99 protein-coding genes, 4 tRNA genes and 1 riboswitch are annotated in these 111,813 nt (G+C 63.3%); of the genes, 58 read left to right on the top strand and 45 right to left on the bottom strand.

All coding sequences use genetic code 11. The features are described from left to right. Positions 1-270 precede the first annotated feature (270 nt). The gene (locus ASF04_RS07520; protein ID WP_056139568.1) at positions 271-2,709 is read left to right on the top strand and encodes a mechanosensitive ion channel family protein; all 2,439 of its coding nucleotides are present in this window, start codon (positions 271-273) and stop codon (positions 2,707-2,709) included. 52 nt (positions 2,710-2,761) lie between these two features. Here the strand turns inward: ASF04_RS07520 and ASF04_RS07515 are convergent, their stop codons facing one another. After that, on the bottom strand, positions 2,762-3,754 hold the full coding sequence (locus ASF04_RS07515) for a L,D-transpeptidase family protein (protein ID WP_156368567.1): 993 nt from the start codon (positions 3,752-3,754) through the stop codon (positions 2,762-2,764). A gap of 4 nt (positions 3,755-3,758) precedes the next feature. Further along, positions 3,759-4,265: a hypothetical protein gene (locus ASF04_RS07510; protein ID WP_056139565.1), complete on the bottom strand. Its 507-nt coding sequence runs from the start codon at positions 4,263-4,265 to the stop codon at positions 3,759-3,761. Positions 4,266-4,451: 186 nt separating this feature from the next. Between ASF04_RS07510 and katG the strand changes: the two genes are divergently transcribed. The 5 genes from katG (at position 4,452) to ASF04_RS07485 (ending at position 9,538) form a co-directional block, all read left to right on the top strand. Continuing rightward, positions 4,452-6,695, top strand: coding sequence for a catalase/peroxidase HPI (gene katG, locus ASF04_RS07505; protein ID WP_056139563.1), 2,244 nt, complete (start codon positions 4,452-4,454; stop codon positions 6,693-6,695). 329 nt (positions 6,696-7,024) lie between these two features. Continuing rightward, entirely contained in the window at positions 7,025-7,942 is a 918-nt protein-coding gene (locus tag ASF04_RS07500; protein WP_056139561.1) for a triacylglycerol lipase, read from the top strand. Positions 7,943-7,952: 10 nt separating this feature from the next. Beyond that, entirely contained in the window at positions 7,953-8,870 is a 918-nt protein-coding gene (locus ASF04_RS07495; RefSeq protein WP_056139559.1) for a lipase secretion chaperone, read from the top strand. Positions 8,871-8,997: 127 nt separating this feature from the next. Next, complete coding sequence (locus ASF04_RS07490) at positions 8,998-9,234, top strand: hypothetical protein (protein ID WP_056139557.1); 237 nt, start codon at positions 8,998-9,000, stop codon at positions 9,232-9,234. Between the two features lie 70 nt (positions 9,235-9,304). Further along, on the top strand, positions 9,305-9,538 hold the full coding sequence (locus ASF04_RS07485; RefSeq protein ID WP_056139554.1) for a hypothetical protein: 234 nt from the start codon (positions 9,305-9,307) through the stop codon (positions 9,536-9,538). 278 nt (positions 9,539-9,816) lie between these two features. Here the strand turns inward: ASF04_RS07485 and ASF04_RS07480 are convergent. Continuing rightward, positions 9,817-9,893 (bottom strand) — tRNA-Pro (locus ASF04_RS07480). A 91-nt stretch (positions 9,894-9,984) separates the two neighbouring features. Here ASF04_RS07480 and ASF04_RS07475 point away from each other — a divergent pair. After that, positions 9,985-10,812, top strand: a complete 828-nt coding sequence (locus ASF04_RS07475) for a Sir2 family NAD-dependent protein deacetylase (RefSeq protein WP_056139552.1) — start codon at positions 9,985-9,987, stop codon at positions 10,810-10,812. Positions 10,813-10,923: 111 nt separating this feature from the next. Here ASF04_RS07475 and ASF04_RS07470 read toward each other — a convergent pair whose 3' ends face one another. Genes ASF04_RS07470 through ASF04_RS07450 form a run of 5 tightly spaced genes read right to left on the bottom strand, consistent with a single transcriptional unit; the run spans position 10,924 to position 18,226 of the window. Continuing rightward, positions 10,924-11,631, bottom strand: coding sequence for a fumarylacetoacetate hydrolase family protein (locus ASF04_RS07470; protein ID WP_056139550.1), 708 nt, complete (start codon positions 11,629-11,631; stop codon positions 10,924-10,926). Positions 11,632-11,691: 60 nt separating this feature from the next. Then, positions 11,692-12,306, bottom strand: a complete 615-nt coding sequence (locus ASF04_RS07465) for a TetR/AcrR family transcriptional regulator (RefSeq protein WP_056139548.1) — start codon at positions 12,304-12,306, stop codon at positions 11,692-11,694. Between the two features lie 59 nt (positions 12,307-12,365). Beyond that, positions 12,366-13,844 (bottom strand): AdeC/AdeK/OprM family multidrug efflux complex outer membrane factor, encoded by a 1,479-nt coding sequence (gene adeC, locus ASF04_RS07460; RefSeq protein ID WP_056139578.1) that lies wholly within the window; start codon positions 13,842-13,844, stop codon positions 12,366-12,368. Positions 13,845-13,864: 20 nt separating this feature from the next. Then, positions 13,865-17,011: an efflux RND transporter permease subunit gene (locus tag ASF04_RS07455; RefSeq protein WP_056139546.1), complete on the bottom strand. Its 3,147-nt coding sequence runs from the start codon at positions 17,009-17,011 to the stop codon at positions 13,865-13,867. 15 nt (positions 17,012-17,026) lie between these two features. Beyond that, positions 17,027-18,226 carry an efflux RND transporter periplasmic adaptor subunit gene (locus tag ASF04_RS07450; protein WP_056139544.1) on the bottom strand — a complete coding sequence of 400 codons (1,200 nt, stop codon included), beginning with the start codon at positions 18,224-18,226 and terminating at the stop codon, positions 17,027-17,029. Between the two features lie 259 nt (positions 18,227-18,485). Here ASF04_RS07450 and ASF04_RS07445 point away from each other — a divergent pair, with 259 nt between their 5' ends. The 3 genes from ASF04_RS07445 to ASF04_RS07435 all read left to right on the top strand — a co-directional run bounded on the left by ASF04_RS07445 (position 18,486) and on the right by ASF04_RS07435 (position 23,811). After that, entirely contained in the window at positions 18,486-20,660 is a 2,175-nt protein-coding gene (locus ASF04_RS07445; protein ID WP_056139542.1) for a diguanylate cyclase domain-containing protein, read from the top strand. Between the two features lie 98 nt (positions 20,661-20,758). Then, entirely contained in the window at positions 20,759-22,270 is a 1,512-nt protein-coding gene (locus ASF04_RS07440; RefSeq protein WP_056139539.1) for an ATPase domain-containing protein, read from the top strand. 5 nt (positions 22,271-22,275) lie between these two features. Further along, positions 22,276-23,811 carry a response regulator gene (locus ASF04_RS07435; protein ID WP_056139538.1) on the top strand — a complete coding sequence of 512 codons (1,536 nt, stop codon included), beginning with the start codon at positions 22,276-22,278 and terminating at the stop codon, positions 23,809-23,811. Between the two features lie 18 nt (positions 23,812-23,829). On the opposite strand, the gene ASF04_RS07430 is transcribed toward ASF04_RS07435, so the two are convergent. The 5 genes from ASF04_RS07430 to ribBA all read right to left on the bottom strand — a co-directional run bounded on the left by ASF04_RS07430 (position 23,830) and on the right by ribBA (position 28,454). After that, positions 23,830-25,734, bottom strand: a complete 1,905-nt coding sequence (locus ASF04_RS07430; protein ID WP_056139536.1) for an MFS transporter — start codon at positions 25,732-25,734, stop codon at positions 23,830-23,832. Between the two features lie 112 nt (positions 25,735-25,846). After that, positions 25,847-26,152 (bottom strand): hypothetical protein, encoded by a 306-nt coding sequence (locus tag ASF04_RS07425; RefSeq protein ID WP_229204958.1) that lies wholly within the window; start codon positions 26,150-26,152, stop codon positions 25,847-25,849. A gap of 186 nt (positions 26,153-26,338) precedes the next feature. Further along, a complete protein-coding gene (gene nusB, locus ASF04_RS07420; RefSeq protein WP_019920535.1) occupies positions 26,339-26,809 on the bottom strand; it encodes a transcription antitermination factor NusB in 471 nt (156 codons plus the stop codon). Positions 26,810-26,835: 26 nt separating this feature from the next. Continuing rightward, positions 26,836-27,324: a 6,7-dimethyl-8-ribityllumazine synthase gene (ribH, locus tag ASF04_RS07415; RefSeq protein ID WP_019920536.1), complete on the bottom strand. Its 489-nt coding sequence runs from the start codon at positions 27,322-27,324 to the stop codon at positions 26,836-26,838. Between the two features lie 20 nt (positions 27,325-27,344). Next, complete coding sequence (gene ribBA, locus ASF04_RS07410; protein WP_056139534.1) at positions 27,345-28,454, bottom strand: bifunctional 3,4-dihydroxy-2-butanone-4-phosphate synthase/GTP cyclohydrolase II; 1,110 nt, start codon at positions 28,452-28,454, stop codon at positions 27,345-27,347. Between the two features lie 222 nt (positions 28,455-28,676). Between ribBA and ASF04_RS07405 the strand changes: the two genes are divergently transcribed. Continuing rightward, on the top strand, positions 28,677-29,069 hold the full coding sequence (locus tag ASF04_RS07405) for a cytochrome c family protein (RefSeq protein WP_056139533.1): 393 nt from the start codon (positions 28,677-28,679) through the stop codon (positions 29,067-29,069). Positions 29,070-29,152: 83 nt separating this feature from the next. Here ASF04_RS07405 and ASF04_RS07400 read toward each other — a convergent pair whose 3' ends face one another. Further along, positions 29,153-30,445: an ROK family transcriptional regulator gene (locus ASF04_RS07400; RefSeq protein WP_056139531.1), complete on the bottom strand. Its 1,293-nt coding sequence runs from the start codon at positions 30,443-30,445 to the stop codon at positions 29,153-29,155. Positions 30,446-30,537: 92 nt separating this feature from the next. Here ASF04_RS07400 and ASF04_RS07395 point away from each other — a divergent pair, with 92 nt between their 5' ends. After that, complete coding sequence (locus ASF04_RS07395; protein ID WP_056139529.1) at positions 30,538-30,804, top strand: SemiSWEET transporter; 267 nt, start codon at positions 30,538-30,540, stop codon at positions 30,802-30,804. Here the strand turns inward: ASF04_RS07395 and ASF04_RS07390 are convergent, their stop codons facing one another. The 10 genes from ASF04_RS07390 to glyA all read right to left on the bottom strand — a co-directional run bounded on the left by ASF04_RS07390 (position 30,805) and on the right by glyA (position 39,909). Then, positions 30,805-31,440 carry a riboflavin synthase gene (locus tag ASF04_RS07390; protein WP_056139527.1) on the bottom strand — a complete coding sequence of 212 codons (636 nt, stop codon included), beginning with the start codon at positions 31,438-31,440 and terminating at the stop codon, positions 30,805-30,807. A gap of 8 nt (positions 31,441-31,448) precedes the next feature. Next, positions 31,449-32,558: a bifunctional diaminohydroxyphosphoribosylaminopyrimidine deaminase/5-amino-6-(5-phosphoribosylamino)uracil reductase RibD gene (ribD, locus tag ASF04_RS07385; protein WP_056139525.1), complete on the bottom strand. Its 1,110-nt coding sequence runs from the start codon at positions 32,556-32,558 to the stop codon at positions 31,449-31,451. Between the two features lie 7 nt (positions 32,559-32,565). Next, positions 32,566-33,117 (bottom strand): GspH/FimT family protein, encoded by a 552-nt coding sequence (locus ASF04_RS07380; RefSeq protein ID WP_056139523.1) that lies wholly within the window; start codon positions 33,115-33,117, stop codon positions 32,566-32,568. A gap of 15 nt (positions 33,118-33,132) precedes the next feature. Then, positions 33,133-33,588, bottom strand: a complete 456-nt coding sequence (locus tag ASF04_RS07375) for a type IV pilin protein (protein ID WP_056139521.1) — start codon at positions 33,586-33,588, stop codon at positions 33,133-33,135. Further along, positions 33,585-35,915: a pilus assembly protein gene (locus ASF04_RS07370; RefSeq protein ID WP_162241425.1), complete on the bottom strand. Its 2,331-nt coding sequence runs from the start codon at positions 35,913-35,915 to the stop codon at positions 33,585-33,587. Before ASF04_RS07370 ends, ASF04_RS07375 begins: the two co-directional genes overlap by 4 nt. A gap of 19 nt (positions 35,916-35,934) precedes the next feature. Continuing rightward, positions 35,935-36,426, bottom strand: a complete 492-nt coding sequence (locus ASF04_RS07365) for a PilX N-terminal domain-containing pilus assembly protein (RefSeq protein ID WP_056139574.1) — start codon at positions 36,424-36,426, stop codon at positions 35,935-35,937. 16 nt (positions 36,427-36,442) lie between these two features. Continuing rightward, positions 36,443-37,435 (bottom strand): PilW family protein, encoded by a 993-nt coding sequence (locus ASF04_RS07360; protein ID WP_056139517.1) that lies wholly within the window; start codon positions 37,433-37,435, stop codon positions 36,443-36,445. Next, the gene (gene pilV, locus ASF04_RS07355; protein ID WP_229204957.1) at positions 37,435-38,007 is read right to left on the bottom strand and encodes a type IV pilus modification protein PilV; all 573 of its coding nucleotides are present in this window, start codon (positions 38,005-38,007) and stop codon (positions 37,435-37,437) included. Before pilV ends, ASF04_RS07360 begins: the two co-directional genes overlap by 1 nt. A 126-nt stretch (positions 38,008-38,133) precedes the next feature. Next, the gene (gene nrdR, locus ASF04_RS07350) at positions 38,134-38,604 is read right to left on the bottom strand and encodes a transcriptional regulator NrdR (protein WP_056139514.1); all 471 of its coding nucleotides are present in this window, start codon (positions 38,602-38,604) and stop codon (positions 38,134-38,136) included. A 57-nt stretch (positions 38,605-38,661) separates the two neighbouring features. Beyond that, on the bottom strand, positions 38,662-39,909 hold the full coding sequence (glyA, locus tag ASF04_RS07345; RefSeq protein ID WP_019920551.1) for a serine hydroxymethyltransferase: 1,248 nt from the start codon (positions 39,907-39,909) through the stop codon (positions 38,662-38,664). 96 nt (positions 39,910-40,005) lie between these two features. Then, a riboswitch (ZMP/ZTP riboswitch) is annotated at positions 40,006-40,129 on the bottom strand. 158 nt (positions 40,130-40,287) lie between these two features. Here glyA and ASF04_RS07340 point away from each other — a divergent pair. From ASF04_RS07340 to ASF04_RS07280, 13 genes are all read left to right on the top strand, one after another. Further along, complete coding sequence (locus tag ASF04_RS07340; RefSeq protein WP_056139512.1) at positions 40,288-41,037, top strand: SDR family oxidoreductase; 750 nt, start codon at positions 40,288-40,290, stop codon at positions 41,035-41,037. A gap of 141 nt (positions 41,038-41,178) precedes the next feature. Next, on the top strand, positions 41,179-41,592 hold the full coding sequence (gene ybgC, locus ASF04_RS07335) for a tol-pal system-associated acyl-CoA thioesterase (protein WP_056139572.1): 414 nt from the start codon (positions 41,179-41,181) through the stop codon (positions 41,590-41,592). A 15-nt stretch (positions 41,593-41,607) separates the two neighbouring features. Then, positions 41,608-42,300, top strand: coding sequence for a protein TolQ (gene tolQ, locus ASF04_RS07330; RefSeq protein WP_056139510.1), 693 nt, complete (start codon positions 41,608-41,610; stop codon positions 42,298-42,300). Between the two features lie 29 nt (positions 42,301-42,329). Beyond that, positions 42,330-42,767 (top strand): ExbD/TolR family protein, encoded by a 438-nt coding sequence (locus ASF04_RS07325; protein WP_056139508.1) that lies wholly within the window; start codon positions 42,330-42,332, stop codon positions 42,765-42,767. Positions 42,768-42,780: 13 nt separating this feature from the next. Beyond that, entirely contained in the window at positions 42,781-43,770 is a 990-nt protein-coding gene (gene tolA, locus ASF04_RS07320; protein WP_056139506.1) for a cell envelope integrity protein TolA, read from the top strand. After that, the gene (tolB, locus tag ASF04_RS07315) at positions 43,770-45,044 is read left to right on the top strand and encodes a Tol-Pal system beta propeller repeat protein TolB (protein ID WP_056139504.1); all 1,275 of its coding nucleotides are present in this window, start codon (positions 43,770-43,772) and stop codon (positions 45,042-45,044) included. Before tolA ends, tolB begins: the two co-directional genes overlap by 1 nt. 34 nt (positions 45,045-45,078) lie before the next feature. Then, entirely contained in the window at positions 45,079-45,612 is a 534-nt protein-coding gene (gene pal / locus ASF04_RS07310) for a peptidoglycan-associated lipoprotein Pal (RefSeq protein WP_019920558.1), read from the top strand. Positions 45,613-45,718: 106 nt separating this feature from the next. Continuing rightward, positions 45,719-46,474, top strand: coding sequence for a tol-pal system protein YbgF (ybgF, locus tag ASF04_RS07305; RefSeq protein ID WP_056139502.1), 756 nt, complete (start codon positions 45,719-45,721; stop codon positions 46,472-46,474). A gap of 89 nt (positions 46,475-46,563) precedes the next feature. Continuing rightward, positions 46,564-46,639: transfer RNA gene (locus tag ASF04_RS07300), tRNA-Lys, on the top strand. A 13-nt stretch (positions 46,640-46,652) separates the two neighbouring features. Next, a tRNA-Lys gene (locus tag ASF04_RS07295) sits at positions 46,653-46,728 on the top strand. Positions 46,729-46,896: 168 nt separating this feature from the next. Then, complete coding sequence (locus tag ASF04_RS07290) at positions 46,897-47,256, top strand: hypothetical protein (RefSeq protein ID WP_162241424.1); 360 nt, start codon at positions 46,897-46,899, stop codon at positions 47,254-47,256. Positions 47,257-47,329: 73 nt separating this feature from the next. After that, positions 47,330-48,073 carry a penicillin-insensitive murein endopeptidase gene (locus tag ASF04_RS07285; protein ID WP_229204956.1) on the top strand — a complete coding sequence of 248 codons (744 nt, stop codon included), beginning with the start codon at positions 47,330-47,332 and terminating at the stop codon, positions 48,071-48,073. A gap of 38 nt (positions 48,074-48,111) precedes the next feature. Continuing rightward, a complete protein-coding gene (locus ASF04_RS07280; protein ID WP_056139497.1) occupies positions 48,112-48,441 on the top strand; it encodes a hypothetical protein in 330 nt (109 codons plus the stop codon). Positions 48,442-48,458: 17 nt separating this feature from the next. Here ASF04_RS07280 and ASF04_RS07275 read toward each other — a convergent pair whose 3' ends face one another. Then, positions 48,459-48,683 (bottom strand): hypothetical protein, encoded by a 225-nt coding sequence (locus ASF04_RS07275; RefSeq protein ID WP_056139494.1) that lies wholly within the window; start codon positions 48,681-48,683, stop codon positions 48,459-48,461. A 154-nt stretch (positions 48,684-48,837) separates the two neighbouring features. Between ASF04_RS07275 and ASF04_RS07270 the strand changes: the two genes are divergently transcribed. Then, entirely contained in the window at positions 48,838-49,545 is a 708-nt protein-coding gene (locus ASF04_RS07270) for a hypothetical protein (protein WP_056139492.1), read from the top strand. Between the two features lie 7 nt (positions 49,546-49,552). Then, positions 49,553-50,038 carry a hypothetical protein gene (locus ASF04_RS07265; RefSeq protein ID WP_156368566.1) on the top strand — a complete coding sequence of 162 codons (486 nt, stop codon included), beginning with the start codon at positions 49,553-49,555 and terminating at the stop codon, positions 50,036-50,038. Positions 50,039-50,056: 18 nt separating this feature from the next. Here the strand turns inward: ASF04_RS07265 and ASF04_RS07260 are convergent, their stop codons facing one another. From ASF04_RS07260 to ASF04_RS07245, 4 genes are all read right to left on the bottom strand, one after another. Continuing rightward, positions 50,057-52,831: a TonB-dependent receptor gene (locus ASF04_RS07260; RefSeq protein WP_056139489.1), complete on the bottom strand. Its 2,775-nt coding sequence runs from the start codon at positions 52,829-52,831 to the stop codon at positions 50,057-50,059. A 231-nt stretch (positions 52,832-53,062) separates the two neighbouring features. After that, positions 53,063-53,674 (bottom strand): hypothetical protein, encoded by a 612-nt coding sequence (locus ASF04_RS27380; protein ID WP_156368565.1) that lies wholly within the window; start codon positions 53,672-53,674, stop codon positions 53,063-53,065. A 58-nt stretch (positions 53,675-53,732) separates the two neighbouring features. Continuing rightward, the gene (locus tag ASF04_RS07250) at positions 53,733-54,254 is read right to left on the bottom strand and encodes an excisionase family DNA-binding protein (RefSeq protein WP_082488608.1); all 522 of its coding nucleotides are present in this window, start codon (positions 54,252-54,254) and stop codon (positions 53,733-53,735) included. Positions 54,255-54,331: 77 nt separating this feature from the next. Beyond that, positions 54,332-55,483: an acyltransferase gene (locus ASF04_RS07245; protein WP_056139484.1), complete on the bottom strand. Its 1,152-nt coding sequence runs from the start codon at positions 55,481-55,483 to the stop codon at positions 54,332-54,334. Between the two features lie 177 nt (positions 55,484-55,660). On the opposite strand from ASF04_RS07245, the gene ASF04_RS07240 reads away from it, so the two are divergent. The 4 genes from ASF04_RS07240 (at position 55,661) to ASF04_RS07235 (ending at position 56,823) form a co-directional block, all read left to right on the top strand. Further along, positions 55,661-55,736, top strand: a tRNA-Lys gene (locus ASF04_RS07240). Positions 55,737-55,948: 212 nt separating this feature from the next. Next, positions 55,949-56,086 (top strand): hypothetical protein, encoded by a 138-nt coding sequence (locus tag ASF04_RS27375; protein WP_019924896.1) that lies wholly within the window; start codon positions 55,949-55,951, stop codon positions 56,084-56,086. A 229-nt stretch (positions 56,087-56,315) separates the two neighbouring features. Further along, positions 56,316-56,564: a stability determinant gene (locus tag ASF04_RS28090; RefSeq protein ID WP_229204955.1), complete on the top strand. Its 249-nt coding sequence runs from the start codon at positions 56,316-56,318 to the stop codon at positions 56,562-56,564. Further along, positions 56,518-56,823, top strand: coding sequence for a type II toxin-antitoxin system RelE/ParE family toxin (locus tag ASF04_RS07235; RefSeq protein ID WP_229204954.1), 306 nt, complete (start codon positions 56,518-56,520; stop codon positions 56,821-56,823). The genes ASF04_RS28090 and ASF04_RS07235 overlap by 47 nt, the downstream gene beginning before the upstream one ends. Here the strand turns inward: ASF04_RS07235 and ASF04_RS07230 are convergent. Next, a complete protein-coding gene (locus tag ASF04_RS07230; protein ID WP_056139482.1) occupies positions 56,810-58,765 on the bottom strand; it encodes a helicase-related protein in 1,956 nt (651 codons plus the stop codon). The two genes, ASF04_RS07235 and ASF04_RS07230, sit on opposite strands and share 14 nt — an antisense overlap. Positions 58,766-58,877: 112 nt before the next feature. Between ASF04_RS07230 and ASF04_RS07225 the strand changes: the two genes are divergently transcribed. Further along, complete coding sequence (locus tag ASF04_RS07225) at positions 58,878-59,474, top strand: YigZ family protein (protein WP_056139479.1); 597 nt, start codon at positions 58,878-58,880, stop codon at positions 59,472-59,474. A gap of 66 nt (positions 59,475-59,540) precedes the next feature. Here ASF04_RS07225 and ASF04_RS07220 read toward each other — a convergent pair whose 3' ends face one another. From ASF04_RS07220 to ASF04_RS07205, 4 genes are all read right to left on the bottom strand, one after another. Further along, entirely contained in the window at positions 59,541-60,713 is a 1,173-nt protein-coding gene (locus ASF04_RS07220) for a DUF418 domain-containing protein (RefSeq protein WP_056139477.1), read from the bottom strand. 87 nt (positions 60,714-60,800) lie between these two features. Then, positions 60,801-61,172, bottom strand: a complete 372-nt coding sequence (locus ASF04_RS07215; protein WP_056139476.1) for a response regulator — start codon at positions 61,170-61,172, stop codon at positions 60,801-60,803. A 113-nt stretch (positions 61,173-61,285) separates the two neighbouring features. After that, positions 61,286-62,827 carry a methyl-accepting chemotaxis protein gene (locus ASF04_RS28460; RefSeq protein ID WP_056139473.1) on the bottom strand — a complete coding sequence of 514 codons (1,542 nt, stop codon included), beginning with the start codon at positions 62,825-62,827 and terminating at the stop codon, positions 61,286-61,288. A 9-nt stretch (positions 62,828-62,836) separates the two neighbouring features. Continuing rightward, positions 62,837-63,658 carry a transporter gene (locus ASF04_RS07205; protein WP_056139471.1) on the bottom strand — a complete coding sequence of 274 codons (822 nt, stop codon included), beginning with the start codon at positions 63,656-63,658 and terminating at the stop codon, positions 62,837-62,839. A gap of 247 nt (positions 63,659-63,905) precedes the next feature. Between ASF04_RS07205 and ASF04_RS07200 the strand changes: the two genes are divergently transcribed. The 6 genes from ASF04_RS07200 (at position 63,906) to ASF04_RS07175 (ending at position 71,332) form a co-directional block, all read left to right on the top strand. Then, a complete protein-coding gene (locus tag ASF04_RS07200) occupies positions 63,906-65,153 on the top strand; it encodes an efflux RND transporter periplasmic adaptor subunit (RefSeq protein ID WP_056139469.1) in 1,248 nt (415 codons plus the stop codon). Positions 65,154-65,163: 10 nt separating this feature from the next. Continuing rightward, positions 65,164-65,826 carry an ABC transporter ATP-binding protein gene (locus ASF04_RS07195; protein WP_056139467.1) on the top strand — a complete coding sequence of 221 codons (663 nt, stop codon included), beginning with the start codon at positions 65,164-65,166 and terminating at the stop codon, positions 65,824-65,826. Between the two features lie 9 nt (positions 65,827-65,835). After that, complete coding sequence (locus ASF04_RS07190; protein ID WP_056139465.1) at positions 65,836-67,083, top strand: ABC transporter permease; 1,248 nt, start codon at positions 65,836-65,838, stop codon at positions 67,081-67,083. After that, on the top strand, positions 67,080-68,282 hold the full coding sequence (locus tag ASF04_RS07185; RefSeq protein ID WP_229204953.1) for an ABC transporter permease: 1,203 nt from the start codon (positions 67,080-67,082) through the stop codon (positions 68,280-68,282). The genes ASF04_RS07190 and ASF04_RS07185 overlap by 4 nt, the downstream gene beginning before the upstream one ends. Positions 68,283-68,295: 13 nt before the next feature. Continuing rightward, positions 68,296-69,837 (top strand): sigma-54 dependent transcriptional regulator, encoded by a 1,542-nt coding sequence (locus ASF04_RS07180; protein WP_056139462.1) that lies wholly within the window; start codon positions 68,296-68,298, stop codon positions 69,835-69,837. A gap of 121 nt (positions 69,838-69,958) precedes the next feature. After that, positions 69,959-71,332: a PAS domain-containing sensor histidine kinase gene (locus tag ASF04_RS07175; protein ID WP_056139459.1), complete on the top strand. Its 1,374-nt coding sequence runs from the start codon at positions 69,959-69,961 to the stop codon at positions 71,330-71,332. A 57-nt stretch (positions 71,333-71,389) separates the two neighbouring features. Here ASF04_RS07175 and ASF04_RS07170 read toward each other — a convergent pair whose 3' ends face one another. Next, positions 71,390-73,015, bottom strand: a complete 1,626-nt coding sequence (locus ASF04_RS07170; protein ID WP_229204952.1) for a methyl-accepting chemotaxis protein — start codon at positions 73,013-73,015, stop codon at positions 71,390-71,392. Positions 73,016-73,259: 244 nt separating this feature from the next. On the opposite strand from ASF04_RS07170, the gene ASF04_RS07165 reads away from it, so the two are divergent. Then, positions 73,260-74,660, top strand: a complete 1,401-nt coding sequence (locus ASF04_RS07165) for an L-cystine transporter (RefSeq protein WP_056139455.1) — start codon at positions 73,260-73,262, stop codon at positions 74,658-74,660. 66 nt (positions 74,661-74,726) lie between these two features. On the opposite strand, the gene ASF04_RS07160 is transcribed toward ASF04_RS07165, so the two are convergent. The 4 genes from ASF04_RS07160 to ASF04_RS07145 form a co-directional block, all read right to left on the bottom strand. Then, entirely contained in the window at positions 74,727-76,148 is a 1,422-nt protein-coding gene (locus tag ASF04_RS07160) for an OmpP1/FadL family transporter (RefSeq protein ID WP_056139454.1), read from the bottom strand. Positions 76,149-76,386: 238 nt separating this feature from the next. Beyond that, on the bottom strand, positions 76,387-79,644 hold the full coding sequence (locus tag ASF04_RS07155; RefSeq protein WP_056139452.1) for an efflux RND transporter permease subunit: 3,258 nt from the start codon (positions 79,642-79,644) through the stop codon (positions 76,387-76,389). Positions 79,645-79,650: 6 nt separating this feature from the next. Continuing rightward, positions 79,651-80,820 carry an efflux RND transporter periplasmic adaptor subunit gene (locus tag ASF04_RS07150; RefSeq protein WP_056139449.1) on the bottom strand — a complete coding sequence of 390 codons (1,170 nt, stop codon included), beginning with the start codon at positions 80,818-80,820 and terminating at the stop codon, positions 79,651-79,653. Positions 80,821-81,072: 252 nt separating this feature from the next. Further along, positions 81,073-81,492, bottom strand: a complete 420-nt coding sequence (locus ASF04_RS07145; protein ID WP_056139447.1) for a divergent PAP2 family protein — start codon at positions 81,490-81,492, stop codon at positions 81,073-81,075. Between the two features lie 141 nt (positions 81,493-81,633). Between ASF04_RS07145 and ASF04_RS07140 the strand changes: the two genes are divergently transcribed. Further along, positions 81,634-82,716: a DUF475 domain-containing protein gene (locus tag ASF04_RS07140; RefSeq protein ID WP_056139446.1), complete on the top strand. Its 1,083-nt coding sequence runs from the start codon at positions 81,634-81,636 to the stop codon at positions 82,714-82,716. A 37-nt stretch (positions 82,717-82,753) separates the two neighbouring features. Continuing rightward, positions 82,754-83,122, top strand: a complete 369-nt coding sequence (locus ASF04_RS07135) for a hypothetical protein (protein WP_019924874.1) — start codon at positions 82,754-82,756, stop codon at positions 83,120-83,122. A gap of 52 nt (positions 83,123-83,174) precedes the next feature. Here ASF04_RS07135 and ASF04_RS07130 read toward each other — a convergent pair whose 3' ends face one another. Together ASF04_RS07130 and ASF04_RS07125 are read right to left on the bottom strand one after the other, a co-directional pair. After that, positions 83,175-85,514, bottom strand: coding sequence for a hypothetical protein (locus ASF04_RS07130; RefSeq protein ID WP_056139444.1), 2,340 nt, complete (start codon positions 85,512-85,514; stop codon positions 83,175-83,177). 119 nt (positions 85,515-85,633) lie between these two features. Further along, entirely contained in the window at positions 85,634-86,653 is a 1,020-nt protein-coding gene (locus tag ASF04_RS07125; RefSeq protein ID WP_229204960.1) for a serine/threonine protein kinase, read from the bottom strand. Positions 86,654-86,810: 157 nt separating this feature from the next. Between ASF04_RS07125 and ASF04_RS07120 the strand changes: the two genes are divergently transcribed. Continuing rightward, entirely contained in the window at positions 86,811-87,506 is a 696-nt protein-coding gene (locus ASF04_RS07120) for a UPF0149 family protein (protein WP_056139440.1), read from the top strand. A 68-nt stretch (positions 87,507-87,574) separates the two neighbouring features. Next, positions 87,575-88,906: an Nramp family divalent metal transporter gene (locus ASF04_RS07115; RefSeq protein WP_156368564.1), complete on the top strand. Its 1,332-nt coding sequence runs from the start codon at positions 87,575-87,577 to the stop codon at positions 88,904-88,906. 15 nt (positions 88,907-88,921) lie between these two features. Here ASF04_RS07115 and ASF04_RS07110 read toward each other — a convergent pair whose 3' ends face one another. From ASF04_RS07110 to orn, 3 genes are all read right to left on the bottom strand, one after another. Beyond that, positions 88,922-89,800, bottom strand: a complete 879-nt coding sequence (locus tag ASF04_RS07110) for an alpha/beta hydrolase (protein WP_056139435.1) — start codon at positions 89,798-89,800, stop codon at positions 88,922-88,924. Between the two features lie 75 nt (positions 89,801-89,875). After that, a complete protein-coding gene (locus ASF04_RS07105) occupies positions 89,876-90,907 on the bottom strand; it encodes a DUF1176 domain-containing protein (protein WP_056139433.1) in 1,032 nt (343 codons plus the stop codon). After that, positions 90,907-91,503, bottom strand: coding sequence for an oligoribonuclease (orn, locus tag ASF04_RS07100; RefSeq protein ID WP_026637844.1), 597 nt, complete (start codon positions 91,501-91,503; stop codon positions 90,907-90,909). Before orn ends, ASF04_RS07105 begins: the two co-directional genes overlap by 1 nt. 65 nt (positions 91,504-91,568) lie before the next feature. Here orn and ASF04_RS07095 point away from each other — a divergent pair, with 65 nt between their 5' ends. From ASF04_RS07095 to ASF04_RS07035, 13 genes are all read left to right on the top strand, one after another. Then, positions 91,569-92,840: a M48 family metallopeptidase gene (locus ASF04_RS07095; RefSeq protein WP_056139431.1), complete on the top strand. Its 1,272-nt coding sequence runs from the start codon at positions 91,569-91,571 to the stop codon at positions 92,838-92,840. Further along, positions 92,837-93,754, top strand: a complete 918-nt coding sequence (gene rsgA / locus ASF04_RS07090) for a ribosome small subunit-dependent GTPase A (RefSeq protein WP_056139430.1) — start codon at positions 92,837-92,839, stop codon at positions 93,752-93,754. Before ASF04_RS07095 ends, rsgA begins: the two co-directional genes overlap by 4 nt. A 249-nt stretch (positions 93,755-94,003) precedes the next feature. After that, complete coding sequence (locus ASF04_RS07085; protein ID WP_056139429.1) at positions 94,004-96,859, top strand: ATP-binding protein; 2,856 nt, start codon at positions 94,004-94,006, stop codon at positions 96,857-96,859. A 135-nt stretch (positions 96,860-96,994) separates the two neighbouring features. Then, the gene (gene argF, locus ASF04_RS07080; protein WP_056139427.1) at positions 96,995-97,927 is read left to right on the top strand and encodes an ornithine carbamoyltransferase; all 933 of its coding nucleotides are present in this window, start codon (positions 96,995-96,997) and stop codon (positions 97,925-97,927) included. A 30-nt stretch (positions 97,928-97,957) separates the two neighbouring features. Continuing rightward, a complete protein-coding gene (locus ASF04_RS07075) occupies positions 97,958-99,190 on the top strand; it encodes an argininosuccinate synthase (protein WP_056139425.1) in 1,233 nt (410 codons plus the stop codon). A 107-nt stretch (positions 99,191-99,297) separates the two neighbouring features. Continuing rightward, positions 99,298-101,115, top strand: coding sequence for a methyl-accepting chemotaxis protein (locus ASF04_RS07070; RefSeq protein ID WP_056139423.1), 1,818 nt, complete (start codon positions 99,298-99,300; stop codon positions 101,113-101,115). A 7-nt stretch (positions 101,116-101,122) separates the two neighbouring features. Next, the gene (locus ASF04_RS07065; RefSeq protein ID WP_056139421.1) at positions 101,123-101,608 is read left to right on the top strand and encodes a chemotaxis protein CheW; all 486 of its coding nucleotides are present in this window, start codon (positions 101,123-101,125) and stop codon (positions 101,606-101,608) included. Further along, on the top strand, positions 101,605-102,966 hold the full coding sequence (locus ASF04_RS07060; RefSeq protein WP_056139419.1) for a CheR family methyltransferase: 1,362 nt from the start codon (positions 101,605-101,607) through the stop codon (positions 102,964-102,966). Before ASF04_RS07065 ends, ASF04_RS07060 begins: the two co-directional genes overlap by 4 nt. Before the next feature lie 18 nt (positions 102,967-102,984). Further along, the gene (locus ASF04_RS07055) at positions 102,985-103,692 is read left to right on the top strand and encodes a chemotaxis protein CheW (protein WP_056139418.1); all 708 of its coding nucleotides are present in this window, start codon (positions 102,985-102,987) and stop codon (positions 103,690-103,692) included. Then, positions 103,689-106,007, top strand: coding sequence for a hybrid sensor histidine kinase/response regulator (locus tag ASF04_RS07050; RefSeq protein ID WP_056139416.1), 2,319 nt, complete (start codon positions 103,689-103,691; stop codon positions 106,005-106,007). Before ASF04_RS07055 ends, ASF04_RS07050 begins: the two co-directional genes overlap by 4 nt. Beyond that, entirely contained in the window at positions 106,004-107,056 is a 1,053-nt protein-coding gene (cheB, locus tag ASF04_RS07045) for a chemotaxis-specific protein-glutamate methyltransferase CheB (protein ID WP_056139414.1), read from the top strand. The genes ASF04_RS07050 and cheB overlap by 4 nt, the downstream gene beginning before the upstream one ends. A gap of 34 nt (positions 107,057-107,090) precedes the next feature. Then, positions 107,091-108,149 carry a diguanylate cyclase gene (locus tag ASF04_RS07040; protein ID WP_056139413.1) on the top strand — a complete coding sequence of 353 codons (1,059 nt, stop codon included), beginning with the start codon at positions 107,091-107,093 and terminating at the stop codon, positions 108,147-108,149. A 13-nt stretch (positions 108,150-108,162) separates the two neighbouring features. Continuing rightward, on the top strand, positions 108,163-108,477 hold the full coding sequence (locus tag ASF04_RS07035; protein ID WP_019924853.1) for a pyrimidine/purine nucleoside phosphorylase: 315 nt from the start codon (positions 108,163-108,165) through the stop codon (positions 108,475-108,477). Positions 108,478-108,510: 33 nt separating this feature from the next. Here the strand turns inward: ASF04_RS07035 and murB are convergent, their stop codons facing one another. Next, complete coding sequence (murB, locus tag ASF04_RS07030; protein ID WP_056139412.1) at positions 108,511-109,539, bottom strand: UDP-N-acetylmuramate dehydrogenase; 1,029 nt, start codon at positions 109,537-109,539, stop codon at positions 108,511-108,513. Between the two features lie 155 nt (positions 109,540-109,694). Here murB and ASF04_RS07025 point away from each other — a divergent pair, with 155 nt between their 5' ends. Next, positions 109,695-110,180 carry a YajQ family cyclic di-GMP-binding protein gene (locus ASF04_RS07025; protein ID WP_056139411.1) on the top strand — a complete coding sequence of 162 codons (486 nt, stop codon included), beginning with the start codon at positions 109,695-109,697 and terminating at the stop codon, positions 110,178-110,180. 155 nt (positions 110,181-110,335) lie between these two features. After that, a complete protein-coding gene (locus ASF04_RS07020; protein WP_056139410.1) occupies positions 110,336-111,589 on the top strand; it encodes a nitronate monooxygenase in 1,254 nt (417 codons plus the stop codon). Positions 111,590-111,813 lie beyond the last annotated feature (224 nt).

Below are 111,813 nucleotides of genomic sequence, written 5' to 3'. Positions count from 1 at the left end.
GCCTCCCGTACTTCAGATAAAGCTTTACTGCCCGAAGGCGCTCTTCGTATGAATACATGGACTACTCCCAAATAGTCCAAGATTTTGTCCGCATCCCCAATTGCAAAAAGACGGCCTTGCAGCGACACTTTCCGCCGCTATCCAAAGGCCGTCCTGGTCAGCAGAAGAATCTTACCAATTCGGCACTTCTCTCTGTATCATGGCCGAAGCGTCGCTGCCTGACGCTTCCGGCCGGGCGGCACCCGGCGCCTGCCCGTGGAAAAGGCCTGCATGCAAACGCTGGTCCGTATCATGACCTCGCCCGTACGCTTACTTGCCGCGACGATCTGGCTGCTGGCACTGACCATTGCCGGGTTGCCGGCCGCAATAGCGGCGCCACTGCAGCCTGCGGCCCGAGGCACACTAACCGTTCCCATCGCCGTCCAGGACATCCTCAAGCAAGCCGACGAAGACCAGCAACTGGTCGATTTTTCCCGCCAATTGCTGGCCGCACCATCACCGTTCAACCGCCTGCGCGGCGCCCTCGACGCCATCGCCGAACCGGTCAACGCCAAGCTGCTGACCACCCAGGGCGCCGCGCTGCGCGAGTTGCCCATCATGCGGCTCGAGAGCCTCGACCGGCACTGGGAGTTCGACGCCCGCCGTTATGCGCGGTGGGAAGCCGAGTCCCGCGCCGCCTTCGCCCCTTACGAGGAAAGCGCCATGCAACTGGCGCAGCGGCGCCTGGCCTGGTCGGCGGCGCGCACTGCCGGCGTGCTCGATGGCCTGCCACCGGTAATGTCCGCCCGCGTCGATGCCGTGCTGGCGCAGATCGACGAATGCGAGGCGGCGCTGGGTACGGCCCTGTCCACCCAGTTCGAACTGACCCAGCGCGCCAGCACCATCAAGGCGCGCATCCGCAGCGGCAAAAGCGATGTTGCCGCTGCCATCGACGATATCGACCGCCGCCTGCTGAAAATCGATGTGCCGCCGCTGTGGCAGGATTTGAGCATCGGCGCCGGCGCGCAAGGCGCGGTGCAGCGCGGCCTGGAAATCGAAACCCGCTTTGCGCGCGATTACAACGCCGCCGGCACCGGCAACCAGCAAGCGCTGCGCGTGGTGCAGATCCTGCTGCTGCCGCTGATCCTGGCCCTGGCGCTACGCAGCCGGCGCTACCACGCAGCCATCGATGCCCAGGTCAATACCGGCACCAGCGCCTTGGGCCGCCCCATTTCTACCTGGCTGCTGCTGGCGATGCTGGCAGTGCTGGTGTTCGAACCCGACGCGCCATTACTGGTGCAGGAGTTCGCACTGGTGCTGGCCCTGGTCCCGGTGTTGCGCTTGCTGCCCGGGGATACCGCCGCCTGGCTGGGCATGCGGCCCGCCATCGCCGTGGGCCTGTACGCGATCGACCGCCTGGGCGTGGCGTTGGTTGCCGACGTCGGCATCTACCGGTTGTTTACGCTGGTGCTCAACCTGCTGGCGCTGGGCCTGACGCTGTGGATGCTGCGCCGGCCCTGGTCGCCGCCGATCGGCCGCTTCAAGGCACTGAAAAGCGCTCGCCGCCCGCTGGAGTGGAGCGTGCTGCTGATCCTGGCGGTGGCGGCCATCTGCAATGTGGCCGGCAATATCTCGCTGGCCGAAACCCTGACCAGTGGCGTGATCGAGAGCGGCTACATGGCGCTGCTGCTATACGCCAGCGTCACGGCCTGCCAGGGTTTGCTGCGGGTGGTGCTGAGCCAATCACGATTGGCCGGCCGTTCGCTGGTGCACCGCCAGGGCCCCGCCCTGCAAGCGGCCCTGGACCGTCTGCTGGTGCTGGCCGCGCTGATTGGCTGGCTGCTCTACAGCCTGCACCGTTTCCGCCTGCTGCGGCCATTGCACAGCGCCGGCAGCTCGGTGCTGGCCCTGGGCATCGAGGTGGGTGAAGTGTCGATCCATCTGGGCGACGTGCTGGTGTTCGTGTTCTCGACGTGGCTGGCGATGTGGATCGCGCAAGCGGTGCGGCGCCTGCTGCGCGAGGAACTGCCTGGCCACAGCAGGCTGCCGCGCGGCGTAGGCAACAGCATCGCTTCGCTCAGCTACTACGGTGTGCTGTTGCTGGGGATTCTGTTTGCGCTGTCGGCCGCCGGCTTCAAGGTCAGCCAGTTGATGTTCATTTTCGGCGCGCTGGGCGTGGGCATCGGCTTCGGCCTGCAAAACGTGGTCAACAATTTTGTCTCGGGCGTGGTGCTGATGTTCGAGCGGCCAATCCAGCCCGGCGACATGATCGACGCCGCCGGCATCTCCGGCACCGTGCGCGAAATCAGCCTGCGCGCCACCACCATCCGCACCTTCGAAGGCGCCGACTCGGTCGTGCCGAATGGACTACTCCTGAGCGGCAACCTCACCAACTGGACCATGTACGACCGCAGCCGCCGCTTCGAGATCACCATCAACGTGGCGTATGGCACCGATCCGGCGCAAGTGACCGCGATCCTGAACGCGACCACCAGCGCCACCGCCGGCGTGGCGGCCGATCCGGCGCCGGTGGTGCTGTTGACCGGCGCAGGCGACAACGGCATCAATTTCTCCGTGCGGGCATGGACCACCGACGTGGGCCGCTGGATGCACGTGCGCGGCGAGCTGCTGGAAAAAATCCTCGCTGCCTTGCAGGCAGCCGGCATCGAGATCCCGTATCAACAGCTCGATATCCATCTGCGCAAACCGACTGGAGACCAGCCCGCATAAGCCCGCCGCGAGCCCATGGTATGCCGCTATCACTGGCGACGACACCTATGCTTTATCTACTCCCGGAACGCGGCGCGTCCTCGCGGCCATTGAGTACGGTCAGCGGCGTGCCGGCATCGCCCTGCGACAGTGGTTCGGCGGTCACCAGCAAGGTGGTTCCGGGCAGCAGCAGCGGCGCCACTTTTGCATAAAAATCCGGCGCCACCTGCACCCGGTTGCGCACCGCCTCATCTACCGGCCTGCCGGATTCGTTGGCATGTCCGGCTACGCCAACGTAGAACCATGCCGGTGCGCCGGTGGCATCCGTCCCCAGCGTGAGCACATGGGTGGCATCGCTGTCGGCCGGCAGGGCGGCGCGGGCGCGGCCGATTTCCACGCCATTCCTCAGCACCACCACCGCCTGGTCACTGCGCGAAATGACGATCGTCACCGGCCCCGATGCAGCGCGCTCCGGCGCCCAAAACTCCCCGGCCTGTTCGCCGACGACGGCTGACGGCGCCAACACATCTGCGCTGTCGGTGGTCACCGCGTGGCTGGCATCGCCGGTCACCACCACGGTGGTGCCGCGCCGGGTGGCGTCGAACAGTTCGCGCGCAAACGCATACGGCAAATGCACGCAGCCGTGGCTTTCCGGGTAGCCGGGCAGACCGCCCGCATGCAAGGCCACGCCATCCCAGGTCAGGCGCTGTTGGTACGGCATGCTGGCGTTGTTGTAGGCGTTGGAGTGATGTTCCACATTCTTTTCCAGGATGGTGAAGACGCCGGTGGGTGTGGCGTGCCCCGGTTTTCCCGTGGAGACAGTCGATACGCCGATGCGCACACCGTTGCGATAAATCGTCGCGACCTGGCGCGACAAATCCACGTACACCAGCACCGGCCCGGAGGGCGCAATGCGCGGCGCCCATACCCACTGCCCCGGCTTGAGCGCATCCGCGCGCCGCGCCAGTTCCACCGGCGACGACACCTTCGCGCCTTGCGCCAAAACGACGCCGGCCAGCAGCGCGCCGAATACGAGAGTCGCCAGCTTGAACGATACACGCGCCATGCTTCTAGAACCTTCGATGGCCATCGTCTGCATCGCAGCGGCCATTGAACTTGATCATGCCATCGATGGTGATGGCGCCGCTGCGGCGGTTGATCGACAGGCGCGGCTGGTTCAGTGCATTGAGGCGGAATTTGCCGCGAATCTCGTCGTGCCCCACGAGCAGGTCATCGATGCGCCACCAGCCATCGCGGTTGTCGCCATGCAGCGGCGGAATCAGGCTTTTGGGTAACTGGATATCGCCGCGATCGGCGTGAATGGAGACAGTGATGGTGGCCTGAAAATCGGCTTTGCCGGTTTCCACGCTTTGCTTGGGCACGTACTTGTGCTGCTGCGGGTCCCACTCGTAGCCCGAGTGGACTTCGGCGGTGGTTTTCTCGGCGCCGCCGTAACAGACCAGTTGCAGATCGGGGCCGTGATCATCGCGGTCGTCCCGTTGGCGGTCCTGGGCGTGGGCTGTGGATGTAGCCAAGGCCAGGATCATCGACAGGAGCAGGCTTGGTGCTGTGTTCATCGGGTGTCTCCTTGGGTGAAGGAATACGGACCTACCGCGCGAGTATAAACTACCGGTTGCATTTTTATCACTGACGGTATGCCCATCTTTCTGGTGAAGGCAACGCCCGGGCGTTCAGTTATCATAAGACTGCTGTGCCATGAGGCCCACCGACGAAACCGTTCGTTCTTCAACCAAGGATCAACCATGAGCAATGACCATAGCGCATCGAAATGCCCGTTCAGCCAGGCCAACAACGCCGGCACCACCAACCGTGACTGGTGGCCCGACCAGTTGCGTCTCGACCTGCTGCACCAGCACTCCGCCAAGTCGGACCCGATGGGCCCAGACTTCGACTATCGCAAGGAGTTCGAGAGCCTCGACCTGGCAGCCGTCAAGCGCGACCTGGCCGCCCTGATGACCGACTCGCAGGACTGGTGGCCGGCCGATTTCGGCCACTACGGAGGACTGTTCATCCGCATGGCCTGGCACAGCGCGGGCACCTACCGCACCGGCGACGGCCGTGGCGGCGCGCGCCGTGGCCAGCAGCGCTTCGCACCGCTCAACAGCTGGCCCGACAACGTCAGCCTCGACAAGGCGCGCCGCCTGGTCTGGCCGATCAAGCAAAAGTATGGCCGCAAGATCTCGTGGGCCGACCTGATTATTTTGACCGGTAACGTCGCGCTGGAAACCATGGGCTTCAAGACCATCGGTTTCGCGGGCGGCCGCGTCGATACCTGGGAACCGGACCAGGACGTGTACTGGGGCCGTGAAACCACTTGGCTTGGCGGCGACCTGCGTTACGCCCACGGCAGCGATGGCGTGGAAAAAGCAGGCGGCGTGCTGGTCTCGGACGACAACGCCGATGGCGATGTCCACAGCCGCAACCTCGAAAATCCGCTGGCCGCCGTGCAAATGGGCCTGATCTACGTGAACCCGGAAGGCCCCGACGGCAATCCCGATCCGCTGCTGGCCGCGTACGATATCCGCGACACGTTCGCGCGCATGGGCATGGACGACGAGGAAACCGTCGCCCTGATCGCCGGTGGCCACAGCTTCGGCAAGACCCACGGCGCCGGCCCGGCCGACAACGTCGGCCCTGAACCCGAAGCGGCCGGCATTGCCGCCCAGGGCCTCGGCTGGCATAACAAGTTTGGCAGCGGCAAAGCCGGCGACACCATCACCAGCGGCCTGGAAGTGACCTGGACCAAAACGCCGGCCCAGTGGAGCAACGACTTCTTCGAGCACCTGTTCGGCTTCGAATGGGAACTGGGCAAGAGCCCGGCGGGCGCCCATCAATGGTTTGCCAAGGATGCGCAGGCAGTCATTCCGCACGCGCACGACCCGTCGAAAAAACTGCTGCCGACCATGCTGACCACCGACCTGGCGCTGCGCGTCGATCCGATCTACGAGCCGATCTCGCGCCGCTTCCTGGCCAACCCCGGCGAATTTGCCGATGTCTTTGCGCGCGCCTGGTTCAAGCTCACCCACCGCGACATGGGCCCGAAAACCCGCTACCTCGGCACCGATATCCCTGCCGAAGACTTCATCTGGCAAGACCCGGTACCGGCACTGGATCACCCGCTGATCGACGCTGCCGATACCGCCGCGCTCAAGGCCGCCATCCTGGCATCAAGCCTGACGGTTTCCGAACTGGTGTCGACGGCATGGGCTTCGGCATCCACGTATCGCGGCTCCGACCTGCGCGGCGGCGCCGATGGTGCGCGCGTGCGCCTGGCGCCGCAAAAGGACTGGGCTGTCAATCAGCCGGAGCAACTGGGCAAGGTGCTCGCCGCGCTGGAAAAAGTGCAGGCCGACTTCAACGGCAAAGCTGCCGGCGGCAAGCGCGTATCGCTGGCCGACCTGATCGTACTGGCCGGCGCTGCCGCAGTCGAAGAAGCGGCCAGGCAAGCCGGCCACGCCGTCACGGTCCCCTTCACGCCGGGCCGCACCGATGCCACGCAGGAGCAGACCGACGCGGCCTCGTTCGATGTGCTGGAGCCGATCGCCGACGGCTTCCGCAATTACCAGAAGACGCGCTACGCCGTCCCGGCCGAAGCGCTGCTGGTGGACCGCGCCCAGTTGCTGACCCTGACCGCACCGGAGATGACCGCGCTGGTCGGCGGCCTGCGCGTACTCGGCGCGAACAGCCCGCAATCCGACGCCGGCGAATTCACCACCCGCCGTGGCATGCTAACCAACGACTTCTTCGTCAACCTGCTCGACATGGGCACGGTATGGACGGCGACATCGCCAGCAGCCGAAGCGTTCGAAGGCCGCAACCGCAAAACCGGCGCCATCACCTGGCGCGCCAGCCGCGTCGACCTGATCTTCGGCTCGAACGCGCACTTGCGGGCGATTGCCGAGGTGTATGGCAGTGCTGATGGTGAGCAGAAGTTCGTCGGAGACTTTGTGGCGGCATGGGGCAAGGTGATGGCGTTGGGGCGTTGATCTACATATGATGGTCTGAAATATCCATTACAGAAGAAGCGGGTGGCCCGGTGACGGGCTGCCCGCTTTTTACTTTTATCGGGGCGATGGGAAAACAAAACTTTAGGCGGAGGCAGCTTAGTTGCAGCCCCCCAAAGCGCAGCATCCCAGCAACTAAACAGCCAGTCGTATTGCACCGCAATATCGAATTGACAAGCCATTCAGGCACGCCAGTGCTACATTTAACAGACCGAGCGCTTGCTTTATTAGTTGCGACAAAGATCACGACAGAAGGCGCCGCCGGCACCGCTACAGCATCGACATTTTCCACAAAAAATAACGGAGACAAAATGAAGACCCGCTTCTGGCAACTGCTGTCCACCCTCGTCCTGGCCTGCTGCACCGGCCTGCCTGCCACCGCCGGCGCTGCCGGCTACACCCAGACCAAATATCCGATCGTGCTGGTTCACGGCCTGTTCGGCTTCGACAAGCTCGGTCCCGTCGAATACTTTTATGGCATTCCCGCTGCCCTCACCAGCGGCGGCGCCAAGGTGTACACCGTCACTGTATCTGCGGCCAACAGCACCGAGGTGCGTGGCGAACAATTGCTGTCGCAGGTGCGGCAAATCCTCGCCGTCACCGGCGCGGCCAAGGTCAATCTGATCGGCCACAGCCACGGCGGCCCGACCGCGCGCTATGTCGCGTCCGTGCGGCCCGACCTGGTGGCTTCGGTGACCAGCGTGGCAGGCGTCAACAAGGGCTCGAAAGTGGCCGACATCCTGGCCGGCACCATCCCCAATACCGGCGGCGCACTGGGCGACGCCCTCGCCTCGCTGATCGGCATCATCTCCGGCAACAAGGGCCTGCCGCAAAACGCTGGCGCGGCGATGGCGTCGCTGTCAACCGCCGGCGCGCTGGCCTTCAACAGCCGCCATCCGCAGGGCATACCGACGACTGCCTGCGGCGAAGGCGCCTACCAGGAACGCGGCGTGTATTATTTTTCGTGGAGCGGCGCCCAGCCCTACACCAATGCGCTGGACGTGGGCGACCCGGCGCTGGCCGTCATCAGCCAGGCCTTTGGCGGCGCCAAGAACGATGGCCTGGTCAGCAGCTGCTCGATCCACCTGGGTAAGGTGATCCGCGACGACTATGCCATGAACCACCTCGATGAAATCAACCAGTTCGTCGGCATCGTCAACCTGTTTGAGACCTCGCCCGTGACCGTGTTCCGCCAGCAGGCCAATCGCCTGCAGGGCCTGGGCCTGTAAGGGGGACGCCATGCGCACGAACACGGCATTGATCACAGCGGGCGCCCTCTCCGCCCTGGCGCTGTACTGGTCACTGGCGCGCGGCGAACCGCCAGCGCCACCGCCGCCAAAGCAGGACCCCGATCTGTTCGCGTTCGTGCGCTCGATGGAAGGTACGCGGCCCGACGGCAACGTGACCGTCGCCACCGGCGACGCCCTGGTGATCGATGCGGAACTGGGCCACCTGTTCGACTACTACCTGGCAGGCATCGGCGAAAAGCCGCTGGCCGCCATCCGCAGCCAGATCGAACTGGAACTCGACCGCCGCCTGGCGCCGGCGCCAGCGCGCGAAGCGAAGCGCCTGCTTGGCGCCTACCTCGCCTACAAGCAGGCGCTGGCCGGCATCGAACAAAACCTTCCGCCGTCCGCCGATGCGCTGCAAGCAGCACAAGCAAGACTGCAAGCGAAGCGCACGCTGCGCGCCACGTATTTCACGGCGCAGGAAAGCGCCGGCCTGTTCGGGCCAGAAGACGCGCGCGATGACGACACCGTGGCGCGCATGACAGTGCTGGCCGACTCCACGCTGGACGACGCGCAGCGGCAACGCAAGCTCGCTGCCCTCGACGCGGCCCTGCCGCCGGCCCAGCGCCTCGCACGCGACGCGCCACAACAGGTCAGCGCGCTCGATGCCGCAGTGCGCGACTTGCGCGCGCAGGGTGGTGGCGACAATGAAGTCTATCGGCTGCGTGCGGCAACGTTCACGCCGGAAGCGGCGGCGCGGCTAGGGGAACTCGATCGCGAGGAAACGCAGTGGCAGCAGCGTATCACTGCCTGGCGAGCGCAAAAGGCGGCGCTGGGCGTGGGAGTGCAGGATCCGGTGCAGGTACAGCGAGTGACCGATACCCTGTTTTCGCCGGATGAGCAGCGGCGGTTGGGGGCATACGAGTAAAACATCCTGACCTTGAACATCAAGCAGGGGTAGCAAAGGCCGCCGGCATGGCTTATCTTTTGCCTTAGCTTGCTATGTTATTTGCAACGCCCGCCAGGTGGCATGGTGGCCACACTTCAGGAAGATAATGGACAAAGAAATCGCGAAAGTGGTCTTGAGTTTGATGGATCAGGCAAATGGAAATCTCAATGAAGCGCTGAAGGTCATAAAAAGTGGGGGCTCAGAAGAAGATTTTCTGAATAACCGTACAGAGATCGGAAAGATTATGTTGGAAATTTACCTCAATGTAATGAGGCCCATCCATAACGAACACTCTGAGTTGCAACCTGAGAAATTGAGACAAAGCCGACTTCGCAGCGAATGATGGCTGCAATCAAGAAAAAGCACGAACATGAGCTTATCTGGAACAGGACATCAAGGACGGTATTAAATAAATGAAGAAAGAAATTGCCACTCAACTAAATGACATGCTGGTCGATCAGTACGGCCAACTAAACGAATCCATTTACTTGGTCCGGGATAATTGCACCGAAGACGAATTTAACGAGTACAGACGTGCTGCCGGAGCAATTATGGCCGACATGTATTTCAAGATCATGAAGTCTATTCATTTAGAATATCCTGAACTCGAACCGGAAGCACTACGCAGCGCGAGGATCAATACTTGAGCAGAGGGAATATTGCTTGATAAAGTCAGCAACACTAATCCCGATAGTGCGAATGGACCTTGGAGGGGACAGGACTGCCGAGGCTGGCGCGCAGCGACAGCACGAATTTTCACATCAAGGGATCGGCCCCCGACATTTCGAGCATCGACATGGACCTGCAGCGGGCGTAAATCAAAGAAAAAGTCGGCGGAAAAGACTAAGCCCAGCTCGATATTAGACAACTGTCTAATATCGAGCTGGGCTTTTATACAGTTTATGCTGTAAGTCCTTGATTCTCTTGGTCGGGGCGAGAGGATTCGAACCTCCGACCCCGTGCACCCCATGCACGTACGCTACCAGGCTGCGCTACGCCCCGACTAGGCCAAGATTATAGCAGCCACTTTAAGCATTTGTCATGTTTGTGTTGTGCCGGGTAAGATTTACTTTCGCTCCTCATAAAAAACACCATGACCAACACCACCGACATCGCCCGCGCCGCCGCCCTCATCGACCAGGCCGACCTGCTGCTCGTTGCCGCCGGCGCCGGTATGGGCGTCGATTCCGGCTTGCCCGATTTTCGCGGCAATGACGGCTTCTGGAAGGCCTACCCTGCCCTGGCGAAGGCGCGCCTGGCGTTTGCCAGCGTGGCTTCGCCGCGCACGTTCGAGGACGATGCGGCGCTGGCGTGGGGCTTTTATGGGCATCGCTTGCAGCTCTATCGCGCGACGGTGCCGCATGCGGGCTTTGCGCTGCTCAAGGACTGGGGCGCGCGCATGGCGCATGGGGTGGCGGTTTTCACCAGCAATGTCGATGGCCAGTTTCAGCGTGCCGGCGTCGATCCCCAGCGCATCCTCGAATGCCATGGCTCGATTCACCACCTGCAATGCCTGGCGCCGTGCAGCGAGGCGATCTGGCCGGCGGACGGGTTTGTGCCGCAGATCGATGATGCGGCTTGCCGGCTGCTCAATGAAGCGCCGGTGTGCCCGCATTGCGGTGGCCTGGCGCGGCCGAATATCTTGATGTTTGGCGACGGCGGTTGGGTCGAGCGGCGCACGGCGGTGCAGGAGGCGCGGGTTGAGACGTTACTGGCCAGGGCACGGCGGCCGGTGGTGGTGGAGCTGGGCGCCGGGGTGGCGATTCCTTCGGTGCGGCACTTCAGCCAGCGGGTGGTGCGCGATTACGGTGGGCGGCTGGTGCGGATCAATCCGCGTGAGGCGGGCGTTGGCTCGGCACTGGATGTAGGGCTAGCCTGCGGGGCGCTGGCGGGGCTGGAAGCAATCAACGCTGCGCTTTGAGAGAAGGTGCTGCGCGTTTGGCGCGCGCAAATTTAAGGGCCTGGGAATTTCCGCTGGCGCGGCGGCCCGCCAATGCGAGATGACGGACCGTTCGCTATCTGAATATATCGTTTATACGATTTTTACCGTGATGCCGTCGATGCCGGCTACCGTACCCACCAGCACCTGCCCTTGCACTACTGCGCCTACGCCTTCCGGCGTGCCGCTGAAGATCAGGTCTCCCGGCGCCAGCGTAAACAAGGTGGACAGGTTGGCGATGGTTTCGTCGATCGACCAGATCAAGTCGTCGATACTCGACGTTTGTTTGGTCACGCCATCGACCTTCAGTTCGATCGCGGCCTTGTTGATGTCGCCGGCGGCGGCGGCCGGGGTGATCACGCCGATCGGCGCCGAGTAGTCGAACGCCTTGCCGATTTCCCATGGACGGCCGGCATCGCGCATCTTGAATTGCAGGTCGCGGCGGGTCATGTCGAAGCCGACCGCGTAGCCGAAGATGTGGCTTGCTGCGTCTGCCACTGCGATGTTGCTGCCGCCTTTGCCAATCGCCACCACCAGCTCGCACTCGTAGTGCAGGTTGGCGGTTACCGGAGGATACGGCAGCTCGGCCACCTGGCCTGGCGCGACCGGCACCACGGCTTGGGCATCAGCCGGTTTGCTGAAGAAAAATGGCGGTTCGCGGTCCGGGTCGGAACCCATTTCGCGCGCGTGGCCGGCGTAGTTGCGGCCCACGCAGTACACGCGGCGCACCGGGAACAAGGCGTCGGTGCCGGCGACTGGCAAGCCGACGATGTCATGGGCGGGGATTACATAAGCAGTCATGATGCTCCGATATCGTGTTGGGGATACCGGACATGTTACAACAGACGCTCTCCCCCTGCATCAGGTCATAAGAAGGGCGCGCATCGCCACCTGGAACGCTTCCGTCAGGCCGGCACGGTTCATGTCCGGACGGTGCAGGGCGCGCACGGTCAGTCCATGGAAGTACGCGATCATGGTGTCGATCCGGCTGTCGAGCAGCACGTCCTCCACCGACAGGTTGCGGCGTTCGCGGCCACGCCTCACCAGTTCGCGCAACTGGCCGCGCGCGGAGTCCTCGTGGGCGCGCAGGCGCTCGGCGATCACCGGGTTGCGCGAGGCTTCCGCATACATCTCTATCGAGACGTGCCACGGTTGCGGATCGAGCGCTTCGGTGACATGGCGCTCGGCGTCATCGATCATCGCCTGCAGCGGATCCTCGAGCGAATTGAGGTTGCTCAGCATGTCGCTCACGTACTCGGAGTGCGCCTCCACGAACGCGAGGATGATGGCGTTCTTGCCGTCGAAATAATTGTAGATATGGCCGGCGCTCATGCCGGCCTGCTTGGAGATCTCCGACATGCTGGCGCCGTGGAAGCCGCTGCGTGCAAAGCAAACGGCCGCCGCTTCCAGCACCTGGTTGCGCCGCCCCGCTGCCTTCTCGGGATCGACTCGCCGTTTTGCGGGAGAAGTGGTCATGATAATTCCTTGGGTAGGCGGCGGCCGCACAACTGCGCGGCCGCCGCATGGTCGCAGGATCAGCCGCGCGGTGCTGGCTGCACTGCTTGCGTTGCCTGTGGCGCGGGTGTTACCTGTGCCGCCTCCGGCTGCCAGCCGCCGCCCAGCACCTTGTACAGGGTGACGGCGTTGCTGGTCTGGTTCAGGCGCGTGGTGATCAGGCCTTGCTGCGCCTGGTACAACGCACGCTGCGATACCAGCGAGTTGAGGTACGTGTCGGCGCCGTTGCGATAGCGCGCTTCGTTGATGTTGTAGCTCTTCTCGGCCGCCTGCACCAGCGCTTGCTGGGAGTTCAGGCGCTCGTCGATGGTGCCGCGAATGGCCAGGGCATCGGCCACTTCGCGGAACGCCACCTGGATGGCTTTTTCGTACTGCGCCACCGAGATGTCGCGATCGGCCTTGGCGATATCGAGGTTGGCGCGGTTGACGCCACCGTCGAAGATCGGCAGGTTGATCTGCGGCGCGAAGCTCCAGGTACCCGAACCGGCCTTGAACAGGCCGGACAGGTCGCGGCTGGCGCTGCCGCCCGACGCCGTCAGCGAAATGCTGGGGAAGAAGGCGGCGCGCGCCACGCCGATGTTGGCGTTGGCCGAGCGCAGCGCGCGTTCGGCCTGCTGCACGTCGGGACGACGTTGCAGCAGATCGGACGGCAGGCTGCCCGGCAGCGCGGTCAGTTCGGTCACCGATACCAGCTCGCCTTCCGGCAGCAGCGTGGTCGGCACGGTGCCGCCCACCAGCAGGTTCAGCGCGTTCTGGTCCTGCGCCACTTGCGCGGTGTAGGTGGCCACGTCGTTACGCGCCGTTTCCACGCTGGTCTGGGCGTCGTACACGTCCACGCCCGACGTGGCGCCGGCATCGAAACGCTTGCGGCTCAGGTCATACGTGGTCTGCTGGCTGCGCAGGGTTTCCTGCGCCAGCTTCAGGCGCTGCTGATCGGCCGTGAGCGTGAGCCAGGCGTTGGCCACTTCGGCCACCAGGCTGATTTGCTGCGTGCGGCGCGCTTCCTCGGTGCCGAGGTAGGTTTGCAGGCCCGCTTCGGCGCCGTTGCGTACGCGGCCGAAGAAGTCCAGCTCATACGCGGCCAGCGACAGTCCGCCGCTGTATTGGCGGGTGATGGCCGCTTCGCCGGTGCCGGTCATGGTGCGCGGCGTGCGGGTGGCGTTCTGGCCCACGCCTGCGGAAACGGTCGGCAGCAACGGCGCGCTGCTGATGTTGTACTGGGCGCGGGCACGCTCGATGTTGAGCACCGAAACGCGCAGGTCGCGGTTGTTGGCCAGCGCCAGTTCAATCACCTGGCGCAGGCGCGCATCGGCGAAGTACTCGCGCCACTGGATCTCGGACACCGGACGGGCATCGGCTGCCGCTGCCGGCAAGCCTTTGTAGGCTTCGCCGGCAGGCCAGGCCTGGCCCACCGGTGCCGCCGGACGCTCGTACACGGGCGCCAGGCTGCAACCGCCCAGCAGCGCCAGCGCCGCCAGGGTGAATAAGGATTTATGCATGTTGTTCATGATCGTCATGATTAATGTGCCTCCACGACTGGCGTAGCTTCAGGCGCCGGCTTGGCCTTGGTCTTGCCAAAGCGGCCGCGCACCAGCACGAAGAACAATGGTACGAAGAAGATGCCGAGGAAGGTCGCCGTCAGCATGCCGCCCAGCACGCCCACGCCAATCGCGTTCTGGCTGCCCGAACCGGCGCCGCTGCTGATTGCCAGCGGCAGCACGCCCAGGCCGAAGGCGATCGACGTCATCAGGATCGGACGCAGACGCGTATGCACGGCCTGCAGGGTCGCTTCCTTCAATTCTACGCCCTGCTCCTGCAGGTCCTTGGCGAATTCCACGATCAGAATCGCGTTCTTCGCACCCAGGCCCACCACCGTCAACAGGCCCACCTGGAAGTACACGTCGTTCGACAGCTTGAACAGGAACGTCGCCAGCACCGTACCGAGGATACCCAGCGGCACGATCAGCAGCACCGAGAACGGCACCGACCAGCTTTCATACAGCGCGGCCAGGCACAGGAACACGATCAGGATCGAGATCGCATACAGCTGCGTGGTTTGCGAACCGGAGTCGCGTTCTTCCGTCGACAGACCGGTCCACTCGTAGCCGATACCCGGCGGCAGTTTCGCTGCCATGCGTTCGACTTCCGCCATCGCGGCGCCCGAACTCTGGCCCGGCGCCGGCTGGCCCAGGATCTCGACCGACGGCAGGCCGTTGTAGCGTTCCAGTCGCGGCGAGGCGTAAATCCACTCGCCGTGCGAGAAGGCCGAGAATGGCACCATCTCGCCGGCCGTGTTACGCACGAACCACTTGTTCAGGTCTTCCGGCACCATGCGCGCTTCGGCCTGGCCCTGGATGTACACCTTTTTCACGCGACCACGGTCGATGAAGTCGTTCACATACGCAGAACCCCAGGCGGTGCTCAGCACGCGGTTCACGTCCGCAATCGCCAGGCCCAGTGCAACGGCTTTTTGCTGGTCCACGGTGATCTTGTATTGCGGCGTATCTTCCTGGCCGTTCGGACGCACGCCGACAATGACCTTGCTCTGCGCGGCCATGCCCAGCATCTGGTTACGTGCTGCCATCAGTGCCTCATGGCCTACGCCGCCGGTATCCTGCAACATCAGGTCGAAGCCGGACGCGTTACCCAGTTCCAGCACCGCTGGCGGGGCGAACGCGAACACCATCGCATCCTTGATCTGCGAGAACGCACCCATGGCGCGGCCAGCGATCGCGCTCACGGCGTGATCCTTGCCTTTGCGCTCGGACCAGTCTTTCATCCGCACGAAGGCGATACCGGTGTTCTGACCGTTACCCGCGAAGCTGAAGCCGGCCACCGCAAATACCGATGCGACCGATTCCTTCTCGTTGTTCATGAAGTGCTGCTCGACCTTTTCGATGGTCTTGAGCGTGCGCTCCTGGGTAGCGCCGGTCGGCAGCTGGATCTGGGTAAACAGCACGCCCTGGTCTTCTTCCGGCAGGAACGACGTTGGCAGGCGCAGGAACACGAACGCCATGACCGCGACGATCAGCGCATATACCACCAGCGAAATGCCGCTCTTGTTGATGATCGAGCCGACGATGCCCTGGTACTTGCGGTTGCCGCGATCGAAATTGCGGTTGAACCAGCCGAAGAAACCGGTAGTGGCCATCGCATGGCCTTTCGGCACCTGCTTGAGCATGGTGGCGCACAGCGCCGGGGTGAAGATCATCGCGACGATCACCGAGAGCACCATCGCCGAGACGATCGTAATCGAGAACTGGCGGTAAATCACACCGGTGGAGCCGCCGAAGAACGCCATCGGCACGAACACGGCCGACAGCACCATGGCGATACCGACCAGCGCACCGCTGATCTGGCCCATCGATTTGCGGGTGGCCTCGATCGGGGACAGCCCCTCCTCGGTCATGATCCGCTCGACGTTTTCCACCACCACGATCGCATCATCGACCAGCAAGCCGATGGCCAGCACGATGGCGAACATGGTCAGCGTATTGATCGAATAGCCGAGCACCGACAGGATGCCGAAGGTACCGAGCAGCACGACCGGTACGGCCATGGTTGGAATCAAGGTGGCGCGGAAGTTTTGCAGGAACAGGTACATCACCAGGAACACCAGGATCACGGCTTCGATCAGGGTTTTCACCACTTCTTCGATCGAGATCTTGACGAACGGCGTGGTGTCGAATGCCACCATGGCTTTCAGGCCTTGCGGGAACTGCTTTTCCATCTGCGCGATCTTGGTCTTCACCGCCTCGGCGGTGTCGAGCGCGTTGGCGCCGGTGGCCAGCTTGATGGCGATACCGGTAGCAGCATTGCCGTTATAACGGGCCAGGATCGAATAGTTTTCGCGGCCCAGTTCCATCTTGGCGACGTCGCGCAGGTACACGGTGGCGCCGTTGGTGGTGGTCTTGAGCAGGATGGCGCCAAATTGTTCGGCGGTTTGCAGGCGGCTCTGGGCCGATACGGTGGCGTTCAACTGCTGGCCGGCGACGGCTGGCGCGCCGCCCAGTTCACCGGCGGACACCTCGGTGTTCTGCGCGGTAATCGCGGTGGTGACATCGGCCGGGGTCAGTTGATAGCTTTGCAGCTTGGCCGGATCGAGCCAGATGCGCATCGCGTATTGCGAACCGAAGTTGGTCACGTCGCCCACGCCTTCCACGCGCGAGATCGGATCGAGCACGCTGGCGGTGACATAGTCGCCAATGTCGGCCTGGTTCATCGAACCGTCTTCCGACACGAAGCCGATCACCAGCAGGAAGTTCTTGGTGGCCTTGTTGACCACCAGACCCTGTTGGGTGACGGCGGTAGGCAGCAGCGGCGTGGCCAGTTGCAGCTTGTTCTGCACCTGCACCTGCGCGATATCGGGGTTGGTGCCCGATTCGAACGTCAGCGTGATGCTGATGCCGCCCGACGAGTCCGACGACGAGGCCATATAGCGCAAGCCGTCGATACCCTTCATCTTCTGTTCGATGACCTGGGTCACGGCGTCTTCCACCGTCTTGGCGGAGGCGCCCGGGTACGAGCCGCTGATCGAGATCGACGGCGGGGCGATGGCGGGGTACTGGGCGATCGGCAGGCCGAGAATGGCCAATACGCCACCCAGCATGATCACGATCGCGATCACCCAGGCGAAAATCGGGCGATCAATAAAGAAACGGGACATGTGTGATCTCCTCGATTACTGCTTGGCGGCTGGCGCGGCAGGTGCACCACCGGCGGCTGGCGCGGCGGCAGGCGCCTTGGCGACAATGGCTGGCGCGCCCGGCTTGACCTTCTGTACGCCTTCGACGATCACCTGGTCGCCGTCGGCCAGGCCGGATTTCACCAGCCACTTGGTGCCATAGGTGCCGGCGGTGGTCAGCACGCGCTGTTCGACCTTGCCTTCCTTGTTCAGGACCAGCGCGGTGGCCTGGCCCTTCTGGTTGCGGGTTACGCCCTGTTGCGGCACGGTGATGGCTTTTTCGTCGACGCCCGATTCGATCACGGCGCGCACGAACATGCCCGGCAGGAGATTCTGTTTCGGGTTCGGGAAGATGGCGCGCAGCGTCACGTTGCCGGTGCCCTGGTCCACGGACACGTCCGAGAACTGCAGCTTGCCCGCTTCGGCGTACTTGGTACCGTCGGCGAGTACCAGCGATACCTTGGCCTGGCCCGATTGTTTCAGGCTGCCGTCAGCCATCTCGCGCTTCAAGCGCAGCAGGTCTTCGCTGGACTGGGTGACGTCCACGTAGATCGGATCGAGCTGCTGCACGGTGGTCAGCGCTTCGGTCTGGTTGGCGGTGACCAGCGCGCCCGGCGTCACGGTCGAACGGCTGATACGGCCGCTGATCGGTGCATACACATTGGTATAGCGCAGGTTGATATTCGCTTCCTGCAGCGCAGCGGTGGCCGATTCGATATCGGCCTGGGCCTGGGCGTCGGCAGCGAGCGCATCTTCGTAATCCTGGCGGCTCACGCCTTCGATCGCCAGCAGTTCCTTGTAACGCGCGACCTTGGGACCACTGGTGAGCAGGTTGGCCTTGGCGCGCGTGAGCGCAGCCTTGGCCGAATTGACATTGGCTTGGTAAATCGATGGATCGATCTGGTACAGCGCGGTACCGGCTTTGACGTCGGAACCTTCGACAAACAGGCGTTTAAGAATCACACCGTTGACCTGCGGGCGCACTTCAGCCACCTGGAAGGCGCTGGTGCGACCCGGCAGTTCGGTCGTGATTTGCAGTGGCTCTTGCACCACCTTGTAGACGCCCACTTCCGCCACCTGCGGTTTTTGAGGTGCTTCGGACGTGGATTTGGAGCAACCAGCCACGAAGGCGGTTGCAGTGATCAGGGCTGCGACCCCGGCCGTCCGCAGGGACGGTTTGCAGAAAAGAGCTTCCATGTGGTGAGGCTTTCTGAGGAGATTACGAGAGGAATTATAAATATACAGACGCTAGAATGAACGATCATTCTAACTATGTCAAGTTGGAATTTAATTCCGCAAAGCAATTAATTACCGTATTTAAGTTATATTTAAGGAATTATTCTGTGGCTATAAGGAAACAATTTGGTTAATCAGGCAAGATTATGCCGGGTGCCGATGCTAGAATTACCGGTTACTCTTTCATTCTACTAGCGGCCGGTGGCGGCCATTTCGCCCGATGCGTACGCAGCCCAATTCTCTTGCCACGCCGCCCCGCCTGACCACCCTGGTCACGGTGGGCGTCAGCGCGACGGTGCTGCTCACGGTGCTGGCCCTGTTGACCCTGGTCGATCATTTCGCGCTCAACTATACCGAGCGCGAAGCCGGCCAGCGCCTGCAACAACTGTCCTGGCAAATGCGCGACGCCCTCAATCGCGGCGTGCAAAAAGCTGGCGGCGACGTCCGCTTGCTGAGCGAGCTGCCGCAACTGCGCGCTGCCCGTTCGCCCGACGAAGTGCGCGCGGTGCTCGACAGCCTGCAGCGCGCCTCCCCCGACTATGCCTGGATCGGCCTGGCGGCGCCGGATGGCCGCGTGCTTGCTGCCACCCAGAACCTGCTCGAGGGCGTGGACGTGAGCAACCGCGCCTGGTTCCAGGCCGGCCGCGAAGGCCTGTACGCCGGCGATGCGGGGCCGCTCTCCGCCGCCGCCGAGACGGACGAGAAGTTGCCGGCCACCGGTTCGCCGTGGCGCTTCATCGATGTGGCCGGCCCGGTGCCGGGCGCCGATGGCAGCGTGCGCGGTGTTCTGGGCGTGCGCATGAGCTGGGGCTGGGCGCGGCGACTGATGCACGGCGTGCTGGCGCCGGCCGAGCAAACCGACGCTGCCGAGATTTTTGTCGTGCGTGGCGACGGCCAGGTCCTGCTGGGCCCTGCCGGCATGGAGCAGCAGCGGCTGCAAACGGCCAGCCTGGCGCTGTCGCATAGCGGCAAATCTGGCGCCGTGCGCGAGACCTGGAGCGACGAGCGCGAATACCTGAGCGGCTACTCCCTCACCGGCCAGACCGGCGACGCTGCCACCCTGCCGTGGTCGGTGATCGTGCGCCAGCCGCTGGCCGTGGCGCTGGCCGAAGCCCGCGCGCTCGAACGCCAGATCCTGCTGCTGGGCGCCGTCCTCGGCGTGGTGCTGGCCGCTGCTGCCGCCGTCATCGCGCGCCGCTACACCCGGCCGTTCAATCAACTGAGCGCGCAGCTCGAGCGGCATTCGGACGCGCCTGCCGACGCCGGTCTGCCCGACAGCGCCACCATCGCCACCATTGCCACGGTGGGCAGCTTCCACGAATTGCAGGTGCTCTCCGGTGCGCTGGCCCGCATGGTGCACAAGGAGCAGCAGCACCTGGCCGCGCTGCGCACCCTCAACGAGCAGCTGGAAACCACGGTGGCCGAGCGCACCCGCGAAATCGCCAGCAAGGCGCTGCAACTGGAGCGCGCACTGGCGCAGGAACACACTACCCAGCTGCTGCTGCAGGAACGTGCCGCCGAGCTGCGCGCCATCCTCGACAACACCCACGACGCCTTCATCGCGCTCGACCATCGCGGCGTGGTCCTGGACTGGAACCGCCAGGCCGAAAAGCTGATCGGCTGGCGCCGCGCCGAGGTGATCGGCCAGCCGCTGGGCGCGATGGTGCTGCCGCCCCTGCTGCGCCGTACCTGCGAGCGCGACATGCAGCTGCTGGCCGAGCGCGGCCCGGGCGCCGGGGCGTCGCTGAGCCGCCGGCTGGAACTGACCATGCACCACCGCGACGGCCAGGAGTTGCCGGTGGAAGCCTCGGTGGCGTACGTGCCGCGCAGCGGCGGCCACGTGTTCATCGCGTTCCTGCACGATATCAGCGAGCGCAAGCACATGATCGCATCGCTCGAAAACATGGCGCTGCACGACACCCTTACCGGCCTGCCCAACCGCCGCGCACTGATGCAGGCACTGCCGGCGGCACTGCTGCGCGCGCAACGTTCGGGCAAGCGCTGCGCCGTGTTCTTCCTCGACCTCGACCGCTTCAAGCAGATCAACGATCGCTACGGTCACGAGGAAGGCGACGAGCTGCTGCGCCAGTTTGCCGACCGCGTGCGCGGCGCCATCCGCAAGACCGACACCGTGGGCCGCCTGGCCGGCGATGAATTCATCGTCATCGTCGAAATGCTGGGCAGCGACGCCGATGCCTACGAGGCCGCCGACAAGCTGGGGCCCTTGCTGCGCCAGCCGTTCATGCTCAAGACCGTGACGGTGGCATTGAGCGCCAGCGTGGGCGTGGCCATCCACCACCCGGACGATCCGCAGGATGTCGCCACGCTGCTGGCCCGGGCCGACCGCGCCATGTACGCGGTCAAGCAGCGCGATCAGCGCCAGGCCTTGTCCTGAGCCGTCTGGGAGAATACCTGTTTCGGCCGATTGGGGTAAGATCGAATGATTCACGCTGGCCCTGTGACGCCAGCTTCCCTGCCCTCCGGACCTGCCCCATGGAACCTCAAAACAGCGATACCACCGATTTTCTCTCCAGCGGCGTGCCCGGCCTCGATGAGGTGCTGGGCGGCGGCCTTACCGCCGACCGTCTTTACCTGGTGGAGGGCGAGCCGGGCACCGGCAAGACCACGCTGGCGCTGCAATTCCTGATCGAGGGCGCGCGCCGGGGCGAGCACGTGCTGTACATCACGCTGGCCGAAACCGCCGTCGAGCTGCGCAGCGTGGCGCAGTCGCACGGGTGGGACATGGCCGGCATCCAGATCGAGGAAATCATCCCCGGCGAAAATGCGCTCGACCCCGACCAGCAATACACCATTTTCCACCCGGCCGAAATCGAGATGGGCACCACCACCCAGCGCATCGTCGCCGCCATCGACAAATCGCGGCCGCGCCGCGTAGTGCTCGATTCGCTGTCCGAGTTGCAGCTGCTGGCGGAAAACCCGCTGCGCTACCGGCGCCAGGTGCTCGCGCTCAAACAGTACCTCACCAGCCGCTCATGCACCACTGTGCTGCTCGATGATCGCACCGCGCTCAGTACCGACTTGCAGGTGCGTAGCGTGGCGCACGCGGTCATGACGCTGGAACTGGCCGACCAGGCCTATGGCGCCGAGCGGCGCCGCATCCGCGTGGTCAAGTATCGCGGCATCGCGTTCCACGGCGGCGCCCACGATTACCAGATCATTCGCGGCGGCTTGCGCGTGTATCCGCGCCTCGTCGCCGCCGACACCCGCGTGAGCAGCGCCCGCCGCCAGCTGTCGTCCGGCATGCCGGCGCTCGACCAGTTGATCGGCGGCGGCCTGGAGGAAGGCATGAGCACCCTGATCAGCGGCCCGTCCGGCACCGGCAAGTCGTCGCTGGCGGCGCAGTTCGTGCATGCGGCTGCGCAGCGTGGCGAAAAAAGCGCCATGTTCCTGTTCGAGGAAGCGCGTAACAACCTGCTCAACCGTTGCGCCAACCTGGGCCTGGACCTGGCCGGCGCCGAGGACAGCGGCCTGCTTACCATCCAGCAGGTCGATCCGGCCGAACTGGCGCCGGGACAGCTCACCCAGGCGGTGGTGCAGGCGGTAGAGCGCGGCGTCAAGGTGCTGGTCATCGACAGTCTCAATGGGTACCTGAACGCCATGCCCGACGAGCGCTTCCTGGCCACCTACCTGCACGAGATTCTCACGTACCTGGGCCAGCGCGGCGTGGTGAGCATCATCGTGGGCGTACAGCGCGGCATGATCGGCACCGCCAGCTCGGCGGTTGATGCCAGTTACATTGCCGACAATATCATCATGCTGCGTTACTTTGAAGCCGAGGGCGAGGTGCGGCAGGCGATCTCCGTGTTCAAGAAGCGCGGCAGCGCCCACGAGCGCACCATCCGCCGCTTTGAAGTGAGCACGGGCGGCATCAAGGTCGGGCCGGTGCTACGCGGCTTCCACGGCATCCTCACCGGGGTACCCACGTACGACAGCGCCGAGATTTCCCAGAATGCCGGCCAATCCGCTGCCGACTTCCAGATCTGAAACCGATGGAAACCCGCATCCTGATCTACGCTCCCACCGGCCAGGATGGACCGCTGGCGGCGCGCGTGCTGGCGCTGGCCAACCTCGACAGCCACGTGTGCGCTACCGTGGCCGAGCTGGAACAGCAGATCGAACTGGGCGTGGGCGCCGTGCTCACGGTAGAAGAAGCATTGACGCCTGCCGGCTACAAGCTGCTGTACGAGATGGTGGCGCGCCAGCCCGACTGGTCGGACTTGCCGATCCTGCTGCTCACCCACCACGGCGCCGATTCGGCCACCGTGCGGCGCGCGGTGGCCGGCCTGGGCAACCTGACGCTGCTCGAACGCCCGGTGCGCACGCTGACCCTGATCACGGCCCTGCAGGCGACGCTGCGCGCGCGCCACAAGCAGTACCAGGTGCGCGAGGCCGCGCGCCGCAAGGATGAATTCCTGGCCAGCCTGGGGCACGAGCTGCGCAACCCGCTGGCGCCGATCCGCACCTCGGTGTCGCTACTCACGCATATGTATCCGGACGCGGCGCCGGTGGCGCGCATCCGCGACATGGTCGAGCGCCAGGTCAAGCTGCTCACGCGGCTGGTGGACGATCTGCTCGACGTCGCTCGCATCACGCGCGGCAAGATCAAGCTGCAAAACCAGCTGGTCGCGCTGCAGGCGGTGATGACCCACGTGAACGAACTGTGCACGCAGGCAGCCACCGCCAAACGCATCCACGTGGCGTGGCAGCTGCCGGTCAGCGAAATCCTGCTCAATGCCGACTACGCGCGCATCGTGCAAATTTTTGCCAACATCCTCTCCAACGCCATCAAGTTCACGCCGCAGGGCGGCCACGTAGTGGTGCGCGCGCAGGCAACGGACAACCTGCTGGAGGTGTCGCTACGCGACAGCGGCATCGGCCTGGAGCCCGAAGCGCTCTCGCGCATCTTCACCATGTTCGAGCAGGGCACCACGGTGGCCGGGCAGTTCACCAGCGGTCTCGGGATCGGCCTGAGCCTGGCACGCCAGTTCGCCGAAATGCACGGCGGTTCGGTGGAAGCGTCAAGCGACGGCGTCGGCCAGGGCAGCGAGTTCGTGATCCGCCTGCCGATCGTGCACGTGAGCGAAAATCACCATCAGGAAAGCGCCCCGCTGCCCGCCCACGCCGCGCTCGACGGCAGGCGCATGCAGGTACTGGTGGTGGACGACAACCAGGACGCCGCCGACTCCCTGGCCGCGCTGCTGGAAATCGACGGCTTCGACGTGCGCGCCGAATATGGCGGCGCGGCGGCCGTATCAGCAGTTGCCGAGCGCATCCCGGACATGATCATCATGGACCTGGGCATGCCCGGCATGGACGGCTACGAGGCGGCACGGGCCATCCGCCAGCAACCGGGCGCGGACAAGATCCTCCTGATCGCCCTCACCGGCTGGGGCCAGAGCGACGCCCGCCGCCGCACCACCGAGGCCGGCTTCGACCATCACCTGGTCAAGCCGGTGGAGCTGGCACAGATCATTCGCCTGGCGGGGGCGCGGCATAATCGCGAGCAGGTGCAGGCGGCGCGGTAGGCCCCTGCATCGAGTTCCCTACTTCCAGTCCCCACGCAGCGCCGCTACATCCGCGCGCAACCCATCGGGCGTGACGTCCTGCGGCGCCACCGGCTGGCCGACGGCCAGCGCCAGTTTCGAGCGCAGGCCGGCGTGAAAGGCGCGACCGAAGATGTTTTCCTTGTTGCGGCTCAGCAGGTGGGTCCACAGGCCGCGCAGCGCCATCGGGATCACCGGCACTTGCGAGCGCTCGATGATCTTGGCGATGCCGCCCTTGAACGGATTGATCTCGCCGTCACGCGTCAACTGCCCCTCCGGGAAGATGCAGACAATTTCACCTTCGTGCAGCGCCTGGGCGATGTCGATGTAGGCTTTTTCCATCAGCCACGGGTCTTCCTTGGCCGGCGCGATCGGGATCGCGCGCGCGGTGCGGAAGATCCAGCCCAGGAACGGTGTCTTGAAAATCCGGTGGTCCATCACGAAGCGGATCGGACGCGGCGCGATGGCGCCGATCACCAGCGCATCGACATAGCTGACATGGTTACACACCAGTACCGCCGCGCCTTCGGCCGGAATGCGGTCGGCATCGACCGTGTGTACGCGGTGCACGGTGTGGATCAGGAGCCAGGCCAGGAAACGCATCAGGAATTCCGGCACCAGCGAGAAGATGTAAATTGCCACCAGCGCATTGAGCAGGGCCGTGACCAGGAACAGCTGCGGTATCGTCAAGCCCTGGCCCAGCAGCACGATCGCCATGCCGGCCGCCGCCACCATGAACAAGGCATTGAGGATGTTCATGCCGGCGATGGTGCGCGAGATGTGGGCGGGGTCGGCACGCAATTGGATCAGCGCGAACAGCGGCACGATGAAGAAGCCGCCGAACATGCCGATCATCAAAAAGTCGAACAGGATGCGCCAGATACCGGGCTGCCCCAGCAAGGTCATCACGTCAGCCGACGTGCCGGCCAGCGCGGCACCACTGACGGCAAACGCATTGCTGGCAAAGTACAAGTCGGCGCCGAAAATGGTCAGACCGATCGAGCCGAACGGCACCAGGCCTATCTCCACCTTGGCGCCCGACAACCGCTCGCACAGCAGCGAGCCCGATCCCACGCCCAGAGAGAACACGGTGAGCAGCATCACGAACGCGCCGTGGTCACCGTGCAGGTAATCCTTGGAATACACGGGCAGTTGCGCCAGCAGCACGGCGCCATAAAACCAGAACCACGAGTTGCCCAGCATCGACTGGAACACCACCCGGTTCTTGCTCGAGAAACGCAGGTTGCGCACCGATTCGCCGACGAAATTCCAGCTTACCTTCAGTTCGGGCGCCGGCGCCGGCGAGGCTGGAATCCGGTAGCTGGCCAGCAAACCGACGACCGCCACGAAGATGGTGGCGCCGGCCTCGAAGTACAGCCCGTGCGGTTGCATCACCACCAGCACCGCGCCGAGAATTTCGCCGGCCAGGATGCCGACGAACGTGCCCATTTCGGTCACGCCGTTACCGCCGATCAGCTCTTCCTTTTTCAGGTGCTGCGGCAGGTAAGCATATTTGACAGGGCCGAACAGCGTGGAATGGATACCCATGCCCACCACTGCAGCGACCAGCAACCACAAATGGTGGGTCATCCAGCCGATGCCGGCGACCAGCATGATGGCCACTTCCAGCCATTTTACGCAGCGGGTCAGGCCCGCCTTGTCGAACTTGTCGGCCAGTTGGCCGGCGGTGGCGGAAAACAGCACATAGGGAAGAATGAATAGGCCGGGTATCAGGTTGGTCACCAGCGACGGCGCCAGTGTGGTCCAGCTGAGAGCGTCGAAGGTGATGACAACGATCAGCGCGGTCTTGAACAGGTTGTCGTTGAAAGCGCCGAGGAATTGGGTCCAGAAGAAGGGAGCGAAGCGACGTTGCTTCAGCAGGGAAAACTGGTTGGGCTGGCTCATGTCGCGCGGGTCCGTTCGTGTGGGTTCCAGAGTGAGCGGATTATACCCGCAGCCCGGCACCACCCGACATGCGATTCGGCAACTTTAACGATGAGCAATGGGGGACAACGATTCAAGCCTTGTGCGGCTTGCTGCGTTGCAGCCACAGATCGACATACGGCAAGGCCAGCCACACTACCGCCATGCTTCCCAGCACGATCCCCAGGCCCGGCCCGAAGCCGTAGTCTTCGATGGCAGCGGCCAGCGCGCCGGTGGCCAGTGGTACCGACAACCAGCGCAGGAACTTGGCCCGTCCCAGCGCCGCCGGCCACAGGCGTTGGCGCGGCACGGCCAGGTACAGGCACAGCGCTGCCAGTGCCGCCGTCAAAGCAGACGCCAGCGCACAGTTGAGCATCGAGACGATTTCCATGCTTGCCATACCTCACCCCTTGATTCCGATGAGAACAATTCTCATTCACTGAATATTAAATGAGAATCGTTTGCATTTCAAGCGGAGATTTGATGGCAGCGTCTGCCAGCTAACATTGGTCAGCGTCGGACGAAAAAAGGCCGGGTCTGGTGACAGACCCGGCCTTTTCGATGCATGCTGCGCACCAGGGTGAGATCAGCGCTTCTTGTCGCCTGCCACTTCATCGGCGCGCAGCTTCGGCGCCAATTTATCGAGCACGCCGTTGACGTACTTGTGGCCGTCGATACCGCCGAACGACTTGGTCAGTTCAACAGCTTCGTTGATCACCACGCGGTAAGGGATTTCAAGGTTGTTTTTCAGCTCGTAAGCACCGATCAGCAGCACCGCGTGCTCGATCGGCGAGAGCTCGTTGATGCCGCGATCGACCAGCGGCGCGAACGTTTCGCGCAGGGCCACGGAGTCCTGGATCGCACCGTACAGCAGCTTGGTGAAATGCTCGGCATCGGCCTTGTCGAAACCGTGGGCGGCGCGGATGTTGTTGACGACCGTGGTGGCGGGTTCGTTGTTCAGCAGCCACTGGTACAGGCCCTGCAGCGCGAACTCGCGCGCGCGGTGGCGCGGGGTGCGGTTCTTGCTGGGGTTGGCGTGTAGGCTTTTATCTGTCATGGGGTTACCTGTTAATGAAGAGCGACTTATTCGTCGTCGCCCTGGTCCTGATTGAGTTCTTCGAGGGCGATGGTCAGATTGGCCATTTCCACTGCCACGCGGGCGGCGTCGGTGCCTTTTTCGACCATGCGCACTTCCGCCTGTTCATCGGTTTCGGTGGTGAGAATGGCGTTGGCGATCGGGATGCCGTAGTCGAGGCCGATGCGGGTGATGCCGGCGCCCGACTCGTTCGAGACCAGCTCGAAGTGGTAAGTCTCGCCACGGATCACGGCGCCCAGGGCGATCAGCGCGTCGAACTGCTGCGACTCGGCCATTTTTTGCAGCACCAGCGGCACTTCCAGCGCGCCCGGCACGGTCACGTGCAAGACGTCTTCATCTTCCACGCCCAGGCGTTTCAGTTCTGCCAGGCAGGACGACAGCAGGCCATGGCCGATGTCTTCGTTAAAACGGGCTTGAACGATGCCGACACGCAGGCCGTCGCCGTTCAGGTTGGTATCGTAGCTTCCTACGGTCATGATGAGCCTCTTTAATCAGGTTAGTTGGGTTTGGCCAGGTAGCCGGTCACTTCCAGGTCGAAGCCCGTCATCGACGGCATCTTGCGCGGGCTGGCCAGCAATTGCATTTTGCACACGCCGACTTCGCGCAGGATTTGCGCGCCAATACCGTAGCTGCGCAGGTCCATGCTGGCCGCGCGGCCTTTCGGCTTGGTTTCCGGTTTGTCGAGGGCAGCAAATTGCGAGAAGAACTGCTCGGCAGTTTCTTCGCAATTGAGCAGCACGATCACGCCGCTATCGGCGGCCTTGACCGCTGCCAGCGACGACGACAGGTTCCACGAGTGGGTGGTCGCTTCCGATTCCAGCACATCGAGGATGGAAACCGGCTGGTGCACGCGCACCAGGGTGTCCTTGTCTTTTTCGATCTCGCCGTGCACCAGCGCCAGGTGGGCCGAACCGCTCGGCTTGTCGCGGTATGCAATCATGCGGAACTGGCCTTGCGCCGTGTTCAACTGGCGCTCACCCACTTTTTCCACCAGCGACTCGTTGCGGCTGCGGTACTGGATCAGGTCGGCAATGGTGCCGATCTTCAGGTTGTGTTCCTTGGCAAATTCCAGCAGGTCCGGCAGGCGCGCCATGGTGCCGTCGTCCTTCATGATCTCGCAGATCACCGAGGCAGGCGTGAGGCCGGCCATGGCGGTCAGGTCGCAACCGGCTTCGGTGTGACCAGCACGCATCAGCACGCCGCCCTTTTGCGCCTTGAGCGGGAAGATATGGCCCGGCTGCACGATATCGATGGCCTTGGCATCCTTGGCCACGGCCACGGCGATGGTCTTGGCACGGTCGGCGGCCGAAATGCCGGTGGTCACACCTTCAGCCGCTTCGATCGACACCGTGAAATTGGTGCCAAAGGCGGTGCCGTTACGCGACGACATCATCGACAGCTCGAGCAGGTCGCAACGTTCTTCGGTGAGGGTGAGGCACACCAGGCCGCGCGCGTGCTTGACCATGAAATTGATGGCTTCCGGCGTGACGAAGTCCGCCGCGAGCACCAGGTCACCTTCGTTTTCCCGGTCTTCTTCATCGACCAGGATCACCATGCGGCCAGCGCGCAATTCGGCGACGATTTCTTCGGTGCTGGAAATTGACATTTTTAATCCTTGGGAGCTAATGCGAGAATAACCCGCTATTTTAATGGATTTACGGCACTCCCACCGCAAAAGCCCACTTTTATCCACGGGCTGCCAGCTCGATGCTTTTCTTTTTGAAAAGATTCTGTGACATCGCGAGGCAGTTTATCGCGCACGCGAGGCAATATTGCCCTACGGCAGCAGTTGTGCGCGTAAGATTGACCCGAACACATGGAGACTTCGATGCCTTTTCGCCTGCCCACCTGTTTTGTCCTGTGTCTGATTTTTTCGGCGGCGCAGGCGCACGCCCAGGGCGCTGCAACGATCAAGCAGGGCCAGCGGCTGTGGCAGCAACGTTGCACCGACTGTCACGCGCTCGACACCGACGAGACCGGCCCGCGCCATCGCGGTGTATTCGGCCGCCGCGCCGGCAGCATCAAAGGGTACGATTACTCGCGCGCGCTCAAGCGTTCGCAGGTGACGTGGGACGCCCGGTCGCTCGACCGCTGGCTGGCCGATCCGGAGCAGTTTATTCCGGGCCAGAACATGGATTTCAAGATAAGCAATGCGGTCGAGCGGGCGGCATTGATTGCCTATTTGCAAAGCTTGTCTGGCCAGGGTGTTGGCAAACCTTAGTGCTCGATCCCGATTGCAGGTGAGATGCAGGGCGCGGTCACGATTGCGGGGCTGGTCGCTGGTCGCGCAAAAAGTTTTCATTGTCACGGGACTGGAGCAAACGCCGCGTGCAGCGCCAGGTAAGCTGCGCCAATGACATTGGCGTCCACGCCAACCTCGCCTGCCAACACCGGCGGCCGGTCGACGCCCGACCAGTCGTAGCGCGCCAGCGCCGTTTCCACCCGCGCAAGCAGCAGCGCCAGCAAACCGCGCCCGAGCTTGCCATCAACAATCACCGCGTCCAGATCGACCACGCAGGCGGCGTTGCAGACGGCGTAAGCCAGCGCGTCAGCTGCTTCGTTCGCCCAGGCATGCGTGAAGTCGTACCAGGGCGCTGCGAGGGCGCGTTCGTCGCGCACGGCGTCCACTTCGAGGCCAGCCTCTGTATAGCGCTGTTCGAGCATCGCCAGCGACGCTACGCTGAGCAACTGCGCTGGCAAACCGCCTCGTTCTTCCGTCCCCCTCTGTATGCCCGCCCCGTTCGATCTGTTTGATCCGTTTGATCCGTTTGATCCGTTTGATCCGCTTGGCCGGTCAAGCCCGCTTGTTCCGCTAGATCCGCCAGATCCGCTTGATGCGCCTCGTTCACCGGCGGCTGACCGCAGCGGCATGGAGCCGAGGGCACCGGCGTTGCCATGCGCGCCGCCGTGGGGCCGTCCGCCCGATACCAGGCTTCCGCCAGCCAGGGCATCGAGATACACGTACAGGTAATCCGGCAGGTCGCGGCCGCGGCCAGCCAGCAACTCGGCCACGCAGGCGGCGGCCGTATCTTTGGCGAAAACCACCGGCAGCGTCGTCATCGCCTGCAAACGGGCTCGGATATCGACATTGTCCCACTGCCTGGCCTGCTCTGGCATCTGCCCCAGCAACTGGTGCCAGGTGCCCAGCGCCAGCGGCGCAGCGACTCCAATGCCGCACAACCGCGCCGCCCCGCTCGCGCCAAGTTGGGCAACAATGGCATCGAGTTGACGGGCGATGGCAGCGAACACTGCATCCACTTCGGGGTGCGGATAGACCACCTCGACGCGAAAGCGCGCTTGGCCACTCAGGTCAAGCAGCATCACTTCCAGGCTGCGCCGGCCAATGTGGATGCCGATCGCGTAGGCGCCGTCGGGGTTGAGCGCGATCGGCTGCGACGGCTGCCCTACCCTGCCGCGCACCGCCTCGAGCTTGCGCACCAGTTTTTCGTCGAGCAGCCGGTTGATGATGACCGAAGCGCTCTGGCTGCTGAGTTCCGTCGCGCGGGCCAGGTCGGCCTTGGCCAGGCTGCCAAGACGCCGCAGATGGTGCAGCATGAGCCGTTCATTGGGGCCAAGCACGCGCAGGTTCGATGACATGGGGATAGCGGAACAGGTGGCAGGAGATTTTGTAGTATAGTTTTCCTTTAATTAATAAATCAAGTTGACTTATTAATCCAAAAGGAAAAACCATGCATTTTGACTCCACCCTGCTGGGCCTGATTGCCGCCTTTTGCACGACCGTCGCTTTTATCCCGCAAGTGCTCTTGATCTGGCGCCGCAAGTCCGCTGCCGGTGTTTCCACTGGCATGTACTGCGTGTTCTGCTTCGGCGTGCTGTTGTGGCTGATTTACGGCGTGATCATCGAGGCATGGCCCATCGCCATCAACAACGGCATCACGCTGCTGCTGGCGTGCTCGGTACTGGTGATGAAATGGGCTTATCGAAACAATCCGTAGTTAGCGGGTAGCGGCGCCCACCGACACCATGCGTTCCACGTAACGCGCGATCAGGTCGATTTCCAGGTTGACCTGCACACCCACCACTAAGTGCTTGAGGGTGGTCATGGCGATCGTGTGCGGGATCAGGTTGATCGAGAACTGGCACACCAGGTCGGCGCCGGTGCCGATGTCGGTCACGCGGTTGACGGTCAGCGACACGCCGTTGACCACGATCGAGCCCTTGAAGGCCAGGAACTTGGCCAGCTCGTGATCGGCTTCGATCACCAGTTCCCACGATTCGCCCACCGGCTCGAACTTGCGCACCACGCCCAGGCCATCGACGTGGCCGGACACCAGGTGGCCGCCCAGGCGCTCGTTGAGCGTCAGTGCCTTTTCCAGGTTGACTTCGGTGAGCGTATCGAGGCCGACGGTGCAGTTGAGGCTTTCGCGCGAGACATCGACGCGGAAGCTGGACTCGTCCTTTTCCACCACCGTCATGCAGGCGCCGTTGATGGCGATCGAGTCGCCGAGTGCCACGTCGGCCAGCGGCAGGCCGCCGGCATGAATGTCCAGGCGCACGCCTGCGAACGAGCCGCCTTCGAGTGGGGTGACCGAGGCGATTTTGCCGACTGCGGCAACGATTCCAGTAAACATAAGAATTCTCAAGTAGGGGTGGAGGAACGATTAAAACGGGCCAGCAGCCGCACATCGGCGCCGATCTGCTTTACTTCGTGGAATTTCAACGACTGCTTTTGCGACAAATGCGTGAGCGCCGGCAGCGCGAACATGCCTTGCGCATCGCCCAGCAACATCGGCGCCAGGTACACCAGCAACTCGTCGACACAGCCTTCGCGGATCAGGGAGCCATTGAGCTTGCTGCCTGCTTCAACATGCAATTCATTGATCTGGCGCCGACCCAGCTCGCGCATCAGCTCGGGCAGATCGACCTTGCCGGACGCATTGGGCAGCAGGATCACTTCGTTGCCCAGCGCGCGCAAGGCCGCGCCCTTTTCCGCATCGCGCACGGCGGCCACGATCCAGGTGCCGCCTCCTTGCAATATCTTGGCGGCCGGGTCGATTTCAAGGCGGCTGTCGATGACGATGCGAATCGGCTGGCGCGGCGTGTCGATGCCGCGCACGTTCAACTGCGGATCGTCGGCCTTGACAGTACCGATGCCGGTCAGGATGGCGCAGGCGCGTGCACGCCAGGCGTGGCCGTCGGCGCGGGCGCGCTCGCCGGTGATCCACTGGCTGGCGCCATTGTGCAGCGCCGTCATGCCGTCGAGGCTGGCGGCGGTTTTCATGCGCACCCACGGCAGGCCGCGTGTCATGCGCGAGAAAAAGCCGATATTCAATTCATAGGCCTGCTCGGCCAGCAAACCGCTGCTCACCGCAATTCCGGCTGCGGCCAGCCTGGCCATGCCCTGCCCTGCCACCAGCGGATTCGGGTCTTCCATGGCCGCCACCACGCGGCCCAGGCCGGCGCGCACCAGCGCGTCGGCGCACGGCGGCGTGCGGCCGTGGTGGCTGCACGGCTCGAGCGTAACGTACGCCGTGGCGCCGCGCACGTCGTGGCCACGGGCCTGGGCGTCTTTCAATGCCTGGATTTCCGCGTGGTCGCCGCCTACCTGCTGAGTAACGCCGGCGCCGATCACTGCGCCGTCGCGGACGATCACGCAACCGATGTGCGGATTGGGAGACGTGGTGTACAGGCCGCGCTCTGCCCAGGCCAGGGCCAGGGTCATGCCCTCGGTATCGTTGTGGATTCTCACTATGTCCTTAATCTAATGCGCCCGTGCAGGCCGCCTCCACGGCCGGATCGCACACGCGCAGCCGGCCCAGCATATTGATCTTGATGTTGCGGGCGTTGTTGCCCAGCGCCAGCGACAGCGTGCCCCAGCGGGCGGCCAGGCTGTTACTCGCGCTGCAGCTGCGTCCTGCGCCATTATAAGCAACGTAGGCTGGCGGCGCTTTGGAAGAGAACGAAATGCCCACGCGCAGGCCAGCAGGTAGCGGGCCACGCTGGAAGATCGCGGTCTCGCCGGCATCGGGCCGGCGGTTGCCGTTGGCATCGACAAACACGATCCAGCCGCCGCGCCAGTCGATGCCGCCGGGGTCGAGCGGCACCAGCATGACCATGCTCCCGCGCGCGATCGCCTGCGAGCGGGTGAGGTCGATCGCAGCCACCAGGTCGGTGACGGCAGCGCGCAACCGCTGGCGCTGCATCGTCTGCTGATAAGCGGGCGCAGCGACGGCGAGCAGGATGCCGGCCAGGGCCAGTACCAGCAACAACTCCACCAGGGTTACGCCATATGGGGTCGAAGGTCGCATGGTGTGCACCGTTCATCAACGCCAGCAACTGGCATGCGGACCGTCTGCCTGACGCAGGCCGCTGCTGGTCAGCAGCAGTTGGCCGCAGTCGGCGTCGCGAAAGCGGGCATCCACACGCTGCGTGCCGGGTGTGGCGACCAGCTGTACGCACGCGTCCAGCGTATGACCATCGCAGGCTTTCCCTTCGATTTCGTAGCCGCTGGCCGGTGCGGTGGCGCCGCTCCACCACTGGAACTGGCGTTGTTCAAGGTCGTCGTCCTGAATGGCGGCGCCAAAGGCGAGATAGCTGCCGTGCTGGGTGAAGTAGCGCTCTTGCTGCAACATCAACCGCTGCATGGTGGCTTGCGCTTCGTGGCGGCGGGTGCGCACCAGGTGGTCGTTCCACGCCGGCGCGGCAACTGCTGCCAGCAGCATGGCGATGCCGCATACGACCAGCAGTTCGATCATGGAAAATCCGCGCGGCGTGTTCATGGCACCGCCCGTTGCGCCTGGTATGCCTGGTGCAACTGGCGCCAGTTTGCTACCTCGCGCCAGCTAAGGCGTCCGGCGCGTTTGCGGGTATTGACCGTGCCCAGCACCGGCTCGCCCTGTGGCCCGGGTGCGCCGATGGCGAAGTCCTGTTCCAGGTTCACCCGGCCGGTGGGTTCACGCGGCGTGGGGGGCTTGATGGATGGCACTGGCAGCAACAGCGGCCGGGGCACGTAGCGGGTGGTGCGTTCGGCAACGACAGGCGGCGCCGGTTCCGGCGTGGGCGGCAATCTGGCGGTAACGCTTTGGCCGAGCGCCAGGCCGGTCAGCACGTTGAGCACGTAAGTTCGGCTGTGCGCGGGCGAGCACGCTGCGCCGGGATTGCCCGGTGTGGTCGGCGTGGCTGGGGTGGTCGGCGTCCCTGGGGTGGCAGGTGTGCCTGGCTGTCCCGCTTGCCACGGTTGGACGGGCTGCCCTCCTTCATTAATGGGCAACATGGTATTGAATGCCAGCGCGCCGTTCACCAGTACGCCACTGTCGAGGCTGCGCTCGCCGGTGCGGGACGATGCCAGCAAGTCGATATACCAACCCATGCTGCCTGGGGCCATTGCTTCGCCTTCGATGGCGAGGCGTTCGCTCGCCGGATCGCCTTTAAGCTCGCGCCGCGTAAGCTGGCGCCGGCCGGAGACAAGTTCGGGCGGCGTGCGCAGACTGTCGCGGATGGCGTAATAGGTTTGCGGCGCGAAGCGGGCTGGATCGCGGTCGGCCGGTTCAATCAGCTTGCCGGTGCCGAACAGCACCAGGTAACCGCCATCGTTGGAGTATGCCACTTGCGGCTGCTGCGCGATGGGCTGGCGGCGGCCGGTGGCATCGCGCGCAACAAACAGCGGTGATAGCGACGCGTTGTCAGCCAGCAGTTGCGCCTGTCCTGTCTGAACCGTCGGAACCACCTGCCCCGTTTGCCCCGTCCGAGCCGCCTGACCTGCCTGCCCCGCGAGGCTCCACGATGGACCGGCCACCAGGTCGAAGCGCCACAGATTGCCTTGCAGGTCGCCGCCGTACGCGTAGCGGGCGGCGCCCTGGCGGTCGTTCACCAGCGCTGGCGCATGCAAGGCATTGGGCAAGGTGGCGTCAGCGATCGGGGTGCGCAGGCGGTAGTAATTGTCGTTGAGGCGCCAGGGCGCATTGCGCGGCTTGTCCAGCGCCAGCAGGAACAAGGCGCCGTCGCCGGAAGGGCTGGCGTTGCTGTCGGCAGCGTAGTTGTTCAAGCCGCTGGCGACGACTGCAAAATAGCGATAGACCGGCGCGCCGCCGGACGTGCCCACGCGCAGCTTGGCCAGTTGCGGTGCGCTGGTAACGTTGCCGATATTGGCATCGTGGCGGTCGGTAAATTCCCACAGCACGCCGCCCTGTTCTGCAAACCTGGCGGGATCGGTGACATCGAGCGCGAACACGCCTTGCGCGCCGCCGCCCATACCGGACACCAGTACCGTGCGCGTGCTCCCTGCGATCATCACGTCGCCCGCCTGGGCCGGACCATCGACGTAGGCGCGGTGCACATAATCCTTATCGGCCAGCCGGTGCAACGCGCCGAACAGCGCGGCAGGTACATAGGCGAACAGCTCGGCGCCATCGGTAGCATTGAAGGCGTGCAGCATGCCGTCGTTGGCGCCAAGATAAAGCATGTCCGGCCGCGCCGGCGCCAGCGCCTGTGACGGCTGGCCCACGTACACCGGCGTGCTGTGGACCGAGTTGCCAAGCACGCTGCCGCGTGTGCGGAACAGCGTACCCTCTGCGCTGCGCTCGCCGCGCAGCCAGGCCAGGCGCTGCAGGCCGCTGCCGTCGCTGGCGGAGTCGAGCTGGGCGCGCTGCTCGGGCGACAGGGCTTCCCACGCGAACGGTACCATGACCAGCGTGCCGTCGGCCTGGACGATGGAAGTATGGAGATTGCGTCGCTCCGGCGGCGGTGATGGCGCGCGGTTCGCGCTGCCGGTGAGCAGTGCCCCAGCATCCCATACGGACAGCTTCGCTTGCGACAAGCCGCCGGTACCGGGCGCCATCGCATAGCGGATGAAGCTGCCGGACCAGTTGGCCGTCTGCATCGCTGACTGGTACAAGGTGCCGGCCTGGTCGGGCCTGGTCGGAACGCGCACCAGCGCGGGCCCCTCAAGTTGTCCCGCACTGTCCTGGTGGCACGACGACGCCAGCGGCTCGCCGGCAATCTCCAGCACCGGCGGCGCGGCGTGAACGGTGTCGCTAACGCTCCAGCCTGCGCATGCAATCAGGCAGTAAATCAGGCACCGTTCCCGCACCATCGTCAACCAAACCATCTGCGTACCCATTTATCCCTCACTCAGGTATGAACACACTCTGCAACACCACTCCCACGCCCGGCTTCGGGCTGAAGCCGATCGCCGTCACGCGGTAGCAAGTCTGCGGATCAGCTGCGTCGGTACCGGGTTCGTGGCATTCCAGGCTTTCGATCACGTAGCGCGGCTTTTTGAACGGCAAGAATCCCACGCCGGTCCTCATCGTCGCGCCGGTCGCCTCGCCGTATTCGACGGTGCAGGCGCCGCCATCGTCGCCGCCCAGGTCGGCGCGCTGCCAGGCGGGATCGGCGGCGCATGCGTCATCAGCCACCACGGCACTGCCGTTCCGAATAGCGCGTTCCGCGTCCGCCAGGGCATCCTCCGCCGCCTGGAAGGCGATTTCGCGGTCACGCTCGCCACGCGCGGCCTGCTCCCCCTGCAACCCCAGGCGCGCAGCCGACGCGCCAAGCAACATGACCAGCAACATCATGACCAGGCACACCACCACCGTTACTCCGCGTTGCGTACGCATGGTCGTGAACATGGTGTCACCCGCTCCTGTTGCGTAGCATGACCGTCAGCGCCACCAGGCGCCGCGCCCGCCATCGCTGCGTCGCCGGAATGTTCACCTCCATGATGCGCGTGCCCAGGTCCTGGCTGTGGCCGTCTGCATATGCCGGCCCGAACAGGTCGAACTGCATGGCGCGGGTGTCACTGCGGGTGTTGCCGTCGCCATGCAGCAGCAAGGCCAGCTTGACGGTGCATACGCGTTTCCAGTGGCTGCGCCGCTGCAGGTCGCGCTGTTGTTCTTCTGGCGTGGCGCCTGCTGGCGCCAGCGCGTTGTCGAGGGCGCGGATGGCAGTGGCGTTCAGATAGCGGTTGGGGATGCCGTCGGCGGGCTGGTCGGTGTCCAGGCCGTACAGCACCTGGAACGATTCGACGCCGCGCACGATGGCATCCGCGCCCCAGTTGCCATTGCCCAGATATTTGCAGCGCAATTCGCCGTCGCCGCCCTCGCCCAGTGCGACATAGAAGATGCTCCAGCCGAGTGCGTCACCATCATCGGGTGCCGCCACGCCGAAGCCGCCGCAGTTGATGCTCGAGCCATCGCCGCTGGTGCCCTGACCGTGACCGGCAAAGCGCACAGCCAGCACATCGCTGCCGTTGGCGACCGCAGGCAGCGGCGTGGTGATGCCGTAGCTGGCCTTGCCCAAGCTGTGCGCATCCCAGCCGCCAATCAATGCTGGCCCATCGTCGGCAATGGATACCGGCGCGGTCGTGCTGTCCCAGTTGACGTATGCGCCCTGCCGCACCGCCTGCGCCATGATCTCGAGCGCATAGCGGCCGCCATCGTCGAGCCAGGCGCTTTCGGCGTGGTGGCGATAGTTGCCGGCCGACGCCAGCAGCAGGCTGCCAGCCAACAAGGTCAACAACAGCCCCAGCCCGGCAGCAACGAGCAGTTCTATCAGGCTCCAACCCTGCTGTCGCGTGCGCCTTATCGACGTGCACCGATAGCCGCCATGCTGGCGCGCGCCTTTCATCACAGTGCTCCGACCTGGAGCGCCACGCCGGGCACATGTTGGCCGGTGCGATCGACTTGCGGCGTGCCGTCGGCGCGTTTGCCGCGCCAGCCTACCTTGATCACCAGCGGTGCACCGGCCCCGCCACTGCAAGGCCACAGCAAGGTGCCACCGCTCCACAGGCCGGTGTCGCGGCAGATCAGCACGCGGCCGCTGGGCAGGTGCGTGCGCAGGGCGGTCTTGATTTCGTAGAGGTCGAACCAGGCCAGTTGGGCCGCGTTGCAGGCATCGGCGTAGCACAGCACGGCCGGCGGCGCGGGTGGTGGCTGGTCGAGCACATCGTAGTCGAGGGTCAGGTAGGGATTGGCGCCATCGGGCAATTGCATCTGCGACGGGTTGGCGCGCAGGCGCTCGGCCATACTGGTCGCCAGCAATGATGCCTGCGCCAGCAAGGCGCTCTGGTGCCGCGCGCGCATGGCCGCCAGTTGCATCGACACCCCGCCGACGATGCCCACCGCCAGCACGAACACGGCAATCAGCACCTCGAGCAGGGTGAAGCCCCCCACCGACCACAACTTTGTACCTGAACGCACGGCCAACCTCCGCTACATGACAAGGACAGAGTTCGACGTTAGCAGTGCTTTATGGCTGAGATCTGAGATGGATCAAGCGTGCGCTTGTGTCCGGGCGGTTGACAACAGTCAGCCGATCCCGGCCGTTTAAGTTTTACGCGGCTTGCTTTCCTCACCCACTTCCGCAATCGCATTCTGGAACTCGGCCAGATCTTCGAAGTTTTTGTAAACGGAAGCAAAACGGATGTAGGCCACGGTATCGAGGCGCTGCAATTCCTGCATGACCAGTTCGCCGATGTAGCCGGTATCGACTTCGCGCAGGCCGCTGGTGAGCAGTTTTTCCTTGATGGACGAGACCGCCGCATCGACGGCGGGCGCTGCCACCGGGCGTTTGCGCAAGGCCAGCGACAGGCTGCCGCGCAATTTGTCCGCCGAGTATTCGGTACGGCTGCCGTTCTTCTTGACCACGGCCGGCATCACCAGTTCGATGCGCTCGTACGTGGTAAATCGTTTATCACATTTCGTGCAGCGACGGCGACGGCGGATGGCGTCCCCTTCCTCGGATACACGCGTATCGAGAACCTGGGTATCGTCATGCTGGCAGAACGGACATTTCATATGAGCCACTGAATATTGAAACGGCGCGCCGGTGGTGACCGCCGGCGCGCCAGGGGATTACTTGGCGTAGACCGGGTACTTGTCGGCCAACACTTTAACAGCAGCTTTTACACGCTCGATGGTCGCGGCGTCGTGCGGGTTGTCCAGCACGTCGGCGATCAGGTTGCCCACTTCTTCCGCTTCGGCTTCCTTGAAACCACGGGTGGTCATCGCTGGCGAACCGAGGCGGATGCCCGAGGTCACGAACGGTTTCTGCGGATCGTTCGGAATGCCGTTCTTGTTGGTGGTGATGTGGGCGGTGCCCAGGATCGCTTCGGCTTCCTTGCCGGTCAGGTTTTTCGGACGCAGGTCCACCAGCATCACATGCGACTCGGTACCGCCCGAGACGATGCGCAGGCCGCGCTTGATCAGGGTCTTGGCCAGCACGTCGGCGTTGATCACCACTTGTTGCTGGTAAGCCTTGAATTCAGGCGTCAGCGCTTCCTTGAAGGCGACTGCCTTGCCGGCGATGACGTGCATCAGCGGGCCGCCCTGGATGCCGGGGAAGATGGCCGAGTTGATGATTTTCTCGTGCTCTGCCTTCATCAGGATGATGCCGCCGCGCGGGCCGCGCAGCGATTTGTGCGTGGTCGAGGTGACGAAGTCGGCGTGTGGCACCGGGTTCGGGTACAGGCCGGCAGCGATCAGGCCGGCGTAGTGGGCCATATCGACCATGAAGTAAGCGCCCACTGCCTTGGCAACGGCTGCAAATCGCTCAAAGTCGATCTTTTTCGAGAAGGCCGACGCGCCGGCGATGATCAGCTTCGGCTTGTGTTCCTTGGCCAGCGCTTCCATCGCGTCGTAGTCGATGTCCTCTTCAGCGGTCAGGCCGTACGACACCACGTTGAACCATTTGCCGGACATGTTCAATGGCATGCCGTGGGTCAGATGGCCGCCTTCGGCCAGCGACATGCCCATGATGGTGTCGCCTGGTTTCAGGACGGCAAAGAACACGCCCTGGTTCGCTTGCGAGCCGGAGTTCGGCTGGACGTTGGCCGCTTCTGCGCCGAACAGCTGCTTGACGCGATCGATCGCCAGTTGCTCGACGACGTCCACGTATTCGCAGCCACCGTAGTAGCGCTTGCCTGGATAGCCTTCGGCGTATTTATTGGTCAGCTGGGAGCCTTGCGCTTCCATGACGGCTGGCGAGGTGTAGTTCTCGGACGCGATCAGTTCGATGTGGTCGTGCTGGCGGGTGTTTTCGTTCTGGATGGCGCCGAACAGTTCCGGGTCAACGCTGGCGAGGGTGTGATCTTTTGCGAACATGAAAAAACTCCAATAATGAGTAACGTTGTTGCTGGCAGGTTGGATCGAATGAGGGAAGCCAAAGCGGACAGGCAGCCTCTTTCGTGCATTCCATCGATGGGCTGCCCAGGCGAACGGCTGTTGAAATCTCACGTTTCCCGATGGATGTCCATCTTTCGCCGACGGACCAGTGCACCATTTTGGGGCTGACCGCAGCTTTTCGCCAGTTACGTGAGACGTAATGGAACCGGGATTGTAATTTATGCGCCAGATTTGAGCAAATTTGCGCGAAAGCCAGCCTGATCTAATTTGCAACATCGGCATTTCGCGGCATCGCCGGGCAACATTGGGCATTTCAGCTACAATTTTGCCACCCTGTCACTCACTCTAGGAACCCTCATGATCGTCTTCATCACTGGCGCCTCCGCCGGCTTCGGCGCTGCCATGGCCCGCATCTTCGTTCAAAACGGCCATAAAGTCCTGATCGCCGGCCGCCGCGCCGACCGCCTGCAGGCCCTGGCCGCCGAACTGGGCGACGCCGCCCTGCCGGTCGTGCTCGATGTGACCGACCGCGCGTCGATTACCGCCGTGCTGGCCGGTTTGCCGCCAGCCTGGCGCCAGATCGATGTGCTGGTCAATAACGCCGGTCTGGCACTGGGCGTGACGCCCGCCCACGAATCGTCGCTGGACGACTGGGACACCATGATCGCCACCAATATCAGCGGCCTGGTTGCGATGACGCGCGCCATCCTGCCCGACATGGTCAAGCGCGGTAGCGGCACCATCATCAATATCGGCTCGGTCGCCGGCGATACGCCTTATCCAGGCGGCAACGTGTACGGCGCAACCAAGGCCTTTGTCGAACAGTTCACGCTCAACCTGCGTGCCGACCTGGTGGGCACCGGCGTACGCGCCACTAACCTGGCGCCGGGCCTGTGCGGCGGCACCGAGTTTTCCAATGTGCGCATGAAGGGTAACGACGAGGCCGCCGCCAAGGTATACGAAGGCACCACGCCGCTGACCGCCGACGATATCGCCAACACCGCGTACTGGATTGCCACCCTGCCCGCGCATATCAATATCAACCGGATCGAGATGATGCCGACCTGCCAGGGTTACGGTCCGCTCAATATCAAGCGTACGCTCTGATCACGGCCGTGATAAATGGGTGGTGAAACTTAATTTACGCTGAATTTTGCAGGGGAAGGACGCAATTGGCCCGTCCTTCCTTCAACCAGCGCAATAAATTCGCGTAGAATGTTGCTCAATCTTATTTGCACTCAATACAACATGCCAGCACAGTTCGACTGGAATGTCCGGGTCTATTACGAAGACACCGACGCCGGCGGGATCGTCTATTACGCCAACTACCTGAAATTCTTCGAGCGGGCCCGTACCGAATGGCTGCGCCACCTCAATGTGAACCAGCACGCATTGCAGCAGGAACATGACGTGTTGTTCGTCGTCAAAAGTGTGACCTCGGAGTATCATGCGCCTGCAAAGCTTGACGACGTAATAAAATTAACTCTTAGCATCCAAAAACTAGGCCGTGCATCGGTTGCATTCCAGCAGCAAGCATGGTGTGGCGAGCAATTGTTGAACTCGGCCCAGGTGACTATCGCCTGCGTCGATACCACCATGCGCTTGCGCGCCATACCATCCGCCGTGGCCGAAAAAATGCGTCACTACGTAATCTCCGACTGATCAGACTGATAAACAATGAACGTCACCCAAGACCTCTCTTTCATCTCCCTCATCACCAACGCCCACCTGATCGTGCAATTGATCATGGCGTTGTTGCTCATTATCTCGCTGGTCAGCTGGACGTACATCTTCAGCAAGCTGTTCGCGGTGCGCTCGGCGCGCCGCCAGACCGTAGAATTCGAAAAGACCTTCTGGGCCGGCGGCAACCTGCACGCGCTGCACCAGAACGCCGGCAAGGACCGCGCCGGCAGCGGCCCGCTGGCCCGCATCTTCGAAGCCGGTATGGGCGAGTTCATCAAGAGCAAGGCCGCCTACGCCGCCAGTCGTGAAAGTATGGACCACGGCGCCATCCTGGACGGCGCCCGCCGCGCCATGCGCGCCGCCTTCCAGCGCGAGATGGACGTGCTCGAATCGCACCTGGCCTTCCTGGCCTCGGTCGGTTCGGTGTCGCCGTACATCGGCCTGCTCGGTACCGTGTGGGGCATCATGAACGCGTTCCGTGGCCTGGCCAATGTGCAGCAAGCCACGCTGGCAGCGGTTGCGCCCGGCATTGCCGAAGCGCTGATCGCTACCGCCATCGGCCTGTTCGCGGCGATTCCTGCGGTGGTGGCTTATAACCGCTTCTCGCACGATATCGATCGCCTGGCGATCCGCTTCGAGAGCTTTGTCGAAGAGTTCTCCAACATCCTGCAACGCCAGTCGCGCTAAGCACGGGCATTTGATAAGGCAGAGCGATCATGGGTTCTTCTTTTAACAGCAGCATGCGCGGCGGCCGTAGCCGCAAGCTCAAGTCCGAAATCAACGTCGTGCCGTACATCGACGTGATGTTGTGCCTGCTGATCATTTTCATGGTCATGCCGTCGGCCAACGACGCCTCGGTGGTGGACTTGCCGCACGCGGAAAAATCGACCAAGCCGCCCAGCGACTACGTGCAGATCGTCATCAAGCCGAACGGCGCGCTGTCGATCGGCGTCAAGGGCAAGGATGCGGACGCGCCGGAAACGGCGCCAAGCCGCGATGCGCTGGTGAAAAAACTGCGCACGCTGCACGAGGCGCATCCCGACTACCCGGTGCTGATCTCGGGCGACAAGGAAAGCAAGTACGACGACGTGATCCAGCTGATCTCGGAAGCGAAGAAAATGGGCATTACCCGCGTGGGTTTGGCCACTCAATAAGAACGTTGAATAGATGAATCCCCCTACCGCAGGCGGCCCGTACAAGGTGCCGCGACAACACAACGGCTGGCGCGCAACGATACTTGCCGTATCGGTGCACGCGGTGCTGTTGCTGTTCCTGTGGGTGGGCGTGAGCTGGCAGAATACCGAACCGACCGAAGTCCAGGCAGAAATCTGGGACATGACGGTGCAGGACGCCGCCCCCGCCGCCCCGCCGGAACCCCAACCGGAACCTGATCCAGAACCGACTCCGGCGCCGGAGCCTGAACCCGTGCCACCGCCTGTGGTCAAAGCTCCACCACCACCGCCGGTGGAAGTACCGCCCGCGCCCAAAGCACCCGACATCGCCCTCGAACGCCTGAAAGAAAAGAAGAAAAAGCTTGAGGAAGAGAAGAAGATCGCTGAGGCCAAGGAACTCAAGGAAGCTCAGCTGAAGAAAGAGGCGGACGAGAAGCAGGCCAAGCTCGACGCCAAGAAGAAGCTTGAGCAGAAAAAACTCGCCGAGCAAAAAGCCCGGGAAGAGGAAGAAAAAGAACAGGAAGAGAAAGAGAAGAAACTCGCCGCTGAAGCCGCCAAGAAAAAGGCCGCCGCCGAGAAACTCGCCAAGGAAAAAGCCGACAAGGCCGATAAAGCTGCAAAAGACAAAGCCTTCGCAGCGGAAATGAGCCGGATTACGGGCTCGGCCGCCAAGGGTTCCACCGGCACGGCTGCGCAATCGACTGGCGGCAAGGTTGATGGCGGTTACTCGGCAGCGATCCGTATCAAGGTCAAGAACAACCTGGTCTATGGCGGCACCGACGATACGCTGACTGCAATCTACAAGATCACCCAGTTGCCAACCGGTGAAATTATTGGCGTCCGCAAGATCAAGGGCAGCGCCTCGCCTGCGTACGACAGTGCGATCGAGAACGCAATTGCCAAATCGTCACCGCTCCCGAAGAAAAAAGATGGTACGGTAGAGCGCGAACTGGAACTGAACTTCAACATGAAGGATATGCACTAATGCAAACCAAATTTAAACACATCATTCTCTACGCCGGCCTGACCATCGCGGCCACCATGGGCAGCGCCCAGGCGCAGATGCGCATCGAGATTTCGGGCGCCGGCAGCAACCAGATCCCTGTCGCCGTCGCCGGCTTCGCCAACGAAGGCGTGGCGCCGCACATGGTGTCGGCCATCATCAAGGCCGACCTCGAGCGCAGCGGCGCCTTTAAAATCATCGATGCCGGTGTGATCAGCGACGTCAACAACGTGGACTACAGCGGCTGGAAAGCCAAGGGCGCCGATGCGCTGGTGGTTGGCACCGTCAATGCCATGGCCGATGGCCGCTACGACGTGCGCTACAAACTGTACGACACCGTCAAGCAATCGCAGATCTCCAACCTGGACAAGGCGGTAACCGCCCAGTTCACGCGCCTGTCCGCGCACCTGATCGCCGACGACGTGTTCTTCAAGCTGACCGGCGTGCGCGGCGCGTTTTCCACCCGCATTTCGTATGTAAAGCAGGAAGGCCGCAGCAATATGCTGATGATTGCCGACGCCGATGGCGAAGGCGAGCAACTGGCGCTGCGTTCCAACGAGCCGATCATCTCGCCATCGTGGTCGCCGGACGGCACCAAGGTCGCGTACGTGTCGTTCGAGCAGAAAAAGCCGGTCGTCTACATCCAGAACCTGATCACCCGCGCCCGCACCGTGGTGGCCAATGAAAAAGGCAATAACTCGGCGCCAGCCTGGGCCCCGGACGGCAACAAGCTGGCCGTGGCGCTGTCGCGTGACGGCAACTACGAGATCTACACGGTGAACGCCGACGGCAGCAACCTGCGCCGCGTCACGAGCAACGGCGGCATCGATACCGAGCCACAATGGTCGGCCGACGGCCAGAGCATCTACTTCACCAGCGACCGCAGCGGCGGCCCGCAAATTTATCGCATGAGCGCCAGCGGCGGCGACGCCAAGCGCGTGACCTTCTCCGGCACCTACAACACCAGCCCGCGCGTCTCGTCGGACGGCAAGACCCTGGCCTATATCTCGCGCCGCGACGGCAACTTCCAGTTGTACGTGCTGGACCTGGGCAGTGGCCAGGAAACGCGCCTGTCGGATACGACCAGCGACGAATCGCCGAGTTTCGCGCCGAACGGCAAGTACATCATGTACGCCACGACGGCAGGCAGCCGCAAATCGCTGGCCGTGGTCTCGGTCGATGGCCGTGTGAAGCAACGTCTGACCACTCAGGCGGGCAACATCAAGGAGCCCACCTGGGGTCCGTTCATGCAGTAAAACAATCAAAATCTAACGTTACTAGGAGAAACTCATGCGTCAAATCAGCAGCTTAGCCCTCGTCCTGACCACCGCAGCGATCCTGTCGGCTTGCTCGTCGACCCCGATCAAGGAAAACACCCCGCCTCCAGTGGTGGAGCGTCCAGCCACCGGCCCGGCGACGGCACCAGCGGACACCCGCACCGTGGCGCCAGTTGAAACCAAATCGCTCGACCCGCTGGACGATCCAAAAGGCGTGCTGGCCAACCGCAGCGTGTATTTCGACTATGACAGCTACAGCGTGCGCGCCGATGGCCGTCCAGTGGTAGAAAATCACTCGGCCTACCTGGCGAAAAACAAATCGCGCCAGATCCTGATCCAGGGTAACACCGATGACCGCGGCGGCTCCGAGTACAACCTGGCCTTGGGCCTGAAACGCGCCGAAGCCGTGCGTAAAGCCATGACCACCCTGGGCGTGTCGGATTCGCAGATCGAAGCCGTCTCGCTGGGCAAAGAGAAGCCAAAAGCTGCGGGCACCGACGAAGCCGCACGCGCTGAAAACCGCCGCGCCGACATCGTTTACAAGTAATTTCGCTTTTGCCGGGTCACAGGCATAATACGGGGTGGTACCCGGACTTGGTCCCCAAGTCCAGGCATCGCCCCGTTTCCATTTTGATTTGTTGAAAGCGCCCGACATGATGAAACTCTCCAAATCCGGCGTCTCCGCCGCCGTGCTCGCTGCGATGACCTGGCTGCCGCTGCAAGCCCATGCCGGCCTGTTCGATGACGACGAAGCCCGCAAGGCCCTGCTGGACCTGCGCGCCAAGGTCGAAGCCCTGCGCGTCGAAACCAACGCCCGCCTCGAAACCAAGTCCGACAAGTCCAGCACGCTGGACATGATCAATCAGAACGACAACACGATGCAGGAGATCGCCAAGCTGCGCGGCCAGATCGAAGTGCTGGCCAACGAAGTATCGATGGCCCAGAAGCGCCAGCGCGACCTGTACACCGACCTCGACACGCGTATGCGCAAGCTCGAGCCGCGCGAAGTGAACGTGGACGGCAAAACCGCCCAGGTCGATCCGAGCGAAGAGCGCAACTACGACGCCGCCATGACCCAGTTCAAGGCTGGCGACTACAAGGCCGCCGGCGATGCCCTGGCCGCCTTCGTGCGCCAGTACCCTGCTTCCGTGTACACGCCCAACGCGCAGTACTGGCTCGGCAATTCGTTTTACGCCCAGCGCGACTGCAAGAGCGCCATCGCGGCCCAGCAAGTGGTGCTGAAGAACTACGCAGACAGCCCGAAAGCGCCAGACGCCATGCTCAACATCGCCAGCTGCCAGACCGAGCTGAAAGACAAGGCGGCCAAGAAGACCTTGCAGGACCTGATCAAGCAGTTCCCCGAGTCACAGGCGGCCGTGACGGCCAAGCAGCGCCTGAGCGGCAAGTAAGCGCGTGCGTTGAGGCGGCCGGACAAATAAATTGTCCGGCAGGCATTTGACAGGATGTGTTGAAACATCCTATAATCTCGCTTCTTCGGGGGTCGTTAGCTCAGCTGGTAGAGCAGCGGACTTTTAATCCGTTGGTCGCAGGTTCGAATCCCGCACGGCCTACCACCGAAGCACCCTTGGGTCGTTAGCTCAGCTGGTAGAGCAGCGGACTTTTAATCCGTTGGTCGCAGGTTCGAATCCCGCACGGCCTACCAAGATTCATCAAAAACGCCCACAAGCTTCGGTTTGTGGGCGTTTTTGTTTTGGCCAGGATTTACCGCAAACGCGGCATTCCATTCTTTGTTCATCACGTAGCATGAACTTCCCGACGATTGGTTATCAGATCGTTCAAGTTACTATAAGAATGGAAAATTATGGCACACATGAAAAAGCTCGCAAGCGTTTGCGCGGCGGCATTTGCACTGACCGCCTGCGGCGCGAGTACCGACGACGACATCAGCTCAGCGACGAACTCGAGCAGAAATTCTGCCAATAGCGCGGCCGCGCAAGAGGCGGCAGTGAAGTTATGCCAGGCGCAAAAATATACCGGTACCGAAACCGATCCGCAGGTCTACACGTATGACTATATCGCGCAGTTCGATCGGTGCGCGCTTGCAGCGACGGGGAACAATAACTACAAGATTGACGGCGACCGACAATGCAAGGTACTTGATGCGCTTCTCAAGGCAACTGCAAGCAAATTCAAACCATTGCACTGCAACGGTGAGGTGCTACGCCCCTAGATTGTGAGTGTATTGCACTCAGCCAAGGACTGAAGGATGTGGCTCGGCTTAGAATCCTAAGTCGGCTCCATACATGAGCCATTTCTGGGGGCGATCAATGAAAAATGCTGCATCAATCCGCCTGCTGGCTGCGCTTGGCACAACGGTACTCTCTGTTCTCATGCCACTGGAATCGGCCGGAGCGAGCGTCTGCTTCGGTACATCGGCAAACGGGCGTGTGAGTGACGCCGTGGCGCTTCCCGCTCAGGGCGAAAACTATGGCCCCTACAGCAGCCTGGGCGTCACGCTCGGCAGAACCCATGTGCACCAAACCGTGCGCGATATCGTGGTGGACGCTTATGCCGCTGCTTATCGCACCATGCCCACCACCCTCTTCCTCTACGGCGAAACCGGCCTGTCCTCTGGCGGCGCCTTCAAGCCCCACCGCACGCACCAGAGCGGGACCTCGGTCGACTTCATGGTGCCGGTGCTGGACGGCAAGGGAAAATCGGTAGCGCTTCCATCCAATGCGCTCAACAAGTTCGGCTACGCGCTGGAATTCGACGCCAATGGCAAGCTCAATGATTTACAGATCGATTTTGAAGCCGTCGCCGAACACTTGCACCAGTTGGCGATCGCGGCGAAAAAGCACGGCGCGCCGATCAACCGCGTGATCTTTCAGAGAGAACTGGTGGCGCAGCTGTACCGGACCAAGCGCGGCGAATACCTGCGCAGGTCGGTGACGTTCATGAAGGCGACGCCGTGGATACGGCACGACGAGCACTACCACGTGGATTTTACGTTGCCATGCCGGCCAATGACGGACTATGGCAGGTGAGCTAGAATTCTCATCCCTCACCTGGTATTGGAGACATCATGGCCTTGGCACATGCAACGTCCGGTCAAGTCATTGCGCTCACGCGCGCCGACGAGGACACTACGCAGTTTTCAGCGATCGCACTGGCGAAAACAGAACAGGTCGAATTAATCAGGCTGGTACTCCCCGCAGGGAAAGACATGCCGGAGCATCATGTGAAGGGAGAGATCACGTTCCAGTGCATCAGCGGACAGATTGCCTTCATCATGGGCGCCACCACCGCCACGCTCACTGGCGGCAAGATGTTGTACCTCGAAGGCGGGGCGCCGCATGCGGTCAAGGCGCTGGCCGATTCGGTGGCGCTGGTGACCATCGTCTTGCGCCACTGACCCGGGCGGGTTGGTTCTTAGCGCTTGGGAGCCTTCTTGACACCGAGTTGCGACGCTTCGTAGATGGCCTTGGCATCCTGGTGCGCCTGCTCGACCGTGCGCAATTTCTCGTCCTCGTCGTGCCGCACAAAAAACTCCTTGTCCTGCGCCGCCACCACCAGTTTTACAGCCGCCGCCTCGGCCACGCCAAATTTTTCGAAGATCAGCGTGGTGACCTCATCCAGGTATTCTTCGTAGGTCATGCGACCATCCTCTCTTGTTGATGCGATTGACTTCAGGGTTGGACATGGTAATCGCATCGGGGACAATCGCCAACCCCGTTGTCACAAAACAATTCTCCGCATCATCATTCCACATACGCTAAGCCTCCGACCTTTCTACATCAGGAGCGTTCATATGGCGACCACGCAAGCCAGCATTGACGAGGCATTATTCGATAGCGCAATCGAGTCGCTCGAGGCGCAAATCGCCAATGTCGGCACCCATCTGACCATCGACTCACACGCACGCGCTGCCTATGCGAGGGAAATCAAGCGCATGTCCGACCGCTTGCGTGCCGAAGCACTGGCCGGGCGCCTCAGCTGGACCGATGCGGCGCGCGAAGCGCAGGTAGCGCGCAATGCCATCATGGAAGTGATTCGGGCGCGCGGCACACCGGTCGGACGCGCCATCGCAGAGTACATGAAAAAAGATGGCATTCCCCTCAATCACCTAGTGGCGAGCAAGACGGCCAAGGCTCACGGAAGTAGTGCTGTCTTCTCAGGCTTGACCGGCACTCAACAAAACGCAATTTACGCCAGCATCGTGACTTCGGCGGGCACATCGAACGCCCGCGTCACGCACGCGATGGCAACTCTTTCCCACGTCAGCCGTGGCGTAGTGTTTATTGCGGTCGCGCTGTCTGTCTATGAAATAACAACGGCCAGGAATAAGGTCGCTGCGGCGAAAAAAGAATTGGCGGTCAACGGGGCCGGCATCGCCGGCGGCATTGCAGGAGGGATGCTGGCAGGCCTGGCCTGCGGCCCGGCCGCTCCGGTATGCGTTACAGTGGGCGCTTTTGTCGGCGGCGCGTTGGCTGCCTTCGGCACGAGCTACGCCTGGTAGGCACCACATGAACCTCACCTCAGCTGACCACTACGCGCTACGCACCATCACGCCATCAACGTCGGAACAAGTCCCTTCCAGCGAGTTGATGATTTCCGGCAAGCCAACCGGCAAGGTCCTCGATGGCGCCGTGCTGGAAGCGGCGCTGGCGTGGGGTGATCTTCTGCTGCTGTTTATCACCGATGACGTGCCGTACGAAGAAGGTTTGCGCATCGTCCTGCTGGATCGGGATCTTAACACGCTGGATTCGGCATTGATCGTGGCGATGTATTCCACCGGCGTCTTCTCGGATCTCGATCTGACCGCAGCGGACACGGTGCGCTTCCGCTTCTTCGGCGGCCTAGTCTATACCTTGACCTTGCTGCCGCAAGCATCGTTTGCCTTCCCCTTCTTCTCCGACCCGAGCGCCGTCTGGCGCCCGTTCAAGTGGACGCGCAGGTTTCGCATCGACGCCAACCCGTTGCCGGAAACAGGAACGTCACCACCGCCGTGACGCTCCCGCCGGCAACGCTTAAAACGCCGCCCGCAACCCCACACTCACGCGCCGCCCCACATCCTCCAGCGTCAGGAACTGGCTCTCGTTGACCGCATACTCGTGCGTGCGCGAGTTGGCGATGTTGATCGCGTCCGCGTAGATCGCCAGGTTGGGCGTGAGGTTGTAGCGCAGGCTGGCGTCGGTCTGGCCGTAGGCCGAACGGTTGCGGGCCTGGGTGCTGCCGCCGCCGCAATCGACCGAGAAGTGGTTGCGCCAGTTGTAGCTCACGCGCGCCTGGAAGTCGCCGCGCTCGTAGAACACCGAGCCGTTGTACGACTGCGGCGACAGGCCCGGATAGCCGCACGACGGCGTGGCAACGTTATCGGTCTCGCGCTGGGCGCTGGCATCGACGTAGGTGTAGTTGGCGGACACGCCAAAGCCCTGCAGCCAGCCGACCGAGGTGTCGAACGCGTACTGCCCGGCGATCTCCACGCCCTTGATCTTGCCCTTCTGGCCATTGCGCACGCGCGAGTCGTGGACGATTTCGTTAAACTGGGGGATGCGCATATCGACGATGGTCGTCTCGAGGAAGTCCGAGACTTTTTTCATGAACACGGCCGCGCTCACGTAGTTGGTCTTGGACAGGTACCACTCGTACGAGACGTCGAAGTTCTTCGACTGCATCGGCTTCAGGTAGGGATTGCCGCCGCCGGTCTGCACGTCGCCGAAGCGCCCGCCGTACCAGTTTTCCACCCCCAGCTGGTTGAGCGTGGGACGGGTCTCGGTTTTGGACGCGCCCAGGCGCAGCAGCATGTCCGAGCGCAGGTCGAACTTGATGTTGGCCGATGGCAGCACGCTGTTGTAGCTGTTCTGTACCGTGGTCACCTGGTTGGGGCCCCACACCGAGATGAAGGTGGTGTCGTTCGGGCTTTTCACCGCCGACAGCAGTTCGCGGCTGATGCCGGTGGACGTCGATTTCACGCGCACCACGCGCACGCCGGCGTTGGCGGACCAGCCGCTGCCCTCCCACTTGGAATCGACGTAGAAGCTGCTCACTTTTTCCTTCACGGCCCACATCGACGGCTTGGTGTAGTCGATCGCCATCGGGCCGTTGGGGAAGCGCGTCAGGTCCGAGTAATAGGCCGGATCGTTCGACTGCGGCAGCAGCGACGGCTGATTCAGGTAGTTCATGTACGCGTACGGATCAAAGCTCAGGTACTGGCTCGGAATCTTGCCGCCGGTGTTCATGAAATCGTCCATCTGCTGCACCGTGAACAGCGACGACGGCAATTTCACGTGGTAGCCGCTGAACGCATTCCAGGCGTCGTTGCCCCACTTGGTGCGATCAACCTTGCGCTGCGAGTGGGCCAGACCGGTGTCGAGGCCTTTGAAGAATCCGATCTCGTGTTCCCAGGCCGCGCTCAGGCGCCCTTCGTGCAGCTTGTCGGTATTGCGGATGTCGCCGTTGGAGACGGCGTGCGCGCTGACGTTGTTCGGATCGGCGATGTTGTCGCCGAAGGTGATGGTGGGCGTGCTGCCGAAGGTCAGCGTGTCGCCGTTCTTCGGTATCATGCCGGCCACCACCCACATGTCGTTCGAATCGGACGTGGTGCGCGAGGTGGAGATATCGCCCTCGATACGCCACTCGTCGCCCACCTTCCACTTCGAATTGAGCCCGAATGCCTTGGTGATCGAGAGCCGGTCGCCGCCCTTGGCTATCATGTCGTTGGAATTGGCCTCGCCCAGCAGCTTGCCGGCGCCGGCGATGGCCGGGTTGTTGGCGTAAAAGGTGGAACCCGGGCGCAGGAAACTGGTCACCTGGTCGTTCTGGTCGTACTTCACGCCCAGCTGCACCGGGTTGTTCCAGTCGCTGAAGGCGATGATCTTGTTGTTCTGGTCGAGGCGCGAGTACAGGCCGTCGGCGGTGAGCTTCCAGGTCGGCGACGGGTTGTATTGCACGGTCAGATTGCCGACCACGCGCTTGCGGCTTTCGTCTTCCTGCTGGAAACCGTAGCTTTGCGGCATGTAGAGCTTGCGCGTGGTGACATCGGCCATGGTCAGGCCGCGCGAGTTGAGGTCGCCGTTGATCATCGAGACGTCGCGGTAGTTCCACGCATCGTTGATGGCCTTGTTCTGCTTGGACGCGCGGTCGGTGTACGACAGCGAGCCGGTCACGCCGAACGTGCGGTCCTCGTTGGCAAACGAATACATGCCGCTGGCGTTGGGCGTGTATTTTTTGGAATTGGAATCCCACGCACTTGAGGCATTGACCACCGAGCTGTGGCCGACCTTGCCCGAGAGCGGGCGCGCGGTCTGGATATCGACAGTGGAGCCGATGCCGCCCTCGGGCAGGAACGGTTGCGAGGTCTTGTACACCAGCGCCTTCGAAATCAGGTCCGAGGACAGCAGGTCGAACGAAAACTCGCGTCCGCCGGTATCGCTGGTCATGGTACGGCCGTTGACCAGCACGTTGTTGAATTCCGGTCCCAGGCCACGCACCGAGATGTAGCGCCCTTCGCCGCCGTTGCGCTGGATTTGCACACCGGTCACGCGTTGCAGCGATTCGGCGATATTGGTGTCGGGGAATTTGCCGGCATCTTCGGCCGACACCGCATCCACCACGCCATCCTGCTGGCGCTTGGTGTTGAGCGATGACGACAGCGACGCGCGAATGCCGCTCACCACCACCTTGGCGGACGGATCGACAACGGGTTCATCGGAAGTTTGGGCGTGGGCGCCGCCCGCCAACAGGATGTCGGCGATCAGCGCAGCCAGCAGGGTCTTGCGCAGGGTCGATCGTTGTATTGCCATTTTGTCTCCATCTTTGTATTTATAGAAATGACATGGATGACTGCCTGCGGATATTTTTTATGACAGGCAGTTCCGGTGCAGTGGCTAGTGTGATTATTGTGACTGCATGTGGAAATACTACGCCCGTGGTCGGAATGGCAAGCTATCATTTATTTGTGTTTTGATATTCTAAAATCATATAACTACGCGCAGAAAATGCGCCATTGGGACGCGGGGATCTGACTTGGGGATTTACTCGGGGAAAGCACCTTGACTCCAGACTCGAGCAAAAAATGTAGCTGTAGTATGAGCACCGTGGATGCGCAGAACGTCTAGCAAGCGTGCGTGGGTATAAGGCGGCGTTTTCAGGCTATCGATGGATTTTTTCAACGCCAGCCCTACGCGACGATGGTCGGCCTTAACCAGACTATCGATGAATTTTCCGGGAGAAATCACGGCTACGCCAAGCCGAGCCATATCGGAGACGGCAAGATGTTTGAGATTGTTAGAGATGAGATAGACTTTGTCGCCATTACCGTCTGCTCCTGCATAGTCCTGCAAGACCAACGCGGCAGCAGCCACATGCCTGTCCCCTGCATTGACAGCAACAGGCAACCGCGCCAGCACCGACGGGTGATCGTGCCCAAAGACCTGGTGACCATGAACGGCGCCTTGGTAGCATTCCAATCGTTGCTGCGCCCTGATTATCTCAGAATTTGTAGAGCCAGACTTTCGGCTGCGAACGGCGACCTTTGCCCAGTTTAGAACGAACTCTGCTTCGATCTGGGCGCTCCAGCGAGCTGAAAAAAGCCCCTCCAGGCATAGGTCGAACAAGATATCGGACAACCTCGGAGGCAGCAGCACATTGGCATCCAGCAGCGCGTAGGTCGTGCCGCCAGGGGATAGCGGGTGCCCCCTGGACTCAGGAGCGCCGGCGGGGAATGGCTTGGACGAAGGCCGTTTCCGGGATGTCATACATACCATTCTGCTCGGCTGCTTCACGGTAATTCGACCGTTTGGCTTGCGCTTCGCGTTCCTTGATCCATGCGCGCACAGAGGATTCCGGCACGCGTCGATGCCCGCCTTCGGTCACCGAGGCGCCAGCCAACTTTCTGTTATCTATAAGCATGGCAACATAGGGACGACTGCACTGCATCAGCTCCGCTGCCGCCTCAGTTGTGAGCATTGTTTCACCCGGAATCGATGGCTCTATACTCTGCGACTCGGCGACACTAATCAGGTAGTGTTGCATGCCGATGCGTATACTTCGGGACAGTTCATCACGACCGGCAAGCAAATCATGTAAGGCTTGGACAATATTTTTCGCAGAGTCAGGTGACAAGTCAGGAACTCGCTGCACCAGACCGTCTGCTATGCCCGTCAACATGTCGCGCGACTTGGACACAGACTTGGCTTCGCGCCCTTTCTTTAGAGTCATACTCATCGCAACCCTCCGTCACTTTCGTTTTATTGTAGATCAAATCGAAAAAAACGTAACCGTGTTGCGACCAAAAATGTGATCTAACGCAGTGTCACCACTCCAGCCCGTCCGCTGTCGGGCTTGAGCCAGTCACGAGTATCGATCTTGTCGCTGAGGAACTGCACCGCGCGGCTCAACGGCAGTTCGACCCAGCGGTGGAAAGCGGCGCCGGCCAGCAGGCTGCTGCTCCAGGCCAGCAGCATGCCCAGCATTTGCAGTTCCGGTTCGGGATCGACAAAGCGGGTAAAGCCGGCGTTGACCAGCAGACACACGGGGAAGTGAATCAGGAACACCGAGTACGAAATCTTGCCCAGCTTGTTGATGGCAGCCCAGCCATTGCCGTCGGAAGCCGTCCTGATCCTGCCGCAGACGAACAGCACGCTTGCCACCAACAGCGCCAGCGCGATGCGGCTGCGGAATTCGAGTACCAGCCCGGCCAGCGCCGGCAGCAGCGCTGCCAGCATGATCAGGGTGATGGCGCCTGGCTTGCGCGCCGGGTCGCTGCCCCACCAGGCCATCAGGCCCAGGCCGTAGCTGCCGAAGAAATATGGCGCCCAGGAATCCCATTCGGCATCGAGGTTGAAATGCAGCAGCGACATGGTGATACCGACGGCTACCAATAAAGGCATCAGCCACCGCACGACATGCTTGCCGACCAGCACACCGGCCAGCCACAGCAGCAGTACCAGCGCCGCATACAACTGGAAGTCGATGGCGACATACCAGGCGCCGGCGGACAGCGAAGGATAGTCGAGCACGCCGTGCAGCAATACCGCGTGGGCGGCCAGTTGCGCCAGCGTGGCCGGTTCCGAGATCGAGTCGTGCACCATCCAGCGGCTGGCCAGGGCCGACGCGGCAGCCGCAACCAGCGTGGCGGCAATGAACGGCGGCGCCAGCTTGGTATAGCGGTGCCAGATCGCACCGAGCGGACTGGCGTGCGATGGCAAGCCGGCCGGCGACAACGACTTGGCCGCCAGGAAGCCGCCGATCACCAGGAACACCTGCACCGCGATGCGGGCGCTGTCACCGAGCCAGCCTATCAGGTCGGGAAACACCGGGCGCACGTAGTCGGCCATCGGTCCGTAAAACGCCAGGTGGTGTAACACGATCAGTTGCGCGGCCACGGCCTTGAGCAGGTTGATATAGCCGAACTGCAATGGAGTATGTTGTTTTTTTAATACAGCGGAAGTCATGTAATTCCTTGTCCTGCTTGTCCTTGATACGCTGACAAGCTTGCCAACAAGGTCGCTATCATAGCGGAGGTCGGGGAATCGGGGGCGCACGGACTAAGCGGCTGCCCTGCTTCACCTGTCAAATCTTTTACGGGACAGTTGAATTTTTCTGCTGCCCCCTGTAAAATTCGCGCCCTTGGGTCGTTAGCTCAGCTGGTAGAGCAGCGGACTTTTAATCCGTTGGTCGCAGGTTCGAATCCCGCACGGCCTACCAAGATATGTTGAAAACGCCAGCCGGCTAACCGGTTGGCGTTTTTTTTCGTCTGCCGCTCCTGGCATAACAGATATCACTGGAAGACACATCTCTTTCAGCCAAGAAATTCAATTTTCGAATGTCGTTTATCGGAAATTGAAATTATCTTTATATCTGAGACTTCAGTAAGATGCATTCATCGACACATTGAATGCAGTTCACAGGAGCCCATCATGACCACCGCTACCGCCAACATCAACACCATCGCCGCCGCCCCTAAAGCTCCACGCCGTTCGTGGAAAGCCATCGTTCGCCGCATCTTCGAACTGTGGGCCGAGCCGTACAGCCACGGTCCTTACCAGCCGCTGTAAGCAGTAACAGCAAGATCAGCATTACCGGTAGTAAAAACGTAGCAAATATCGTTCGCGTGAGTGCACAATCGGTGTACTCACGGAAGAAGGCGAACGATGACCAAACAGTTCACCATTGCCACCCTGGCAGATTACCCCGCAGCTGTGCCTGTTCTGGCACGCTGGTGCTGCAGCGAATAGGGCTGAGGGGCCCCGCATCACCGCGCTTGATTTCGCAGATAGACTGATCTTGATCAATCAATCCGAAATACAGACGCAGTATAATCGCTCGATCATGTCCCAAAATATCACCTCCCCCGATGCAGAATTCGCTAGCGCCGAAGAGGCCGAAGCCTATGATCAATGGCTACGCGCCAAGATCGCGGCGTCGCTGGCAGACTCGCGTCCAGCCATTCCTCATCACATCGCAATGGCACAGCTACGAGCGGTAATTGACCGACAGCCGGATCAAGATGCTTCCGATCCAGTGGCGCCTTGAGGCTTTAGCCGACCTTACTTCGATTCTCGACTATATCGCGCAGCGAAACAAAACGGCAGCGCGTGATCTTCACCGCGCGATTGACCGCGCGGTATCCAATCTTCCGGGCAGTCCCTACCTCTATCGTGCGGGACGCGTCCCCGGTACGCGCGAACTCGTTGTTCATTCCAACTACCTTGTTATCTACAGGATAACGCCAGCATTCATCGAAATCGTTGCCGTTGCCCACACGCGGCAACGCTATCCTACCGGCGCCTGAACTTCTTCGGCTGCCGCTTGCGCGCTGCCGAATTTTGATCCTGCAAGATCGCATCCACCCGCTCCGATGCTTCACGTGACAGCCGCAGGGCCAGCGCCGTGTCCGGGAAGTGTTCGGGCTGGCGGTAGGCCAGCCAGGCATAGGCCGAATACAGGCGGCAGGCGTCTTCCGCTTCCTGCAAGTTCATGTAGTGCACCGGGTTGTTTTCCGGCTTGAGGTGGGTGATTTTCTTGTGGGCCAGGGCCGTGGCCCAGCTTTCCCACGCGTGTTGCAGGCTGTGTACCTTGGCCGAAATCGGTACCAGCGACAGCGCGAATTTTTCCGCCACCGACAATTGCAGCATATCGAGCCAGGCCGCGCGTTCGAACTGGTCTTCGGTAATGCGCGGATAAAAAAAACCGTCGGGCACGTCGATGTTGTGGACGAAGCGCTTGAGCAGCTTGGCCAGGCCGTGCTCGTTGGTCACGGCCGAGATGCGGTGCAGGTGCTCCAGCGTGGGCGCTACCGCAAAGCCGGTGGTCTTCAGTGGCACCGGCTTTTCGCGCAGCAGCGAACGCATGACGTTGTGGGTCTCGGCATCGAAGCCGGCCACCAGGCCTTCTTCGTGGACGCCGAAGCGCCCTGCCCGTCCGGCGATCTGGCGCGCCAGTGCGGCCGGAATTTCTTCTTCCTCGTAGCCGTTGTACTTGACGCAGGTGGTCATGACGATGCGCGCGATTGGCATGTTCAGGCCCATGGCAATCGCGTCGGTGCCCACCACCACGTCGGCAGCGCCGTCGCGGAAGCGCTGGGCCTGGGCGCGCCGCACTTCCGGCGACAGGTTGCCATACACGGTGGCCACCGACAGGCCTGCTTCGGTGACATTGTCGCGCCACATCAGTACTTCGCGGCGCGAAAAGCAGATGATGGCGTCGCCGCGCCGCAATCCCGTGAGCTTGCGTACCGGGCTCTCTTCCATCGACAGCGGCCCCTTGCGCTTGAGCACATGCACTTCCAGTTCGCAGTCCAGGCGCGCGGCCAGCACTTCGATGGCGCGCCGCGCTTCGGGCGCGCCCACCAGGTACACGGTGTGGGCCGGGGCGCCGCAGACGGCAGCGGTCCAGGCGGCGCCACGGTCGCGGTCGGCCAGCATCTGGATCTCGTCGATCACGGCCACATCCACTGGCGTACGGGTGTCGAGCATCTCGACCGTGCTGGCCACGTGGGTGGCGCCCGGTTCCAGGCGCCGTTCTTCGCCCGTGACCAGGCTGACTGCCAGCGGCCGGCCATGCTGCTGCATCGCCTGCAAGCGTTCGTAGTTTTCCAGCGCCAGCAAGCGCAAGGGCGCGAGGTACACGCCGCTAGGCGCCTTGGCCAGCGCTTCGATGGCCTGGTGGGTTTTACCGGAATTGGTGGGACCCAGCAGCGCGATGAACTTGCGCTTGATGCGGCGCGCCACCTCGAACGACGCCGGGTACTCGGCCAGGTTGATGCTCTGGCGCGTGCGTTCGGCGTGCTGCTCCTCCATGTCGCGCTCGACCGCGTGTTGCAGGCGCTGGCGGATGCGGTCGAACACCATGCCGGCCGGTTCCGAAATCTGCATATCGGCCAGGCCTTGCAGGAACGGCTGCGGATCAAGGTCGCAATCGTCGCTGGCGTCAACGATTTCCTGCACGAACGCTTCGACGTGGCCGTGCAGCTCTTCCACCACGGCCGGGCTGGCCCGCTCGCGCAGGACGGCGGCGCGGGCGTCGGCGTCGAGCTTGCGCCATTTCGATGGCTTGGCCAGCACGCCTTGTGCCGGCACCAGGTCGTACGGGTAGCAGCGGCCGCCGTATTCCACCGTGCCGGTCAGGCGCAGGAATACCCGGCCTTCGAGGCGCATCAGCGAGAAGCCGAGGTCGGCCAGGCCCAGCTCGCGCATCAATTGGTCGTCGTGTTCCTGGTCTGCTATGTCGCTCATGGTCGTTTCCAGTTACTCAATGCAGAATTATATCGCGGCGGCGTCGCCGCGATTTTTGTCTTTCACCGGGATTTCTGGCACGATAGCCCGGTTTACCTTTGCTGTGCCGAATATGCCCCAAACAATTATCGTCCCCGTCCAGCATGAATTGCTGATCAAGAAAAGCCGCTTTATCGCTTGCGTCCAGCCGATGGCCGATCGCGCTGCCGCGCAAAAAGTCGTCGCGCAATTATGGGCGCAGCATCCGCAAGCGGCGCACGTGTGCTGGGCATTATTGGCCGGCGGCCAATCGGCGGCAGTCGATGATGGTGAACCAAGTGGCACGGCCGGGCGTCCCATGCTTGACGTATTAAGGCACCAGGACCTCGAAGGGGTATTGGCAACCGTGGTGCGCTATTTTGGCGGCGTGAAACTCGGCGCCGGCGGCCTGGTGCGCGCTTATACCGACAGCGTGGCCCAGGCTTTATTAAAAGCCGAGAAAATCGCGATCATCAAGCAGCGCTTGTTAACCTGCACCGCGCCGTATGCACTCGAAGGCATGATACGGCGAGAACTGGAAGCGGCCGGCGCCACCTTGGAGAATGTCGCCCATGGCGACGATGTCCGCTTCGAATTCAGCCTGCCCGATACCGAAGCCGAAACCCTGATATTGCGCCTGAATGAATCGGGCCACGGCCGGATTACCTGGATAGCTCCCGAACTCGAATAACCGCAGAATAAGCAGGAAGGACGGCAGCGTTGCGTGCCGCCCTGTTCAAGCCGAAAATCGGCACATTCACGCCATTTTCTGGCGCACCTGCCCGGCCCAGGTAGCGCGGTGCCAGAGCGCCTCCAGCGGTCCCTGCGCATGAGAGCGTAGCCACCACACGCTGAACTGGCGTTGCGCCAGCGCCAGCGCAATGCCAATTGCCAGCGCCACCGTGGCGCCGGTATGCTGGTACAGGCCCAGTCCATAGCCGTAATACAGCGCGGTGCCAACCACTGATTGCACGACATAACTGGTCAAACTCATGCGGCCCAGCGGCGAGAAAAATGCCAGCGCGGGGCGGGCATAAAATACCAGGCTAAAACAGGCGACCAATACCGCCATAAAAGTGAGATTCGACCACGAAGTAATAATGACCAGCAGCGGCCGCTCAAGGGCCGGGCCGATATTCCAGCTGCCGGAATACGTCTTGATGAAATACAGGGGAATGAATGCTGCCACGGCGATAAACAGCACGTGCCACCAGCGCCGCTGATTCTCTTCGGATAAAGCAAACCAACCCGCCCTGCCCGCCAGCATACCGAGCATAAACAAGGCGGGAATCTGGAACAGCCGGCCATTCTCCCAGCTCCATAAAATCACGCCGGTTTTCCCATTGGTGAGATTACCGATCCAGACATCGGTCATCGAGCCGTGTTTCATGTATTCACTGGCGCGGCCAAAATAAGCCCACGATGCCGGATCGGCCAGCTTTTCATTTGGCGCCGATAATGCCCAGTACCACTCCAGCCAGGCATACGGTTGCAACAGCAATATCACGGCAATCGCAAACACCACCGCGCCGCGCAAACGTGCCACGGGAATGAGCGCCAGTCCGAGCACCGCGTACATACTCAGGATATCGCCGTGATAAACCATGGAATTGAGCAAGCCAAAACACAGCAGCAGCACCATGCGCCACGCGTAGCGCGGTCGAAAATCTTCGCCACGGGCGGCGCGGCCCTGGAATTGAATGTAAAAGGTCACGCCGAACAGCAGCGCAAAGATGGCATACGATTTGCCGCCGAACAGGAAGAACATGCTGTCCCACACCACCTTGTCGATCGCGACCAGCCAGCCTGGCGCGCCCTGCGGCGTGAAGTACAGGTCGAAATGCTCGATGTTATGCAGCAGCATGATCGAGACGATGGCGAACCCGCGCAAGGCGTCGAGCAGGTCCAGCCGGGAAGAAGGCGCGTTCATCGTAAGCGATTCCTTGGCAAAAGCCCCAAGCTTATCTGAAAACGATTTCGCGCGATATCTAAAAGTTAAGAGGAAGAAATTAAGGCGTCAGGCGCGATGACAGTAGCGCGCCACGGTGACGATCAGTTCGTCGAAGTCGATGGGTTTGGCGATGAAGTCATCGATGCCGGCCGCGCGGCATTCGCTGCGCTCGGCTTCGAGCACATGGGCGGTGAGCGCAAGGATCGGCAGGCTGCTGTAGCCCTGGGCGCGCAGGCGGCGCGTGGCTTCGTAGCCGTCCATGACCGGCATCTGCATGTCCATCAATATCGCGTTGAATCCGCCGGGGCTGCTTTGCGCAACGCAGGCCAGCCCTTCGGCGCCGTCATTGGCCACGGTGACCACCGCGCCTTCGGCTTGCAGCAATTCGCACGCTATTTGCTGGTTGAGAAAATTGTCCTCGACCAGCAGCAACCGCATTCCCGCCAGTCTTTGTGCCGTCCCGGCTTCCATATCGAGCGCTCCCGGTCGCATGATGTTGAGTGACGATCATAACATGCACACATCTTGCGATGACAACAAGAAATATTGTCTCACGCTAGCCGGAACACCTGCACCACGCCTGCCAGCTGATCGGCCTGTTCGCGCAGCGCGCCGGCGGCAGCAGCGGCCTGCTCCACCAGCGCGGCATTTTGCTGGGTGGCGCTGTCGATGCTGACGATGGCCTGGTTGACCTGGTCGATGCCGAGCTCCTGCTCGCGGCTCGAACTGGCGATCTCGCGCACGATGGCGTTGACGCGGCCGATGCTGGCCACCACTTCGTCCATGGTGCCGCCGGCCTGGCCCACGAGCGTGCTGCCCGCTTCCACCTGGCCGGCGGAAGCGTCGATGAGCAGCTTGATTTCCTTGGCGGCCGCGTCCGAGCGCTGGGCCAGGCCGCGCACCTCGGAGGCCACCACCGCGAAGCCCCGGCCCTGCTCGCCGGCACGCGCCGCTTCCACGGCGGCATTGAGCGCCAGGATATTGGTCTGGAACGCGATGCCCTCGATCACGCCAATGATGTCGACGATGCGCTGTGACGACGCGTTGATCTGCGCCATGGTGGCCACCACCTCGGTCATCACGGCGCCGCCGCGCACGGCCACGTCGGTGGCCGAGGCCGCCAGCGTGTTGGCCTCATTGGCGTGGCGGGTGTTGTGGTGGACCATGGTGGTCATCTCTTCCATCGACGACGCGGTTTCTTCCAGCGAACTGGCTTGCGACTCGGTGCGCGCCGATAAGTCCATATTGCCGGCCGCAATTTCGCCCGAGGCGAGCGCGATGGCGTCGGTGCCGCCGCGCACCTGGCTGACGATGCGGTGCAGGCTGCTGTTCATGTCGCGCAAGGCACGCTTGAGTACACCGGTTTCGGAGACGTCGTCGTCGCCCACCTCGATGCGCCCGGACAGGTCGCCCCTGGCCACGCTGGCGGCAAAGCCCACCGCCTGGTTCAGCGGCGTCATGATCGAGCGCGCCAGCGCGCGGCCCATCAACAGCGAGACCAGCGCCGCCAGCGCGGCAAAGCCGATGATCTGGTAGCGCGAACCGGTCACTGCCGCGTCGCCCACGGCCTTGGTGGCGTCGGAGTTCTTCTCGATGACGTCGCTCAGCGCCGCCATGCTTTTCTCGAGCACGCGGAAGTTGTCCATGAACGCGCCGAACTGCGCCTGCGCGGCGTCCTTGTCGGACAGTGCCAGCGTCACCATCTGCTGGGCGCTGGCAAGATAGCGATCGGCGTCGGGACGCACCTGGCGCATGGCCTGCTGAATCTCGGCGTCGGTGGTGGCCGCGCCCATGTCGTCGATCAGCTTGCGAAACAGCGCGATGTGCTCGGCCGTATCCTCGCGCACGCCCTTGATTTCGGCAGCGTCATTGCGGTCGGCCGCCAGCCGCGCGGCCAGCACATCGGCGCGCAGCGCGTCGTGCATCATGTCCGCCTGCAGCTGGTCTTTCATGGCCGAGCCGTTGATGGTGATGGCGTCCATCGCCCGGCTCAGTACGGCCACGGCCTGGTAGCCGACCACGCCCACCAGGCCGACAAACACCAGCGTTACCACGTTCGAGAGCAGCAGACGCCGCTTGATGGTCCAGCGCATGCGCAACTCCTAGAATTTGAGCGACAAGCCGACCGTCCAGCTCCAGTCGGGGGTGTTTTTATTGAGCGCGCGCGAGACGGCCGTATCGACCTGCACCGATTTGCCCAGCAGCCAGGCGGCGCCCACGTCGAGTGTGTTGATCGAACCGCCGTCGCGGGCATGGGCGATCTGCTGCGCCGAGTATTCGACAAAGGTGCGCAGGCGGTCGTTCCACTCCTTGCCCAGCACCACCGCGAAGATGCCGCTGGTGAAACGTTGGCCCTCGTCGTTGCGCTGCCACGCCACGCCCGGCATCACGCCCAGGCCCAGGTCGCCGGGCAGGTCCCACTCGGCCACCACGCGCAGCGAACCGCCCTTGCCGGGCGCGCGGAACGGCGCCGAGCCGGTATCGAGGTCCCAGTGCGCCAGCAAGCCCATCGATGGCCGCGCGCCTTCGTCATCGACCATATGCCATTTCACGCCGACGGCGGTGTCGGCATAGCCAGTCTCGCGCAGGCGCTGGCCGGTGGCGGGATCGTGGGCGGTGGCGCGCAGGCGGCCGTCGGTTTCCACGCGCAGTTCCCAGTCCTCGGCCACGCCAAAGCGCAGCAAGGTGGGCGTGGAGACGGTGCGCAGCTTGATGCCGTCAGCCTTGTCGCGCTCGACGGCGACGCTGGTCTCGACCTGGAAGCGTCCCTTGCCCACCACGTTGCTCGACTCGACAAAGTCGGGGCGGTCGGTGACGATGCCGTCGTCGTCTTCGCCGGCGCTGGCCGGGCCGGGCAGCATGAGCAGCAGTGCAACCAGTACGCCTGGCACGCCAGACCACGCTGCGCAGATCTTGATCGCCATTTTCCGCCTCGCCTTAAAGGTTTTGTGTCTCCACGGTATCACATTGTTTTGAATCAACGGTTGGTAAATTTCCACAGGCGGCGCTGTGTCCGGATCCGGGCAGCGGTGCCCGGCGCCGGGCAGACCAGCGTTGGCAATGCAACCTTGATCGCTACATAACATCCTGATTCAACAAGGATTTTATTGATGCCCCGGGCTGGCACGGCAGTTGCACTAAGTTGTACAACTTAACCTTGCCGGAATACCTATGGATCAACCGCTCAGCCCGCACATCACCGTCCGCCGCCGCGCCACCATCGCGCTGGTGGTGGCCGCCGTGCTGGCCACCGTGTGCCTGGCGGCGTGGGGCCTCAACCGCGCTGTTGGCGCCAGCGTGGCGGCCGACAGCGTCACCATCGCCACCGTGCGCGCGGGCGGCATCGCCAACACCATCAATGCCTCCGGCATTGTGATCCCGGTGCACGAAGAGCAGGTCGCCAGCCCGATCCAGAGCCGGGTGGCCAAGGTCCATGCGCGGCTGGGCCAGCAGGTGCAGGCCGGCGATTTGCTGCTCGAACTCGACAACCGCAGCGTGGTGCTGGCGATCGACAACATCCGCGAACAACTGGCGTTGCAGGAAAACCGCATCGTCGCGCTGACGCAGGAACTGGACCAGAAGCGCAAGCAACTGGTCAGCGCCATCGAGTTGCTGCAACTGGACTTGCAAGCCACGCGCGTGCGGCTGGGCCGCTACCAGACCTTGCGCAAGGCCGGCGGCGTATCGGCCGAGGATTTGTTGACGGCCGAGCTGAACGTGCAGCGCAACGAGATCGCGCTGCGCCAGCAGCAGGAGCTGATCGAGGACAGCCGCCGCGCCACGTCCACCAATATCGATGGCGCCCGCCTGCAAAAAAACATCCTCAACAAGCAGTTGCAGGAGCAACAGCAATTGCTGGCGCAGACCGCCGTGCGGGCGCCGTTTGCCGGCATGCTCAGTTCGCTGCTGGCCGACGAAGGCGCCAGCGTGGCCATCGGCCAGATGCTGGCGCGGGTGTCGGAACCCAATAACTACAAGGTGGAAGCGTCGTTGTCGGACTTTCATGCGCGCGCGCTCGATCCGGGCCAGGCCGTGCTGGTGGAACAAGGCAACGTCAAGCTCCGTGGCGTGGTGCAGACCATCCTGCCCGAGATCCAGAACGGCACCGTCAAACTGCTGGTCGTGCTCGACGAGCCGCACCACGCCATGCTGCGCAACAAGCTGCGGGTGGAAGTGAACATCATCACCGAACAAAAGAAAAACACCCTGCTGGTCGATGCCGGCCCCGCCTTTAACGGCCGCGGTCCGCAAGACGTGTTCGTGGTCCGCGACGGCGTGGCCCGCAAGACCACGCTCGACATCGGCGCCGGCGACGGCAAGGTGGTGGAAATTTTACAAGGCGCCCGCGCGGGCGACCGCCTGATCACCTCCGATACCAGCCGCTACCAGGACCGCGACACCGTTCGCATCGACCACTAAAAGGAACACCATGATACGCCTGCATAATGTCAGCAAAACCTACCGCACCGACAAGGTCGAAACCCTGGCCCTCAAGGATATCGACCTGCACATCGCCAGGGCCGAATTCGTCGGCATCATGGGCCCCAGCGGCTGCGGCAAGAGCACCCTGCTCAACCTGATCGGCCTGCTCGACGTGCCCGGCAGCGGCACCATCGAGGTCGGCGGCCAGCCGGTGGCGTCGTACCAGGACAAGCACGTGGCGCAGCTGCGCAACAGCACTTTCGGCTTCATCTTCCAGAGCTTTCACCTGATTAACGACTTGCGCGTGATCGACAACGTGGAACTGCCGCTGCTGTACCGCGACCTGCCCGCCAAGCGGCGCCGGCGCATGGCGCGCGAGGCGCTGGAAAAAGTGGGCCTCGGTGCGCGCATCGACCATTATCCGAACCAGCTTTCGGGCGGCCAGCAGCAGCGCGTGGCAATCGCCCGCGCCATCGTGGGCCAGCCGCAGGTATTGCTGGCCGACGAACCAACCGGCAACCTCGACAGCCAGATGGGCCGCGAAGTGATGGACATCCTGCTGCAACTGCACCACGAAGGCACCACGGTGGTAATGGTCACCCACAACGAGCACGACGCCCGCCTGGCCTCGCGCATCGTGCGCGTGTTCGACGGCCAGCTGGTCGCATAAGGGGCCGCCATGTTCCGAAATTATCTGCTGACGGCGTGGAAAGTCTTCATGCGCCGCAAACTGTTCACCGCCATCAATATGCTGTGCATCGTGCTGACGCTGGTGGTGCTGATGGTGGTCACCGCGCTGCTGCAAAACACGTTTTATCCGACCGGGGTGGAGGGTAAAAGCGAGCGCTTCGTGCAAATGATCTTGATGGAGTCGAGCCACTCCACCAAGAACAACCGTCGCAACGGCCTGTTCGGGTACAAGGTGATCGAGCAGTACCTGAAACCGTTGCAAGGCAAGGGCGGCGTGGAAGCGGTATCGGCCACCCTGTTCCCGCAGTCGGTATCGGTGTACCAGGAAGGGCGCGTGAGCGAGGTGATGATGCGCCGCGTGGACGCCGAGTACTGGCAGATCCTCGACTTCAAGCTGCTGGCCGGCCGCCTGCCCACGCAGGACGATGACGCACAAGGGCGCATGGTGGCCGTGGTCAACGCATCCACCGCGCGCCGGCTGTTTCCCGGCCTGCCGTACCTGGACCAGAAAGTCAGCGTGGGTGGCCAGGTGTTTACCGTGATCGGCGTGGTGGAGGATGCGCTGCACCTGAACGCATACGCCGATATCTGGACTCCGATCACCACCCTGCCCTCCACCGAATACAGGGGCCAGATGTACGGCATGTTTACCGTGATGGTGCTGGGCCGTACCGCTGCCGACCTGCCCGCCATCAAGCAGCAACTGCTGGACGCGGCCCGCAGCGTCCAGCCGGAAGACCCGAATAAACTCAATGTCCACCGCTTCTGGGGCGACTCCAAGCTCGAAGTCTTTGCCCGCCAGCTCACGTCGAGCCGTGCCGATGACGCGGGCGTGGGCAAGCTGCTCACCACCATCGTGGTGCTGATGCTGCTGTTCATGGCCCTGCCCGCGCTCAACCTGGTCAACCTCAACGTCGGCCGCATCATGGAGCGCAGCAGCGAGATCGGCGTACGCAAGGCGTTTGGCGCCACCAGCGCCCAGCTGGTGACGCAACTGGTACTGGAGAACGTGCTGCTGTGCCTGGCCGGCGGCGCGGTTGGACTGCTGGCGGCGGCCGGCGTGTTGTGGTGGCTCGAAGGATCGGGCCTGATTCCGTATTTGCAGGTCGATCTCAATCTGGCCGTGTTCGGCTATGGCCTGCTGATCACGCTGGTGTTCGGTGTACTGTCGGGCGTGATCCCGGCCTGGAAAATGTCGCGCCTGGCGCCCGTGCAAGCACTGAAAGGAACCGCATGATGTTGCGCCACCTGTTGAAACTGATCTGGCAGCGCAAGTCGCGCAACCTGATGCTGAGCCTGGAAATCCTGCTGGCCTTCGTGCTGGTGTTCGCGCTGGCGGCGTTTGCCGCGCGCTATGTCCAGCTGCAACAACTGCCCACCGGCTTTGCGTACCGCGACCAGTGGATGGTGCAGATCCGCACCGGCAAACCGCTGGTCAACGACGCTGCCATCTACGACCAGTTGCAGCGTAACCTGATCACCCTGCCCGAGGTGAAAAGCGTGGCGTTTGCGGCCCTGCCGGTGTACGAGATGTCGCGCCGCATCGGCGACTACCAGCGTGCCGACGGCACCGGTCCCATCCGCATAGATGTCCAGGATGCGAGTGACCAGTACGGCGCCACCATGGACATGCGCGTGACCAGCGGCCGCTGGTTCTCCAGCGCCGACGACGGTAGCGACGCCACGCCGGTCGTCATCAACCAACTGGCGGCCGAGCGCCTGTTTCCGGGGGCTGCGGCAGCGCCAGTGGGCAAGCTGTTTTCGGATGCCAGCGGTGACGCCAACCCCACCCGCTATCGCGTGGTAGGCGTGGTGGAGGCGTACCGCTCGCAGGGCGAGTTCATGGCCCCGCAACCATTCATGCTGCCGCGCTTTCGCCCCGGCGTGGAGAAGGAGGCGATGACGATCATCATGCTCAAGCTGCAGCCCGGCACGCCACGCGCATTCGAGAGCGCCCTCAGCAACCGCATCAAGCAGTTGCAACCGCAATGGTCGCTGGTGATCACGCCGCTGACCGAAGCGCGTGCTTCCATGCTGAGTCTGCAACTGGTGCCGCTCAAGATCGGCGCCGTGATCGCGGCGTTCCTGCTGGTGATGGTGGCGTTTGGCCTGTTCGGCGTGCTGTGGCAAAACACCACGCAGCGCATCCCGGAACTGGGCCTGCGCCGCGCGCTGGGCGCCACCTCCGCCAGCATCTACCGCCAGATCGTTGCCGAACAATTCCTGCTCAGTTCCAGCGCCATGCTGGTGGGCCTGGTGCTGCTGGTGCAGTTGCCGCTCACCGGTGTAATGGGCGAGACGCTGAACTGGCCGGTGTTCTGGGCAGCGGCGGCGCTATCGGCCGGTGTGATCTATCTGCTATCCTTGCTGTCTTCGCTGTATCCGGGCTGGCGCGCCGCGCAGTTGAGTCCCGTGCAGGCGCTGCACTACGAATAAGGCTGTCGTATCGATGGAATCTCCCCGCAAGCAATGCATCCTGATTGTCGATGACGACAGCGCGGTCCAGGTGTCGCTGGCGCTGCTGCTCAAGCAGGCCGGCTACCACACCGTGTGCAGCGACGACCCCGCTCAGGCGCTGGCCGCGCTGGCGCGCCAGCCAGTGGACCTGGTGCTGCAAGACATGAATTTTTCGCTGCACACGAGTGGCGACGAAGGCTTGCAACTGCTGGCCGCCATCCGGCAGGCCCACCCGGCCCTGCCGGTGCTGCTGATGACGGCGTGGGGTTCGATCGGCCTGGCCGTGCGCGGCATGCAGGCAGGCGCCGCCAATTTTTTTACCAAGCCGTGGGATAACACGCAGCTGGCGGAGCTGGTGCGGGCCACGCTCGATACCGTGGATCGGCTGGCCTCGGCAACAGCGGGAACAGCGGGAGCAGCAGCGGACGGCGCTGCAGCAGGCGCGCTGGCCGGCACCTTGACCGGCGCCCCGGACGATCCAGCCGCCGCCAGCCCGGCGCAAGCGCCATCGCCATCGCATTACGCCGCGCACGCCGAACGGCGCGCGCTCGACGCCCGCTTCGATTTTTCGGCCATCGTCGGCGAGCACCCGCGCCTGCTCAAGGTGCTCGCTACCATCGGCCAGGTGGCTGCCACCCGCGCGCCGGTGCTGATCCTGGGCGAAAGCGGCAGCGGCAAGGAACTGGTGGCGGACGCCATCCACCGCAACAGCCCGCGCGCGGACCAGGCCATCGTCAAGATCAACATGGGCGCGATCACGCCCACGCTGTTCGAGAGCGAAATGTTCGGCCACGTGCGCGGCGCCTTTACCGATGCGCGCACCGACCGCAAGGGCCACGTGGCCAGCGCCCACCAGGGCACGCTGTTCCTCGACGAGATCGGCGAACTGAATCGCTCCGACCAGGTGAAACTGCTGCGCGTGCTGCAAGACCAGAGCTACCAGCCGGTCGGCGCCAGCCGCACCGAGCGCGCCGATATCCGCGTGGTGTCCGCCACCAACCGCGAGCTGGCCGAACTGGTGGCGGCCGGCGACTTCCGCGAAGATTTATTCTATCGTCTCAACCTGATTACCATCCGCCTGCCGGCGCTGCGCGAGCGGCGCAGCGACATCCCCTTGCTGGCGCGCCACATCCTCACCGACGTCGCCCGCAGCTACGGCCTGGGACCGGCCACGCTGGCGCCGCAGGCGCTGGAATGGCTGTCCGCCCAGCCGTGGCCCGGCAATATTCGCCAGCTCAAGCAGACGCTGGAGCGCACCCTGCTGCTGGTCGGCAAGACCGAACTGAAACAGGCCGATTTCATCGCCGCCGAACAGCACGAGCATGGCGGCAATATCGCCGGCAACCGGCGTCTCGGCGTGGACGGCATGACCCTCGAGCAGGTGGAGCGCCACATGATCGCCCACGCGCTCGACCAGCACCAGGGCAATATCTCGCGCGTGGCCAAGGCGCTCGGCGTAAGTCGCACCGCGCTGTACCGGCGCCTGGAGCGGCATGGCCTGGGTAGCGCTGCCGAATCCGAACCCCAGCCATGAACGAACCGCGAAAGACCGTCGCGAGCGGTTCGATATCGTCGGCAGTAGCGCCGGTAGGCGGGCACGCGCTGCGCAATGCAGCGGCGATCACAGGGCGCGCAGCAGGTCTTGCGAGGTTCGCATGAGCTTGCGCCATAAGCTGTATGCCTACCTGGTGGTCGTGCATGTGCTCGCGATCGTGCTGATGGTGGTGCTGCTGCGCGATACGCCGCAAACCATGCTGGCGCTGGAAGCGGCACTGCTGGTGAGCCTGTTCCTTGGCCTGCGCCTGATCGGCCGCGCGCTCGAGCCGCTCGGCTACACGCGCCACTTCCACGACCTGCTGCAAGACCAGCACTATGCCGCGCGCCTGCAAGGCAGCGGCGATGGCGAACTGGGCGAACTGGTGGCGCTGTTCAATACCATGCTCGAACGCCTGTACCGCGAGCGCCTGCAACTGGGAGAACAGCAGGGTTTTCTTGACCGGCTGCTGGAAGCGACGCCCAGCGCGGTCATCGTGTTCGATTTCGATGGCAATGTCAGCCTGCTCAATGCCAGCGCCCAGGCGCTGGTCGGTACCCCAGCCGGTGCGCCGGCGCCGTGCGGCCAGACCCTGCGCGCGCTGGCCAGGGCCGATGGCGATCAAGGCCTGCTGGCGCAATTGGATGCCTTGCCGCTGGGCGAGAGCCGGATGCTGACCGGCGCCAGCGGCCGCCGTTACCGGGGACAGCGCGGTCAGTTCCACGATCGCGGCTTTCCACGCCACTTCCTGCTGGTCGAGGAACTGACGGAAGAACTGGAAAGCTCGGAAAAATCCACGTACGACAAGCTGATCCGCGTGCTCGCGCACGAGGTCAACAATACGGTCGCGGCCACCGGTTCGGTGCTCGATTCGCTGCTCTATTATCGCAGCCAGCTGGCCGAGCGCGACGGCGAAGATTTCGGCACCGCGATTGCCGCTGTCAAGCAGCGCAACGTGCGCCTGGGCGAATTCATCGAGCGTTTTACGCGCGTGGTCAAGATGCCGGCGCCCGAGCTGCGGCCGTGCGCCCTGCGCGACATCATGGACGACATCCTGTACCTGTACCGCGAACCGTGCCGCAGCCGGGGCATCCAGATCGGCTGGGGGCGCTGCGACACGGCGCCGCCGCTGGCGCTGGACCGGCAGTTGATGGAGCAGGCGCTGCTCAACGTGGTCAAGAACGCGATGGAGGCGGTGGAACAGGCAGGCGGTGAGCGGCAAGCCATCGAATTCGTGCTGGCCTGCGAGGATGGCGCGGTGCGCCTGGCGGTGTTCGATACCGGCAACCTGCTCGGCGGCGTACCGGCCGAGCAGCTGTTCACGCCGTTCTTCACCACCAAGAAAGGCGGCCAGGGCATCGGCCTGCTGTTCGTGCGCGAGGTGATGGGCCGCCACGGCTTCCAGTATCGGCTGGCGGCCACCGGGGATGGGCGCACGGTGTTCGAGGTAATAGTGCCGGTGGTGCAGACTGGATTCCCGCCTGCGCGGCAATGACGGATTGACGTTCTGGCGCCGATAACATGTCATTCCCGCGCAGGCGGACCGGTTTTTTTAATGCGCCGCCAACCGGGCTACCGCCTTGCGCGATAAAGCTGGCTTCGCCGCCACCGGCGCCGCCGGCAAGCCATCGACGCGGAACACGCTGACGATGCGCTCCAGATTGGCCGCCTGCTCTTGCAACGCTTCCGCTGCGGCAGCGGCTTCTTCCACCAGCGCGGCATTTTGCTGTGTGACGGTATCCATCTCGGTGACGGCCTGGTTGATCTGCTCGATGCCGGCGCTCTGCTCGTGGCCGGCGCTGGAAATTTCCACCATGATGTCGTTGACGCGCTGCACGCTGTCCACCACGTCGTTCATGGTCTGCCCGGCCTGCTCTACCAGCTTGCTGCCGATTTCCACCTTTTCGACCGAGTTGCCGATCAGTTCCTTGATCTCGCGCGCGGCCGAGGCCGAGCGTTGCGCCAGGTTGCGCACCTCGGTGGCCACCACCGCAAAGCCCCTGCCCTGCTCGCCGGCGCGCGCCGCTTCCACGGCGGCATTCAGGGCCAGGATATTGGTCTGGAACGCAATGCCGTCGATCACGGCAATGATGTCGACGATCTTGCGCGACGAATCGTTGATGGCGCCCATCGTATCGACCACCTGCGCCACCACCGAGCCGCCCTGGCGCGCCACGGTCGAGGCGGCGTCGGCCAGCACATTGGCCTGGCGCGCATTGTCGCTGTTCTGGCGCACGGCGCTGGTCAGCTCTTCCATCGACGAGGCGGTTTCTTCGAGCGCGCTGGCCTGCTGCTCGGTGCGCGACGACAAGTCCTGGTTGCCGGCCGCGATCTCGGTCGAAGCGGCGGCGATGGTTTGGGTGCCGGTGCGCACCTCGGTAACGATGGCCGACAGCGCATCGCGCATCATCTTCATTGCGTGCAGCATGCTGTGGTTGTCGTCGTGGCGGGTATCGACCGCCACCGTCAGGTCGCCGGCAGCGATGCGGCCGGCGATGTCGGCCGCGTAGTCGGGTTCGCCGCCGAGCTGGCGCAGCAGGCTGCGGGCGATCAGCACCGAGGCCACCACGCCGATGGCGATCGCCAGCGCGCTCAGCGCCAGCATCACGGTGCGGGCCCGCGCATAGGCGGTGGATGCGGCGTCGGCATCGGCCTGATTGGCAGCATGTTGCAGCGCGGCGTATTCGGCCATGGCGTCCTGCCACTGCTGGGTAACCGGGCCCGCCTGCTTCATCAGTACTTCGGTAGCAGCCACGTCTTCGTGCGCGCGGGCCAGCTCGAACACCTTGTTGTTGAACTCGCGTGACGCATTCTGCATCCCGGCAATGCGGTCGCGGATGGCCACGCCGGCAGCGGTGGCCGGCAGCGCGGCCAACTGGTCGCGCGCCTCGTCGTAGGCCTTGCGTGCGCTGGCAACCTTGTTCATTTCGTTGGCGATGGCTGCGTCATTGTCGAGCAGCACCACCGAGCGCGATACCCGCGCAACGATATGGACTGATTCCGACATCCGTCCCACCAGCTCGGTTTTCACGGCATTCTCGTTGACCACGCGGTCGAGCTTGGCATGGATCGTGCTCATGTTGACCACGCCAAGTGCCGCGATCGACAGCAACAATACCAGCACCAGGCCGAATCCCAGTCCCAGCTTGGTCCCGACCTTCATATGTTTGCTTGCCATGCTCTCCCTCCTGGTGGATATGGTATCAAAACGATAGTTGTGATACGGAAATGAATATCGATTCTAACGCAGTCCGCAACGTGGTCCCAACTTTCAGCCCTTATATGAAAATCTTATGGAGATATAGCTAAATATTCGTTTCTTGAAACACTTCGTTATCCCGCAGCGTAATCAACCCCTATAAAATGGCTGACCCCGCCAGCTGTTTGCGGGCTTTATTTATTTGCAGTGAAAGAAGAACAATATGGCGATCAACGTGATACTGAACCTGGTGGCGGCCGCGCTGCTGCTGGGCGTGCTCTACATTCTCCAGCGCCGCAACGCGTCCTTTTCGGTGCGGGTGTTCACCGGCATGGGGCTGGGCGTGGCGCTGGGCGCCGCGCTGCAGGCCATCTACGGGGTCAGCGCACCGGCACTGGCCACCACCAACGAATACCTCGACATCGTCGGCTCCGGCTACATCAAGCTGCTACAGATGATCATCATGCCGCTGATAATGGTGTCGATCGTGTCGGCCATCCTCAAGCTCAAGGGTCTCGATTCGCTGGGCAAGATCAGCGTGCTGACCATCGGCACGCTGATGCTCACCACGCTGGTGGCGGCCGGCATCGGCATCCTGATGGCCAAGGCGTTCAGTCTTACCGCCGTGGGCCTGACCGCGTCAGCCGCCGACGTCGCGCGCGGCGTGTACCTCGAAGGCAAGGTCGGCACGGCGCAGGCGATTTCGCTGCCGAACATGCTGCTCTCGTTCATTCCGGCCAACCCGTTCCTCGATCTGACCGGTGCGCGCAAGACGTCCACCATTGCGATCGTGATCTTTGCCGTGTTCATCGGCGTGGCAGCGAGCGGTATCCACGACAAGAAGCCTGATCTGTTCAGCTCGTTCGATCACTTCGTCAAGGTAGCCCACGCGATCGTGATGCGCATCGTCACGCTGGTGCTGCGCCTGACGCCTTACGGCGTGTTTGCGCTGATGGCCGGCATGGTGTCCACGTCGAGCCCCACCGACATCCTGCACCTGATCGACTTCGTGCTGGCGTCGTATAGCGCGCTGCTGCTGATGTTCGTGGTGCACCTCTTGATTGTCACCGGCGCCGGTCTCAATCCGCTGCGCTTCGTGAAAAAAATCCTGCCGGTGCTGACCTTTGCGTTCACCTCGCGCAGCAGCGCCGGCTCGATTCCGATGAGCGTGGCAACCCAGACCCAGCGCCTGGGCACGTCCGAAGGCATCGCCAACTTTGCCGCCTCGATCGGCGCCACCATCGGCCAGAACGGCTGCGCCGGCATCTACCCGGCCATGCTGGCGATCATGATCGCGCCGACCGTCGGCATCGATCCGTTCACGTTCAACTTCATCGCGCCGCTGCTGGCCATCATCACCATCGGTTCGGTGGGCGTGGCCGGCGTCGGCGGCGGCGCCACGTTTGCCGCGCTGATCGTGCTCTCATCGATGAATCTGCCGGTGGCGCTGGCCGGTTTGCTGATCTCGATCGAACCGCTGATCGACATGGGCCGCACCGCGCTCAACGTCAGCGGCTCGATCACGGCCGGCACCCTGACCAGCCGGGTGATGGGCGAAACCGACATGGCCGTGTTCAACGGCGATGCCGACCTCTCGATCGACAGCGACAGCAAAGCGGCTTGATCCGCAACTGACGCCGTAAAAAAAAAGGGGCTCCAGACGGAGCCCCTTGTCATTGCAGTGCTGGTTTTAGAACTTGTAGTTGTACGACAGGCCCAGCAGCGAGATATGGGTCTGCGACAGGCCGCGCGTGGTTTCGCCGTTGCCGGTGCAGGTGCGCGACAAGGTGTTGCACAGGTTGGTGTAGTTGAGCGGCGCATCCTTGAAGTCGAGGTAGCTGTACGCCATGTCGATCGACGAGCGGTCGTTCAGCTTCCACTTGGCGCCCAGCGAATATTGCACGCGGTCGCTGTCCGGCAGCGCTGGATGGCGCAGCTCGGCGCTGACCACCGGCGATTCGTCGTGGGCGATACCGGCGCGCAGGGTCAGGCTGTCGCTGTAGGCGTAGCTGGTGCCCAGCGACAGGCGCACCGTGTTCTTCCATTGCTGGCGGATCACTTCGGCGCCTTCGGGCGTGCCCGGGAATTCGATCAGCAGGTCGCCCATGCGGTTGTGGCGCGACCAGGTGATGTCGGCCATGCCGGCCCACTTGGAATCGAACTGGTGGAAGATATTGCCGGATACGGTTTCCGGCGTGCGCAGCTTGACCAGCGCGGCCGAGTTGACACGATGCGACGCGGTCTTCAGCGCGGCATTGACGACCGGGTCGGTGGTCGAATTCGAGAATTCCCACACCGTGCTGCCCTTGAGCTTGTGGGCAATCGACGAACGGTACGACAGGCCGAAGCGGGTGCTTTCATCGACCGTGAACATGTAGCCGAGATTGAAGCCGTAACCCCAGTCCTTGACGCTGTTCGAGCCATGGCCGTCGCCAGCTGTCGCCAGCAGCGCCGGGTTGCCGCCGGCGGCAACGATGCCGGCCAGCAGCGCCTGGCGCTGCGCCGCGTTGGCTGGCGACTGCAGCTGGGCAATGGTGCCGCGCACATCGACGCCCTGGCCCAGCTCGGCCTTCATGAACTCGGCCGACACGCCGAAGCCGAACGCATGGCGCTCGTTGACCTTGAACGACAGCGAAGGATTGATGGTGACCGACTTGAGCATCACGTCGGTCAGCGCGTAACGGCCGGCCCAGGTGTCGCCGTAGTCGAGCTTGGAGCCGTACGGCACGAACAGGCCGATACCGGCGGTCCACTGGTCGTTGATTTTCTTGCTGGCGTAAATCGATGGCGCGGTTTTCACCGATGGCACGTAATCGGACGGGTTGCCGCCGCCGGTCTGGCTGCCGACGAAACGGGTCGAGCCGGTATCGTTATAGGTCGAATGCGGCACCACGAACGTGGCGCCGGCACTGATCTGCGTGCCTTCCAGGCGCGACAGGCCCGCCGGGTTATAGAAAATGGTCGATGGATCGTTGGCTTCGGCGCCGCTGGCGTCGGCCGTGCCCTGTGCCGACACGCTTTGCGAACCGAAGCGGTAGCCGGAGGCGTGGGCGTTGAATGAGAGCGCGCCGACGGCGGCGGCAATGACCAGGGGAAGAATCTTACGTTGCATGGTGTCGTCTCTTTATATTGTAGGGTTGTCATGTTCCCGCGCCGCGCCGACCGGGCTGGGCGTTACGGTGCTGGAAGGCCAGCAGCTTACCTGACGGAAGTCCGCGCACGAAAGTCAAGTTACTAGAGGAAAACCCCTAATATTTCACTTGAAACCGAGCGCCTGCTCTGCACTGAAAACGTCAAAAAGGGGCCGAAGCCCCTTTTGAAAACAACAACTTATGATGCGGCGCCCGGTCCTAGGCCACTTTCTTGGTGTAATCGCCGCGATCGTCAGGCGGCGCCTTACGGGTGCCGTTGATCAGCATCCGCACCGCCATCATGATCATGCGATAGACGAAGCGCACCAGCACCAGGAACAGCACGATCTCGACAAACGTGATCAGTACCGCCAGCGGCAGGCCGAAGCCGCCGGCGCGCGCGCCCCAGTACGCCATGCGGCGCTGGAACTTGATGGCCAGGTTTTCACGCATGATCTCGATGCTGTCGTAGAACGTCGGCACCATCAGCAAGGTCAGCAACGTGGACGTGATGGTGCCGCCGATGATGGCCACCGCCATCGGACGGTAGAACTCGCCGCCTTCACCGAGCGCCAGCGCCACCGGCAACATGCCCGCGATCAGCGCGAACGTGGTCATCAGGATCGGCCGCAGGCGCATGCGGCCCGCGTACATCAGCGCGTCTTCGCGGCTGTGGCCCTCTTCCTCGCGGGTACGGGCCGCTTCCAGCAGCAGGATGGCGTTCTTGGCGACCAACCCCATCAGCATGATCACCCCGATCAGGCTCATCAGGTTGAGGGTGCTGCCGGTCACCAGCAGGCCCACCACCACGCCGATCAGCGACAGTGGCAGCGACAGCATCACGCCGATCGGCGCCATGAAGGAACCGAACTGCATCACCAGGATCAGATACATCAAGCCCACGCCGGCCAGCAGCGCAATGCCCATGGCACCGAACACTTCCTGCATGTCCTTGCCGGCGCCGCCCAGCGACAGGCCGTAGCCGGGCGGGAAGTCGATCGACTCGGCCAGCGCCTTGGCGGCGTTGGTCACTTCGCCGTCCGAGCGGCCCTGGGCGTTGGCGGTCACGGTGATCACGCGCTTGCCATCCTTGTGCTTGATGGTCGATGGTCCTTTACCCATGGTGACGGCAGCGATCTGGTCGAGCGGCACCATCTGGTTGGTGCCCACCACGGCAATCGGCAGACGTTCGATGTTTTCCGCGCTGGCGCGGTCTTCCGGCGCCAGGCGCACCGCCACGTCGCGCGATTCACCGGTCGGGTCCACCCAGTCGCCCACTTCGATGCCGGCAAACGCCACCCGCAGCGCTTGCGCCGCGTCGCCGGCAGCGATGCCCATCGAGTTGGCCAAGCCACGGTTGAGCACGATTTGCAGCTCGTCCTTCGGATCCTGCTCGGACAGCGTGACATCGACCGCACCGGGCACCTTGCGCAGGCGTTCCATGTAATCGGTGGTAATTTCCATCAGCTTGCGCGAATCGGCGCCGGTGAACTGGATCTGCACTGGTTTGCCGCCGCCGTTGGCCAGGTCGTCCTGCACCGTGTATTCGGCGCCGACCAGGCCGGCCAGTTTTTCACGCAGCTCCTTGGCCACCTCGGCCGAGGAACGGTTACGCTCATTTTTCTTGCCCAGGTCCACATAGATCTTGCCGCCAGCCACATTCACATAGGCATTGGTCTGCTTGACTTCCTTGATGGTAAAGGCGATGTCGGCAGCGTTCTGCAGTTTCAGGCGCGAATACTCGAGGCTGGACGACGACGGCGTGCGCACATCGACAGCAATGGTGCCGAAGTCGGACGCCGGCAGGAAGCTGCTGCCGCCCTTCCACATCTGCAAGCCGATCGCGGCCACGAACGTGAGCACCGCGATGATGCCCATGGTGCGGCGGTGGCGCAATGCCCAGGCGATCACGCGGCCGTAGCGGTCGGCCTGGTGGTCGAACCAGATATTGAAGCGTTCCAGCACGCGGCTGATGCCGGTGCGCGGCTTGGTGTGGTGGTCCGGCGGGTCGCCCCAGAACGCGGACAACATCGGGTCGAGCGTAAACGAGATCAGGAGCGACACGGCCACCGAGCAGGTCACGGTCAGCGCGAACGGCCGGAACCACTCGCCGGTAATGCCGGGCATGAAGGCGACCGGGATGAACACGGCCATGATCGAGAACGTGGTGGCGGCCACCGCCATGCCGATTTCCGCCGTGCCCTTGAGTGCGGCCGTGCGGCGGTCGGCGCCCATCTGCATGTGGCGCACGATGTTTTCCCGCACCACGATGGCATCATCGATCAGCACGCCGATTGCCAGCGACAGGCCGAGCAAGGTCATGAAGTTGAGCGTGAAGCCGCACAGCCACACGCCGATGAACGCGGCCAGCACCGAGGTGGGCAGCGACAGCGCCGTAATCAGGGTCGAGCGCCACGAGTTCAGGAACGCGTACACCACGAAAATGGTCAGGCCGGCGCCGAACACCAGCGCCTCGATCACGTTGTTGAGGCTGGACTCGGCATCTTCGCCGCCGTCCTGGGTGATTTCCAGAGCAGTACCCTTCGGCAGTTCCTTGTTGATCTCGGCCGTGAGCTTGCGCACCGCGTGCGCCACCGAGACGGTGGACGCGTCGCGCGAACGGGAAATCGAGATGCCGACGTTGGGCTTGCCCGAGCGCACGCTGAGCGAGCTCATTTCGGCAAAGCCGTCTTCGATGGTGGCCACCTGCGACAGGCGCACCAGGTCGTCGCCGTTACGCTTGATCACCACTTGCTGGAAGTCTTCGGGACGCTCGATGCGACCCACCAGGCGGATGCTTTTTTCGTCCAGCTCGCCGCGCACCTTGCCCACCGGCGCATTGGTGTTCTGGTTGCGCAGCGCGTTGACCACGTCGCCTACCGACACATTGTATTCACGCAGCTTTTCCGCCTTGAGCAGCACAGAGAGCTCGCGCTTGAGCGAACCGTCGATATTGACCGAGGACACGCCGTCGATGCCGCGGAAGCGGTCGGCCAGCTTGTCTTCGGCCAGGCGCGAAATGGCCGAGTGGGTTTGCGCAGTGGACGACAGCGCCAGCTGCATGACCGGCTGGGCCGAGGTATCGATCCGTTGCAGGATCGGCTCACGCATCTCGATCGGCAGCTTGTAGCGCACCGCCGCGATGGCGTTGCGGATCTCGTCGGACGCTTCGATCAGGTTTTTGCTGAACCCGAACTTGACCTGGATGCGCGCCGTGCCTTCGGACGCGGTGGAGTTGGTCTCGGTCACGCCGGTAATCGACTGGAACGATTTTTCCAGACGGTTGATGATCTCGCGCTCGACCGTCTCGGGTGAGGCGCCCGGGTATGGAATGCTGACGATGATGAACGGGATTTCCACGTCCGGGTTCTGGTTGACCCGCAACTTGCTCAGGGCCATCAGGCCCAGGCACATCATGGCCACGATCAGCACGATCGTGGCGACCGGCTTCTTGACACTGAAATTCGATAAGAACATGGCTGTTTATTCCTTCTTGTCTGCCACGGTGGCGGCTGGCGCCGACGCGACGGCCTGGGCCGGCTTGGCAACTTTCGGCGCAATGAACGCCACTTTCAGGCCATCCTTGAAGTTCGAGCCGGGCACGCGCATGATGGTGTCGCCGGCGGCCAGGCCGGACAGCACCTGCCAGTTACCGGTACGCTCGTCGCGGGTGCCGATGCCCAGCATCGCCTTGTTCATCACGCCATTTTTCACGCGCCACACGTAGTTGACGTCGCCGGCCTGCACCAGCGCTGCCTGCGGCACCGTCAGCGCGGCGTTGACTTGCGCCTCGACCCGACCTTCCGCGTACAGGCCGGCCACGCGCGGCTGCGCCGGTCCGGCAAACGAGACCAGCACTTCCACCTGGCGGGTGACCGCATTGGCGGCCGGATCGACGCGCTTGACGGTGCCGGCGAAGTTCTGGCCCGGGTAGCCGTTGACGCGGAACAGCACCGGCTGCCCCACCTTGACCACGCCGATCTTGTCGGCCGATACCGTGCCCTCGAAGCGCATGCTGGCCGGATCGATCACTTTCACCAGTTCCTTGCCCACCTGGGCGGTGTCGCCGTTGGACACCTTGCGTTCGCTGACGATGCCGTCGAACGGCGCGCGCACCACGGTGCGGCCCAGTTGCTGGCGCGCGGTGACCAGGCGCGACTTGGCGGCGGCCAGCTCGCTCTGGGCGGTATTGCGGCGCAGTTCCACGTCTTCCAGCGCCTGCGACGACACCATGCCCGACGAGCGCAAGGTGGTCTGGCGCTCGAGCATGCGCTGGGTCTGGTCCAGCGATTGTTGCGCGGCGCGCGCGGCTTCCTCGGCTGAATTGACGTTATCGCGGATCGAGGTCTCGTCCAGGCGCAGCAGTACGTCGCCCTTTTTGACCGGTTCGCCATTTTCCTTGAGCACTTGCAGCACGATCGCGCTCACTTCGGCGCGCAGGTCGGCGCGGCGCTCGGGCTGGATCGAACCGGTGATGACCGGGCCCGATGCCAGGCCGCTGGACTGCACCACCAGCGTGTCTTCGCTTGCAACCTGCAAGGTAATATTCGCAGCCTTGGCGGCCGCTTCTTTTTTCTTGGCCTCCTCGGCTGACTTGTTACACCCCGCCAAGGCTGTAGCGACAGCGATAGCGAGCAGGGTTTTGCGCAACATAAATAAATCTCCGGATGATGGACAAGTAGTAATGAATAGTAATTAGAATTTTGGACAGACTACAGCGCGCAGAGTATCCCTGACTGCCCCTGAGCGGTCAATGCGCCTGCGACAGACGGCAGAATCTGTGGCTGAATTGCGAAATTGGGGGATGAGCGGGAATTTTGGCGGATAGCCGGCAGCAGCCGGCAACCGCGTATGCCGGGTTCAGCCCCTGGACGAAGGCCGAACCCGAGTGGCACTGCAGGGGAATCAGCGGCCGAAGAAGTGGTTGATCACGTGGGCGATGGCGATGCCGGTGCACAGGCCACCGGCAATTTCGACCAGGGTGTGGCCCATGCGCTCGCGCAGCCACTTGTGGCCGCCATCCTTGCCGGCCAGGCGGTTAATGGCGGCCGCCTGCTTGCCCACGTGCTGGCGCAGGCTGTTGGCGTCGATGATGACGATGAAGCACAGCGTGACCGCCACGCCGAAGGCCGGGTGGCCAATGCCCTCGCGCAGCGCGATCAGGGTGGCCATGCTGGAGACGACTGCGCTGTGGTTGCTGGGAAAGCCGCCGTTACCGACCAGGTTGAACGCCCACTGGCGCGCCTTGGCGCTGTTGATCAGGAACTTGATCGGGCCCACGGTGATCCAGGTAATGAGGGGAGTGACGAGATACGCGATATCCATCCGATAATCCTTTGAATTGTTGTGGCGTAAATTTTTGTGGCGCAATTATCGCAGAACCACACACAGCGGCCCAGCAATGATGCCTGTCCTTCTACATCTCGGCTAGAATTGCTTCATCCCTAAACTTCCAAGAAGAACAATATGCGGCACTTTGGTGTTTCCTTTGCAGTCACCTTCATTCTCATGGGCCTGGCCGGCTGGTGGGGTTTCAATCATGGCGGCAGCGCCGGCATGCTCTCGGCGCTGTGGATTTGCGCCGTGCTGGGCGTGATGGAAGTCTCGCTGTCGTTCGACAACGCGGTGGTCAACGCGTCCGTGCTGCGCCACTGGAACGAATTCTGGCGCAAGCTGTTCCTCACGGTCGGCATCCTGGTGGCCGTGTTTGGCATGCGGCTGGTGTTTCCGCTGCTGATCGTCTCGGTCGCCACCGGCCTGGGCCTGTTTGACGTCTGGACCATGGCCACCACCACTCCCGACGAGTATTCGCGCCACCTGACCGAGGCGCATGCCCAGGTCGCCGCCTTCGGTGGCGCCTTCCTGCTGCTGGTCTTCCTCAACTTCCTGTTCGACGAGGAAAAGGAACACCACTGGCTGGGCTGGATCGAGGAAAAACTCGGTGCGATCGGCACCGGCGGCCTGGCCGTGCTGCTCACCCTCGCTGCCGTGTTCGGCTGCATGACGATGGTGCCGGAGAAAGACAAGCTGAGCGTGCTGACCGCCGGCGTGGTCGGCGTGGTGGTGTACCTGGCGGTATCGTGGCTGTCCGACCTGCTGGAACAGGACGGGCCGACCGATGCCGAAGATGGCGATACCACCGAATCCGGTGTCGGCAGCAAGAACGGCGTCGGCGCCGTGGTCGGCACGGTGGCGCGCGGCAGCATCGGCGGCTTCCTGTACCTGGAAGTGCTGGACGCGTCGTTCAGCTTTGACGGCGTGATCGGCGCCTTTGCCATCACCAAGGACGTGGTGATCATCATGCTGGGCCTGGCCATCGGCGCCATGTTCGTGCGGTCGCTGACGGTATTTTTGGTGCACAAGGGCACGCTGGACGAGTATGTTTACCTGGAACACGGCGCCCACTATGCCATCGGCATCCTGGCGCTGATCATGCTCACCAGCGTGAAATACCATATTCCCGAGTGGTTTACCGGCTTGTCGGGCGTGGCGTTCATCCTGATCTCGCTGTGGTCATCAATCCGTTATAAACGGCAGCACGCTGCGTGATAAGATTCCCAATCTTGCTTAACTTGACTGCCCATCCATGAAATCGAAACGCGTGTTGCTGTACTTTATCGGCTTGGTGATCGTCGCCATGCTTGCTTTTGCCGCCTATACCTGGACCATGCTCAATGTGTCCTACTCGGATGGCGAAAGGGCTGGTTACCTGCAAAAGTTCTCGCGCGTGGGCTGGTTCTGCAAGACCTGGGAGGGAGAAATCCTGCTGACGTCGATGCCAGGCGCGATTCCGGAGAAATTCTTCTTCAGCACGCGCGAAGAAGCGGTAGCCAAGGAGTTGTCGGCTGCCATCGGCAAGCGCGTGGTGCTCGGCTATGCCCAGCACCGGGGCGTGCCGACGCAGTGTTTCGGCGAGAGTGAATATTTTGTGACGAAAGTGACGGTCCAACCGTAACAACCGTAACGTTACCCACCTGGATTCCCGCGCACGCGGGAATCCGGTTTGCTTACCGCGCCCGCCACACTGGCTGCACCATCCGCGCTTCCTTGCGGGCACGGGCAGCATCGAGCGTCTCCACCACCCCGCCTTCGGTCATGGTCAGCTTGGCCAGCACCTTTTGTGCGGCGCCGTAACGGCGCGTTTCCAGTTCCACCATCTGCTGTTTGGCTGCCGTCATCGCTGCCGTGGTGTCGGCCACCTTGCGCTGCATCTCGGCGTGGGCCTTGGCTGCCTGCAGCAGGGCTTGCTGCGCCACCAGCTTGTCCGACACGGCCGCCAGCGCGGCCAGTTCCTGCTGCTCGCGCTCGCGCACGGCGGCCAGCTGCGCTTCCTCGGCCTCGGCGCGCTGGCGCGCTGCTGCCAGTTGCGCCTCTTCCGCTTCGGCGCGCTGGCGCGCTGCGTCGGCCACGGCCTGCTCCGCTTCCAGGCGGCCGGCAATCGCCTGCGACGCCTTCACTTCCGCCGCATTGGTGATGCGCTGCTGCGTGAGTTTCTGGTTGATCAACGCCAGCGACTCGCGCTCGGCAGTCACGAACGCCTGCTCCGCTGCCAAGAGGGCCTCGGCGGCGGCGGCCTTTTCCTGCTCCACTTTGGCGCGCTCGGCGTGCACCACGCCCAGTTCCACGGCCAGGCGCGCCTGCGCTTCCAGCGCGCGGGCGGCAACTGCCTTCTGATCGGCTTCCAGCGATACTTGCGCGGCCAGCTGGCGCGCCGCTTCCGCTTCGGCGTCGGCAACGGCGGCCAGACGCTGTTCGGCAGCCTGCTGCGCGCGCAATGCCTCGGTTTGCTGCTGTTCGGCGGCGGTGCGCTGGCGCGCGGCTTCCTGGGCGCCCTGCTCGGCCGCCAGCTTGGCGCGCAGCGCGGTCAAGGCCTGCTGTTCGTCGGCCGCGCGTTGTTGTTCGGCTTGCAGCGCGGCTTGCGCCTGGGCGGCGCGCTGCCGGGCCAGCTCGCTGGCTTCGGCCAGGGCGTCGGCATGCAGCGCCAGCGTGGCCGCTTCCTGTTCTTCGGCCTGGTTCTGGCTGGCGGCCAGTTCGGCGGCGGTGCGCGCCAGGGCGGCGCGTTCGTCGGCCAGGGCGGCAGCGCGCTGGTGTTCCTCGGCTTGCACGCGGGCCGCTTCGGCGGCAGCGAGATCGCTGGCCTGGCGCAGCTTGGCTTCATCGAGCGCACGCGCTTCGGCTTCGACGCGGGCGTGGGTATCGAGTTCCGCTTCCTGTTCGGCCTGCACCCGGGCCAGCGCCACGGCACGCAGCTGGTTGTCGGCTTCGATGCGGGCTTCGGTGGCAGCCATGATGCGGGCGTCCGCTTCGCGGCGGGCCTGGGCGCTGGCGGCGGCCACCATCTCCAGGCGTTCGCGGTTGAGGGCGGCGTCGCGGATTTCCTTTTCGGTTTGCAGGCGCAGGTGCAGCGACTGGGCGGCGCTGCGATCGGATTCGGCCTTGGCCAGGGCGATCTGTTCGCGCTCCTGCTCCAGGTGGGCCAGCGCGCGTGCTTCTTCCAGCGCCCGCACTTCGGCGGCGGCGCGGTTGAAGGCCGATTCCAGCGCGATCTTGTCGGCGCGTTCGCGCTGCACGGTCAGGTCCAGCGCTTCGGATTCCGCTTCGGCCAGCATCTGCGCGGTCTGGCGCGCCGAGTGGGCGTGGCGTTCGCGTTCGCGCGCCAGGGTGGCCATGCGGGCATCGGCACTGGCGATGCCCACCACCTGGTCCTTGGCCGCTTGCACGGCAGCCACGCGTTCGACCGCTTGCAGGCGCGCTTGTTCGGTTTCCACTTCCAGTTCGTCGGCGGCGCGCGCGGCCTGTGCGGCCAGCTCCGATTCGACGGCGATCTGCTCGGAGGCGCGCTTGCGGCTTTCGTTTTCGGCGCGGGCGCGCTGTTCGGCGGCCTGGCGGATCAGGTTGTCCGCTTCCACGCGCGCGCGCAGTTCGGCGGTTTCCTGTTTCACGGCGTCCAGCCGGGCCACGCTGGCCTGGGCGGCAGCGCGCAGCGATTCAAGGCGGTCGCGGTTGGCGGCAATCGCGTCTTCGGATGCCTGCGCATTTTGCTGGGCGGCGGCGGCAGCAGCGGCATCCATGGCGGCGCGGTCCTCGGCCAGCGCGCGGGCGCGCGACTCGGCGTGGGCGCGGTTTTCGGCGGCGCAGGCGGCTTTCGCTTCCGCTTCCACGCGGGCGATGGCTTCCTGGATGGCCTTCATTTCCATGGCGGCGCGCGGGGCGTTGACGGCGGGCGCCGGTTCGCGGGCGTCGATCACATCGTCGTGCAGCGAAATCTTGGGCAGCGTGTAGGACAGGGACGTGAAGGTGGCGCTGTCGTGTTCAACGGTATCGCTGGGGGCCAATTGTGCTTGCATGAGAGTTCTCGCTGACGGTATGTCCCGATCCACACCGGGACTTCTGAACAGTCATTATCGAGCAGCGCGATGGCCGGCCGAATGGCAAGCAGAGCGGGAAAAGCCCGCTATTTCCCTATTTAGATTGGCAGCGGCGGCTCGTCCATCAATGCCACCTGCTCGCGCAGCTCGAGGATGCGGTCCTGCCAGTACTGCTGGGTGTTAAACCACGGGAAGGCCACCGGGAAGGCGGGGTCGTCCCAGCGGCGGGCCAGCCAGGCCGAGTAGTGGATCAGGCGCAGGGTGCGCAGCGCTTCGACCAGGTGCAGCTGGCGCGGATTGAATTCGCAAAAGTCCTCGTAGCCGGCCAGGATGTCGCTCATCTGGCGCACCTGCTCGGCGCGGCTGCCGGACAACATCATCCACAGGTCCTGGATGGCCGGGCCCATGCGGCTGTCGTCGAAATCGACAAAGTGGGGGCCGGCATCGGTCCATAAAACATTGCCGCCATGGCAATCGCCGTGCAGGCGCAGTTGCGGCAAATCGCCTGCCCGGTCGTAGCTGCGGCGCACGCCATCGAGTGCCTGCTGCGAAATGCTGGCGTAGGCGTCGGCCAGGTCGGCCGGAATGAAACGGTTGGTTTGCAGGAACTCGCACGGCTCGGTGCCGAAGGTGGCGATGTCGAGCGCCGGGCGGTGTGCATAAGGCTTGATGGCGCCGACCGCGTGGATGCGGGCGATGAAGCGGCCGGTCCATTCGAGTACGTCCGGGGCGTCGAGCTCGGGCGCGCGGCCGCCATGGCGGGCGAATACGGCAAAGCGGAAACCGTTAAAGTGGTGCAGCGTGGCGCCCTGGACGGCGAGCGCCGGCACCACCGGAATTTCGCGTGCGGCCAGTTCTTCGGTAAAACCGTGTTCTTCGAGGATGGCGGCGTCGCTCCAGCGCCCCGGGCGGTAAAACTTGGCCACCAGCGGTTTGCCGTCCTCGATGCCCACCTGGTACACGCGGTTTTCGTAGCTGTTAAGCGCCAGCAGGCGGCCGTCACCGCGCAGGCCGATGCTTTCCAGTGCATCAAGCACGCACGAGGGGTCGAGGGCGGCGTAGGGGTGCGGCGCTGCGGCGGCGGTTGCAGGGCTGTCGGCGTCGATCGGATCGGCCATGGCGGCCAGCAGGGCTGCGGCGCGCGCATCGGCGGCAGCGTCGGCTGCCGCTTCGTCAGCGTCGTTGTAATCTGGGGTTTGTTGGCTCATGGCGTCATTGTACGTGGCGCGGCGTGTATACTGTCGCCTTCCAAGCAAAAGCACCAGAAAGATAAAAATGCAACTCGACCAGCCACTGAGCGACAAAGAATTCGACGAACTGGACAGTTTCCTGTTGTCCGACCGCAGCCCTGAAGATGCGATGACAATGGACATCCTGCACGGCTACCTGACGGCCATCGCCATCGGCCCGGAAACCGTGATGCCCGCCGAATGGCTGAAAAAAGTCTGGGGCAAGGAAGCGACCGACGTTCCAACCTTCAAGCACGCCAAGGAAGAGGAACGCATCCTCGAGCTGATCATGCGCTTCATGAACGAAGTGCTGGTGACGTTCGAAGTGGCGCCGAAAGAATTCGAAGCACTGTTCGTCGAGCACGAGCACGAAGGCCAGACCCTGATCGACGCCGAAGCCTGGTGCTGGGGCTTCTGGGAAGGCATGGACTTGCGCCCCGGTTCGTGGGACGCCATCTTCACCGAACTGCCGGAACTGATGAAACCGATCTACCTGCTGGGCGCCGACGAGATCGAAGAGGACGAACTGGCGCTGGTGGAAGACCCGGTCAAGGCCCATAAACTGGCGTTGGAACTGGAAGCGAACCTGCCGGCCATCCACAAGTTCTGGGTACCACGTCGCAAGGCCGCCGTGGAAACCGTCAAGCGCGACGAACCGAAAGTGGGCCGTAACGACGAATGCCCTTGCGGCAGTGGCAAGAAGTACAAGAAATGCCACGGTAACGACGGCGCGGCTGAATAAGCCACTGCGTTCGGTTGGGGCGCTGCCTCATCCGTTCCAGTAAAATGGGCATCTTAATCAGGATGCCCATGTTCTCCCTGCCGTTCAAACTCCCCTCCACGGCCACTGCGCCGTTCTGTCCGTCCGAAGTTGCCGGTACCGTTGCGGTCACGGCGGACGATCCCTATTGGAAAAAAGTCCTGCGCTTTGCCGGTCCCGGCTTGCTGGTCTCGGTCGGCTACATGGATCCGGGCAACTGGGCCACGGCGATCCAGGGCGGTTCGCAGTTCGGCTACCAGTTGCTGTACGTGGTGGTGCTGTCGAGCCTGGCCGCCATCGTGCTGCAATGCCTGAGCATGCGCCTGGGCATCGTCACCGGCAAGGATCTGGCCGTGCATTGCCGCGAGCAGTACAAGCCGCCGGTCGCCAAAACCCTGTGGGGCTTTGCCGAGATCTCGATCATCGCCTGCGACCTGGCCGAAGTCTTAGGGTGTGCGCTGGCGTTCAAGCTGCTGTTGGGCGTATCGCTGCCGGTGGGTGTGGCGCTGACCGCGCTCGACACCCTGATTATTTTGGGTTTGAAAGGCAAGGGCTTCCGCCAGATCGAAGCGATTGTGCTGGGGTTGATCCTGACGGTGGCCGTGTGCCTGGTGGCCGAGCTCATTTTCGTCAAGCCCGACTGGCAGGCCGTAGCCGCCGGCCTGGTGCCGTCGATGCAAACCCTGTCGCAGCGCGAGCCGCTGTATCTCGCCATCGGCATCCTTGGCGCGACGGTAATGCCGCACAACCTGTACCTGCATTCGTCGGTGGTGCAAACCCGGGTGGTGTTGCCCACGCCCGCCGCGAAACAGGAAGCCATCGGCCTGTCGCGCATCGACACCATCATTTCGCTGCTGCTGGCGTTGCTGATCAATGGCGCCATCCTGGTGGTGGCCGCTGCAGCCTTCTACGAACCCGGCAACACGCGCGTGCTCGACATCGACGACGCCTACCAGTTGCTCGCGCCCGTGGCCGGCACCGCGCTGGCCGCCATCCTGTTCGGCCTGGCGCTGCTCGCTTCCGGTCAAAGTTCCACCTTTACCGGCACGATCGCCGGCCAGGTGATCATGGAAGGCTTTTTGAAAATGAAGATCCCGTGCTGGCAGCGGCGCCTGCTCACGCGCGGCCTGGCGCTGATCCCGGCCATGATCGGCGTGCTGACGCTGGGCGAACACTCGGTGGGCAAGCTGCTGGTGCTGAGCCAGGTGGTCCTGAGCCTGCAACTGCCGTTCGCCATGTACCCGCTGATCAGCCTGACCTCGCAACGCCGCATCATGGGCGACTTCGTCAACGCCTGGTGGACCACCACGCTGGCGTGGCTGCTGTTCGTGGTGATTTCGGCGGCGAATGTGTGGCTGGTGTGGCAGGCGGTGGCGGGGTGATGGCTTGTAGACTATCTAGTCTCGTGCTTGAGCCGCCAGCACATACCCCGCCACATCCTCCAGCGTCGGCGCCAGCCAGCGCAGCGGGGCGGCGACCGAGGCGATCAGGGTGGTGTGGCTGACGCGGTCGTAGTACAGCTCCCTGACCGGCACCTGCTGCGCGCGCAGGGCCTCGGCCAGGTGGCCGGTGTTGCGTTGCGGGTTGACCAGGCTGTCGCTGCGGGCGGCGATCAGCAGCGCCGGTGGCGACTGTCTGGACACGTGGCGTACCGGTTGCGAATCGGACGGCGTGTCCGGGAAGTGGAACACCGGCCTGGTCGTCGTGTTTTCAACCGGCAGGAAATCGTAGGGGCCGGCCAGGCCGATCCAGCCGCGCAGGTCGGCCGGAGTCATGTCTTGCGCCGCCAGCCAGCGCGGATCGAGCGCCACCATGGCGGCGTTGTAGGCGCCGGCGCTGTGGCCCATCACGAACAGCCGCTGTGGATCGCCGCCGTACTGCGCCGCGTGGCGCCTGGCCCAGGCCACTGCCTGCGCCGCGTCATTCAAAAAATCGGGGTAACGCACTTGCGGGTACAGGCGGTAATCGGCCACCACGGTAACGATGCCGTGCGCGGCCAGTGAGCGGCCGATGAATGCATAGTCGGCGCGCTCCCCGGACACCCAGTTGCCGCCATAGAAGAACACCACGACCGGCGCCGCGCCGTGCGCAATCAGGGGCCGGTACACATCGAGTTTCTGGCGCGGGTGGTCGCCGTAGGACAGGCTCTCGGTGCGCTCTGACTCACTGGCAGGCGTGAGCGCGTTGAGGGTGCCCAGCGGCGAACAGGCAACCACGCTCAGCGCCAGCACTACGGGCACCAGGGTGATGAGGACAGTACGGGAGAGGCGTGGCATGATCTGGCGGTATTGGTTGCAATATCCCTACTCTACCGCGCGCCCGTACCCGGCACAGTGCGCCGATACACGGAGTTACTTGCCGGCCGGATGAATGACGGTGGCCGTGTAATCGCGCAGCGGATAGCCGCCGGGGATGCCACGGCACAATTGCCCGGACGAGGCCTCGATCAGCTGGAAGCCGGCGGCGGTCCACGCCCACGTGGCCGCGACGTTGCAGTCGCCGATGCCGCGTCCCTTGCCAAAGCTCGACAGCTGGTTGTTGTCGAAGCCGGGATTCATCAGGTACGCGTCATGGCGGCCATTGGCGTCTGGCAGATTGACCGGTTTTGGCGCATACGGCGCCTTGTCGCTGGCGGTCCACAGCTCGAAACTGGACTGGTAAGCGCCGCGTCCGCATTCGAGCACCAGCAGCACCTGGCTGGCCGACAGCCGGTGGAGTTCGTTCTGGCGCTCGCCGTCCGCAATGTCGACCGGGCTTTCGCAGCCGCCGTGCCTGAGGGTCTTGACGATCAGCGGCAGAAGCTTGCCGTCTTCCTTGCGGGTGGCGACAGCGGGCAGTTGTTTTACTTGCGGCGCCGGGAGCGGCGGCAGCGCGGCACTGGCTGGCTTGGCGCCGGGCATGGCCAGCGCGGTGGGCGTACCCACCCTGCCCTGCACGTCGTCGAGCTTGAGCAGCGCGGCCTTGAGGCCGGCCAGCGACAGGGTCCAGGTGCGCTTGCCAGCGCTGACCTTGGCCGAGTCGGCATTGAGCAGCAGCGGCAGCAGCCTGGCCACCTGTTCGGGCGTGAGCTCCGCGTCGGCGCGCAGGCCGCGCACCGTGGTCTGGCCGACCTGCACGGTCAAGGGCCCGAGCTTGGCGTCATCGTCGGTATAGGGCGAGAGCTTGAGCGACACGGGCGCCGTGGCGCCGGCATCGCGCGCCAGCGCCAGCACTACCGGTTCGGCCGCGTCTTCCTTCTGGTAACCGGCCGCCTCGCAGCGGCGCGTGTTATCGCACGCCACTTCCCAGTCCTTGAACGTGAAGTGGCCCGCGCTGGCGCTGGCATGGGCGGCGCCGCAAACGAGCGCCAGCGCCAGGGCCGGTGCGTAGCGGGGGTTGATCATCACAGCTTGATGAAGTGCTCGCGGTAGTACTTGAGTTCTTCGATCGACTCGACGATGTCGGCCAGCGCCGTGTGCATCTGGTGCTTCTTGAAACCGGAGACCATGGCCGGCGCCCAGCGCTTGCCCAGTTCTTTCAGGGTCGAGACGTCGATGTTGCGATAATGGAAATACGCTTCAAGCTTGGGCATGTAGCGCACCATGAAACGGCGGTCCTGGCCAATGGTGTTGCCGCACATAGGCGCTTTGCCTTTTGGCACCCATTGCTTCATGAAGGCGATGATCTGCTCTTCGGCTTGCGCTTCGGTCACGGTGGACGCCTTGACCTTGTCGATCAGGCCCGAGCGGCCGTGGGTGCCCTTGTTCCAGGCATCCATGCCGTTGAGCACTTCGTCGCTTTGGTGGATCACCAGCACCGGGCCTTCGGCCAGCACGTTCAGGTGCATGTCGGTGACGATCACGGCCACTTCGATGATGCGGTCGGTGTCCGGCTCCAGGCCGGTCATTTCCATATCGACCCAGACCAGGTTCATCTCGTTCTGGCGCGGGGTGATCACCGCCGGGGCGGAACCTTCTGGCAAATCATTAGCTTGTGACATAATTCTCTCTTGGCCTCATTACAGCCGATAGTAATCCGAATCCGCCATTTTCTCACAGGCATAGAATGTATACCCTCGCGTTTTCGATTTTGTTTGTGTCTTTCATCGTTTTGACGCTGATCGTGCGCTTCTGGCTGGCCTCGCGCCAGATCCGCCATGTGCTGGCGCACCGCAACGCCGTGCCGGCCGAATTTGCCGAGCGCATCCCGCTCGCCGCCCACCAGAAGGCCGCCGACTACACGGTAGCCCGTACCAAGTTCGGCCTGCTGGCGCTGCTGGTCAACACCGTGGTGCTGATCGGCTTTACCCTGTTTGGCGGCCTGCAGTGGCTGTCGGAACAGATTTTTCAGATCACCGGCCCCGGCATGGTGTACCAGCTGGCGCTGCTGGCGGCGTTTGCGCTGATCTCGGGCGTGATCGACGTGCCGTTCGATTACTATAAACAGTTCAAGCTCGAGCAGCGCTTCGGCTTCAACAAGATGACGCGCGGCCTGTTCTTTGCCGACCTGCTCAAGGGCGCAGCGCTGGGCACGGCCATCGGCCTGCCGCTGGTGTGGGTGGTGCTGACGCTGATGGATAAATCGGGCGCGCTGTGGTGGTTCTACGCCTGGCTGGTGTGGAGCGGCTTCCAGCTGTTGATGATGGTGCTGTTCCCCACCGTGATCGCGCCGCTCTTCAACAAGTTCACGCCGCTGGCCGACCAGTCGCTCAAGGACCGCATCGAGGGACTGATGACGCGCGTGGGCTTCGCTTCCAAGGGCCTGTTCGTGATGGACGGCTCGAAACGCAGCGCCCACGGCAACGCCTATTTTTCCGGCTTCGGCGCCCATAAACGCATCGTCTTCTTCGACACCCTGCTCGCGCGCCTGCAACCGCACGAGATCGAGGCGGTGCTGGCGCACGAACTCGGCCACTTCAAGCTCAAGCACATCGTCAAGCGCATCACGATGATGTTTGCCATTTCGCTCGGCTTCCTGGCGCTGCTCGGTTACCTGAAAAACCAGGTGTGGTTCTACACCGGCCTCGGGGTCGATCCGCTGGCGCTGCCCGGCCAGACCAACGATGCCATGGTGCTGCTGCTGTTCATGCTGGTGCTGCCGGTGTTTACATTCCTGTTCGGACCGCTGACCTCGATCAGCTCGCGCAAGCACGAATTCGAAGCGGACGCCTTTGCCGCCCAACATACTGCCGCGCGCGACCTGGTGTCGGCGCTGGTCAAAATGTACGAAGACAACGCGTCCACCCTTACTCCCGATCCGCTGCACTCGGCCTTCTACGATACCCACCCGCCGGCGAGCGTGCGGATTCGACAACTCAATTTGGCTGCGGCTTCATGAACAACCCAAAACTCCAACAAAAACTGACGGCAACCATCATCGCCGCCCACGGCCGCCACTACCTGGCCGAAGCCGATGGCCGCAAGCTGCAATGCGTTACGCGCGGCAAGAAAACCAACGTTGCCGTCGGCGACATCGTGCAGATCACCACCACGTCCAACGACCAGGGCGTGATCGACAAGATCGAGGAACGCAGCACCCTGCTCTACCGCTCCGACCAGTACAAGTCGAAACTGCTGGCCGCCAACCTGACGCAGTTGTTCGTCGTGGTAGCGACCGAGCCGGGCTTTGCCGACGACCTGGTCTCGCGCTCGCTGGTGGCGGCCGAGGCGGCCGGCATCAAGGCCCACCTGATCCTCAACAAGACCGACGTGGCAGCAGCGCTGCCGCGCACGCGCGAACGGGTGGCTGCCTACGGCTCGCTCGGCTACCCGGTGCACGAGGTCTCGGCCACGGCCCGGCCCGAGGAAGCGGTGGCGATCCTGCAACCGCTGATGGCGGGCCAGTCGTCGATCCTGATCGGCCAGTCCGGCATGGGCAAGTCGTCGCTGATCAACCTGCTGGTGCCCGACGCCGACATCGCCGTGCGCGAAATCTCGGCCGCGCTCGATACCGGCAAGCACACCACGACCTTCACCCGCCTTTACCAGTTGCCCGAACTGGGCGCAGGCACGGCCATCATCGATTCGCCCGGTTTCCAGGAATTCGGCCTCTACCATTTGACCGAGGGCATGCTCGAACGCGCCTTCGTCGAATTCGCGCCCTACCTGGGCCACTGCAAATTCTACAACTGCCGCCACCTGATCGAACCGCAGTGCGCGGTGCTGGCGGCAGTCGCGGAAGGCAAGATCGCCCGCATGCGCCATACGTTGTACGGCCAACTGTTGCACGAATCGTCGCAAACCCTGTACTGATCCAACAACAATCGCGACTTGCGCACGGGCCGTGTTTGCAGTCTATAATTCTCGATGGCAATACCAACGCAGGCAGCCCCACCCTCGCTGCGCGGCAGGCAAGAACCTATCCCAGTAGGGATGAGGCGGCAGATTGCGATGTATCGGTAGCGGGGGCAAGGCGCGAGGAAGAAGCATGGCAGGCCATGCGATGAAGAGCAACGCCGGCAGCGCCTCATTCACTGCTGGGATAGGTTCTAAAGGACCGCGATGGACTTGTTTGTACTCGACGACGAAGTAGCCCAGTGGGAGACCGTCTTGCTGCGCCTGACCGGCGCCGAGCGGTTGCCGGTACTGGTGCCGCTGGCCTGGCACCTGCGCCAGCGCGACTGCGTGCGCGCCGTGGCGCTGGCGCGCGAGGGGCTGGTGCTGCTGTTCGCCGCCGGCCTGGCGCCCGGCGACCTGGCCGCCACCGCCGCGCGGCTGGAACTGGTCGCGGCTGAAGCCGCGTGGCTGGCTGGCGAGCTCGATGCCGCCGAACGCATGGCGATCGAGATCGGCGCCCAGATGCAGGCTTGCGCAGACTGGCGCGGTGTGGCCGACACCCACTGGCTGCGCGCCTGGATCGCCATCGACCGCGGTGACCACCAGCGCGGCACCGAACACCTCGAACACATGATCGCCATTGCGCGCCAGCCCGGCGTCGATGACACCATGCGCGCCACCTGCGGCGAGGCGGCAATTGCCCGTTGGGCCGTGATGGAAAACCGCACGGCGGCCGAACAGCGCTGGTCCACCCGCTTTGCCTCCAGCGACCATGCCCACCACGACCTGCACCCGGCGGTGGCGGTATGGGTGCTGGACTTCTTCGGCACCGACGCCACCCAGGGCAGCAACTTCGGCGCGGCGGCGGGCCACTTCGCCCGCGTGTACGAGGCGGCGCGCGTGAGCGGCCAGCTACGCTCGGCAATCACGGCCGCCATCAATATCGGCATCGATTTTACGAACCTCAATGATCACCGCGCCGCGCTGGAATGGATGCAGCGCGCGCTCGACATGGCGCGTCCCACCAGTTGGCCGCGCAGCATCGGCGTGTGCCTCACCCATACGGCCGACACCATGCGCCGCCTGGGCCAGCTGGAGGCGAGTGCCGCCCTGCTCGACGAAGCGTTCGATGTGCTGGCGCCGCTGGCCGACGGCCGCAGCTACGCCACGGCGCTGCAATTCCGCGGCGACCTGCAACTCGATACTGGCAACTACGCCGGCGCACTCGAGTCGTTCCGCCAGTTGCAGGTGAACGCCGCACGCCTGCGCCACGCGGACCTGATGTGCGCCGCGCGGCGCGGCCAGGCGCACGCGCTGTGCTTCCTCGACCGGCCACAGGAAGCGCTGACGGTGGCGCAAGACGCCATCGCCCTGGCGCAAGCCCAGTCCAGCCTGACACACCACGTGCGCACGCTGCGCGTGCTCTCGGTGATCCACACGCGCCATGCGCTGCCGCCGCCGGACGGCATGACCGAGCAAAACGCCACCCTGCATTATCTGCACCAGGCGCTGGCACTGGCCTCGGGCATCGAAGGCTACACGCTGCCGGGCGACCTGCTGGAAACCCTGGCCCACGAATACGCCCAGGTGGGCCAGTACCAGCGCGCTTATGAATCGGCGCAGGCGGCGGCCGCCGCGCGCCGGACTACCCACAGCCGCGAAGCCACCAACCGCGCCATCGCCATGCAGGTGCACCAGCAGACCGAGCGCGCCCGCGCCGAGGGTCAGCACCACCGCGAGCTGGCGGCATCCGAGGCGCGCCGCGCCCGCGTGCTGCAGCAAACCACGGCCACGCTCGAACGCCTGTCCGCCATCGGCCAGGAAATCACCACCCACCTCGACGCCAATGCCGTGTTCCAGGCCATCAACCGCCACGTGCAGGCGCTGCTGGCGGCCAACAGCTTCGCGATTTACCTGTGCGATCCCGGTTGCGACACCCTGAACCGCGCCTTCGGCATGGAAAACGGCAAACCGCTGGCCGACAACACCATTGCCGTGGACAACCCGCGCGCCAATGCCGCGCGCTGCCTGCGCGAACGGCGCGAGATCTACGTGGAGGACGCCGGCCCGGACGACATCTTCCTCGCCCCGAACACCCTGCTGATGGCGTGCGCGCTGTACGTGCCGCTGCTGGTCGGCGAACGGGCGCTGGGCGTGATGACGGTGCAGGCCTCGAACGCGCGGGCCTACCGCGCGCGCGAGCGGCTGATCTTCCGCACCCTGTGCGCTTACGGCGCCATCGCGCTCGACAACGCCCAGGCCTACGCCCAGCTCAAGGATGCGCAAACCCAGCTGGTGTCGCAGGAAAAGCTGGCGGCGCTGGGGTCCCTGATGGCCGGCGTGGCGCACGAACTCAATACGCCGATCGGCAACAGCCTCCTGATCGCCAGCACCCTGCACCAGAAGACCACGGAACTGGCGCGCCAGGTCGCGGGTCCCGGCCTGCGCCGCTCCGATCTGACAGCCTACCTGGACGACGCCGCGCGTGCGCACGAACTGGTGATGCGTGGCCTGAACAGCGCAGCAGACCTGGTCAACAGCTTCAAGCAGGTGGCGGTGGACCGCACCACCGAGCAGCGACGCCAGTTCGACCTGCAGCAGGTGGCCGGCGAAGTGATTGCCACCATGATGAACCGCATCCGCGCATCCGGCCACCGTATCGAGGCAGACATACCGCCGCACATCGCCATGGACAGCTACCCCGGCCCGCTGGGCCAGGTGATCGCCAATTTCATCAACAACGCCCTGCTGCACGCATTTGAAAAAGACGTGGTGGGACACTTGTGGCTGCGCGCCGCCACCGCGCCGGACCACCCGGGCCGGGTGCAGCTGGTGTTCGGCGACAACGGCGTCGGCATTGCCCCGGCAAACATCCCGCGCATCTTCGACCCGTTCTTCACCACCAAGCTGGGACAAGGTGGCAGCGGGCTCGGACTGTCGATCAGTTACAACATCGTCACCTCGCTGCTGGGCGGGCAGATCACGGTGCGCAGTTCGCCCTCCGGCACCGTGTTCACGCTGGACCTGCCGCTGGTCGCCCCCGAAGCCCGGGGACCGGCCGCCGCGCAGATCTATCATTAAAAGGGGCTGGCTGACCAGCACAATCTGCGGTGGATCGGCTATAAACGGGCCATATTGACTGAATTGCCTTTATAATTGACCGGTTCAGCCGGCCGGGTACCGAGTCCCAGGCCAGCTCACCTGTCAGTTGCCACTATGCCTATCCAAAAACAGATCAAGCATTACCTGCAGTTTTCCGACTTCACGCTGGAAGAATACGAGTACGTGATTGAACGCGCGCACCTCATCAAGCGCAAGTTCAAGAACTACGAGATTTACCATCCGCTGATCGACCGTACCCTGGTAATGGTCTTCGAGAAGAACTCCACCCGCACCCGCCTCTCGTTCGAAGCCGGCATGCACCAGCTGGGCGGCGCCGCCATCTACCTGAACACGCGCGACAGCCAGCTCGGTCGCGGCGAGCCGGTGGAAGACGCGGGCCAGGTCATGAGCCGCATGTGCGACATCATCATGGTGCGCACGTTCGGCCAGGACATCATCGAGCGCTTTGCGGCCAACTCGCGCGTGCCGGTGATTAACGGCCTGACCAACGAGCACCACCCGTGCCAGGTGTTTGCCGACATCTTCACGTTCTATGAGCATCGCGGCCCGATCACCGGCAAGACGGTGGCGTGGATCGGCGACGCCAACAACATGCTGTACTCGTGGCTGCAGGCGGCCGAAGTATTCGGCTTCCACGTCAACGTGTCCACGCCCAAGGGCTACGACATGGACATGTCGCTGGTCTCGACCGACCGCTACACCTTCTTCGCCAACCCGTCCGACGCCTGCGCCGGCGCGCACCTCGTCAACACCGACGTGTGGACCAGCATGGGCTACGAAGAGGAAAACGCCGCACGCCTGAAAGCATTCGACGGCTGGATCGTCGATGGCGCCAAGATGGCGCGCGCCGCGCCCGACGCGCTGTTCATGCACTGCCTGCCCGCCCACCGTGGCGAGGAAGTGGCGGCCGAAGTCATCGACGGACCGCAATCGGTGGTCTGGGACGAAGCCGAGAACCGCCTGCACATCCAGAAGGCGCTGATCGAGTACCTGCTGCTCGGCCGCCTGGATAACCCTGCCGAATAATCAATAACACTTCACACACTTGGAATCAGCATGAGCGACATTAAAAAAGTAGTCCTCGCCTACTCGGGCGGCCTCGATACCTCCGTCATCCTCAAATGGCTGCAGGATAACTACCAGTGCGAAATCGTCACCTTCACGGCCGACCTGGGCCAGGGCGAAGAGCTGGAGCCGGCGCGCGCCAAGGCGATCAAGTTCGGCATCAAGCCGGAGAACATCTACATCGACGACGTGCGTGAAGAATTCGTGCGCGACTTCGTGTTCCCGATGTTCCGTGCAAACACCGTGTACGAAGGCGAATACCTGCTGGGCACCTCGATTGCCCGCCCGCTGATCGCCAAGCGCCTGATCGAAATCGCCAACGAGACCGGCGCCGACGCCATCTCGCACGGCGCCACCGGCAAGGGCAACGACCAGGTGCGTTTCGAACTGGGCGCCTATGCGCTCAAACCTGGCGTCAAAGTGATCGCGCCATGGCGCGAGTGGGACCTGCTGTCGCGTGAAAAACTGCTGAAGTACGCGGAAGACGCGGGCATCGCCATCGACATGAAACACAAGAACGGCGGCGCGCCGTACTCGATGGACGCCAACCTGCTGCACATCTCGTTCGAAGGCCGCCACCTGGAAAACCCGAGCGCCGAAGCCGAGGAATCGATGTGGCGCTGGAGCGTGAGCCCTGAGGCAGCGCCCGACCAGGCCGAGTACCTGGACCTGGAATACGAAAAAGGCGACATCGTGGCGATCAACGGCGTACGCATGTCGCCGGCCACCGTGCTGACGGAGCTGAACCGCGTGGGCGGCAAGCACGGCATCGGCCGTCTCGACCTGGTGGAAAACCGCTACGTCGGCATGAAGTCGCGCGGCTGCTACGAAACCCCGGGCGGCACCATCATGCTCAAGGGCCACCGCGCCATCGAGTCGATCACGCTGGACCGCGAAGTGGCCCACCTGAAGGACGACCTGATGCCACGCTACGCGTCGCTGATCTACAACGGCTACTGGTGGGCGCCGGAGCGCGTGGCGCTGCAAACGCTGATCGACCACACGCAAGCGACCGTCAACGGCTGGGTGCGCGTAAAACTGTACAAGGGCAATGTGATCGTGGTGTCGCGCGATTCGAAGACCGACTCGCTGTTCGATATGAACATCGCCACCTTCGACGAAGACGGCGGCGCCTACAACCAGGCCGACGCCGGCGGCTTCATCAAACTGAACGCGCTGCGCCTGCGCATCGCCGCCAACGCACGACTGAAGCGCGGCCAATAAACAACGCGCAGTATCATCAAAAGCCGCTCGCTGAGCGGCTTTTTTTTTGTTGTTCAGCCATTACCATGGGACAATGCCACACCATCTATCGGCGCCTCGGAGAAACCATGTTTAAAGACTTGAGCATCAAACGTAAACTATACCTGGGCTTCGGCGCCATCCTTGCCATCATCCTCGCGCTCCTGATCATCGCCTACAATCGTTTTAATAGCCTGTCGGAAGCCAACCAGTGGGACCGCCACACGATGGACGTGATCCAGGCCATCGACGGCTTGCGCAACGACCTGCTGCAAGTGCAGGTGGAAGCGCGCGGCTATTACCTCACCGGCACCGCCGCCCGCCTGGACCGCACCCGCAAGGAACAGCGCGACATTCCGGAATCGATCCAGACGCTGCAAAAGCTCACCCGCGACAATCCGGCCCAGGTCGCGCGTTTCAGCAAGCTGGAAAGCATGATCACCGTCTGGAGCAAGGAAGTCATCGAATCACAACTGGTGATGCGCGAGCAGTTGGGCAACGCGCCCGGCGCGGCCGACGCCATGGGCAAAACGCCGCAGCTTGCCAATACCACCAACTCGGCCATCGGTGAAATCTACAAATTCATGGACGATGCAGCCGCCGAGGAACACCGCCTGCTGGTCGAACGCTCGGCCGCTTCCACCAGCCTGCAGGAGAGCATGCGGCTGGTGATCACGGTGGGCGGCATGGCCTGCGTGCTGCTGGGTGCCCTGGTGGCATGGATGCTGGTCGGCTCGCTCACCACGCCGCTGACGAACCTTACCGCCGCCGTGGGCCGCATCGCCGGGGGCGACCAGGGCGCGCGCGCCGAGGTGCTGGCGAACGATGAACTGGGCAAGGTCACCACGGAATTCAACCGCATGGCGCAATCGATCCAGGACAGCCAGGCCAAGGAAAAAGCGGTGGGCGACGAATTGCGCGCCAAGGTCGATTCGCTGCTCGGCGTGGTATCGAAAGCCGCTTCGGGCGACCTGACCGGCAATATCGAAGTGACGGGCAGCGACGCCATCGGCCAGCTGGCGCAAGGCCTCGACCGCATGTTCGAAAACCTGCGTTCGCTGCTCAACAACGTGCAAAAGGCCGGCATCCAGGTCACCACGTCGGCCACCGAAATCGCCGCCTCGGCCAAGCAGCAGGAAGCGACCGGCATCGAGCAGGCCCAGACCAGCGTGGAGATTCTTTCCACCACCAAGGAAATCTCGGCCAATGCCTCGCAACTGCTCAAGACCATGGAAGAAGCGACTGCCGTGGCGGACTACACCACCACTGCCACCGCCGACGCCCAGGGCAACCTGCGCCGCATGGACAGCACCATGCAGCACATGGTGAGCGCCACCGATTCGATCAACGCCAAGCTGGCCGCGCTGTCGGAAAAAGCGTCGAACATCAACAGCGTGCTGATTACGATCACCAAGGTGGCCGACCAGACCAACATCCTGTCGCTCAACGCCGCCATCGAGGCCGAAAAGGCCGGCGAAGCGGGACGCGGCTTCTCGGTCGTGGCCACCGAAATTCGCCGCCTGGCCGACCAGACCTCGGTTTCCACCTGGGACATCGAGCAGATGCTCAAGGAAATGCAGTCGGCGGTATCGGCCAGCGTGATGGGCATGGACAAATTCTCGGAAGAGATCCGCCGCAGCGTGGGCGAGGTGCGCCAGGTCACCGACCAGCTGTCGGGCGTGATGGACCAGGTACAGAAACTGGCGCCGCAGTTCGACGCCGTACTGCAAGGGATGCAGTCGCAGGCAGTGGGCGCGGAGCAGATCAGCGCCACCATGATGCAGCTGAACGACGCTACCCAGCAGACGGTGGAGTCGCTCAAGGCCACCAGCGAAGCGGTGCACCAGTTGCAATACGCGGCCGGCGACCTGCAGACCAGCGTGGCCAACTTCGCAGTCGCGGTGTAAGCGCGCGATGAAACTGCTCGTCTTCCACATCGGCGCCGACCGCTACGGCCTGCGCCTGCGTGACGTGGTGCGCGTGGTGCCGCTGCTCGACCTGAAGCACCTGCCGCTGGCGCCAGAACCGGTGGTAGGACTGATGGACTATCACGGCGCCTCGGTGCCGGTGGTGGACCTGTGCCTGGCCAGCGGTCTGCCGCCCGGCGCCGACCATTTCGATACCCGCATCATCGTCGTCGATTATCGCGCGCCCGAAGGCACGGTGCACTTGCTGGGCCTGCGCGCCGAGCGGGTGCAGGGCGTGCAGGAAGTGCGCGACGACCAGTTGACCGAGAGCGGCGTGAAGGCCGCACCGTTCCTGGGCCAGGTGGCCGGCGACGCGCGCGGCATGCTGCAGCTGGTGGAGCTCGAGCAGCTGCTCACACCCGCGCTGCGCATCGCGCTGTTCCCCAATGCCGGTAATGCCGGCGACGCTGACGATAGCGGCAACCTGCCATGACCACTCCGGCCCAGATCATGCTGCGCGCGGCGACGGGGTTGAACCTGTCGAAGCAGATCGTCGATCGCGCCATCCGCGCGCGCGTGGTCTGCGTCGGTGCGATCGATGCCGACGATTACCTCGACCGCATGACCCCGGAGGAGCTGACCGCGCTGGTGGAACTGGTGGTGGTGCCGGAATCGTGGTTCTACCGCGACCAGCAGGCCTTCCACGCCACTGCCGACTACCTCAAAGAGCAGATCCAGGTCGAGCCCAACCGGCTGTTCCACGTGCTGTCGCTGCCGTGCGCCGGCGGCGAGGAGCCGTACACGATGGCGATGGTGCTGCTCGACGCCGGTATTCCCGCCGACCGCTTCATGATCGACGCTTTTGATATCAGCCCGGTGTGCGTGGCACGCGCCAAGACCGGCGTGTATGGCCGCAACGCCTTTCGCAGCCAGGACCTGGCGTTCCGCGACCGCCACTTCACCGCGGTTGGCAACGACGCGTGGCGCATCAACGACGCGGTGCGCAAGCAGGTCCGCTTCCACCAGGGGAATGTACTGGAAATGACCATGACCAGGCGCGCCGGCTTGTATGACGTGATCTTTTGCCGCAACCTGCTGATCTACTTCGACAAGCCCACCACCAGCGCCGCCATCCGCAACCTCGACACCATGCTCAAGCGCGACGGCCTGCTGTTCGTCGGCTACGCCGAGGTACCGTCGCTGTGCGCCAACGGCTTCGCGCCGCTGCCGTATGCGCAGGCGTTCGGGCTGATCAAGGATGCGGAGGCGGCGGCGCGCAAGAAGGCCGGAGCGCTGGCGGTGGCTGCGACCACTGCGCCGGCCTCCGCGCGGACGGCGCGCCGTGCGCGTCCGGGTGTGACTTCGACAGCAGCAACGCCGACGCCGCCGCCGCTCGCGGCCAGGTTGACGCCGTCCCCGGCCACGCCATCGGGATCGATGCCAGCAGCACCAAGGCGTCCGGCTACCGGTGGCACTGCTGCGGCGATTGCCGGTGCAACTGGCAACAAGCCTTCGGCGGCCAAGCCGGCCCCTGGCCGCGACCTGCTGGCCGATGCCCGCCGCCTGGCTGACCTGGGGCAACTGAAGGAAGCCGAGCGCGATTGCCGCGACCACCTGGCGCAGCAGCCGGAATCGGCGGAGGCGTATTTCATCCTCGGCCTGATCAACGAACTGACCAACAAGCATGTGCAGGCGCAGGACTACTGGAAGCGCTGCATCTACCTGCAGCCCGACCATTACGAAGCGCTATGCCACCTCGCGCTGCTGGCCGAGACCAACGGCGACGCCACCACGTCCGCCGCGCTCAAGGCGCGCGCCGCGCGCATCTATAAACGCCAGCAGGCATCTTAAGAACAAGGGCGCGCCGACATGACGACCACCTTAGTCAACGCCGCAGCCGCTGCCGATGCTATCGAAATCGACGACTGCTGGAACCGCATCGGCGTGGCCGGCGACCAGACCTGCGAGAAGCTCGCCGAGTACATCCACTGCCGCAACTGCCCGGTGTACGCCAGCGCCGCCCAGCGCAATCTGCAGCGCGCGGTCGGCGCCGGCTACAAACAGGAATGGGCCGCGCGCTTCCGCCAGCCCGCCATCGACACCCAGGCGCTCGACGCCTCGTGCCTGGTGTTTCGCATCGGCCGCGAATGGCTGTCGCTGCCGACCAAATTGTTCGTGGCCGTGGCGCCCGAGGCCAGGCCGCACCGGCTGCCGCATCGCACCGATCGCGGCTTGACCGGCATCGTCAATGTCGGCGGCACGCTGTATCCGTGCATGTCGCTCGCCGCCCTCCTCGGTATCGATGACAGCGAAGGCGAAGCAGCCAGGGGGACCATTCAGCGCCATACGTTTGCGCGGCTGCTGCTGATCCGCTGGGAAGACCAGGCATATGCGCTGCCGGTAGCCGACCTGCACGGCATCGAACGCTATGCCACGGCCGCCGTGCAGGCGCCGGCCGCCACCATCAACAAGGGTCTCTCCCGTTTTCTGTCGGGCGTGATCTCGATCGCCGACATGCACGTGGGCGTGCTGGACGCGGCACTGATCGGCTACCAACTTGCGAGGACCCTGCGATGAGCCAGGATAACGGCGGCATGGGCGGAGACCTGAGCCAATTTTCCATGCTGGACCTGTTCCGCATGGAGGCGGACAGCCAGACGCAAGTCCTTACCGACGGCCTCTTGGCCATGGAAAGGCTGAAGAACGACGCCAGCGCGGTCGAGTCGATGATGCGCGCGGCGCACTCGATCAAGGGAGCGGCGTCCATCGTCGGCCTGGAAGTGGTGGTGCAGGTAGCGCACAGCATGGAAGACGCCTTCATCGCCGCGCAACACGGCAAGCTGGCCCTGACGCCCAACCGGGTGGACGTGCTGCTGGCCGGCGTGGACCTGATCCTGCAACTGTCACGCCTGCAGGACAGCGGCGTCGATGCCTGGCTGGCCGCCAACGAAACGCTGATCAAGCAGACCCTCGATTCGATCGCCACCATCGCCTTTTTGCCGGAACCGGTCAATTTGCAGGCGGAGATGGGGTGGATGCAGCAGATGCCCGCGCCTGCGCCCCAGGCTGCGCCAGCGCCGGCGTTTCCGGTCGGCGAACTGCCGATTGCCCCGACACCGGCCCCGGCCGAGGACATGCCGGTCGATCGGCGCGCGTCGGCTGCCGGGGCCAAGGCGCAGAACTTCGACAAGCTGCTGTCGCTTGCCAGCGAATCGCGCATCAACGCCCACCAGATGCATCCGTTCATCCAGAACCTGCAACGCTTCAAGCGCAACCAGGCCAGCCTGGCGGCGGTGATCGAGCAGCTGCACGAAGCGATATCGAATAGCACCGACCCGAAGCTGAAAGAACTGTCGCTGCTGGCGCTGCAAAAGACCCAACCGTTAAAGCAGTTCGTGCTCGAACACATTGCCGACACCGAAGCCTACGAACGGCGCTTGCTGGCCGTCTCGCAAGGCATGGTGGACGAAGTGCTGACCATGCGCATGCGGCCGTTCCGCGACGGCGTGCAGCCGTTTCCACGCATGGTGCGCGACCTCGCGCGCAGCCTGGGCAAGGACGTGCAGTTGCAGATCATCGGCGAAGACACGCTGGTGGACCGCGACATCCTGGCCCGTATCGAAAGCCCGCTCAACCACATGCTGCGCAATGCCATCGATCACGGCATGGACAGCGCGGTGGAACGCATCGCCGCCGGCAAGCCGGGCGCCGGCACCATCGTGCTGGAGGCGAAGCACCGCGCGGGCATGCTCAGCATCGAGATCAGCGACGACGGCAAGGGCGTGGACCTGGAAAAAATCCGCACCCGCGTAATCGACCGCAAGATGGCCAGCGCGCCGATGGCGGCCGCCATGTCGGGCGCCGAACTGCTGGAGTTCCTGTTCCTGCCGGCGTTCAGCCTGAAGGAAAACACCACCGAGATTTCGGGGCGCGGCGTGGGGCTCGATATCGTCCACGAAACCATCCGCTCGCAGAACGGCACGGTGCGTATCGAGTCGGAACTGGGCGTGGGCTTCCGCACCTTCATCACCTTGCCGCTGACGCAGTCGATCGTGCGCGCGCTGGTGGTTGATGTAAAAGGCGAGGCTTACGCGGTGCCGATCGTGCAGGTCGAGCGCGTGATCAAGGTGCCGCAAACGGCCATCCATACGCTGGAAAATAAACAGTTCTTCGACTTCGGAGGCGAGCACCTGGGACTGGTGTCGGCGGCGCAGGTGCTGGAGCTGGGCGAGACCGATGCCTCGTCGGCGGAGCTGTCGGTGGTGGTGATCGGCAGCGGCGCGCGGCGCTATGCGCTGGTGGTGGACGCCATCAACGGCGAGCAAAGCCTGGCGGTGCAAGCCATCGATCCGATCTTCGGCAAGATGCGCGACATCTCAGCTGCCGCCCTGCTCGACAACGGCGACCCGGTGCTGATCCTCGACGTGCCCGATCTGCTGCTGTCGATCGACAAACTGCTGCACGATGGCGGCCTGCACCAGCTCACCCGCGCCGACCACACCGAGCGTCGCAAGACCAAGCGCGTGCTGGTGGTGGACGATTCGCTCACGGTGCGCGAGATGGAACGCAAGCTGCTGCAAAGCCGGGGCTTCCTGGTCGATATCGCGATCGACGGTATCGACGGCTGGAACGTGGTGCGCAGCGGCGAATACGACTTGGTGATCACCGACGTGGACATGCCGCGCATGGACGGTATCGAGCTCGTCGCACTGATCAAGAAGGATATCCACCTCCACAAACTGCCAGTCATGATAGTCTCTTATAAAGATCGGCCGGAGGACCGCGCACGCGGACTGTCGGCTGGCGCAGACTATTATCTGACCAAGGGCAGCTTCCACGACGAGACGCTGCTCGATGCGGTCAGCGACCTGATTGGAGACGCCCACAGATGAAGATTGCCATCGCCAACGATGTCGCCATGGCAGCCGAAGCGCTGCGGCGCGTGGTTGCCAGCACCGCCGAGCACCAGGTGCTGTGGATCGCCCGCACGGGCGCGGAGGCGGTGCGCATGTGCGCGGAAAACCGGCCGGACCTGATCCTCATGGACCTCAACATGCCGGAACTCGATGGCGTGGAGGCTACCCGCAAGATCATGGAACAAAGCCCGTGCGCGATCCTGGTCGTTACCGGCCGGCCGCAGGACAACGTCAACCAGGTGTTCCGCGCGCTGGGCGCCGGCGCGCTCGACGTCACCGCCACGCCGGTGCTGCAAGGCCAGCCGGGCGGCGACTCCGAGCTGCTGGCCAAGATCCGCACCATGGACAAGCTGATACGCCACAGCGGCGGCAGCCAGGCCATGGCGCCGCGCACGTCGCTGGCCGGCAGCGCCCCGGCGCCTGTCGCCGACAACGCCGATACGCCGGTGCCGGTAACGTCGCTGCTGGCGATCGGTGCCTCCACCGGCGGCCCGGTGGCGGTCTCCAAGATGCTGGCCGGCTGGGTGCCGCCGCGCGGTTGCGCGGTAGTGGTGGTGCAGCACATTGACGAGCACTTCGCCAACAACTTCGCGCGCTGGCTCGGCGAGCAGCTCGACATGCCGGTGCGTACCGCCGACGAGGGCGACGAATTGGCCGCCGGCGTGGTGCTGATCGCCAAGAGCAACGACCACCTCACGCTGGATCAAAATCTGCGCTTGCGTTACGATGCAAATCCCAAGGACTATGCTTACCGGCCGTCGGTCGATGTGTTCTTCCGCTGCGTGGCGCAGCAATGGAAAGGCGTGGCGGTGGGTGTGCTGTTGACCGGCATGGGCCGCGATGGCGCCGAAGGCTTGCTGGCGCTGCGCCGCGCGGGCCACATGACCATCGCCCAGGACCAGGCCAGCAGCGCCGTCTACGGCATGCCGCGCGCCGCCGCCGAGCTGGATGCGGCGCAGATGATTTTACCGCTGACGCGGATCGGACCGGTCCTGCGCAGCACGTTGGGCAGCCGCGCATCATAGAGATAATGCGCGCAACCGAAGAAAGAGAGTATCGATGTCCGAAGCACCCGCAATCGCTGCAGCCACCGTTGACGCCGAACAGGCGCTTACCGCCTTCAAGGTCCGGGTGCTGCTGGTGGACGACCAGTTGATCATCGTCGAAGCCGTGCGCCGCATGTTGAGCGACCAGTCCGATATCGAATTCCACTACGTGACCGACGCCACGCTGGCGCTGCAAACGGCCGTGCAGCTGCAACCGACCGTAATCCTGCAAGACCTGGTGATGCCATCGATCGACGGCTTCGGCCTGATCCAGAGTTATCGCGGCGACGAGTCGCTGCGCCATGTGCCGGTGATCGTGTTGTCGGCCAAGGAAGACCCCAAGCTCAAGGCGCACAGCTTTGCCACCGGCGCCAACGACTACATGGTCAAGCTGCCCGACAAGCTCGAACTGCTGGCGCGCGTGCGCTACCACTCGGGCGCGCACATCAGCCGCCTGCAGCGCGACCAGGCGTTCCGCTTCCTGCGCGAGAGCCAGAAAAGCCTGGCCGACGCCAACATCGAACTGCAAAAGCTGGCCGCGCTCGACGCCCTCACCGGCATCGCCAACCGCCGCCGTTTCGACGACACCATGCGGGTCGAATGGCAGCGCGGACAGCGCGACAAGAAGCCGCTCACGCTGCTGATGTGCGACGTCGATTTCTTCAAACTGTATAACGACAGCTTCGGCCACCTGGCGGGCGACCTCGCCCTCAAGAAAGTGGCTGCCGTATTAACCGAACATCTGAAGCGCCCGGCCGATCTGGCCGCGCGCTATGGCGGCGAGGAATTCGTCATTATCCTGCCGGAGACACCATTGACGGGGGCACTGATCGTGGCCGAGTCATGCCGCCGACACCTGGAGCAGTTAGCCATCGAAAACCCGCAAGCGACCACCGACCTGTCCTGCGTGACCATGTCGATCGGTGTGGCCAGCGTGGTGCCCTCGCCGCAGTCGAGCATCGATGACCTGATCCAGCACGCCGACCAGGCGCTGTATGTCGCCAAAACCGGCGGCCGTAACCGCGTCGAAAGCGCGGGCCAGTTGCCCGGTCCCCTCCCCGCATCACATTAAGGAAACAAGCAGCATGAGTGCTCAATTCGATCAAGTCAGCGTCGTCAAGAAGTCCAATGTTTACTTCGACGGCAAGTGCGTCTCGCACAACATCATCTTTGCCGATGGCAGCAAGAAAAGCGTGGGCGTGATCTTCCCGTCCACCCTGAAGTTCAACACCGGCGCGCCGGAAATCATGGAAGTGGTCAGTGGCGTGTGCAAGGTGCGCCTGGCTGGTGAGGAAGAGTGGAAAACTTACGCGGCGGGCGACCAGTTCAGCATCGTCGGCGATTCGTCGTTCGATATCGAGACAGTGGAAACGCTCGATTACGTTTGCAGCTTCGGCTGATAGATGTTGGACCGCTACGGCGGTCCAACTTCCCTACACGAACACCGGCTCCGCCTCCAGCGCCACGCCATACTTCGCCATCACATCGGCCTGAATCGCCGCCGCCAGCGCCACCACCTCCGCCCCCGTCGCCCCGCCGTTATTGACCAGCACCAGTGCCTGTTTCGGGTACACGCCCGCTGCGCCCAGGTTGCGCCCTTTCCAGCCACATTGATCGATCAGCCAGCCGGCTGCCAGCTTCTCGCTGCCGTCAGGCTGCGCGTGGTGTACCAGCGCCGGGAAGCGTTCGAGCAGCGCGGCGCACTGTTCTGACGATACCACCGGGTTCTTGAAGAAGCTGCCGGCGTTGCCGATCACCGCCGGATCGGGCAGTTTGCGGCGGCGGATCGCGATCACGGTATCGGCCACTTGCTGCGCGGTGGGTACGGTCCAACCTTGCTCGGCCACCGCCTGCGCCAGTTCCGCGTAGCGCAGGTTCGGCTGCCATGAACGCGGCAAGGCGAGCGTCACGTCCAGGATCACGAGTTCGCGCCCCGCCTCGCGTTTGAATATGCTGTCGCGGTACCCGAAGCGGCACGCCGCCGCATCCATGGTGCGCGTGCTGCCGTCGCGCGGATCGAACACGGTCACGCTGTGAAATACGTCCTTGATTTCGAGCCCGTAGGCGCCAATATTCTGGATAGGCGACGCGCCCACGGTGCCGGGAATCAGCGACAGGTTTTCCAGTCCGCCGATGCCCTGGGCCAGTGTCCATTGCACGAAGGCGTGCCAGTTCTCGCCAGCAGCCGCGCGGACAAAATGGTGGGTTTCATTGCCGCCGACCACCTCTTTTCCCGCGAGCGCAAGGTGCAAAACCAGCCCGGGAAAATCGCCGGTCAGCAGCACATTGCTGCCGCCGCCCAAGACCAGCCGCGGGAAAGCGCGCCAATTGGCGTCTGCATAAACGCCGATCAGCTGCTCGGTATTCGTGATCCGCAAATAGGCATGGGCGCTGGCCGCGATGCTGAAAGTATTGAGGTGCTGCAGGGGGAACTGATATTGGATGGATGAGAGTAGCTGCATGGACTAAAAAACCGATAAATTTAGTCGATTATAGAGGGAAACGCACAAAAAACCACTTGGCATATGGCGGCTTGCGTGCTGTTGTCCGTTAAAATGTCAGACTTTGATGCAGGGGTGTTTCACACGCCTGCATGCCACACGAAAAGGAAATAGCCATGCCGTCGTTTGATGTAGTTTCTGAAGCCGATATGATCGAAGTGAAAAACGCGGTCGACCAGTCCAACAAGGAAATCACCACCCGGTTCGATTTCAAGGGCAGCGACGCGCGGGTCGAGCAAAAGGACAACGAACTGACCGCCTTTGCCGATTCCGAGTTCCAGCTGAGCCAAGTGCGCGACGTGCTGACCAACAAGTTGGCCAAGCGCAAGGTTGACGTCCGTTTCCTGGAAGACGGCGATATCAAGAAAATTGGCGGCGACAAGGTCAAGCAGGTCATCAAGGTCAAGAACGGTATCGAGACCGATGATGCCAAGAAGATCGTGCGCGTGATCAAGGACAGCAAGATGAAGGTGCAAACGAGCATCCAGGGCGAATCGGTGCGCGTCACCGGCGCCAAGCGCGACGACCTGCAAGCGGCCATGGCCATGCTGCGCAAGGACGTGCCGGACATGCCGCTGGAATTCAACAACTTCCGCGACTGATCCCGCCGCGCGGTTGACGCCGCGCCGTCACAAGGCTGTAGCACGGCTGGAGTAGAATGAAGCCTCCGCGCCACGTGCTACCGCGCAATCAAACTCTCTGCATACCGCCGGCAGCTTCAAGCACCGGCAACAACCTCGGTAGTCTAAGGATAGCAATGAAACGTGTTGATGATTTCCGCCTGCGATTTGGCAATAACGAATACGTGCCCATCATGGTCGGCGGAATGGGTGTCGATATCTCGACGTCGGAACTGGCGCTGGAAACCGCGCGACTCGGTGGCATTGGCCATATTTCGGACGCCATGGTCGAAGACGTATCGGATCGTCGTTTCGATACCAGCTTCGTCAAGGATAAAACCAAGCTCTACAAGTTCAACATCAATAACTCGGACAAGTCGGTCGTGCAATTCGATCTCGAGCGCCTGGCCGAAGCCCAGCGCTTGCATATCGGCAAGACCATGGAAGCCAAGAAAGGCCCCGGCCTGATCTTCGTGAACTGCATGGAAAAGCTGACCATGAACGGTCCGCGTGAAACCCTGCGCACCCGCCTGAATGCGGCACTGGACGCCGGCATCGACGGCATCACGCTGTCGGCCGGCCTGCACTTCGGCTCGTTCGCACTGATGGCCGACCACCCGCGCTTCCGCGAAGCCAAGCTGGGCATCATCGTATCGTCGGTACGCGCGTTGCAGATCTTCCTGCGCAAAAACGCAAAGCTCGACCGTCTGCCCGACTTCATCATCGTCGAAGGCCCGCTGGCCGGCGGCCACCTGGGCTTTGGCATGGACTGGGCCGAATACGACCTGATGACCATCACCAAGGAACTGCTGGCTTATCTGAAGAACGAGAACCTCGACATTCCGCTGATCGCGGCCGGCGGCATCTTTACCGGCAGCGACGCCGTCAGCTTCCTGGAAGCCGGCGCAGCAGGCGTACAGGTGGCCACGCGCTTCACCATCACCAACGAATGCGGTCTGCCAGCCAAGGTCAAGCAGGAGTACATCCGCGCTACCGAGGACGACATCATCGTCAACGGCGTCTCGCCGACCGGTTACCCGATGCGCATGCTGAAGAACACGCCAGCCATTGGCGCCGGCATCCGTCCAGGCTGCGAATCGTACGGCTACCTGCTCGACGCCACCGGCAACTGCGCTTACATCAATTCGTACAACCGCGAAGTGGCGGCCCATCCCGAGCTGAAAGTGGTATCGGTCATGGACAAGACTTGCCTGTGCACCCACATGCGCAACTTCAACTGCTGGACCTGCGGCCACTACACGTACCGCCTGAAGGACACCACGCACAAAAAGGCCGATGGCGACTACCAGCTGCTGAGCGCGGAACACGTGTTCAAGGACTACCAGTTCAGCGTGGACAACCAGATCGCGCTGCCGGAAAAAGAGGTCTGAATTAACTAGCTGGACAGGAGCGCTTCTTAGGAAGCGCTTTTTTTGCGCCTGAGTTTTATTGCTGGGCTCGGCGTATTGGATTGCAAACGAAAAAAGCCCCAACCAGATCACTGGTTGGGGCTTTCAGGAATAACTAGCCTGACGATAACCTACTTTCACACTGGTTGCAGCACTATCATCGGCGCAAAGTCGTTTCACGGTCCTGTTCGGGATGGGAAGGGGTG

The organism is Duganella sp. Leaf61, from assembly GCF_001421905.1.
GTDB lineage: Bacteria > Pseudomonadota > Gammaproteobacteria > Burkholderiales > Burkholderiaceae_D > Rugamonas > Rugamonas zoogloeoides.
The sequence above is the reverse complement of the archived record's forward strand: the minus strand, read 5'-3'. Positions and strand labels throughout refer to the sequence as shown.

What these genes read in the sequence shown, in the direction of transcription:
- ASF04_RS07520 (WP_056139568.1), top strand. Translation starts at nt 271, where the DNA reads ATGCAAACGCTGGTCCGTATCATGACCTCGCCCGTACGCTTACTTGCC.
- ASF04_RS07515 (WP_156368567.1), bottom strand. Translation starts at nt 3,754, where the DNA reads ATGGCGCGTGTATCGTTCAAGCTGGCGACTCTCGTATTCGGCGCGCTG.
- ASF04_RS07510 (WP_056139565.1), bottom strand. Translation starts at nt 4,265, where the DNA reads ATGAACACAGCACCAAGCCTGCTCCTGTCGATGATCCTGGCCTTGGCT.
- katG (WP_056139563.1), top strand. Translation starts at nt 4,452, where the DNA reads ATGAGCAATGACCATAGCGCATCGAAATGCCCGTTCAGCCAGGCCAAC.
- ASF04_RS07500 (WP_056139561.1), top strand. Translation starts at nt 7,025, where the DNA reads ATGAAGACCCGCTTCTGGCAACTGCTGTCCACCCTCGTCCTGGCCTGC.
- ASF04_RS07495 (WP_056139559.1), top strand. Translation starts at nt 7,953, where the DNA reads ATGCGCACGAACACGGCATTGATCACAGCGGGCGCCCTCTCCGCCCTG.
- ASF04_RS07490 (WP_056139557.1), top strand. Translation starts at nt 8,998, where the DNA reads ATGGACAAAGAAATCGCGAAAGTGGTCTTGAGTTTGATGGATCAGGCA.
- ASF04_RS07485 (WP_056139554.1), top strand. Translation starts at nt 9,305, where the DNA reads ATGAAGAAAGAAATTGCCACTCAACTAAATGACATGCTGGTCGATCAG.
- ASF04_RS07475 (WP_056139552.1), top strand. Translation starts at nt 9,985, where the DNA reads ATGACCAACACCACCGACATCGCCCGCGCCGCCGCCCTCATCGACCAG.
- ASF04_RS07470 (WP_056139550.1), bottom strand. Translation starts at nt 11,631, where the DNA reads ATGACTGCTTATGTAATCCCCGCCCATGACATCGTCGGCTTGCCAGTC.
- ASF04_RS07465 (WP_056139548.1), bottom strand. Translation starts at nt 12,306, where the DNA reads ATGACCACTTCTCCCGCAAAACGGCGAGTCGATCCCGAGAAGGCAGCG.
- adeC (WP_056139578.1), bottom strand. Translation starts at nt 13,844, where the DNA reads ATGCATAAATCCTTATTCACCCTGGCGGCGCTGGCGCTGCTGGGCGGT.
- ASF04_RS07455 (WP_056139546.1), bottom strand. Translation starts at nt 17,011, where the DNA reads ATGTCCCGTTTCTTTATTGATCGCCCGATTTTCGCCTGGGTGATCGCG.
- ASF04_RS07450 (WP_056139544.1), bottom strand. Translation starts at nt 18,226, where the DNA reads ATGGAAGCTCTTTTCTGCAAACCGTCCCTGCGGACGGCCGGGGTCGCA.
- ASF04_RS07445 (WP_056139542.1), top strand. Translation starts at nt 18,486, where the DNA reads ATGCGTACGCAGCCCAATTCTCTTGCCACGCCGCCCCGCCTGACCACC.
- ASF04_RS07440 (WP_056139539.1), top strand. Translation starts at nt 20,759, where the DNA reads ATGGAACCTCAAAACAGCGATACCACCGATTTTCTCTCCAGCGGCGTG.
- ASF04_RS07435 (WP_056139538.1), top strand. Translation starts at nt 22,276, where the DNA reads ATGGAAACCCGCATCCTGATCTACGCTCCCACCGGCCAGGATGGACCG.
- ASF04_RS07430 (WP_056139536.1), bottom strand. Translation starts at nt 25,734, where the DNA reads ATGAGCCAGCCCAACCAGTTTTCCCTGCTGAAGCAACGTCGCTTCGCT.
- ASF04_RS07425 (WP_229204958.1), bottom strand. Translation starts at nt 26,152, where the DNA reads ATGGCAAGCATGGAAATCGTCTCGATGCTCAACTGTGCGCTGGCGTCT.
- nusB (WP_019920535.1), bottom strand. Translation starts at nt 26,809, where the DNA reads ATGACAGATAAAAGCCTACACGCCAACCCCAGCAAGAACCGCACCCCG.
- ribH (WP_019920536.1), bottom strand. Translation starts at nt 27,324, where the DNA reads ATGACCGTAGGAAGCTACGATACCAACCTGAACGGCGACGGCCTGCGT.
- ribBA (WP_056139534.1), bottom strand. Translation starts at nt 28,454, where the DNA reads ATGTCAATTTCCAGCACCGAAGAAATCGTCGCCGAATTGCGCGCTGGC.
- ASF04_RS07405 (WP_056139533.1), top strand. Translation starts at nt 28,677, where the DNA reads ATGCCTTTTCGCCTGCCCACCTGTTTTGTCCTGTGTCTGATTTTTTCG.
- ASF04_RS07400 (WP_056139531.1), bottom strand. Translation starts at nt 30,445, where the DNA reads ATGTCATCGAACCTGCGCGTGCTTGGCCCCAATGAACGGCTCATGCTG.
- ASF04_RS07395 (WP_056139529.1), top strand. Translation starts at nt 30,538, where the DNA reads ATGCATTTTGACTCCACCCTGCTGGGCCTGATTGCCGCCTTTTGCACG.
- ASF04_RS07390 (WP_056139527.1), bottom strand. Translation starts at nt 31,440, where the DNA reads ATGTTTACTGGAATCGTTGCCGCAGTCGGCAAAATCGCCTCGGTCACC.
- ASF04_RS07380 (WP_056139523.1), bottom strand. Translation starts at nt 33,117, where the DNA reads ATGCGACCTTCGACCCCATATGGCGTAACCCTGGTGGAGTTGTTGCTG.
- ASF04_RS07375 (WP_056139521.1), bottom strand. Translation starts at nt 33,588, where the DNA reads ATGAACACGCCGCGCGGATTTTCCATGATCGAACTGCTGGTCGTATGC.
- ASF04_RS07370 (WP_162241425.1), bottom strand. Translation starts at nt 35,915, where the DNA reads ATGGTTTGGTTGACGATGGTGCGGGAACGGTGCCTGATTTACTGCCTG.
- ASF04_RS07365 (WP_056139574.1), bottom strand. Translation starts at nt 36,426, where the DNA reads ATGCGTACGCAACGCGGAGTAACGGTGGTGGTGTGCCTGGTCATGATG.
- ASF04_RS07360 (WP_056139517.1), bottom strand. Translation starts at nt 37,435, where the DNA reads ATGAAAGGCGCGCGCCAGCATGGCGGCTATCGGTGCACGTCGATAAGG.
- nrdR (WP_056139514.1), bottom strand. Translation starts at nt 38,604, where the DNA reads ATGAAATGTCCGTTCTGCCAGCATGACGATACCCAGGTTCTCGATACG.
- glyA (WP_019920551.1), bottom strand. Translation starts at nt 39,909, where the DNA reads ATGTTCGCAAAAGATCACACCCTCGCCAGCGTTGACCCGGAACTGTTC.
- ASF04_RS07340 (WP_056139512.1), top strand. Translation starts at nt 40,288, where the DNA reads ATGATCGTCTTCATCACTGGCGCCTCCGCCGGCTTCGGCGCTGCCATG.
- ybgC (WP_056139572.1), top strand. Translation starts at nt 41,179, where the DNA reads ATGCCAGCACAGTTCGACTGGAATGTCCGGGTCTATTACGAAGACACC.
- tolQ (WP_056139510.1), top strand. Translation starts at nt 41,608, where the DNA reads ATGAACGTCACCCAAGACCTCTCTTTCATCTCCCTCATCACCAACGCC.
- ASF04_RS07325 (WP_056139508.1), top strand. Translation starts at nt 42,330, where the DNA reads ATGGGTTCTTCTTTTAACAGCAGCATGCGCGGCGGCCGTAGCCGCAAG.
- tolA (WP_056139506.1), top strand. Translation starts at nt 42,781, where the DNA reads ATGAATCCCCCTACCGCAGGCGGCCCGTACAAGGTGCCGCGACAACAC.
- tolB (WP_056139504.1), top strand. Translation starts at nt 43,770, where the DNA reads ATGCAAACCAAATTTAAACACATCATTCTCTACGCCGGCCTGACCATC.
- pal (WP_019920558.1), top strand. Translation starts at nt 45,079, where the DNA reads ATGCGTCAAATCAGCAGCTTAGCCCTCGTCCTGACCACCGCAGCGATC.
- ybgF (WP_056139502.1), top strand. Translation starts at nt 45,719, where the DNA reads ATGATGAAACTCTCCAAATCCGGCGTCTCCGCCGCCGTGCTCGCTGCG.
- ASF04_RS07290 (WP_162241424.1), top strand. Translation starts at nt 46,897, where the DNA reads ATGAAAAAGCTCGCAAGCGTTTGCGCGGCGGCATTTGCACTGACCGCC.
- ASF04_RS07285 (WP_229204956.1), top strand. Translation starts at nt 47,330, where the DNA reads ATGAGCCATTTCTGGGGGCGATCAATGAAAAATGCTGCATCAATCCGC.
- ASF04_RS07280 (WP_056139497.1), top strand. Translation starts at nt 48,112, where the DNA reads ATGGCCTTGGCACATGCAACGTCCGGTCAAGTCATTGCGCTCACGCGC.
- ASF04_RS07275 (WP_056139494.1), bottom strand. Translation starts at nt 48,683, where the DNA reads ATGACCTACGAAGAATACCTGGATGAGGTCACCACGCTGATCTTCGAA.
- ASF04_RS07270 (WP_056139492.1), top strand. Translation starts at nt 48,838, where the DNA reads ATGGCGACCACGCAAGCCAGCATTGACGAGGCATTATTCGATAGCGCA.
- ASF04_RS07265 (WP_156368566.1), top strand. Translation starts at nt 49,553, where the DNA reads ATGAACCTCACCTCAGCTGACCACTACGCGCTACGCACCATCACGCCA.
- ASF04_RS07260 (WP_056139489.1), bottom strand. Translation starts at nt 52,831, where the DNA reads ATGGCAATACAACGATCGACCCTGCGCAAGACCCTGCTGGCTGCGCTG.
- ASF04_RS07250 (WP_082488608.1), bottom strand. Translation starts at nt 54,254, where the DNA reads ATGAGTATGACTCTAAAGAAAGGGCGCGAAGCCAAGTCTGTGTCCAAG.
- ASF04_RS07245 (WP_056139484.1), bottom strand. Translation starts at nt 55,483, where the DNA reads ATGACTTCCGCTGTATTAAAAAAACAACATACTCCATTGCAGTTCGGC.
- ASF04_RS27375 (WP_019924896.1), top strand. Translation starts at nt 55,949, where the DNA reads ATGACCACCGCTACCGCCAACATCAACACCATCGCCGCCGCCCCTAAA.
- ASF04_RS07230 (WP_056139482.1), bottom strand. Translation starts at nt 58,765, where the DNA reads ATGAGCGACATAGCAGACCAGGAACACGACGACCAATTGATGCGCGAG.
- ASF04_RS07225 (WP_056139479.1), top strand. Translation starts at nt 58,878, where the DNA reads ATGCCCCAAACAATTATCGTCCCCGTCCAGCATGAATTGCTGATCAAG.
- ASF04_RS07220 (WP_056139477.1), bottom strand. Translation starts at nt 60,713, where the DNA reads ATGAACGCGCCTTCTTCCCGGCTGGACCTGCTCGACGCCTTGCGCGGG.
- ASF04_RS07215 (WP_056139476.1), bottom strand. Translation starts at nt 61,172, where the DNA reads ATGCGGTTGCTGCTGGTCGAGGACAATTTTCTCAACCAGCAAATAGCG.
- ASF04_RS28460 (WP_056139473.1), bottom strand. Translation starts at nt 62,827, where the DNA reads ATGCGCTGGACCATCAAGCGGCGTCTGCTGCTCTCGAACGTGGTAACG.
- ASF04_RS07205 (WP_056139471.1), bottom strand. Translation starts at nt 63,658, where the DNA reads ATGGCGATCAAGATCTGCGCAGCGTGGTCTGGCGTGCCAGGCGTACTG.
- ASF04_RS07200 (WP_056139469.1), top strand. Translation starts at nt 63,906, where the DNA reads ATGGATCAACCGCTCAGCCCGCACATCACCGTCCGCCGCCGCGCCACC.
- ASF04_RS07195 (WP_056139467.1), top strand. Translation starts at nt 65,164, where the DNA reads ATGATACGCCTGCATAATGTCAGCAAAACCTACCGCACCGACAAGGTC.
- ASF04_RS07190 (WP_056139465.1), top strand. Translation starts at nt 65,836, where the DNA reads ATGTTCCGAAATTATCTGCTGACGGCGTGGAAAGTCTTCATGCGCCGC.
- ASF04_RS07185 (WP_229204953.1), top strand. Translation starts at nt 67,080, where the DNA reads ATGATGTTGCGCCACCTGTTGAAACTGATCTGGCAGCGCAAGTCGCGC.
- ASF04_RS07180 (WP_056139462.1), top strand. Translation starts at nt 68,296, where the DNA reads ATGGAATCTCCCCGCAAGCAATGCATCCTGATTGTCGATGACGACAGC.
- ASF04_RS07175 (WP_056139459.1), top strand. Translation starts at nt 69,959, where the DNA reads ATGAGCTTGCGCCATAAGCTGTATGCCTACCTGGTGGTCGTGCATGTG.
- ASF04_RS07170 (WP_229204952.1), bottom strand. Translation starts at nt 73,015, where the DNA reads ATGGCAAGCAAACATATGAAGGTCGGGACCAAGCTGGGACTGGGATTC.
- ASF04_RS07165 (WP_056139455.1), top strand. Translation starts at nt 73,260, where the DNA reads ATGGCGATCAACGTGATACTGAACCTGGTGGCGGCCGCGCTGCTGCTG.
- ASF04_RS07160 (WP_056139454.1), bottom strand. Translation starts at nt 76,148, where the DNA reads ATGCAACGTAAGATTCTTCCCCTGGTCATTGCCGCCGCCGTCGGCGCG.
- ASF04_RS07155 (WP_056139452.1), bottom strand. Translation starts at nt 79,644, where the DNA reads ATGTTCTTATCGAATTTCAGTGTCAAGAAGCCGGTCGCCACGATCGTG.
- ASF04_RS07150 (WP_056139449.1), bottom strand. Translation starts at nt 80,820, where the DNA reads ATGTTGCGCAAAACCCTGCTCGCTATCGCTGTCGCTACAGCCTTGGCG.
- ASF04_RS07145 (WP_056139447.1), bottom strand. Translation starts at nt 81,492, where the DNA reads ATGGATATCGCGTATCTCGTCACTCCCCTCATTACCTGGATCACCGTG.
- ASF04_RS07140 (WP_056139446.1), top strand. Translation starts at nt 81,634, where the DNA reads ATGCGGCACTTTGGTGTTTCCTTTGCAGTCACCTTCATTCTCATGGGC.
- ASF04_RS07135 (WP_019924874.1), top strand. Translation starts at nt 82,754, where the DNA reads ATGAAATCGAAACGCGTGTTGCTGTACTTTATCGGCTTGGTGATCGTC.
- ASF04_RS07130 (WP_056139444.1), bottom strand. Translation starts at nt 85,514, where the DNA reads ATGCAAGCACAATTGGCCCCCAGCGATACCGTTGAACACGACAGCGCC.
- ASF04_RS07125 (WP_229204960.1), bottom strand. Translation starts at nt 86,653, where the DNA reads ATGGCCGATCCGATCGACGCCGACAGCCCTGCAACCGCCGCCGCAGCG.
- ASF04_RS07120 (WP_056139440.1), top strand. Translation starts at nt 86,811, where the DNA reads ATGCAACTCGACCAGCCACTGAGCGACAAAGAATTCGACGAACTGGAC.
- ASF04_RS07115 (WP_156368564.1), top strand. Translation starts at nt 87,575, where the DNA reads ATGTTCTCCCTGCCGTTCAAACTCCCCTCCACGGCCACTGCGCCGTTC.
- ASF04_RS07110 (WP_056139435.1), bottom strand. Translation starts at nt 89,800, where the DNA reads ATGCCACGCCTCTCCCGTACTGTCCTCATCACCCTGGTGCCCGTAGTG.
- ASF04_RS07105 (WP_056139433.1), bottom strand. Translation starts at nt 90,907, where the DNA reads ATGATCAACCCCCGCTACGCACCGGCCCTGGCGCTGGCGCTCGTTTGC.
- orn (WP_026637844.1), bottom strand. Translation starts at nt 91,503, where the DNA reads ATGTCACAAGCTAATGATTTGCCAGAAGGTTCCGCCCCGGCGGTGATC.
- ASF04_RS07095 (WP_056139431.1), top strand. Translation starts at nt 91,569, where the DNA reads ATGTATACCCTCGCGTTTTCGATTTTGTTTGTGTCTTTCATCGTTTTG.
- rsgA (WP_056139430.1), top strand. Translation starts at nt 92,837, where the DNA reads ATGAACAACCCAAAACTCCAACAAAAACTGACGGCAACCATCATCGCC.
- ASF04_RS07085 (WP_056139429.1), top strand. Translation starts at nt 94,004, where the DNA reads ATGGACTTGTTTGTACTCGACGACGAAGTAGCCCAGTGGGAGACCGTC.
- argF (WP_056139427.1), top strand. Translation starts at nt 96,995, where the DNA reads ATGCCTATCCAAAAACAGATCAAGCATTACCTGCAGTTTTCCGACTTC.
- ASF04_RS07075 (WP_056139425.1), top strand. Translation starts at nt 97,958, where the DNA reads ATGAGCGACATTAAAAAAGTAGTCCTCGCCTACTCGGGCGGCCTCGAT.
- ASF04_RS07070 (WP_056139423.1), top strand. Translation starts at nt 99,298, where the DNA reads ATGTTTAAAGACTTGAGCATCAAACGTAAACTATACCTGGGCTTCGGC.
- ASF04_RS07065 (WP_056139421.1), top strand. Translation starts at nt 101,123, where the DNA reads ATGAAACTGCTCGTCTTCCACATCGGCGCCGACCGCTACGGCCTGCGC.
- ASF04_RS07060 (WP_056139419.1), top strand. Translation starts at nt 101,605, where the DNA reads ATGACCACTCCGGCCCAGATCATGCTGCGCGCGGCGACGGGGTTGAAC.
- ASF04_RS07055 (WP_056139418.1), top strand. Translation starts at nt 102,985, where the DNA reads ATGACGACCACCTTAGTCAACGCCGCAGCCGCTGCCGATGCTATCGAA.
- ASF04_RS07050 (WP_056139416.1), top strand. Translation starts at nt 103,689, where the DNA reads ATGAGCCAGGATAACGGCGGCATGGGCGGAGACCTGAGCCAATTTTCC.
- cheB (WP_056139414.1), top strand. Translation starts at nt 106,004, where the DNA reads ATGAAGATTGCCATCGCCAACGATGTCGCCATGGCAGCCGAAGCGCTG.
- ASF04_RS07040 (WP_056139413.1), top strand. Translation starts at nt 107,091, where the DNA reads ATGTCCGAAGCACCCGCAATCGCTGCAGCCACCGTTGACGCCGAACAG.
- ASF04_RS07035 (WP_019924853.1), top strand. Translation starts at nt 108,163, where the DNA reads ATGAGTGCTCAATTCGATCAAGTCAGCGTCGTCAAGAAGTCCAATGTT.
- murB (WP_056139412.1), bottom strand. Translation starts at nt 109,539, where the DNA reads ATGCAGCTACTCTCATCCATCCAATATCAGTTCCCCCTGCAGCACCTC.
- ASF04_RS07025 (WP_056139411.1), top strand. Translation starts at nt 109,695, where the DNA reads ATGCCGTCGTTTGATGTAGTTTCTGAAGCCGATATGATCGAAGTGAAA.
- ASF04_RS07020 (WP_056139410.1), top strand. Translation starts at nt 110,336, where the DNA reads ATGAAACGTGTTGATGATTTCCGCCTGCGATTTGGCAATAACGAATAC.